This is a genomic window from Xanthomonas vesicatoria ATCC 35937 (assembly GCF_001908725.1).
GTDB classification, from domain to species: domain Bacteria; phylum Pseudomonadota; class Gammaproteobacteria; order Xanthomonadales; family Xanthomonadaceae; genus Xanthomonas; species Xanthomonas vesicatoria.
Genome location: NZ_CP018725.1, coordinates 173,015 through 288,357, shown reverse-complemented (window position 1 = coordinate 288,357; position 115,343 = coordinate 173,015). Strand labels below are relative to the sequence as shown.

At 64.5% G+C, this 115,343-nt stretch carries 78 protein-coding genes and 5 pseudogenes (1 of these 83 cut by a window edge); 58 read left to right on the top strand and 25 right to left on the bottom strand.

Annotation, left to right across the window (positions count from 1 at the left end; all coding sequences use genetic code 11):
- The first annotated feature begins 722 nt into the window (after positions 1-722).
- From fliE to BJD12_RS01055, 24 genes are all read left to right on the top strand, one after another.
- Positions 723-1,094 (top strand): flagellar hook-basal body complex protein FliE, encoded by a 372-nt coding sequence (gene fliE / locus BJD12_RS01180; protein ID WP_005997134.1) that lies wholly within the window; start codon positions 723-725, stop codon positions 1,092-1,094.
- 13 nt (positions 1,095-1,107) lie between these two features.
- On the top strand, positions 1,108-2,832 hold the full coding sequence (gene fliF, locus BJD12_RS01175) for a flagellar basal-body MS-ring/collar protein FliF (protein WP_005997131.1): 1,725 nt from the start codon (positions 1,108-1,110) through the stop codon (positions 2,830-2,832).
- Positions 2,833-2,842: 10 nt separating this feature from the next.
- Positions 2,843-3,832, top strand: coding sequence for a flagellar motor switch protein FliG (gene fliG, locus BJD12_RS01170; protein WP_005997129.1), 990 nt, complete (start codon positions 2,843-2,845; stop codon positions 3,830-3,832).
- Entirely contained in the window at positions 3,829-4,449 is a 621-nt protein-coding gene (locus tag BJD12_RS01165; RefSeq protein WP_005997127.1) for a FliH/SctL family protein, read from the top strand. Before fliG ends, BJD12_RS01165 begins: the two co-directional genes overlap by 4 nt.
- Positions 4,446-5,822 (top strand): flagellar protein export ATPase FliI, encoded by a 1,377-nt coding sequence (fliI, locus tag BJD12_RS01160; protein ID WP_005997126.1) that lies wholly within the window; start codon positions 4,446-4,448, stop codon positions 5,820-5,822. The genes BJD12_RS01165 and fliI overlap by 4 nt, the downstream gene beginning before the upstream one ends.
- 3 nt (positions 5,823-5,825) lie before the next feature.
- The gene (fliJ, locus tag BJD12_RS01155; RefSeq protein ID WP_005997125.1) at positions 5,826-6,281 is read left to right on the top strand and encodes a flagellar export protein FliJ; all 456 of its coding nucleotides are present in this window, start codon (positions 5,826-5,828) and stop codon (positions 6,279-6,281) included.
- The gene (locus tag BJD12_RS01150) at positions 6,278-7,552 is read left to right on the top strand and encodes a flagellar hook-length control protein FliK (RefSeq protein WP_058564038.1); all 1,275 of its coding nucleotides are present in this window, start codon (positions 6,278-6,280) and stop codon (positions 7,550-7,552) included. Before fliJ ends, BJD12_RS01150 begins: the two co-directional genes overlap by 4 nt.
- Positions 7,553-7,717: 165 nt before the next feature.
- Positions 7,718-8,260: a flagellar basal body-associated FliL family protein gene (locus BJD12_RS01145; RefSeq protein WP_172797218.1), complete on the top strand. Its 543-nt coding sequence runs from the start codon at positions 7,718-7,720 to the stop codon at positions 8,258-8,260.
- Positions 8,261-8,269: 9 nt separating this feature from the next.
- A complete protein-coding gene (gene fliM / locus BJD12_RS01140) occupies positions 8,270-9,283 on the top strand; it encodes a flagellar motor switch protein FliM (RefSeq protein ID WP_005996003.1) in 1,014 nt (337 codons plus the stop codon).
- Positions 9,280-9,618 (top strand): flagellar motor switch protein FliN, encoded by a 339-nt coding sequence (gene fliN, locus BJD12_RS01135; protein WP_005996005.1) that lies wholly within the window; start codon positions 9,280-9,282, stop codon positions 9,616-9,618. Before fliM ends, fliN begins: the two co-directional genes overlap by 4 nt.
- Entirely contained in the window at positions 9,615-10,022 is a 408-nt protein-coding gene (gene fliO, locus BJD12_RS01130) for a flagellar biosynthetic protein FliO (protein ID WP_005996007.1), read from the top strand. Before fliN ends, fliO begins: the two co-directional genes overlap by 4 nt.
- Position 10,023: 1 nt before the next feature.
- Positions 10,024-10,866 (top strand): flagellar type III secretion system pore protein FliP, encoded by an 843-nt coding sequence (gene fliP, locus BJD12_RS01125; protein ID WP_005996010.1) that lies wholly within the window; start codon positions 10,024-10,026, stop codon positions 10,864-10,866.
- A gap of 1,077 nt (positions 10,867-11,943) precedes the next feature.
- Positions 11,944-12,213, top strand: a complete 270-nt coding sequence (locus BJD12_RS01115; RefSeq protein ID WP_005996207.1) for a flagellar biosynthetic protein FliQ — start codon at positions 11,944-11,946, stop codon at positions 12,211-12,213.
- A 13-nt stretch (positions 12,214-12,226) separates the two neighbouring features.
- On the top strand, positions 12,227-13,018 hold the full coding sequence (gene fliR, locus BJD12_RS01110) for a flagellar biosynthetic protein FliR (RefSeq protein ID WP_005996206.1): 792 nt from the start codon (positions 12,227-12,229) through the stop codon (positions 13,016-13,018).
- A gap of 89 nt (positions 13,019-13,107) precedes the next feature.
- Positions 13,108-16,074: a ligand-binding sensor domain-containing diguanylate cyclase gene (locus BJD12_RS01105; RefSeq protein ID WP_005996205.1), complete on the top strand. Its 2,967-nt coding sequence runs from the start codon at positions 13,108-13,110 to the stop codon at positions 16,072-16,074.
- A gap of 503 nt (positions 16,075-16,577) precedes the next feature.
- A complete protein-coding gene (locus BJD12_RS01095; protein WP_039425828.1) occupies positions 16,578-19,499 on the top strand; it encodes a ligand-binding sensor domain-containing diguanylate cyclase in 2,922 nt (973 codons plus the stop codon).
- A gap of 339 nt (positions 19,500-19,838) precedes the next feature.
- Entirely contained in the window at positions 19,839-20,969 is a 1,131-nt protein-coding gene (gene flhB, locus BJD12_RS01090) for a flagellar biosynthesis protein FlhB (RefSeq protein ID WP_005996202.1), read from the top strand.
- Between the two features lie 17 nt (positions 20,970-20,986).
- Positions 20,987-23,059 carry a flagellar biosynthesis protein FlhA gene (gene flhA / locus BJD12_RS01085; protein ID WP_172797257.1) on the top strand — a complete coding sequence of 691 codons (2,073 nt, stop codon included), beginning with the start codon at positions 20,987-20,989 and terminating at the stop codon, positions 23,057-23,059.
- Positions 23,060-23,893: 834 nt separating this feature from the next.
- Positions 23,894-25,588, top strand: coding sequence for a flagellar biosynthesis GTPase FlhF (gene flhF / locus BJD12_RS01080; protein WP_039424953.1), 1,695 nt, complete (start codon positions 23,894-23,896; stop codon positions 25,586-25,588).
- Positions 25,575-26,459: a MinD/ParA family protein gene (locus tag BJD12_RS01075; RefSeq protein WP_005996239.1), complete on the top strand. Its 885-nt coding sequence runs from the start codon at positions 25,575-25,577 to the stop codon at positions 26,457-26,459. Before flhF ends, BJD12_RS01075 begins: the two co-directional genes overlap by 14 nt.
- A complete protein-coding gene (locus BJD12_RS01070) occupies positions 26,456-27,223 on the top strand; it encodes an RNA polymerase sigma factor FliA (protein WP_005996242.1) in 768 nt (255 codons plus the stop codon). The genes BJD12_RS01075 and BJD12_RS01070 overlap by 4 nt, the downstream gene beginning before the upstream one ends.
- Before the next feature lie 35 nt (positions 27,224-27,258).
- On the top strand, positions 27,259-27,651 hold the full coding sequence (cheY, locus tag BJD12_RS01065) for a chemotaxis response regulator CheY (RefSeq protein ID WP_014507662.1): 393 nt from the start codon (positions 27,259-27,261) through the stop codon (positions 27,649-27,651).
- Entirely contained in the window at positions 27,651-28,277 is a 627-nt protein-coding gene (locus BJD12_RS01060) for a protein phosphatase CheZ (RefSeq protein WP_005996245.1), read from the top strand. The genes cheY and BJD12_RS01060 overlap by 1 nt, the downstream gene beginning before the upstream one ends.
- Before the next feature lie 2 nt (positions 28,278-28,279).
- Positions 28,280-29,935 (top strand): chemotaxis protein CheA, encoded by a 1,656-nt coding sequence (locus BJD12_RS01055; RefSeq protein ID WP_005996247.1) that lies wholly within the window; start codon positions 28,280-28,282, stop codon positions 29,933-29,935.
- Positions 29,936-30,152: 217 nt separating this feature from the next.
- Here the strand turns inward: BJD12_RS01055 and BJD12_RS23650 are convergent, their stop codons facing one another.
- The 6 genes and pseudogenes from BJD12_RS23650 to BJD12_RS01025 form a co-directional block, all read right to left on the bottom strand.
- Positions 30,153-30,917 (bottom strand): XVIPCD domain-containing protein, encoded by a 765-nt coding sequence (locus tag BJD12_RS23650; RefSeq protein ID WP_005996249.1) that lies wholly within the window; start codon positions 30,915-30,917, stop codon positions 30,153-30,155.
- A gap of 114 nt (positions 30,918-31,031) precedes the next feature.
- Positions 31,032-31,154: a hypothetical protein gene (locus BJD12_RS25090; protein ID WP_005996250.1), complete on the bottom strand. Its 123-nt coding sequence runs from the start codon at positions 31,152-31,154 to the stop codon at positions 31,032-31,034.
- Between the two features lie 5 nt (positions 31,155-31,159).
- Complete coding sequence (locus BJD12_RS01045) at positions 31,160-31,861, bottom strand: hypothetical protein (protein WP_229003574.1); 702 nt, start codon at positions 31,859-31,861, stop codon at positions 31,160-31,162.
- 180 nt (positions 31,862-32,041) lie between these two features.
- A pseudogene (locus BJD12_RS24020) lies at positions 32,042-33,087 on the bottom strand (IS3 family transposase); the annotation flags it as partial.
- A gap of 119 nt (positions 33,088-33,206) precedes the next feature.
- Positions 33,207-33,824, bottom strand: coding sequence for a hypothetical protein (locus BJD12_RS01030; protein ID WP_005992613.1), 618 nt, complete (start codon positions 33,822-33,824; stop codon positions 33,207-33,209).
- Between the two features lie 86 nt (positions 33,825-33,910).
- The gene (locus BJD12_RS01025; protein WP_042828026.1) at positions 33,911-34,327 is read right to left on the bottom strand and encodes a SymE family type I addiction module toxin; all 417 of its coding nucleotides are present in this window, start codon (positions 34,325-34,327) and stop codon (positions 33,911-33,913) included.
- 625 nt (positions 34,328-34,952) lie between these two features.
- Between BJD12_RS01025 and BJD12_RS01010 the strand changes: the two are divergent.
- Both BJD12_RS01010 and xopD read left to right on the top strand, forming a co-directional pair.
- Positions 34,953-35,429, top strand: a pseudogene (locus tag BJD12_RS01010) (DNA-binding protein); the annotation flags it as partial.
- Between the two features lie 251 nt (positions 35,430-35,680).
- On the top strand, positions 35,681-38,020 hold the full coding sequence (xopD, locus tag BJD12_RS24725) for a Ulp1 family type III secretion system effector isopeptidase XopD (protein ID WP_206501098.1): 2,340 nt from the start codon (positions 35,681-35,683) through the stop codon (positions 38,018-38,020).
- Positions 38,021-38,400: 380 nt separating this feature from the next.
- Here the strand turns inward: xopD and BJD12_RS00990 are convergent, their stop codons facing one another.
- Positions 38,401-41,556, bottom strand: a complete 3,156-nt coding sequence (locus BJD12_RS00990) for a TonB-dependent receptor (protein WP_172797277.1) — start codon at positions 41,554-41,556, stop codon at positions 38,401-38,403.
- A gap of 804 nt (positions 41,557-42,360) precedes the next feature.
- Between BJD12_RS00990 and BJD12_RS00980 the strand changes: the two genes are divergently transcribed.
- From BJD12_RS00980 to BJD12_RS00900, 18 genes and pseudogenes are all read left to right on the top strand, one after another.
- Positions 42,361-43,101, top strand: a complete 741-nt coding sequence (locus tag BJD12_RS00980) for a flagellar motor protein (RefSeq protein ID WP_005992624.1) — start codon at positions 42,361-42,363, stop codon at positions 43,099-43,101.
- 7 nt (positions 43,102-43,108) lie between these two features.
- A complete protein-coding gene (gene motD, locus BJD12_RS00975) occupies positions 43,109-44,083 on the top strand; it encodes a flagellar motor protein MotD (RefSeq protein WP_005992625.1) in 975 nt (324 codons plus the stop codon).
- A 1-nt stretch (position 44,084) separates the two neighbouring features.
- Complete coding sequence (locus BJD12_RS00970) at positions 44,085-44,867, top strand: ParA family protein (RefSeq protein ID WP_005992627.1); 783 nt, start codon at positions 44,085-44,087, stop codon at positions 44,865-44,867.
- Positions 44,864-45,068, top strand: a pseudogene (locus tag BJD12_RS25290) (chemotaxis protein CheW); the annotation flags it as partial. The gene BJD12_RS00970 and the pseudogene BJD12_RS25290, both read left to right, overlap by 4 nt.
- Before the next feature lie 62 nt (positions 45,069-45,130).
- Positions 45,131-46,180: pseudogene (locus BJD12_RS00965) on the top strand (chemotaxis protein CheW); the annotation flags it as partial.
- Positions 46,181-46,276: 96 nt separating this feature from the next.
- The gene (locus tag BJD12_RS00960; protein WP_005997253.1) at positions 46,277-46,585 is read left to right on the top strand and encodes an STAS domain-containing protein; all 309 of its coding nucleotides are present in this window, start codon (positions 46,277-46,279) and stop codon (positions 46,583-46,585) included.
- A complete protein-coding gene (locus BJD12_RS00955; protein ID WP_002806565.1) occupies positions 46,582-46,947 on the top strand; it encodes a response regulator in 366 nt (121 codons plus the stop codon). The genes BJD12_RS00960 and BJD12_RS00955 overlap by 4 nt, the downstream gene beginning before the upstream one ends.
- Before the next feature lie 33 nt (positions 46,948-46,980).
- Positions 46,981-48,984: a chemotaxis protein CheA gene (locus tag BJD12_RS00950; RefSeq protein ID WP_005997252.1), complete on the top strand. Its 2,004-nt coding sequence runs from the start codon at positions 46,981-46,983 to the stop codon at positions 48,982-48,984.
- 225 nt (positions 48,985-49,209) lie between these two features.
- The gene (locus tag BJD12_RS00945; RefSeq protein ID WP_058564097.1) at positions 49,210-51,486 is read left to right on the top strand and encodes a methyl-accepting chemotaxis protein; all 2,277 of its coding nucleotides are present in this window, start codon (positions 49,210-49,212) and stop codon (positions 51,484-51,486) included.
- Positions 51,487-51,918: 432 nt separating this feature from the next.
- Entirely contained in the window at positions 51,919-52,452 is a 534-nt protein-coding gene (locus BJD12_RS00940) for a hypothetical protein (protein WP_005995102.1), read from the top strand.
- A 299-nt stretch (positions 52,453-52,751) separates the two neighbouring features.
- Positions 52,752-54,926: a methyl-accepting chemotaxis protein gene (locus BJD12_RS00935; RefSeq protein ID WP_005995105.1), complete on the top strand. Its 2,175-nt coding sequence runs from the start codon at positions 52,752-52,754 to the stop codon at positions 54,924-54,926.
- A 186-nt stretch (positions 54,927-55,112) separates the two neighbouring features.
- Positions 55,113-57,896: a methyl-accepting chemotaxis protein gene (locus tag BJD12_RS00930; protein WP_005995107.1), complete on the top strand. Its 2,784-nt coding sequence runs from the start codon at positions 55,113-55,115 to the stop codon at positions 57,894-57,896.
- Positions 57,897-58,319: 423 nt separating this feature from the next.
- The gene (locus tag BJD12_RS00925; protein ID WP_005994841.1) at positions 58,320-59,081 is read left to right on the top strand and encodes a transporter; all 762 of its coding nucleotides are present in this window, start codon (positions 58,320-58,322) and stop codon (positions 59,079-59,081) included.
- Positions 59,082-59,094: 13 nt separating this feature from the next.
- The gene (locus BJD12_RS00920) at positions 59,095-61,443 is read left to right on the top strand and encodes a methyl-accepting chemotaxis protein (RefSeq protein WP_005994843.1); all 2,349 of its coding nucleotides are present in this window, start codon (positions 59,095-59,097) and stop codon (positions 61,441-61,443) included.
- Positions 61,444-61,649: 206 nt separating this feature from the next.
- Positions 61,650-63,899, top strand: coding sequence for a methyl-accepting chemotaxis protein (locus tag BJD12_RS00915; protein WP_042828299.1), 2,250 nt, complete (start codon positions 61,650-61,652; stop codon positions 63,897-63,899).
- A gap of 279 nt (positions 63,900-64,178) precedes the next feature.
- Positions 64,179-66,428 carry a methyl-accepting chemotaxis protein gene (locus BJD12_RS00910; RefSeq protein ID WP_039421404.1) on the top strand — a complete coding sequence of 750 codons (2,250 nt, stop codon included), beginning with the start codon at positions 64,179-64,181 and terminating at the stop codon, positions 66,426-66,428.
- Positions 66,429-66,535: 107 nt separating this feature from the next.
- Positions 66,536-69,007 carry a methyl-accepting chemotaxis protein gene (locus BJD12_RS00905; RefSeq protein ID WP_058563960.1) on the top strand — a complete coding sequence of 824 codons (2,472 nt, stop codon included), beginning with the start codon at positions 66,536-66,538 and terminating at the stop codon, positions 69,005-69,007.
- A gap of 643 nt (positions 69,008-69,650) precedes the next feature.
- Positions 69,651-71,912 (top strand): methyl-accepting chemotaxis protein, encoded by a 2,262-nt coding sequence (locus tag BJD12_RS00900; protein WP_005993875.1) that lies wholly within the window; start codon positions 69,651-69,653, stop codon positions 71,910-71,912.
- Positions 71,913-72,093: 181 nt separating this feature from the next.
- Here BJD12_RS00900 and BJD12_RS24010 read toward each other — a convergent pair whose 3' ends face one another.
- Positions 72,094-72,369, bottom strand: a complete 276-nt coding sequence (locus BJD12_RS24010) for a hypothetical protein (RefSeq protein ID WP_126936563.1) — start codon at positions 72,367-72,369, stop codon at positions 72,094-72,096.
- On the opposite strand from BJD12_RS24010, the gene BJD12_RS00895 reads away from it, so the two are divergent.
- From BJD12_RS00895 to BJD12_RS00850, 9 genes are all read left to right on the top strand, one after another.
- Positions 72,368-75,040, top strand: a complete 2,673-nt coding sequence (locus BJD12_RS00895; RefSeq protein ID WP_005993873.1) for a methyl-accepting chemotaxis protein — start codon at positions 72,368-72,370, stop codon at positions 75,038-75,040. The two genes, BJD12_RS24010 and BJD12_RS00895, sit on opposite strands and share 2 nt — an antisense overlap.
- 511 nt (positions 75,041-75,551) lie before the next feature.
- The gene (locus tag BJD12_RS00885) at positions 75,552-76,340 is read left to right on the top strand and encodes a flagellar brake protein (protein ID WP_005993871.1); all 789 of its coding nucleotides are present in this window, start codon (positions 75,552-75,554) and stop codon (positions 76,338-76,340) included.
- A gap of 121 nt (positions 76,341-76,461) precedes the next feature.
- Positions 76,462-76,947, top strand: coding sequence for a chemotaxis protein CheW (locus BJD12_RS00880; protein ID WP_005993869.1), 486 nt, complete (start codon positions 76,462-76,464; stop codon positions 76,945-76,947).
- A 311-nt stretch (positions 76,948-77,258) separates the two neighbouring features.
- Positions 77,259-77,642 carry a hypothetical protein gene (locus BJD12_RS00875; protein ID WP_005993867.1) on the top strand — a complete coding sequence of 128 codons (384 nt, stop codon included), beginning with the start codon at positions 77,259-77,261 and terminating at the stop codon, positions 77,640-77,642.
- A gap of 82 nt (positions 77,643-77,724) precedes the next feature.
- Positions 77,725-80,118 carry a methyl-accepting chemotaxis protein gene (locus BJD12_RS00870; RefSeq protein WP_042828161.1) on the top strand — a complete coding sequence of 798 codons (2,394 nt, stop codon included), beginning with the start codon at positions 77,725-77,727 and terminating at the stop codon, positions 80,116-80,118.
- 205 nt (positions 80,119-80,323) lie between these two features.
- Positions 80,324-81,190, top strand: coding sequence for a CheR family methyltransferase (locus BJD12_RS00865; protein ID WP_005993862.1), 867 nt, complete (start codon positions 80,324-80,326; stop codon positions 81,188-81,190).
- Complete coding sequence (gene cheD / locus BJD12_RS00860) at positions 81,187-81,783, top strand: chemoreceptor glutamine deamidase CheD (protein ID WP_005993860.1); 597 nt, start codon at positions 81,187-81,189, stop codon at positions 81,781-81,783. Before BJD12_RS00865 ends, cheD begins: the two co-directional genes overlap by 4 nt.
- Entirely contained in the window at positions 81,780-82,856 is a 1,077-nt protein-coding gene (locus BJD12_RS00855) for a protein-glutamate methylesterase/protein-glutamine glutaminase (protein WP_005993857.1), read from the top strand. The genes cheD and BJD12_RS00855 overlap by 4 nt, the downstream gene beginning before the upstream one ends.
- Positions 82,857-82,862: 6 nt before the next feature.
- On the top strand, positions 82,863-85,232 hold the full coding sequence (locus tag BJD12_RS00850) for an EAL domain-containing protein (RefSeq protein WP_005993855.1): 2,370 nt from the start codon (positions 82,863-82,865) through the stop codon (positions 85,230-85,232).
- Positions 85,233-85,437: 205 nt separating this feature from the next.
- Here BJD12_RS00850 and BJD12_RS00845 read toward each other — a convergent pair whose 3' ends face one another.
- The 4 genes from BJD12_RS00845 to BJD12_RS00830 form a co-directional block, all read right to left on the bottom strand.
- Entirely contained in the window at positions 85,438-86,283 is an 846-nt protein-coding gene (locus BJD12_RS00845) for an alpha/beta fold hydrolase (protein ID WP_005993853.1), read from the bottom strand.
- 197 nt (positions 86,284-86,480) lie between these two features.
- Positions 86,481-89,072 (bottom strand): bifunctional aconitate hydratase 2/2-methylisocitrate dehydratase, encoded by a 2,592-nt coding sequence (acnB, locus tag BJD12_RS00840; RefSeq protein ID WP_005993851.1) that lies wholly within the window; start codon positions 89,070-89,072, stop codon positions 86,481-86,483.
- Between the two features lie 64 nt (positions 89,073-89,136).
- The gene (locus BJD12_RS00835; protein ID WP_005993849.1) at positions 89,137-89,547 is read right to left on the bottom strand and encodes a type II toxin-antitoxin system VapC family toxin; all 411 of its coding nucleotides are present in this window, start codon (positions 89,545-89,547) and stop codon (positions 89,137-89,139) included.
- Positions 89,544-89,792 carry an AbrB/MazE/SpoVT family DNA-binding domain-containing protein gene (locus BJD12_RS00830; protein ID WP_042828159.1) on the bottom strand — a complete coding sequence of 83 codons (249 nt, stop codon included), beginning with the start codon at positions 89,790-89,792 and terminating at the stop codon, positions 89,544-89,546. The genes BJD12_RS00835 and BJD12_RS00830 overlap by 4 nt, the downstream gene beginning before the upstream one ends.
- 147 nt (positions 89,793-89,939) lie before the next feature.
- Between BJD12_RS00830 and acnA the strand changes: the two genes are divergently transcribed.
- Complete coding sequence (gene acnA / locus BJD12_RS00825; protein WP_005993844.1) at positions 89,940-92,708, top strand: aconitate hydratase AcnA; 2,769 nt, start codon at positions 89,940-89,942, stop codon at positions 92,706-92,708.
- 209 nt (positions 92,709-92,917) lie between these two features.
- Here the strand turns inward: acnA and BJD12_RS00820 are convergent, their stop codons facing one another.
- On the bottom strand, positions 92,918-93,367 hold the full coding sequence (locus BJD12_RS00820; RefSeq protein WP_005992521.1) for a Cif family virulence factor: 450 nt from the start codon (positions 93,365-93,367) through the stop codon (positions 92,918-92,920).
- 97 nt (positions 93,368-93,464) lie between these two features.
- Here BJD12_RS00820 and rpfB point away from each other — a divergent pair, with 97 nt between their 5' ends.
- Both rpfB and rpfF read left to right on the top strand, forming a co-directional pair.
- A complete protein-coding gene (gene rpfB / locus BJD12_RS00815; protein WP_005993842.1) occupies positions 93,465-95,147 on the top strand; it encodes a fatty acyl-CoA ligase RpfB in 1,683 nt (560 codons plus the stop codon).
- 179 nt (positions 95,148-95,326) lie between these two features.
- Positions 95,327-96,196: a diffusible signal factor synthase RpfF gene (rpfF, locus tag BJD12_RS00810; protein WP_039421424.1), complete on the top strand. Its 870-nt coding sequence runs from the start codon at positions 95,327-95,329 to the stop codon at positions 96,194-96,196.
- Between the two features lie 12 nt (positions 96,197-96,208).
- On the opposite strand, the gene rpfC is transcribed toward rpfF, so the two are convergent.
- The 6 genes and pseudogenes from rpfC to BJD12_RS00780 all read right to left on the bottom strand — a co-directional run bounded on the left by rpfC (position 96,209) and on the right by BJD12_RS00780 (position 104,342).
- Positions 96,209-98,389, bottom strand: coding sequence for a sensor histidine kinase RpfC (gene rpfC, locus BJD12_RS00805; protein ID WP_005993837.1), 2,181 nt, complete (start codon positions 98,387-98,389; stop codon positions 96,209-96,211).
- A 7-nt stretch (positions 98,390-98,396) separates the two neighbouring features.
- A pseudogene (locus BJD12_RS00800) lies at positions 98,397-99,022 on the bottom strand (RpfH protein).
- 1 nt (position 99,023) lies between these two features.
- Positions 99,024-100,160, bottom strand: coding sequence for a cyclic di-GMP phosphodiesterase response regulator RpfG (gene rpfG, locus BJD12_RS00795; protein WP_005993831.1), 1,137 nt, complete (start codon positions 100,158-100,160; stop codon positions 99,024-99,026).
- Positions 100,161-100,299: 139 nt separating this feature from the next.
- Positions 100,300-101,817: a lysine--tRNA ligase gene (lysS, locus tag BJD12_RS00790; RefSeq protein ID WP_005993829.1), complete on the bottom strand. Its 1,518-nt coding sequence runs from the start codon at positions 101,815-101,817 to the stop codon at positions 100,300-100,302.
- Between the two features lie 196 nt (positions 101,818-102,013).
- Positions 102,014-103,139 (bottom strand): peptide chain release factor 2 gene (gene prfB, locus BJD12_RS00785; protein ID WP_126936564.1). Its coding sequence is split into 2 segments (ribosomal slippage): positions 102,014-103,063 and positions 103,065-103,139, totalling 1,125 coding nucleotides; the frame shifts between segments, so codons are not numbered across the junction.
- A 288-nt stretch (positions 103,140-103,427) separates the two neighbouring features.
- Positions 103,428-104,342, bottom strand: coding sequence for a LytTR family DNA-binding domain-containing protein (locus BJD12_RS00780; protein WP_005993825.1), 915 nt, complete (start codon positions 104,340-104,342; stop codon positions 103,428-103,430).
- Positions 104,343-104,533: 191 nt separating this feature from the next.
- Here BJD12_RS00780 and BJD12_RS00775 point away from each other — a divergent pair, with 191 nt between their 5' ends.
- Positions 104,534-105,745, top strand: coding sequence for an acyltransferase family protein (locus tag BJD12_RS00775; protein WP_050812877.1), 1,212 nt, complete (start codon positions 104,534-104,536; stop codon positions 105,743-105,745).
- Positions 105,746-105,991: 246 nt separating this feature from the next.
- A complete protein-coding gene (locus BJD12_RS00770) occupies positions 105,992-107,029 on the top strand; it encodes a DUF1176 domain-containing protein (RefSeq protein ID WP_039421480.1) in 1,038 nt (345 codons plus the stop codon).
- Between the two features lie 349 nt (positions 107,030-107,378).
- On the opposite strand, the gene recJ is transcribed toward BJD12_RS00770, so the two are convergent.
- From recJ to carA, 6 genes are all read right to left on the bottom strand, one after another.
- Entirely contained in the window at positions 107,379-109,118 is a 1,740-nt protein-coding gene (recJ, locus tag BJD12_RS00765; RefSeq protein ID WP_005991282.1) for a single-stranded-DNA-specific exonuclease RecJ, read from the bottom strand.
- Positions 109,115-110,035 carry a hypothetical protein gene (locus BJD12_RS00760; RefSeq protein WP_005991284.1) on the bottom strand — a complete coding sequence of 307 codons (921 nt, stop codon included), beginning with the start codon at positions 110,033-110,035 and terminating at the stop codon, positions 109,115-109,117. The genes recJ and BJD12_RS00760 overlap by 4 nt, the downstream gene beginning before the upstream one ends.
- Before the next feature lie 30 nt (positions 110,036-110,065).
- Positions 110,066-110,530, bottom strand: a complete 465-nt coding sequence (gene greA / locus BJD12_RS00755) for a transcription elongation factor GreA (protein ID WP_005991286.1) — start codon at positions 110,528-110,530, stop codon at positions 110,066-110,068.
- Positions 110,531-110,538: 8 nt separating this feature from the next.
- Positions 110,539-113,781 (bottom strand): carbamoyl-phosphate synthase large subunit, encoded by a 3,243-nt coding sequence (carB, locus tag BJD12_RS00750; RefSeq protein WP_005991288.1) that lies wholly within the window; start codon positions 113,779-113,781, stop codon positions 110,539-110,541.
- 115 nt (positions 113,782-113,896) lie between these two features.
- Positions 113,897-114,253, bottom strand: coding sequence for a hypothetical protein (locus tag BJD12_RS00745; protein ID WP_005991290.1), 357 nt, complete (start codon positions 114,251-114,253; stop codon positions 113,897-113,899).
- Positions 114,250-115,343: the 3' portion of a glutamine-hydrolyzing carbamoyl-phosphate synthase small subunit gene (gene carA, locus BJD12_RS00740; RefSeq protein WP_005991291.1), read on the bottom strand. The gene runs 70 nt beyond the window's last position; the window shows 1,094 of its 1,164 coding nt (coding positions 71-1,164); its start codon lies off the right edge, out of view; it ends in the stop codon at positions 114,250-114,252. The genes BJD12_RS00745 and carA overlap by 4 nt, the downstream gene beginning before the upstream one ends.

The window sequence follows — 115,343 nt, the reverse complement described above, 5'->3', positions numbered from 1 at the left end:
TATCACGCGTAGTCGGCCCGATTCAAATGGCTCACAGGTGTAGAGACATCGGTTCTTAGCGCGATCTATCTAGAGGGGGAAGCCGAGTTAGTTGAGAGTGTCAAAAGCCAACTCGGTCGAGGGCGCGCTGCCCTCGCCGCTCGCGGGACACGCCGTGAATCCGTCCCTGGGGGCTCGATGGCGGCATCCATGCCGCCAACGGTCCCGCGAGCGGTGAGGACATCGCACCAGGCCGTTGGCTGGTGTTTTCGCTAAGGACGAACCGCCGCGTCGCGCAGCTCCGGGGCTGCTGGTTGCGTTGCCCAAACCCTGGGCACCGATCAACGCGACCGGTCCTTGCCCGCTCTCCGTCGCGGGACCCTTGGCGGCATGGATGCCGCCACGGAGCTGACAGGGACCTACTAGCAGCGTGTCCCGTGAGGGATTGGGGGGCAAGGACCCTGCAGCCGGGCTGCAGATCCGTCGCTCTCCGCCAGACAGGCCCACGTCTTGCTACACAGACTGGTTGAGCAGAGCCGCGCCTGCCCACCGAATCGGTTCGCATAAAGCGCCAGCTTCGCCAACCACGCGGGGCTCGATTCTAGACTCCCGCCAAGAGATTGCGGCCGCGGACCAGCCCGCAACCCAGCGCCAGCCCCTCCCTGCCCCCGGTGCCGGAATCCCGGCGCGATTTCGGCACGCCGCTTGCATCGGTGTGAATGCCTCCCTGGCTGACCGCACCCATGAGCGACTCCGTTACCTCGATTCTTTCGCAGATCCGCAGCTACCAGACGCAGATGGGCCAAGGCCCCATGGGTGCGGTGGCCGATGCGGCGCGCGGTAATCAGATCCAGGGGCTGGCAGGCGCACAGGGAACGCCGGCCACCCAGGCGCCCAGCTTCAGCGAGACCTTGCGCGGCGCCATCGGCGGCGTCAACGAGGCCCAGCAGAAAGCCGGCGCACTATCCAAAGCATTCGAAATGGGCGACCCCAATGCCGATCTGGCCCGGGTCATGGTCGCCTCCCAGCAGTCCCAGGTGGCCTTCCGCGCCACCGTGGAAGTCCGCAACCGTCTCGTCCAGGCTTATCAGGACGTCATGAACATGCCGCTGTAAAGGTTGACGACACATGGCTCTCGCGATCACCAAAGAAAACATGAACCAGAACGCCGAAAAGGCGGGCCAGTGGTTCGACCGTGTCCGCAGCCTGCAGATCACCCGCAAGCTGACCATGATGGCGATGATCGCCCTGGCGGTGGGTGCCGGCCTGGCGGTGTTCTTCTGGTCGCAGAAGCCCGGCTACCAGTCGCTGTACACCGGCCTGGACGAGAAGGGAAACGCCGAGGCGGCCGACCTACTGCGCACCGCGCAGATCCCGTTCAAGATCGACCAGGGCACCGGCGCCATCTCGGTTCCGCAAGACCGCCTGTACGACGCCCGCCTGAAGCTGGCCGGCTCCGGCCTGACCGGCAAAGAGACCGGCGGCGGTTTTGAGCTGATGGAAAAGGACCCGGGCTTCGGCGTCAGCCAGTTCGTGGAAAACGCCCGCTACCAGCACGCGCTGGAAACCGAACTCTCGCGCACGATCGGCACCCTGCGCCCGGTGCGCGAGGCACGTGTGCATCTGGCCATTCCCAAACCCAGCGCGTTCACCCGCCAGCGCGATGTGGCCAGCGCCTCGGTGGTGCTGGAGCTGCGTGGCGGCCAGGGGCTAGAGCGCAATCAGGTCGATGCCATCGTCAACCTGGTGGCGTCCAGCATCCCCGACATGACCCCGGAGCGTGTGACCGTGGTCGACCAGAGCGGCCGCATGCTCTCCATCGCCGACCCCAACAGCGATGCCGCCCAGCACGCCGCGCAGTTCGAACAGGTGCGTCGCCAGGAAAGCTCCTACAACCAGCGCATCCGCGAGCTGCTGGAACCGATGACCGGCCCCGGCCGGGTCAACCCGGAAGTCAGCGTGGACATGGACTTCTCGGTGGTGGAAGAAGCCCGCGAACTCTATAACGGCGAGCCGGCCAAGCTGCGCAGCGAGCAGGTCAGCGACAGCAGCACCAGCGCCACCGGCCCGCAGGGTCCTCCGGGCGCCACCAGCAACAGCCCCGGGCAACCGCCCGCCCCGGCCGTCGCCGGTGCACCGGGCACTCCGGCCGCGGCTAACGGCCAGGCCGCTGCCCCGGCCGCGCCAACCGAAAGTTCCAAGAGCGCCACCCGCAATTACGAATTGGACCGAACCTTGCAACACACCCGTCAGCCGGCCGGCCGCATCAAGCGGGTGTCGGTGGCGGTGCTGCTGGACAACGTCCCGCGCCCCGGTGCCAAGGGCAAGATGGTCGAGCAGCCGCTCACCGCCGCCGAGCTTACCCGCATCGAGGGACTGGTCAAGCAGGCGGTGGGCTTCGACGCGGCACGTGGCGACACGGTGTCGGTGATGAATGCCCCGTTTGTGCGGGAAGCGGTGGCGGGCGAGGAAGGCCCGAAGTGGTGGGAAGACCCGCGCGTGCAGAACGGTCTGCGCCTGCTGGTCGGCGCGGTAGTGGTGCTGGCGCTGCTGTTCGGCGTAGTGCGCCCCACCTTGCGTCAACTCACCGGCGTGACCGCGGTCAAGGACAAAGAACGCGGGGCTGGCAACGATGGCACTCCGCAGAGCGCCGACGTGCGGATGGTCAACGAAGACAATGACCTGATGCCCGGCCTGGAAGACGACACCGCGCAGATCGGTCAGGAAAAGAAGACCCCGATCGCCCTGCCGGATGCCTACGAAGAGCGCATGCGCGTGGCTCGCGAGGCCGTCAAAGCCGATTCAAAACGTGTCGCACAAGTCGTGAAGGGATGGGTCGCCAGTGAAGCCTGATACACAACCGATGACCGGAGTGCAGCGCGCCGCCGTGCTGTTGCTGTCGCTGGGGGAAAGCGACGCGGCCGAAGTGCTCAAGCATATGGACCCCAAGGAGGTGCAGAAGATCGGCATCGCCATGGCCACCATGACCGCCATCTCGCGCGATCAGGTCGAGAAGGTCATGGACGACTTCAACGGCGAACTGGCGGGCAAGACCTCGCTGGGCGTGGGCGCCGACGACTACATCCGCAACGTGCTGATCCAGGCGCTGGGCGCCGACAAGGCCGGCGGATTGATCGACCGCATCCTGCTGGGCCGCAACACCACCGGCCTGGACACCCTCAAGTGGATGGACCCGCGCGCGGTCGCCGACCTGGTGCGTAACGAGCACCCGCAGATCATCGCCATCGTCATGGCGCATCTGGACAGCGACCAGGCCGCCGAAGCGCTGAAGAACCTGCCCGAGCGCACCCGTGCCGACGTGCTGCTGCGCATCGCCACCCTGGACGGCATTCCACCCAATGCGTTGAGCGAACTCAACGACATCATGGAGCGTCAATTTGCCGGCAACCAGAACCTGAAGTCGTCCAACGTGGGCGGCATCAAGGTGGCGGCCAACATCCTCAACTTCCTGGACACCGGCGCCGATCAAGGCGTGCTGGGCGAAATCAGCAAGATCGACGCCGACCTGGCCACCAAGATCCAGGACCTGATGTTCGTGTTCGACAACCTGGTGGACCTGGACGACCGCGGCCTGCAGACGCTGCTGCGCGAAGTCTCCGGCGAGCGCCTGGGCCTGGCCCTGCGCGGCGCCGACACCAAGGTGCGCGAGAAGATCACCCGCAACATGTCCCAGCGCGCGGCCGAAATCCTGATCGAGGACATGGAAGCGCGCGGCCCGGTGCGCCTGGCCGATGTGGAAGCGGCGCAGAAGGAAATCCTCACCATCGTCCGCCGCCTGGCTGACGAAGGCGCCATCAGCCTCGGCGGCGCCGGTGCGGAGGCCATGGTATGAACGACGTGGTCACCCGCTGGCTGGCCCCCGACCTGCACATGGCCCTGGCCGCGCCGGAGCCGGAGTTCGACGAACCGGCCGTGTACGAGCCGGTGCTGCGCCCGCCGACCCTGGAAGAGATCCAGGCCATCGAAGACGCCGCCCAGCAGGAAGGCTTTGCCCGCGGCCATGCCGAAGGCTTTGCCCAGGGCCAGTCCGAAGTGCGCCGCCTGACCGCGCAGATCGACGGCATCCTGGACAACTTCACCCGCCCGCTGGCGCGGCTGGAAAATGAAGTGGTCGGCGCGCTTGGCGATCTGGCCGTGCGCATCGCCGGCCAGCTGGTCGGGCGTGCCTACCAGGTGGAACCGCAACTGCTGGCCGACCTGGTCGGCGAGGCCGTGGATGCGGTCGGCGGTGCCGGCCGCGAGGTCGAAGTGCGCCTGCACCCGGACGACATCACCGCGCTGCTGCCGCACCTGGCACCGAGCAGCACCACCCGCGTGGCCCCGGACATGAGCCTGAGCCGCGGCGACCTGCGCGTGCATGCCGAGAGCGTGCGTGTGGACGGCACGCTGGAAGCGCGCCTGCGGGCCGCGCTGGAGACCGTCATGCGCAAATCCGGAGCTGGCCTATGAGCGCCCTGTTCGGCGCCACCCCGGCCGATTGGCTGGATGCACGTAATCTGCGCCTGGCCACCCGTCTGGGGACGCTTGGCCTGGAACCCACCGCCGGCCGCACCCTGATCCGCGAAGGGATCCTGCGCCGCGCCGTCGGCCTGACCCTGGAAGCCACCGGCTGCGAAGCGCCGATGGGCGCCACCTGCAAGGTCGAAGTCGATGGCGGCTGGGTGGATGCCGAAGTGGTCGGCTTTGCCGGCGAACGCACCTATCTGATGCCCAGCGCCGAACTGCACGGCCTGTTGCCGAATGCCCGCGTGGTGCCCTCGCGGCGCCGCGGTGGTGTGGAGGTGGGCGAAGGCCTTCTCGGCCGCGTCATCGACAGCGATGGCACCCCGCTGGACGGCAAAGGCCCGATTCGCGGCGAAGGCAGCGTCAGCATGGCCGGCATGTCGATCAATCCGCTGGCGCGCGAGCCCATCACTACCTCGCTGGATGTGGGCGTGCGTGCGATCAACGCGATGCTGCCGATCGGCCGCGGCCAGCGCGTGGGCCTGTTCGCCGGCTCCGGTGTCGGTAAGTCGACGCTGCTGGGCATGATGACCCGCTTCACTTCGGCCGACGTCATCGTGGTCGGGCTGATCGGCGAACGTGGCCGCGAAGTACGCGACTTTGTCGAAACCACCCTGGGCGAAGAAGGCCTGCGCCGCGCAGTCGTCGTGGCCGCCCCGGCCGACCGCCCGCCGCTGGCGCGTCTGCACGGTGCCTACCGCGCCACCGCCATTGCCGAATGGTTCCGCGACCAGGGCTTGAACGTGTTGTTGCTGATGGACTCGCTGACCCGCTTTGCGCAGGCGCAGCGCGAGATCGGCCTGTCGGTGGGCGAGCCGCCCACCACCCGCGGCTACCCGCCATCGGTGTTCGCCAAATTGCCGGCACTAGTGGAACGGGCCGGCAACGGCGCCAAGGGCCGCGGCTCGATCACCGCCTTCTACACCGTGCTGACCGAAGGCGACGACCCGCAGGACCCGATCGCCGATGCTGCCCGCGCCATCCTGGACGGCCACATCCTGTTGTCGCGTCGGGTTGCCGACAGCGGCCTGTACCCGGCGATCGACCTGGAATCGTCGGTCAGCCGCGTGGTGCAGGACATCGCCGACGAACCCTGGCGCCTGCGTATCCGCAAGCTCAAGCGGCTGCTCTCCGCCTACACCGCCAACCGCGACCTGATCGCCATCGGCGCCTACCAGCGCGGCAGCGACCCGGCCACCGACGAAGCATTGGCGCGTTGGCCGGAAATCGTCGAATTCCTTGGCCAGGACGTGCACAAGGCCTCGCTGCTGAGCGACAGCCTGTCCGCGCTGCAGCAACTGGTGGAACCCGAGAACTAATCCATGATGCAGTCCAAGCGAATCGATCCCCTGCTGCGGCGGGCGCAGGAACAGGAAGACAAGGTCGCCCGCGATCTGGCCGAGCGCCAGCGCGTGTTGGAGACCCACCAGTCGCGCCTGGAAGAACTGCGCCGCTACGCCGAGGAATACGCCAATAGTCATATGGCCGGCACCAGTGCGGTAGCGCTGAGCAACCGCCGCGCCTTCCTGGACCGGCTCGATAGCGCCGTGCTGCAGCAGGCCCAGACCGTGGAAAGCAACATCGCCAAGGTCGAATCCGAGCGCACCCGCCTGCTGCTGGCCAGCCGCGAGAAGCAGGTACTGGAGCAACTGGCCGCCAGCTACCGCGCCCAGGAAAACAAGGTGATCGAACGTCGCGACCAGCGCGAGATGGACGATCTGGGCGCACGCCGCTCGCGCCTGGCGCGGGCCGAAGACACTCACGGAGAATCCGCATGAACCCCCTGTCCGCGTTTGCCGCCGGCCTCGGCGCGCTTGCCAGCACCGGCAAGAAGTCCAGCTACAGCGACCCATCGACGGAGCAGGACCCGGCGCAGGACCAGTTCGCGCGCATGCTCAATCCGGCCAACACGCCCAACCACGCCCCGCCGCAGGCGCCCGAGCGCGTGCCGGCCAAGCCGCCCGCTGCGAAATCCAGCCAGCCCGACAAGAACCGCGCCGACGACGAACAGGGCGATGACGCGCCCGGTGATGCGACCAAGCGCCCGCGCGCCCAGGACGGCGATGCCAAGGCTGCACAGCCCGCCAAGGAGCCGGCGGCCAAGGACAGCAGTACCACCACCGCGACCGGAAAAGACGCAACTGCCAGCAAGGACAGCAAGGACGCGCCCGCCGATACCACCGTGACCACTGAAGCCGGCTGGCCGCCCGCGGGCCTGGGCGGTTTTGGCATGAGCCTGCTGGCCCAGGCAGTCCCGGGCGGCGATGCCCTGGCTGCGGCTGCCGCAGCGCTCGCCGCCAGTATGGCCAGTGCCGCCGGCGCCACGCCGACCGCGACCGCCGTGCCGACCGACGCCACCGCACCCGCCACCACTGCCGCCGCAACCGGCGTAACTGCCCTGCCCAGCCTGGGTGCGCTCGCGCCGGCTGCTGCAGTCGCCAAGCCCACCTCGACCACTGCAGTGAGCGGCGACGCGCAGGCCGCTGCGCTGATGAGCATGGCGGTCAAGGCTTTGGACCCGGCCGACGACGGCACCGCACCGGACGCCCCGGATGCACCGGCGTTCGTGCTGCCCACCGCCGCGCCCACGCTCACCCGCCTGCAGGACCCGGCGCCGATCTTCGCCGCCTCGCCTACCCCGACCCCGGAGATGGGCAGCGACACCTTCGACGATGCCATCGGCGCCCGTCTGAGCTGGCTTGCCGACCAGAAGATCGGCCACGCGCACATCAAGGTCACCCCGAACGAGATGGGTCCGGTGGAAGTGCGTTTGCACCTGGAAGGCGACAAGGTCAACGCCAGCTTTACCGCTGCCAACGCCGACACCCGTCAGGCCCTGGAACAGAGTCTGCCGCGGCTACGCGAAATGCTCGGCCAGAACGGCTTCCAGCTCGGCCAGGCCGATGTTGGTCAGCAACAGCAAGGCCAGACCGGCAACCGCAACGGCAGTGGGCGCGACGGCAACGGCCTCACTCTGGACGATAGCCCGCCCGTCGGAATTCCGTCGGTGGTGTTACGCCAGCGTGGATTGCTGGACGCCTACGCCTGAGCCGCCGCGCCGGGGCGGCCAGCCCCGCGTAAAAAACGCACGTCGCGCCGACGTTGCGATTACCCGCACCCCCGCGCAGCGCAAGGCTTGCGGGGGTTTTTGCATCAGCGCGCGCGTCGCGCCAGGAAACCGTCGCGGTTTTGGCATGCCGATTGCATCCATGGGATAAGCCTTCCCCTGGAGCAGAACGTGGCAGCGGCCAAGAAACCTGAAAAGACCGACGAGAAAGACGAAAAGAAGAAAGGCGGCAAAAAGCCTCTTCTGTTGATTGCCATTGGCGTGGTCGTGCTGGCCGCGGCCGGCGGCGGCGCGTGGTTCTTCCTCGGCCATAAGGGCGATGAAAAAGGCGGCAAGCACGACGCGCCCAAGGTGGCCGAAGTGCCCAAGCCCGCGCAGTACTTTCCGATGGACCCGGCGATCGTGGTCAACCTGGCCGACCCCGGCGACGGCCCGCAGTACCTGCAGGTCGAAGTGCAGCTGGTCACCCGCGACCCGGAAGAACTCAAGCTCATCACCGAAAACGCGCCGGCCATCCGCGCGCATCTGCTGATGCTGCTGTCGCAGACCAAGGCTGCCGACGTGGCCGATCTTGCCGGCAAGCAGAAGCTGCAGAAAGCCGCGCTGACCGAAGCGCAAAAGGTCATGACCAGCGAAACCGGCAAGAAATGCGTCGAAGAACTGCTGTTCACCAGTTTCGTTACCCAGTAAGGCCTGCCCATGAGCGTCAGTGATCTGCTTTCCCAGGACGAGATCGATGCCCTGTTGCATGGCGTGGATTCCGGTGCGGTCAATACCGAGCCGGAGCCGCTACCCGGCGAGGCGCGTCAATACGATCTGTCCAGCCAGGACCGCATCATCCGTGGGCGCATGCCGACCCTGGAGATGGTCAACGAGCGCTTTGCGCGGCTGTGGCGCATCGGCCTGTTCAACCTGATCCGGCGCTCGGCCGACCTGTCGGTGCGCGGCATCGACCTGGTCAAGTTCAACGAGTACATGCACTCGCTGTATGTGCCGACCAACCTCAACCTGATCCGCTTCAAACCGCTGCGTGGCACCGGCCTGATCGTGTTCGAACCCACGCTGGTGTTCACCGTGGTAGACAACTTCTTCGGTGGCGACGGCCGCTTCCACACCCGCATCGAAGGCCGCGAGTTCACCGCCACCGAAATGCGCGTGATCCAGCTGATGCTCAAGCAGACCTTTGCCGATCTGAAGGAAGCCTGGGCGCCGGTGATGGAGGTGGACTTCGAATACATCAACTCGGAGATCAACCCGCACTTCGCCAACATCGTCACCCCGCGCGAGTACGTGGTGGTGTGCCGGTTCCATGTAGAGCTGGAAGGCGGCGGCGGCGAGATCCACATCACCCTGCCGTATTCGATGCTGGAGCCGATCCGCGAACTGCTCGATGCCGGCATCCAGAGCGACCGCAACGACCGCGACGACTCCTGGAACGTGATGCTGCGCGAGCAGCTCAATACCGCCGAAGTGACGCTGTCGAGCGTGCTGGCCAGCAAACGCATGAGCCTGCGCCAGCTCACCGGCCTGAAGGTCGGCGACATCCTGCCGATCGATCTGCCCGCACAGGTACCGCTGTGCGTGGAAGAAATCCCGATGTTCACCGGCGAATTCGGCGTTTCCAACGGCAACAACGCCGTGAAGATCACCGCCGTCCGCCCGCCCGGCGTGCAAGCCCCGCGTGCCGTTCCCTCCCAGGACCCAAGCAAATGATGAACTCCGACATCCTCGACGCCGCGCCCGCCACCTTTGACAACCTGCAGGCCGAGCACGACCAGAATGCCGCCGACCTCAACCTGGACGTCATCCTGGACGTTCCGGTGACGCTGTCGCTGGAGGTGGGCCGCGCCCGCATTCCGATCCGCAACCTGCTGCAGCTCAACCAGGGCTCGGTGGTGGAGCTGGAGCGCGGCGCAGGCGAACCGCTGGACGTGTACGTCAACGGCACCCTGATCGCGCACGGCGAAGTCGTGGTGATCAACGACCGCTTCGGCATCCGCCTGACCGACGTGGTGAGCCCCAGCGAACGGATCCGGAGGCTGCGGTGATCGGCCTGCTGGCTGCCGCCGCGCCCGTCGCGGCCAAGGCCACCCAGGTCGGCGCGCAGGCGCCGTCTTCGCCCAGCCTGTTTGGCGCGGTCTTTGCATTGCTGTTGGTGCTCGCGCTGATCGTCGGCCTGGGCTGGTTGCTCAAGCGCATGCCCGGCAGTGGTTTTCGCAACAGCGAAGGCCTGCGCGTAGTGACCAGCCTGGCGGTGGGTGCCAAGGAACGTGTGGTGGTGGTGGAGGTGAATGGCCAGCAATTGCTGCTGGGCGTCACCGCCGGCGGCATCAGCACCTTGCACACCTTGCCCGAACCGCTGCCGCCCACGCCCGCACCCACCCTGCCCAATTTCAAGCAACTCCCCAATTTCGCCCAGCTGCTCGCTCAGAAGCTGCGCAAGGACCCGTGACATGTTTAGTTGTTGGAATCGCTGGGGGCGCAGCCTGCGCCTGATCTTGATCCTGCTGGTGATGAGCTGCCCGATGTTGGCCGCCGCCACGCCCGCCGCACTGCCGTCGATGGCCCAGGCCGCCGCGCCCGCCGCCACCCCTGCCGTGCCGCCCGGCTCCAATCAACTGCCAAACCTGCCGAACGTCAGCGTGGGCCGCATCGGCGACCAGCCGGTGAGCCTGCCGCTGCAGACCTTGCTGCTGATGACGGCGATTACCCTGCTGCCGTCGATGCTGCTGGTGCTGACCGCCTTTACCCGCATCACCATCGTACTGGGCCTGCTGCGCCAGGCGTTGGGCACTGGCCAGACCCCCTCCAATCAGGTGCTGCTGGGCCTGGCGATGTTCCTCACCGCACTGGTGATGATGCCGGTGTGGCAAAAGATGTGGGGCGCCGGCCTGCAGCCGTACCTCAACAACCAGATCGATTTCTCCACCGCCTGGACGCTGACCACGCAGCCGCTGCGCGCCTTCATGCTGGCGCAGATCCGCGAGACCGACCTGATGACCTTCGCAGGCATGGCCGGCGACGGGAAATACGCCGGCCCGGACGCGGTGCCGTTCCCGGTGCTGGTGGCGTCGTTTGTCACCAGCGAGCTGAAGACGGCATTCGAGATCGGGTTCTTGATCTTCATTCCGTTCGTGATCATCGATCTGGTGGTGGCGAGCGTGTTGATGTCGATGGGCATGATGATGCTGTCGCCGATGTTGATCTCCGCGCCGTTCAAGATCCTGTTGTTCATCCTGGTGGATGGGTGGGTGTTGGTGGTGGGGACGCTGGCCGCGAGCTTCAACGCGTCGTAGGTGTGGATGGCGTGCTGTGCGCGTGATCGATGTGGCTGGCACTGTCATTGGTATCCAGCTGAGCCACATTCCCATTTAAGTAGTATTTGCGGCTGGTTGAGTTCGGCAGATGGTGCTAATGGACGTCGGCTTTATGGCCCAGCCCCTCCTCGTATCCGCTCACCTCGCACCTCCGAAATCTTGGCTTTCGCTTCTCGGTTCTAGCTCCCGGATCTGCGCTTTTGCTGTTGCTTGCTCCTGTGCTTTCGCTCTGTGCCCTTTGCTCGTCCGGGGCCCCATACCGCAGCGGCAAGGCCGGCAGATACAACCCGTAGGGCGGCGCGCATGGATGCGCGACGTTTTTGTAAGGGACAGGGATGTCCCTTACAAAAATTTCCGCCGGACTTGCGCACCCGCAGCGCCGCAGGCGCGGAGGGCGCGAGGACGGGGTGTGCTTTCTTTTGGTTACTTTGGTCAGCCTGCGGCTGCCGTAGAGCGCTTCTTGCACAAGCAAAGAAAAGTGACTCGCGCCCGTAGGGCGTGAAAGCCGTTGATTTGTCTGATTCACACCAAGAAAATCAAGCTGCAAGCTGCAAGCTGCAAGCTGCAAGCCAAGCAAGTGCAGAGCTTTCGCTCCCCTTCGGGGAACGAGTCACTTTCTTTGCTTGTGCAAGAAGCGCTCTACGGCAGCCGCAGGCTGACCAAAGTAACCAAAGAAACACACCCCGTCCTCGCGCCTTCCGCGCTGCGCGCTCCAGGTCCGCAATCCGGGTAGAAATTTTTGTAAGGGACATCCATGTCCCTTACAAAAACGTCGCGCTTCCATGCGCGCCGCCCTGCGGGTTGTATCTACCCGAATTGCCGCTGCGGTATGGGGGCCCTTAAAGCCAACAGCAAAGCAAGAGCACAGCGACAGCGACAGCGACAGCGACAGCGACAGCGACAGCGACAGCGACAGCGACAGTGTTATGGCAATGCTCACCGCAGGGCGAAACAAAGGTCACCCTCTACAAAAAGCCGCCAGCCAAACAACGAATCCCAAATCCCGAATCCCCCCATCCCCGCCCCTTTGGCACCCGACTTGCATCACCACCGCCCATGAGCCCTGAAATCGCCCTGACTGAATTACGTGGTGGCCTGGTCACCGTCCTGTGGATTGCCGGACCGATGTTGCTGGCGGTGCTGATCGTCGGTGTCGTCATCGGTGTGGTGCAGGCCGCGACCCAATTGAACGAACCCACCATCGGCTTCGTGGCCAAGGCGGTCGCATTGACCGCGACGCTATTTGCCACCGGCAGCATGCTGCTGGGGCATCTGGTGGAGTTCACCATTGCGCTGTTCCAGCGCATTCCGCACCTGATCGGTTAGCGGACCAGACCGGATGGATTCCGCTACCCAGATGGTGATCGACGGCCAGCGCGCGTTTGCGATGGTCGGGGCGATCATGTGGACCATGCTGCGCACCGGTGCGCTGCTGACGGCGATGCCGTTGATCGGCACGCGTGCGGTGCCCGGGCGGGTGCGGGTGATGCTGGCCGGGACCTTGTCGATGGTGCTGGCGCCGATCCTGCCGCCGGTGCCCGAGTGGGATGGCTTCACCGCGCAGGCGGTACTGAGCATCGCACGCGAGCTGGCGGTGGGCGCCAGCATGGGCTTCATGCTGAAGTTGATCTTCGAGGCCGGCGCGCTGGCCGGTGAGTTGGTGTCCCAGTCCACCGGCCTGTCGTTTGCGCAGATGTCCGACCCGATGCGCGGGGTGACCTCCGGCGTGATCGCGCAGTGGTTCTACATCGGCTTCGGCTTGCTGTTCTTTGCCGCTAACGGTCACCTGGCAGTGATCTCGCTGCTGGTGGACAGCTACAAGGCGCTGCCGATCGGCACGGCCATTCCCGACGCCCGCGCGTTTGCGGAGGTGGCGCCTACCTTGTTCCTGCAGATCATGCGCGGCGGGCTGACCTTGGCCCTGCCGATGATGGTGGCGATGCTGGCGGTCAATCTGGCCTTTGGCGCGTTGGCCAAGGCGGCGCCGGCGTTGAATCCGATGCAACTTGGCTTGCCGCTGACGGTCCTGCTGGGGCTGTTCCTGCTGTCCAGCTTTGCAAGCGAGTTTGCGCCACCCGTGCAGCGCATGTTCGATACCGCCTTCGACTCCGCCAGAGAACTGACAGGCTAGGGTTGCGGCCGCTCAAGTTTTGCAGCCAGTCGCCGTCAACGCTGAGGACGATTGGTCCGTTCAATCGCACGCCACTCTTGCGGGAACCGATGTCGAACGTGTCTGCGCTGTTCTTTCTACCTGGCAAGCGCGGCACTGCGCTGCGCCGTCTGGCAGTGTTCTGTCTGCTCGGATGGCTGATCGCAGGCAATGGATGGGCACAAACCTATAGCTTTCGCGATTACGCGCAGGCCGACGGCCTGCAGGGAATGACCGTCAACAGCCTGCTCGAGGACCGCCAGGGCGTGGTCTGGGTCGGCACCGAACTGGCACTGCATCGCTTCGAACGCGAACAATTCATTCCGGTTGGCAGGGACAGCGGCCTGGACGCGCGCTACATCCGTGCGTTGACGCTGGACGCGCGCGGACGCTTATGGGTGGCCAGCGCCAACGGCGTATTCGTGCGCAATGGCACGACCTTCAGCGCGGTGTTGCAGGATGGCCTGCCGATCCGTGCCGACAGCGGCAATGTCATCGCCCCTTACGCAGGCGGCGTGGTGGTGGTCAGCGAAAACCAGTTGCTGCACCTGGTGCCTGGCAAGCAAACCGGATGGACCGTCCGTGCGCTGCCGTTGCGCCTGGATGACGGCACCACCCTTCCCGCAGGAAAAGCCTTGCTTGCCGATGGCACCGCGTTGTGGGCCAGTTGCGGAAAACGCGTTTGCCGCATCGATGCCAACGGCCGCATCACCCAGTTGGGCGATGCCGACGGTGTGCCGGAACGGCAATGGCGCGCGGTGTTCCGCGATCATCGCGGTGATCTGTGGTTGCGCGGTGGCGGCATGGTGATGTCGCGTGCGCAAGGCGAACGCGTCTTCCGTAACCATGCACCGCCGGCCGGCACCAGTTTTGACACGTTGTCCGGTGCAACCACCTTGTCGGAGGATGCGCAGGGCCGCCTGATTACGCGCTCGGACCGTGGAATGGTGCGCTGGGAAGGCGATCAGTGGCGCTACTTCGGGCATGACCAGAGGCTGTCAATCAGCCCGATGGTGGGCCCGTTGATGATGCAGAGTACCGGCCAGCTGTGGATCGGCACGCGCGGGCTGGGGGTGCAGCGCTGGTTGGGCTACGGCAACATCGAGCATTGGGACGAAAGCCAGGGCCTGGCCGAATCGCCCACCTGGGCCATCCAGCGACTGCCTAGCGGTGAGCTGCTGGTAGGCGGCGATGCCGGCTCCAATGTGCTGGATCCGCGCACCGGGCGCATGCAACCGTGGACACTGGCCAACGGCGAGCCGTTGCTGCAATCGGTCTCCATCGCGTTGTCGCCCAAGGATGGCGCGGCCTGGGTGGCGCGCTCCTCCGGCGCCCTCGCCCGACGCGACCCGCAAACGGGCAAGACCTTCGACGTCATGCAGCTCGACCTGCCAACTAACAAGCTGTTGTTCGGCCCGGACGGGGTGCTCTGGGTCACCACCCCGCGCGGCCTGTACTCCATCGCACCGGAGGCACCGCTGCAGGCCAGGCGCGAAGAGGCAGTGCCGGCGGCGTTCGTCGGCGATGTCGATCTGGACCGTCAGGGCCGGCTATGGGCCAGTACCCGCGAAGGACTGTATCGCCAGGAAAAAGATGGTCGCTGGCGGCAGGTCCAGGTGCACGGCAACCTGCCCAGCCACGATTACTTTCTGATGGATTTTTCCGACGACGGCCAGCTGTGGCTTTCGCTGCGCGATACCGGGCTTTGGCACGGCAACGTGCAAGACGATGCAGTCGTCACGCTGACTGCAGTCAACGACACGCTGGTCTCGCGCGTGATGCCTTTCATCCTCCGTCACGACAGCAAGGGACGTTTGTGGCTGGGCAGCAGCCAGGGCCTGGACCTGCTGGATCATGGCCACTGGTCGCGCGCCACGCGCAGCGAGGGCCTGTTGTGGGACGACGTGTCTGCCAATGCGTTGTTTGAAGACATCGATGGCAGCGTCTGGCTCGGCAGCAGCCGCGGACTGACCCATCTGATCGCTCCATCACGCGTGTTCGCATCGCCACCGTTACGGGTGGATGTGCTGCGCGTGCGGCGCGGCGAACAAACCCTTGCACCCGGTGCACAGGTCCCCTGGTCGCAGGTTCCGCTTGACGTGGATCTGAGCACGCCCGGCGCCGAAGGCGGCCAGGACCGCATCAGCTTCCGCTACCGCGTGGAAGGCCACCAGGCCAGCTGGACCAGCACCTCGCTCAGCCATATCACCTATCCGCTGCTGCCGCCTGGCCGCTATGCGCTGGAGGTGCAGGCAGTGGACGCGGGCCAGCGTAGTACCAGTCCGATCACCCGGTTCGCCTTCGTGCTGCGTCCACCGTGGTGGCGCGGCATTCCTGCCTTGATCGCGTATGTGCTGCTGGCGATCGCAGCGGTGATTGCACTGCTGCGCTGGCGCACGGCCAAACTGCTGCGGCGCAAGCGCGAGCTGGAGCAACTGGTTGCCGAGCGCACAGCCGAGCTGGAACAGGACAAGCGGGATCTGGAATCGGCGCGTTCCGAACTTGCACTGAAGGCCACCCACGACGAACTCACCGGCCTGCTCAACCGCGCCGGCATCCTTGCCGCGTTGCGCGACATGTTGCGCAACGCCGACGCCACAGCGCGGCCGCTGGCGGTGGTCTTGATCGATCTGGATCACTTCAAGCTGGTCAACGATCAGCACGGGCATCTGGCCGGCGATGCTGTACTGGCCGGGGTCGGTCGCCGCTTGGATACGCTGGTACGTGGCGACGACCGTATCGGCCGCTATGGCGGCGAAGAATTGCTGGCGCTGCTGCCGGGGCTGACGCACGAAGCCACCCACCGGCTGGACGCACTGCATCGCGGCATCTGCGGCGATTACCCGATCGATGGCGGCTGGTTGCACGTCACCTGCTCGATCGGGGTGGCCTGGTTTGCGCCTGGAGAAACCCTCGAGCAACTGTTGGCGCGCGCCGATACCGCTCTGTACAGCGCCAAGCGCAGCGGCCGCAATCGCATCTACTACGATGCCAGCGACCTGGCCATGCCTGCGGGACCCGAGAACTGCGCCGACTGAGCGCGGCGATCAGCAGGACGCCCTGATCGCGCGCCATCGCCGACAGATGCATCGGAGTGTACGGCAGAGCTGCCAGCATCCATTCCGCCACCGCGTCGCAAAAACCTGCAATGGCGAACGTAATGGCGGCCGCAGCCAGCATTTCATCGGAGCGATCAGACACGTTGACCGCGATCTCGGTCGATCTGGCGCCGGCATGCGCAGCCGTCGTGTTCGCTGGGTGCGATCGCCGCGTCATGCATGGCGGCAGATACGCTCGCGCGATCATCAACCCGTTCATGGCGTTCCACTACCGTGGACGCATCCCGCACAGTGGCAGCGCGTAGCGGTCGCGCCTGTCTGACAGTGACCCGCTGATAAGAGTGTTGTCCTAAAGTAAAACGCGTGAGCAGCCGCTAGTCGATATATCGCGGCCTGCTATGGGGGGCTGCCAATGGCAAGCGTGCGTCACCCGCGCGAGGGCGCGGACCGCACGCACCGATGCGTGGGAGATTGCAACGCCCGTGGGGTTTTTGCACCGCCAATGGAGGTCGTCAGGCCGAGGCGCATCGTTTACTGCGATGTTGCTGCTGGCGTTGCTGTCGTTTGCCAATCTGGCCAGCGCACAGAGCGCCAGCATCCGCCGCTATGCCCACGATCAGGGCCTGCTCGGGCTTGCCGGCACCTGCCTGTTGCAGACCCCTACCACCTTGATGTGGGTGTGTACCGAGAGCGGCCTGTATCGCTACAACGGCCGCATTTTCCAGCAAGTGATGCTGGACGGACTGCGCAACGAGCCGATTACCGCAATCAGCCAAGCGCCCGATGGGCGTGTGTGGGTTGCCGGCTTCCAGGCGCTGTTCATCGGCGACGAGCATGGCTTTCGCAAACTCGCGCGCGATGAAGCCGAACACCTGCAGGAGGGTGTGCGGCTTGCCAGCCTTTCATGGGGCACGGTGATTGCCAACGGCGGCGATCTGGAACTGCTGCACGCACGCGGCAATGGCCGCTGGCATAGCCAATATCTGCTGGACACCGCCACGCGGGTGCGGGTGCCCGAGCTTTCCAAAGTCCTCAGTTTATCGGTGGACGGCGACACGCTCTGGGTCGGCTGCGCGCACAAGCTGTGCGCCATCGATGCGCGGCACCAGGTGACGGTGTACGGCCCCGACGAGGGCGTACCGGTCGATCGCTGGTACAGCGTGTTGCGCGACCATGACGGCGGTCTGTGGGTGCGCGGTGCCGGCACCCTGCTCTACCGCGCGCCGGGCGCGAGCCATTTCAGTGTGCGGCCGTTGCCGCTGCTCGACAGCAGCACGATCGGGCAGCAGGCGCCCTTGGTGATGGACCGCGAAGGGCGCGTACTAGTGCGTCGCAACGACGGCCTGGCGCGCTGGGAAAACGGCGCCTGGCGCAGCTTCGGCACGGAGAACGGACTGCCGCCGGGCAGCAGCGATGCCATCGTGGTGGACCGCGATGGCGACGTCTGGATGACCGTGGACGGCGAAGGCCTGGTGCGCTGGGCCGGCTACGAATGGATCGAAAACTGGGACGCCTCGCAAGGCATGCCGGCCGCACCCACCTGGTCCATCGCACGCGATGGACAAAATGCGCTGCTGGTCGGCAACGAGCACGGCGTGGGACGTCAGGCCCGGCCGGACGAGCGGTTTGTCCCGGCGCTGGCGCAATCGGGCATCCAGATCGTGGGCTTGGCGCGTAGCGCCGACAACAGCGTGTGGACACTGAATTCTGCTGGCTTCGTGCGCCGCAACTGGCCCGATGGCCGCAGCGCCGAGATCGGCAAACTTCCGCGTACCGGCCGGCGCCTGCATCTCGATCGCCAGGGTCGCCTGTGGATTCTCACGCTCGGTGGCCTGTTCGTGATCGAGCGTCCGTTGGACGGCGGCACCTTGCAGCCTGTCGCCGGCATGCCAACGATCGCCTACACCGATATCCAGCAGACCGCCGACGGCACGCTGTGGGTGTCCAGCGCCAATGGGCTATTCCGGTTGCAGGGCGAGCGCTGGTCCAAGGTGAAGGTGAAGGTCAACGGCGGCGACGCCGACCCATGGATCAGCAAGTTCCACATCAGCGACAGCGGCGAAGTGTTGCTGGCGTTCTATCGCCCCGGCCTGTGGCACGGCATGTTGCTCGCCGATGGCCTGGACCTGCAGGCGATCAGCGACGAAGCGCTGCGCGACGTGGGCGTGTACCTGATGCATAGCGACAGCCTGGGCCGGGTCTGGGTGGGCCACGCGCGCGGCGTGGATGTCTATAACGGTGAGCGCTGGGCGCATCTGTCGCAGTCGCAAGGCCTGCTCTGGGACGATGTCTCCGAAGCCGCGTTCTACGAAGATCCGGACGGCTCGGTGTGGATCGGCACCTCGCGCGGCGTCAGCCATCTGCAAGACCCGGCGCGCCTGTTCGACGAGCGCCAGCCCAGCGTGCGCATCGACAGCCTCAGCCGCGGCGGCGTACCGATCCGCGCCGGGCAACTGCTGGGCTGGAGCGACACACCGCTGCATATCGAGCTGTCGACGATGGAGGTCTACGACGACCCCAGCCGGTTGACCGTGCGTTATCGCGTGCTCGGCCTGCACAACGAATGGATCGAAAGCGACGATCTGTCGATCGATCAACCGCCGCTGCCGTCCGGGCATTTCCGCCTGCAGGTGCAACTGCTGGACCGCTATCGGCGCACCGCTTCGCCGGTGGTGGATCTGCCGTTCGCAGTGGCGCCGCTGTGGTGGCGCAGTCCGCCGGCGATTGCGTTGTATGTCTTGATCGGCGGCGGCCTGCTGATCGGGCTGTGGAGCTGGCGACACCGTCATCTGGTGGCGCGCGAACGCATGCTGGCCGAGCTGGTGGCCGAACGCACCTATCAGCTGGAACACGAAAAACGCGATCTGGAAAGCGCCCGCGCAGCATTGGCCTTGAAGGCCAGCCATGACGCGCTCACTGGCCTTCTCAACCGCTCCGGCATTCTCGATGCCATGACCGAAGAGCTGCAGCACTGCGCGCACGCCGAGCACCCGTTGGCGGTGGTGCTGATCGACCTGGACCACTTCAAACAGGTCAACGACGAACATGGCCATCTGGTCGGCGACGCGGTGCTGGCCAAGGTCGGCGCACGGCTCACCGCCTGCCTGCGCGATTCGGACAAGGTAGGCCGCTACGGTGGCGAAGAACTGCTGTTGCTGCTGCCAGGCATGACACGACAGAGCCAGCACCGGCTGCGCGCCATCCACGAAGCGATCAGTCTGCCACCCTACGACGTGGGTGCCGTGCGACCGCTGCAGGTGACCTGCTCGGTCGGCGTGGCATGGTTTCGCATCGGCGACACCGCCGCCACCTTGCTGGCGCGTGCAGACGAGGCCTTGTATCGGGCCAAGGGCCACGGCCGCAACCGCATCGAGCCGGAGGAAGTCGAGATTTCGGCGGCTTGATCACCGCGTTACGTGCGCGCAGCACGCGCGCACCGGGTCGCTGGGTCCTTGAGCAAACGCGTCTCGACGCGCCACGCGGTGTTCGTGGTTTGGTTCACACGATCCCGGCCATATGCCCCCCCCGGCCGCATGACGGCAGAGGTACCACGGCCGCTTGCCGAGCAGTCGCTGATCGTCAGATATCGGCGACCGACGCGCCCTATCGCCCCCTATCCCTCCCTGCCCCACATCGCCCCCCGCCCAGCCACCCGCTGTTGCGATTCCCCAATCCCGATTCCCCATTCCCGTTTAAGGAACACAACTTGCATCAGACCGGGCTAATCCCCCACCGGCACCTCCATGTCCGAGTCCGACGACGGCGGCGAGCGTACAGAGCTTCCCACCGAAAAACGCCTGCGCGAGGCCCGCGAGCAGGGCAACTTCCCGCAATCGCGTGAGCTGTCCACCGCCGCGGTGTTTGGCGCCGGCGTGTTCGGATTGATGGCGCTGGCCGGCGGCATCGGCGATGGCGCGGCGGTCTGGATGAAGACCGCACTCAGCCCCGACCCCAGGATGCGCGAACACCCGATGGCCCTGTTCGGCCATTTCGGCGACCTGCTGCTGCAGTTGCTGTGGGTGATGCTGCCGCTGATCGGCGTGTGCCTGCTGGCCGGGCTGGCCGGGCCGCTGATGATGAGCGGCCTGCATTTCTCCAGCAAGGCGATCATGCCCGACCTCACCAAGCTCAACCCGATGAACGGGATCAAGCGCATGTGGGGCAGCAACAGCCTGGCCGAGCTGGTCAAGTCGGTGCTGCGCCTGCTGTTCGTCGGCCTGGCCGCCTGGCTGTGCATCTCCAAGAGCCTGCCCGGCCTGCGCGCGCTGGTGAACCAGCCGCTGGAACAGGCGGTGGGCAACGGCCTGGACTTCACCAAGAGCCTGCTGTTCTACACCGCAGGCGCCTTGGTGCTGCTGGCGGCCATCGACGCGCCGTACCAGAAGTGGAACTGGCTGCGGAAGCTGAAGATGACGCGCGAGGAGATCAAGCGCGAGATGAAGGAAAGCGAGGGCAGCCCGGAGGTGAAGGGCCGCATCCGCCAGATGCAGATGCAGATGTCGCAGCGGCAGATGATGGAAGCGGTGCCCAAGGCCGACGTGGTGCTGATGAACCCGACCCACTACGCGGTGGCGCTCAAGTACGAAGGCGGCAAGATGCGCGCCCCGATCGTGGTGGCCAAGGGCGTGGACGAAATGGCCTTCCGCATCCGCGAAACCTGCGAACAGCACCGGGTGGCGATCGTCACCGCCCCACCTTTGGCACGCGCCTTGTATAGGGAAGCCCAAATCGGCAAGGAAATTCCCGTGAGACTCTATTCGGTCGTGGCCCAGGTCCTGTCCTACGTCTACCAGTTGCGCGGGTGGAACGGCGGCCCGATGCCGGAACTGCCCTCGCTCGAGGTGGATGAGTTCGGCAAGGGGGCCAGCGCATGAGCGCCCAACCTGCCCCGATGAACGCCCGCCGCGTCATGGAGTTGCTGCGCAACGGCCTGGGCGCCCCGCTGGCCCTGATGGCCATGCTGGCCATGCTGATGGTGCCGCTGGCCGCGCCGGTGCTGGACGCGCTGTTCACCTTCAACATCGCCATCTCGCTGATGGTGCTGCTGGCGGTGGTGTATGTGCAGCGCCCGCTGGAATTCACCATTTTCCCCATCGTGCTGTTGATGACCACGATGCTGCGGCTGGCGCTGAACGTCGCCTCCAGCCGCGTGATTCTGATCAACGGCCAGGACGGCCACGCCGCGGCCGGCAAGGTCATCGAGGCGTTCGGCCAGTTCGTGATCGGCGGCAACTACGCCGTGGGTATCGTGGTGTTCGCGATCCTGACCATCATCAACTTCGTGGTCATCACCAAGGGTGCCGGGCGCGTGTCGGAAGTGACCGCGCGCTTCATCCTGGACGCCATGCCCGGCAAGCAGATGGCCATCGACGCCGACCTCAACGCCGGTTTGCTGACGCGCGAGGAAGCCAAGGCCCGCCGCGAGGAAGTCCGCGAGGAAGCCGACTTCTACGGTGCGATGGACGGTGCCAACAAGTTCATCCGCGGCGACGCCATCGCCGCCATCCTGATCCTGTTCATCAACCTGGTCGGCGGCATGGCCGTCGGCATGTTCCAGCACGGCATGAGCTTCGTGGATGCCGCCTCCACCTACACCCTGCTGTCGATCGGCGACGGCCTGGTGGCGCAGCTGCCGGCCTTGCTGGTGTCGTCCTCGGTGGCCTTGCTGGTGACCCGCGCCTCGCGGGCGCAGGACATGCGCGGGGCGATGATCAGCCAGGTGTTCGGCCAGCACCGCGCACTGGCGGTGGCAGCGGCCATCCTGGGCCTGGTCGGCCTGGTGCCGGGCATGCCGAACGTCGCGTTTTTGACGCTGGGCCTGATCCTGGGCGTGATCGCCTGGAAAATGTACAAGCGCAGCCTGGTGGTCGCCCCGACCGGCGACCCCGCCAGCGACCCCAAGGCGGCCGCTGCGGCCACCGCCGCGCAGGCCAGCGCCGAACTGAGCTGGGACGAGCTGCGCCCGATCGATCCGCTGGGCCTGGAGGTGGGCTACCGGCTGATTCCGCTGGTGGACAAGCACCAGGGCGGCGAATTGATGGCGCGCATCAAGGGAGTGCGCCGCAAGCTCACCCAGGACATCGGTTTCCTGGTGCCGCCGGTGCATATCCGCGACAACCTGGAGCTGTCGGCCAACGCCTACCGCCTGCTGGTGCACGGCGTACCGGTGGCCACCGCCGAGATCTACCCCGACCGCGAGCTGGCGCTGGACCCGGGCGGTGCGCTCGGCCAACTGGACGGCATTCCCGGCAAGGACCCGGCGTTCGGCCTGGATGCCACCTGGATCCAGCCGCACCAGCGCTCCTATGCCGAATCGATGGGCTACACCGTGGTCGACCCGGCCACCGTGGTGGCCACGCATCTGTCGCACCTGATCCGCGAGCACGCCCCGGAGCTGCTCGGCCACGAAGAAGTACAGCAGTTGCTGGCCACCCTGGCCAAGACCGCGCCCAAGATGGTGGAAGACCTCACCCCGAAGGCGCTGCCGCTGTCGGTGGTGGTGCGCGTGCTGCAGAACCTGCTGATCGAGCGCATCCCGGTGCGCCAGCTGCGCAAGATCGTCGAAGCGCTGGTCGAACACGCCCCGCACAGCCAGGACCCGGCCACCCTCACCGCCGCGGTGCGTACCTCGCTGGGCCGCTTCATCGTGCAGGAGATCGCCGGCATGTCCGCCGAACTGCCGGTGTTCACCCTGGCCCCGCAGCTGGAGCGCGTGTTGCAGGAATCCACCCACGGCAACGGCGTGGCACTGGAGCCCGGCCTGGCCGAGCGCCTGCACCAGAGCCTGGCCGATTGCGTCGGCAAGCAGGAAGCCCGCAACGAACCGGCCGTGGTTCTGGTGCCCGGTCAGGTCCGCGCCGCGCTGGCCCGCCTGGTCCGCCACAGCGTCCCCAGCCTGTCGGTCCTGGCGTACAGCGAAGTGCCGGAAGACAAGCGCCTCAAGCTCGTCGGCACGATCAGCTGAGCCAAACGCAGCACCGTCATCGACACCCCTTCCGTAGGAGCGCACCCGGGCGCGACAGTTTTACCGGGATAGCCCCATCGCGCCCAGCTGCGCTCCTACGACGTACCGGGTGATTCGACAACGCGCGGGAGCTTGGATCCAGAAGAGTCAACCACAGGGATGCGAGAGACCAGCAAGACAGCACACATCGGACTGGACAACGTCACCAGCACCGTTGGTGGAGGAGCGCACCCGGGCGCGAGGGTTTCACCCATACAGCCCATTGCGCCCAGGTGCGCCCCTACGACTGCACCAGCCCTGTGGTAAAGCCGGACAGCCTCCATTGCGTCCTCCAGCAATCGCCGCCGGCCGGCCGCCAACCCTCAACTGCAGGCGTCGGAAATCCGCCACTCGGCCACCCCCAATCGATTGCATGTCACCGACCCAGGGACGCGTGACGAAATCCACGTTCGCGCGGTTCGCGCGGGCGTCCAACGCGCTCCAAGACACGCAATCTGCCCTGCCGTCCAGCACAGATACGACCTCGAATCGGCACCCAACGCCGTCGAAAACTCGAATCAGAACATCGACTTGGCGCAGCAATCCCGGCTTCGCATCAGTCCCCGGCCTCCTCCGCACACACACCGCACCCACTCGCCAAAAACCCAGCACCGCTGTTTTGGCACACCGCATGCATTAGCTCTGGCGAGACCGCAGACAGCACCACCGCTGCGGGGCGGATGGCAGGACTTGGAACTACGAACGGGACAGGCAACTCATGACGCTGGCAACACACCCACATTCATCGCGCACCCGTCCGGCGTCCGGCGGGTCCCGTTCCTGGAGGCACGTGGCATGAAGATCAAACGCTTTGTTGCCCCGGACATGCGCACCGCATTCCGCATGGTGCGCGAGGAACACGGCCCGGATGCCGTGATCCTGTCCAACCGTCGTACCGCCGAAGGCATCGAGATCGTCGCCGCCAGCAACTACGACGAAGAACTCGTGCAGCGTGCACTGGAAACCGCACGCTCCGATGCGCCGGTCACCCACACCGCTCCGCAGCAGGCACCCGTGCAGCAGGCTCCGGCACAGCCGGCGCAGGCCGCTGCCCGCCCTGCCGCACCGGTACACGCCCCGCTCAAGCCGGCCGCCGATGCGGGCATGAGCCACCGTCAGCGCGTTGCCAGCGCCGCCGAAGAAATGATCGCCGCCATGGCCCTGCGTCAGCCGGCCAGCGTGCCGCGCCAGGCCCCGGTCGCCACCCCGATCCGCAGCGCGGCGCCGATGCCGGCCGTGCAGGATCTGGCTGCGCCGGTCGTACAGCGCCAGGAACACGCGCTGTCGGCGGTCCCGGAACAGCTGTTCGCCGACTTTTTGACCACCGCTCCGGCGCAGCGCCCGGCCGTGCAGGCCGCGCCGGCCCAGGCGCCGACCCCGGTCGTGGCCGCAGCGGTGGGCGCGCCCGCCTACGCCGCCCAGGACCAGGACGACGACGCCTTCGCCGACGAGGCCGACTTCGACCTGGACGACGCGCTGCCGCAGATCCTGCCGCCGGCCGCGCTGCCGCCGATCGTGGTCGCCCCGCCGGCCCCCGCCGCGCTGGCCGCAGTGCCGGTGGCCGCCGCGCCGATCCCGCAGAACGACGAAGAACTCAAGCAGCTGCGCGGCGAGCTGGCGCTGATGCGCCAGATGATCGAGCGCGAAATGAACCGCCTCACCGACGAGCGCCTGCGTGGCTCTCCGGTGCGTGCACAGGCCCTGGAACTGATGGACGACTACGGCTTCGACGCCGGCCTGACCCGCGATGTCGCCATGCAGATCCCGGCCGATACCGAATTGCACCGTGGCCGCGGGCTGATGCTGGGCCTGCTGTCCAAGCGCCTGCCGGTCGCCCCGGTCGACCCGCTGGAACGCGGCGGCGTGATCGCCCTGGTCGGCCCGACCGGTGCCGGCAAGACCACCACCATCGCCAAGCTGGCGCAGCGCTTCGCCGCCCAGCACGCCCCGCGCGACGTGGCGCTGGTCACCACCGACACCCTGCGCGTCGGCGGCCGCGAGCAGCTGCACAGCTATGGCCGCCAGCTCGGTATCGCCGTGCACGAGGCCGACAGTGCCGAAAGCCTGCTCGAACTGCTGGACCGCCTGCGCGACTACAAGCTGGTGCTGATCGACACCGCCGGCATGGGCCAGCGCGATCGCGCCCTGGCTGCCCAGCTGAACTGGCTGCGCGCCGCCCAGCAGGTCACCTCGCTGCTGGTGCTGCCCGCCAACTCCCATTTCGCCGATCTCGACGAGGTCGTGCGCCGCTTCGCCCACGCCAAACCCCAAGGCGTGGTGCTGACCAAACTCGACGAGACCGGCCGCTTCGGCAGCGCCTTGTCGGTGGTGGTCGACCACCAACTGCCCATCACCTGGGTGACTGACGGACAGCGGGTCCCCGACGACCTGCACCGCGCCAATGCCGCCAGTCTCGTTCTTCGTCTTGAAGATTTACGGCGCGCTGCCGATAAGCCCTGTACTCCGGAGCACAACCATGCAGTCGCGTGAATACGCAAAGCTGACCAACGCCTTCCCCCTGTCGGCGACCCGTCCCGAGCCTTTGGGCCCGGTGCGCACCATTGCCGTGACCGGTGGCAAGGGCGGCGTGGGCAAGACCAACATCTCCGCCAACCTGGCCGTGGCGCTTGCCGACATGGGCAAACGCACGCTGCTGCTGGACGCCGACCTTGGTCTGGCCAACCTGGATGTGGTCCTGGGCCTGTCGCCCAAGTACACCCTGGCCGACCTGATCGCCGGCCGCTGCACGCTCGATGAAGTCATCATCGAAGGTCCCGGCGGCGTGCTGGTAGTGCCGGCCGCGTCCGGTCGCCGTCACATGGCCGAATTGGCCCCAGCCCAGCACATCGGCCTGGTCAATGTGTTCTCCGAACTGGAACGCGACCTGGACGTGATGGTCATCGACACCGCCGCCGGCATCACCGACAGCGTGCTGACCTTCTGCCAGGCCGCGCAGGACACGGTGGTGGTGGTCTGCGACGAGCCGGCCTCGATCACCGACGCCTACGCGCTGATCAAGGTGCTCTCCCGCGAACGCGGCGTGGACCGCCTGCAGATCATCGCCAACATGGTGCGCGACCCCAACGAAGGCCGCCTGCTGTACGACAAGCTCTCGCGCGTCTGCGAAAAGTTCCTCGGCGATGTGTCGCTGAACTACCTCGGCCACGTGCCGCAGGACGACTGGTTGCGCCTGTCGGTGCAGCGTCAGCAACCCGTCATCAAGGCCTACCCGTCAAGCCCATCGGCGCAGGCCATTGCAGAAATCGCACGCCGTACCTCGCGCTGGCAGGCCCCCACCGTGCCGCGCGGCAACGTCGAGTTCTTTGTCGAACGCATCATTCAACGGGGAGTGGCCGCATGAGCACTGCTACCGCAACCACGGCCAGCGCGCAGTACCGCGCCGTGCAGCGCAACAACGCCAACGACGTGGTGACCCAGCACGCCGACCTGGTCCGCCGCATCGCCCACCATCTGGCGGCGCGTCTGCCGGCCAGCGTGGAAGTGGACGACCTGATCCAGGCCGGCATGATCGGCCTGATCGAAGCCTCGCGCAGTTACGACTCCGACCAGGGCGCCTCGTTCGAAACCTATGCCTCGATCCGTATCCGCGGCTCGATGATCGACGAGATCCGCCGTGGCGACTGGGTACCGCGCTCGGTGCACCGCCGTGCCCGCGACGCTGCCGCCGCAGTACGCAAGATCGAGCAGAACACCGGCCGCGCCGCCGCCGCCACCGAAGTGGCCGCAGCCATGGAAATGCCGCTGCCCGATTACCTGCGGCTGATGGAAGACGCCGCACGCGGCCAGGTGCTGAGCCTGGAATCGCGCATCGAAGATCACGGCGAGCTGGATACCACCGCCAAAGGTGGCCCCAACCCGCAGCAGATGATGGAGCGTGGCGAATTCGGCCGCGAGCTGGGCAAGGCCATCGGCCAGCTGCCCGAGCGCGAGCAGCTGGTGCTGTCGCTGTACTACGAACAGGAATTGAACCTGAAGGAAATCGGCGCCGTGCTGGGTGTCAGCGAGTCGCGCGTCTGCCAGATCCATGGCCAGGCCGTGGTGCGTTTGCGCGGCCGCCTCAAAGTCTTCGAACTGGCTGATGCCGGTGTCGAAATCGACGACTAATTTTTTCGCGTAATTTTTAGCGTTAGGAGCTTGATGTGAATAAGAACATGCGGATCCTGATCGTGGACGACTTCTCGACGATGCGACGTATCGTCAAGAATCTGTTGGCGGATCTCGGCTTCACCAATACCGCAGAGGCCGAAGACGGCAACAGCGCGCTGGCCGCGTTGCGTGCGGGCCCGTTCGATTTCGTGGTGACGGACTGGAACATGCCCGGCATGACCGGCATCGACCTGCTGCGCAACATCCGCGCCGACGCCAAGCTCAAGCACCTGCCGGTGATGATGGTGACCGCCGAAGCCAAGCGCGAGCAGATCATCGAAGCGGCGCAGTGTGGCGTGAACGGCTACATCATCAAGCCGTTCACCGCGCAGACGCTGGAAGAAAAGCTGGGCAAGGTGTTCGAACGTCTGGCGGCGACCGCCTGATGGACGCCACCATCGATACCAATGCAGAACGCGCCGCGCTGATCGACCGCCTGCAGGGCGCGCTCGATGCGTTGGAAAGCGGCGACGAAATTGCCTGGCGCCGTGAGGTGGATCATCTCGCCGCCTTGCGCACCCGTCCGATGATGCAGGGCCTGAGCCGGCTCGCGCGCGAACTGGGCCAGGCGCTGGGCGAGTTGCCCACCGTGCCTGAGGAAGCCGGCGAACTGGACGATGCCTGCTCGCGCCTGGATCACGTGGTGGAAATGACCGAAAAGGCCAGCCATCGCACGCTGGATCTGGTCGAAGAGTGCCGCGTGCTGGCCAACCAGCTGCGCGAAGGCGGCCTCAATCAGGACCAGGGCGCGCTGATGGACAAGATGCGCCACAACCTGACCGAGCTGTCGCTGGCGCAGAGCTACCAGGATCTCAGCGGGCAGATCATCCGGCGTGTGGCCGGGATCGTGCGCCGCGTGCATGAAGGCTTCGGTGCGCTGGGCCTGCCGCCCAAGAGCAGCGAGCCGAAGAAAGACGACGGCGGTCTTGCCGGTCCTGCAGTCAAGGGCCTGGACCGTCATGCGGTGTCGCAGGACGACGCCGACGATTTGCTGTCCGGATTGGGGTTGTAACCATGAGTGCTGTTCCAGACGATATTGCTGCCGATTTCATCGTCGAGGCCCAGGAAATCCTGGATCGCCTCGGCGAACAGCTGGTGTCGCTGGAACAGGCGCCAGACGAAGCCGACCAGCTCAACGCGGTGTTCCGCGGCTTCCACACGCTCAAGGGCGGCGCCGGCTTTCTGGCGATCAAACCCATGGTGGAACTGTGCCACGCCGCTGAAGAAACCCTCGGCATGGCACGCTCGGGCCAGGCGGTGCTGCAGGCGCATCATTTCGATGCCGCGCAGCAATCGCTGGACTATCTGCAGGCCATGCTGGATGCGATGGGTTCGGGCGAACCCGTGCCGCATGCACCGGCGTCGCTGATCGCGCAGTTCGACGCCAAGAGCGGCCCGCCAGCGGTCAAGGCCGCGCCCAAGGCAGCCGCTGCTGCGCCAGTGCACGACGACGGCCATGCTGCGCCGGCACCGGGCGCCAAGGCCGCACCGAAAGGTGCCGCCAAAGGCGGTGCCGAAGCCGAGCAGACCGTGCGCGTGGACACCAAGCGCCTGGACGCCATCGTCAACCTGATCGGCGAACTGGTGCTCTCGCGCAATCGTCTGAAGACCTTGCGTACCCGTCTGCGCGATGAAGAACTCGACCGCGCGGTCAGCACGCTGGACATCGCCACCGCCCGCCTGCAGACCGCAGTCATGCGCACCCGCATGCAGCCGGTGAGCAAGGTGTTCGCGCGCTTCCCCAAGGTGGCCCGCGACGTTGCGCGCACGCTGTCCAAGGAAGTGGAGCTGGAACTGATCGGTGCCGAAACCGAGCTCGATCGTAATCTGGTCGAAGCCCTGGCCGACCCGCTGGTGCACCTGGTGCGCAACGCCATCGACCATGGCATCGAATCGCCGGCCCTGCGCGAAGCCACCGGCAAACCGCGTAGTGGCCACGTGCGCCTGTCCGCGCAGCAGGAAGGCGACTACGTCAGCATCGAAATCCAGGACGATGGCGCCGGCATCGACCCGGAGCGGCTGCGCGAAATCGCGCGCGGCAAGGGCCTGATCGACGCCGAAGCGGCGGCACGTCTGAGCACCGACGAATGTCTGCATCTGATCTTCATGCCGGGCTTCTCGACCAAGGCCGAGGTCACCGATATCTCTGGCCGCGGCGTTGGCATGGACGTGGTGCAGTCACGCATCCGCGAGTTGAGCGGGCAGATCCAGATCCAGTCCGAACTGGGCCGTGGCAGCCGCTTCATGATCCGCGTGCCGCTGACCCTGGCGATCCTGCCTACGCTATTGGTGCAGGCCGGCGAAGCGGTCTACGCCTTGCCGCTGGCCCGCGTGGTGGAAGTGCTGCACGCCCCGCAGACCTCGCTGGGCTGGTTCGACGGCCGCGCCGTACTGGACCGCCGCTCGCACACCCTGCCCCTGATCGACCTGCGCCGCTGGCTGGGCGTACCCGCCGAACAACCGCCGCTACTGACCGTGGTGCTGCTGCAGGCCGGCGAAACCCGCTTCGGCCTGGTGGTGGACCAGGTCCGCGGCCGCGAGGAAGTGGTGATCAAGCCCCTGCCCCGCGCATTACGCGGCCTGCCCGGCTACGCCGGCGCCACCCTGATCGGCGATGGCCGCATGGCACTGATCCTGGATGTGGATGGATTGCGCTCCAGCGATCATTGATTCTCGGGAATCGGGAATCGGGAATCGGGAATCGGGAATCGTCAAGACGATCCTGGTTGCCTGATCTAACGACAACGGCCGCGTACTGCGGCCGTTGTCGTTTCACTACCAACATCGCTGCCGATCTATGTCGCTACGCGCGCAGGCATGGGCGCGATGGCTTGGCGAAGGTCAGGCTGCCGTGGAAGTGAACCTGGAACCGTTATTTCACTAGCCCTCACACCATCCGGTGTTGAGGCGCAATCGACTGCTCTCGCTGTTGATCCTGCTGCTGGGATTGCTGTTGGCGCTGAGTTTCGCCCAAGGCCTGTAATTGCGCAAAGGATTGCTCGACGGGCTGCGCAATCGCATCACTCGTCTTCATATGCGCCATCTTGTGGGCGGGGTCGTTCAACGCGCCTTCCACAACGAAAACGTTCTCACCCTGTCGCACGGACTTGGTGTTCTCGCTCAGCACAACATGATCGATTCGCGACAGCCCGTTCTCTTTGGCTAAATACGCGCTGCTTGCTGCCAGCCGTGCGCTGTTGTCGTCGTACTCGCGGCCGAGACCTTGCTCAAGGCGGCGAACGGCTTCTTCTGCTTGATGATGCAGCGGATCTGTTGGCAGCACTCTCGCGAGCTGTGTTACTTCCTGTAATGGAGATACCTGCTCACCGGGCGGCTGCGCCTCACCAATCACCTTTTGCCAAAGTTCCTGTTTGGGCTTCGGATTGTTGTGCTCCTTATTCAACTCACTTTTAGGCACAGGAGCAGGAATGCTCTTGATATCATCTACGTTTTCTACGGGTCTGATATCCCCCTCAAAGCCTTTATCAACTCCATCTTTTGTCTTCCGGTGCAGTCCGGCGTGATTGAGCGCATCCCATGTGAAGTCGATACAACTGTTTTTAGCACCGTGATATTCCATATTGAACCCGTGCTTAGCAGGGGCCGCGCCGAAGGCCTCCAGCTTTTCATACTGCGCCTTATCGATCTCCATCGTGCGTGAGTAATATGGTTTTTGGTAGGTATCGACGTCATTGAACGAAACTTTTCCTGGCCCGCTAGCCTCGCCATGCTTGATGGGCGAGAACCCATAACTTTTGACAGTCGTTCAGTCGTCAATCGAGTAGTACATATGGCCACCGAAGGATGTGCCTCCGGCCATCAACGGCGTACCTGCGGCAGCGACGTAGACAGTGACTGCATAGCGCTTTTCATGATCATCCATGCTCATTCCCCTCACTTTCCCTTGTAGGTGTAAGCGACAAGAAGTTGAGCATTAGCCGCAACCAGCGCCTCGGCGTTCTGATCAAAGCGCAGTTTGAGCCGATAACGGCCTGGCTGGACAGCATTGCTATAGCCGAACGCCAACTCCCTGGACGCGGTCTGTTCAGTAGACAAACCGGCGTCTTGCAGCGTCGTACCGTCAGCATCAAAAGCGAACAGACCAGGAGCCATACCATCAGCTGACAAGGGAATGGACGCCTGCTGACCTACTCCCACACGCTGACTACGCTGCAATTCCACGGAGACCGGACCGAATGGTTCAATACGCTCCAAGTGGAGCTCGGCCGAAACACCAGCGCTAATCAGCCTGTCAGCACTTTGGGAGACGGCAGTTGGATCGACACCGGTGATCCGCACACCGATGAAAACGGGAGGAGTCGCGTCGTCGGGCAGTGCGGGCACATCGAATTCCAGCTCTGTAGGCCCACGATCATGTGGGGTCAAACTCCGTACCAACGGGACGACCGTTCTCATCTCTATCTGCTCCTTTGCGATAGGCACGTTTGCAGGCGGCGGTTGCAGGCTGCAGCCAGCGATCAGGCAGGTAATCAATGCCGTGAGTGCAAAGCGCATTGGATCGTTTGCAAGGCGCACGGCCTTTCTCCAATAAGTGTTGGTGCTACAGGGGGAATTTTGACAGTTTTTCAATGTCATCGTGTCATGCACGCCTCTCAAGTACCCCCAATGCCCTATGCACGCATTGCTTTATGAGGCCTGACAACTGACCCACCCCCGATAGCAGGGCCATCAGTCGATAGAGATTTCGACCTCTTTCGGCGCCAGGGAATTCGCTTGGGACCCGTGTTCTCGGGCGAATTCCGCAGGGGTTTTCTATGCCAGTGCACTGTGGGGGCGCTCCTCGTTATAGAAGCGCCGCCACGCTTCGATTTTGCTCCGTGCATCGGCTAGGGACAAGAACCAATGCTCGTTCAGACACTCCTGTCGCAGCCGGCCGTTGAAGCTTTCCACCATCGCGTTGTCCGTCGGCGTGCCACGTCGGGAAAAGTCCAGCTCTACGCCGTTCTCATAGGCCCAGCGGTCCATCACCTTGCCGGCAAACTCACTGCCGTTATCCACTTTGATCGCTTCCGGCTTGCCTCGTTGAGCGACCAGCCGCGCCACTGCGTCGGCGACATCGTCAGCGCCCAAGGACTGATTTACGACGATATCCAGGCACTCATGCGTGAAGTGGTCCAGCACCGGCAGCAGCCGGAAGCGACGTCCATCGAACAGCGTGTCACTGACGAAGTCCATGCCCCACAGCGTGTTCGGCGCCGCGGCCACCTTGATCGGTTGCCGGCGACGACTACTGCGACTACGTCGCGGGCGACAATGCCGCAACGACAGGCCTTCTTCCTTGTAGATGCGATGCACCCGCTTGTGGTTGTCCCGCCAGCCTTCGCGCCGCAGCATCACCAACACCCGTTCGCAGCCATAGTGGATGCGCGTCTGCGTGATCTGGCGCATCCGCAAGCGGATGGCGCTGCAGTCGCGCGCCTTGGCCTTGTACGAAAACGCCGAGCGCGACATCGCCACGATCCGCAATGCGCGTCGTTCGCTCACGCCGAAGCGCTCTCTCAAGCGGGCAACCCAGCTGCGCTTCTGTGGCGCCCTTAGAGTTTTTTTGTGACCACCTCCTGGAGCATCGCCATGTCCAGGCTCAGGTCGGCAACCAGCTGCTTGAGCTTGCGGTTTTCCTCTTCCAGCACGCGCAGGCGCTTCAGTTCGGAGGGGCCAAGCCCACCGTATTTCTTGCGCCACACATAGAACGTCGCCTCGGCGATGCCCATCTTGCGGCACACCTCGCCAACCGCCATCCCCAGCTCGACCTGCTTGAGCGCGTACGCGATCTGCTCTTCGGTAAAACGCGACTTCTTCATCGCCTGATTCCTCGTGATCCACGGGGCCCATGCGGGGCGAAGTCTCTACTTTACGTTGGCACGGTTTTTCGGGGGTGGGTCACAACTCCAGGGCTGAGTGACATGTCCGCTACCTCAGCTTATCGGATGTAGACCCATTCGACGCATTTGTGCGCCACCAACTCTTGCGGGTGCGCGGCCTCGCCTCGTGGGAAGACCTCTACACGCATGCCTGGGCGCCTGAAGAAGTCACTCATCCAGCGGCCGTCCTCGACGATGTTGCGCTCGCGCGTGAATCCAATTTGTTCCAGGTGCTGGGTGAAGCGGTCGAAGTCCAGGCCGCAGATCTCGGTCATCGGGGGCGATGCGCCAGCCACATTGCGATCAAAACGAAATTCGAACCAGCGTCCATCGAGCTTGGTTTCATCGACACCAAAGCCGTAACTCCACTCTTTGGTGAGCGGGCCAAAAGCGCGGTATCGGCGTTCATCGTCTTCCACGAACTGAACCGCCTGCCCCATCGCCGAATTCAGACGCTCGGGAGTGAAGTCGTAGATGGTCTGGCTGCCCTCGATCAAGGCAAGCAGCTGTCCAAGCAAATTCTCCGCAGTGGGCTTACCAGGCGGCACAGCGTCAGGGTTGTATGAACGCGTGGCAGATGTCTCCGTGAAGGTTGCCGGGGCTGGGGTGGCCGCCGTGTGGGCGCACGCGCCCAGAGCGAGGGTGGCGAGCAAGGCGTAGAGAGGGCGCGCGATCATGAAGCGTCCGTTGTGCGCTGGTGTGGCTGGGACGCTAGTGGCATCCGGCACCGAGGTCAATCGCAAGGGGTCTGGCAGCCGCCGCATCATCGCCGCACGCTGCGCGGCTTGACCGGCACCTCTACCGGCGGCAACACCTCCATCAGCAGCTGCCCTTCGCTGGCGGTGATGCGCAGCTTGGTGCCGATGGCAAAGCCCAGTTGTTCCAGCCATAGGCCGCTGAGGCGGACGTGGGGCACGTGCTGGTCGCCGCCGTGGTCGTGGGCGCCGGGGTAATGGGTGTAGCTGACGGTGCATTGGCGCGGGCGGCGGGCGCGGCGGGGTGCGCGTAGCGTGCCGGGGCCTTGCGGCGAGGCGTCCGGGTCGGGCGGCAGCATCGGTGGCAGCTTGGTGCGGTCGGGTTCCACCACGACCCACTGCACCCGCTTGGGTGGCGCGGGGCGTGTACGCGCGCGGGTGGGCCGTGCGCTGGTAGATGCCTTGGGTGGGCGGCGGCGTGTCATGGCGCCTCCGGGTGATAGCGGGTGATGGTTGCAGCGACGTACTGCTGCAATGGCACAGCCCTGCGTGCCGACAGGCGGCGCGAGGTGTGCGGCAATACACCGGGCTGGCGACTCAGCGGATGCGCGGTATGGTCTCTCGCCTCCTCAAAAGCTGTGCTTGCGTCGAGCCTGCGCAGCACATCGCCCATATCCCACCGCAGGCGGTGAGCAGAGGCTGGCAACAGATCAACCGGCATAGATGCCGGTATGGATAGTGCGGTAGACATGGCAACGCCCTCCTGGAACAACCCAAGAACCGCCGCCAACGGCGACGGGATGTCGGGAGGTTCGAAACCGCACGTAGCCGGCGGGCATATTCCCCTTGCGGGTGTTGTATTAGCCGCCCTCCCGACGCAGGCATTGCATCGGCTTGTACCTGCAGGATGCAGGCACAAAAAACCCACCGGTTTGACGGAGGTGGGTACCGCTACGTGAGGAGTTTCGACGCTCCTTGGGCCTAGATTGCAAGTACGCGGTCTGGCGTGTCAATACACGCTGGCGCGCCTCGCGCGGATGTGCGCGCCGCTAGCGCAGTTCCATACGGACACGCAAGCCGAGCGCCGTCGCCTGATAAGTGCACCTGACCCAATCACGGTCGCGTCGGCACGCGCACCAAGTGCAGGAGTTGCAGGTCGCCCTGCGGCAGGCCAACGAGGCGCTGACCGCCAAGAACCACGACCTGATGCAGCTCAACCGGGAGAACGGCCAGTGGCTGGAACGCCAGACCCGCCTGGAGCGTGAACTGGCGCAGGCACGCCAGCGGGCGGATGCCCAGCAACACGAGCACGACGCGCTGCGCCTGACGGCCGCCAAGCACCAAGCCCTGCAGGCGCGCTGGACCCAAGATGTCCACTCGCTGGAAGGCGTGCGCGCCGAACTGGCTGTGGCGCGGACCGAGTTGGTCGAAGAGCGTCAGCGCCGGAAACGCGCCGAGGCGGACACCTTGCGGGCCAAGGTGCGCCTGAGCACGCTGGAACAACTTCTGGCGCAGCAGCTGCCACCGCGCCCCGTTGGAGAACCCGAAAGCGCCATCGCAGCCGGTGCAATGCCGGCAGGCGGGTGATCAGCCAGCGATTCACGCCAGACCGCGACACGGGAAGATCGCTGCCGAGAAAAACTATTCGCTTTTAGCGATTTAATTACATCGGGAATGTTCAATAGTATCAATCCCCACCGGACTTTTCACTTTAAATAATGGACGCACTATTTAATTTTGACTATAAAAAATATCGCGAAATGACGGAAGCGGCGGATGATCACCGCAATTCTCCGCCCCCTGAAGAACACAGCGAAAACCACGGCGCGGGTTATAACATGCATCCGCTGCTTGAATCCCTCCCGCGAAGAAATTCCACGCAAGTGCATGCCGATGCCTCAGTCCATCGGATGCGGGCAGCCGCGTCGACCTCCGAAACCCATACGGATTACTCAGAAATATTAGAACTAATCGGCGCCTATGGCGATAACAAAGACATGCGCGCGCTACAAAGAAGATTTACAGGTTTTTCTCGCTTTTTGGCAGACAGTGGCCTGTCACATGTAAGTGGCAGGCAGATGCTTCAGGAATTGAATGAAGGTCAACGCGACCAAGTCATACATCAAATAATAAGACGAATTGAGCATTCTGCGGATGCTGAATATCGAGAAATTGCGCTGAGCCGACTGGAGACGCAGTGCAGTCGAAACATTGTGCTGAGCCAATGGGCCTTGGATCGCATTGCCCAAGCCAAAGACAAAGCCAAAGCCGAAACCAAGGCCAAAGCCAAAACCACGGCCAAAGCCAAAACCACGGCCAAAACCACGGCCAAAGCCAAAGCCGAAGCCGAAACCACGGCCAAAGCCAAAGCTGAAGCCACAGACGTGGCCCAACGCAAGATCAACGAAATTATAGAATATCTACCAATATATGAAGCATTAGGGAAAGTGCCACCGGCTGTGGCATTCTCTAATTACTTGCATGGTGATGGCTCATTTGGCAAGACGCTACGTAACATCCTTCCATACATCACCCCAGATCAGAAGAAAAGATTTGTTCTAGCAAGCGAGAGGCGCAAACTGACCTTGGCCGCTCAAAGCAAGCCTCTAAAAGGCGTATTCCGGACCCTCCATCAAGACCCAGATTTGCTCCTTGAAATTTCAAGAAAATTCAGCAATAGAGCGTACAGTATCGAAGACGCAAGAAGCGGATATTTATCACAAGCAAGGCTGGAAGAAATGGTCGACCAGGAAACCGGCGAACTGACTCCTCTGGGTGAAGCCGTGATTTCAGGAGCATCCGAAGGCATCCAGGCGGCAATTCGCGCCAATTTCAGACTTCGTTATCAACAACCGGACCTGCCTCCATACAGTCCCACTCAGGCCTTCCATCGGCCAGAAGAAACGTGGCATCCCGATGCTCCGGCTGATTCTTCCTATTCGTCCCTATTGCCGCCCACCCCCTCTGGTGGTTGGCAGTTGCCGCCCACCCCCTATGGCGGTTGGCCGCAGAACGCATCAGGTGAGTGGCATCCCGATACTCCGGCGGATTCTTCCTATTCGTCCCTATTGCCGCCCACCCCCTCTGGTGGTTGGCAGTTGCCACCCACCCCCCATGGCGGTTGGCCGCAGAACGCATCAGGTGAGTGGCATCCCGATACTCCGGCGGATTCTTCCTATTCGCCCCTATTGCCGCCCACCCCCTCTGGTGGTTGGCAGTTGCCGCCCACCCCCTATGGCGGTTGGCCGCAGAACGCATCAGGTGAATGGCATCCCGATACTTCGGCGGGTTCTTCCTATCCTGCATGGCCAGCCCAGCCCGAAGCATCGAGTTCCACCTTCGATGATCTCGAGTCCTTGGACTATAGGCAGAACTATGGTTATCGCGAATTCGACCTCAACACCCCCCAGGAAGAAGAGGAGCTTTGGGACTACAGCACGCAGACTCCCGTGGGGCACTCGGCCATGAGTCCCGAGAGGATCGATGTGGACAATCTGCCGTCGCCCCAGGACGTCCCAGACCCCGAGCTTCCTCCAGTGACGGCCACTTCGTGGCTGCAAGATGGACATCTGCGCGCCTACACCGACGACCTCGCTCGTCGATTGAGAGGACAGCCCAATGCCCATTTACTCCACTTTGCCGACTCACAGGTAGTGGCCATGCTGAGTTCCACAGATCCAGACCAGCAGTCCCGCGCACGGCGCCTTCTTGTCGGAGACGAAGCCCCACCTATCGTGTTCCTGCCGATCAATCAGCCCAACGCGCACTGGTCATTGCTCGTCGTCGACCGTCGTAACGAGGACGCCGTTGCAGCCTACTACTACGATTCCATGGCACAGACGCAGCCCCAGCAACGCTACCTTGCCGACATGGCGGCCTACCACCTTGGCCTTGATCATGAGCAAACTCAGGAAATGCCCACCGCGATACAGCCGGACGGTTATTCCTGCGGCGATCATGTGCTGACCGGAATAGAGACGCTGGCTCACAGGGTGATCGACGGCACCTTCGACTACGCGGGCGGCAGAGACCTGCGTGATATCGAACCAGACCGCGGCCTCATCAGGGATCGTCTTGCCCAAGCGGAGCAAGCTCCAGCAGAAAGCAGCGTCAGGCAAGCTCCCGAACGGCCCATCGAACAGAAGAAAAAGAAAAGCAAGTGGTGGAAAAAGTTCTAGCAATTTGACCATCGGCGATAGAGGGTCGGCAAGAATCTGTGAAAAAGTTCTTGTCTGACAGCAAGTTAGCTCACTTTGGGGTAGCTTTTTACATGAATCCTGCCGACCCTCAGGTAGTGGAGCCGGTGGAAGCCTTTTATCTGGCAACGTCATGTTTTTACGAGAAAAATTGGATTTTGCAAGTCATTTTTACACGGATGTCGGCTGGACCCCAAGCTCTACTCAACACTGCGCGTCGGCCGCGAGGCGTTGGTCAGACGCTGGCCGATGGAACCGGTCTCACGCAAGCTGGAACGCTTGCAAATAACGGTTCCAGGTTCACTTCTTTACTGTCGCGCCCATACCGCCACGCGGCAGGCATGGGCGCTAAACGTTGGCGCCTAGAACTTGTAGGTCAGCCCCAGGTACGCCAGCCGGCCCGTGTAGCCGCCGGTATAGAAGCGGGCGCGGGTGTCCTCGCCCAGGTGCGAGCGGGACTCCTGCTTGGTCAGGTTCAGCACCGAGGCGGTGAGGCTGAGCGCCGGGGTGATGTTGTAGGCCGCATTGACATCGATCTGGTAGTACGGCTCCTCAAAGACGTTCAGCCCGTTGACCAGGCCTTGCACCAGCTCACCGCGGCGGTTGTACGAGGCGCGCAGCAGCAGGCTGTCGGCTTCGTAGAAGACGGTGAGGTTGGTCTGGTTTTTGGCGCTGCCCGGCATGGAGGTCTTGCCGGCCTCGGTACCGTCTTCCAGCCGCACCGCCGCCTTGCTGGCGTCGTTGTAGGTGTAGTTGAACTGCACACCAAGTCCGAACGGCAGCGTGTGCTGCGCGTACAGCTCCACACCCTGCGAGACCGCGTCCTGGCCGCCGGCCTGGGTGCTGTAGTTCTGCACGGTGACCGGTTGCCCGTCGACCATCATGTTGACGTCGCTGATCACGTCGACCGCGAAGTTCTCCACGTTCTTGCGGAACAGCCCCACACCCGCCACCGAACCCGGCAGGAAATACCATTCCAGCCCCAGGTCGAACTGGTTGGCCTTGTACGGCTCCAGGTTCTTGTTGCTGCCGGAGCCGTACCAGCCCTGCTCGCTGGCACCGCCGGTCAGGCGCCGGTCGGCCACGTACTCGGGGCTGTAAAACTCCAGGCTGCCAGGCGCGGCGATGTCGTTGTAGCTGGGACGTGCGATTACTTTCGACGCTGCCGCGCGCAGCAACAGGTTTTCGGTCAGGTCGTAGGCCAGGTTGAAACTCGGCAGCACGTCGGTGTAGTTGCGGTCCAGCCCGCTCACCACGAACGACTCGGTGCGTTGCACGCTGTCGGCCAAACGCCAGTAGCCTTCTGTGCCGCAATAGGTATCGGCCGGCGCGCCGCCGGGCGTGGCGGCGCCCTGCTGGCAGGCCAGCGGATTGCCGTCGGCGCCGTCGAAGAAGTAGTCGTTGTAGGCGGTCACCTTGTCGGTGGACTCGGCACGCTGGCCGGTGCGCGCCACCCGCACGCCGACGTTGCCGCGCAACCGCTCGGTGTGGAAGTTGAGCTGCAGGTAGCTGGAATAGATCTCTTCGTCGACGTTGTAGACGAAGTTGTCTTCGCTGCGGGTCTGCATCGCGCCGTAGGTTTGGTTCAAGTAGCCGATGTAGCCCGGGAAGTTGATCGCCGGGAACGCGCTGGCGTTGACGCCACCGGCCAGGTTGTCCTGCGCGAACAGCAGGCCCGGCGAGAACTGCGTGGCAATGGCATTGCAGCGCCCGTTCCAGTAACGGTTGTCGTAGTCGCTTGGATCGGTGCCCGGGCACACCCAGTAGTTGTTGCCGGTACTGCGGTGGATGCCGCCGTCGCGCCGTTTGATGCCGAACTGCAGCGAGTCGAAGACCTCGCCGTCGAAATGCCAGGTGGTATCGATCTGTGCGTACTGCTGCTGATTGGTGTTGCGGGTCCACGACGAGCCGGTCGAGCCGAGGTCGACCTGCAGGATGCCGTCGCGCAGGTTTTGCATCAGCTCCGGCGAGAACGTCATGGACGGCGTGCCGGTCAGGTCCCAGGCGCTGGCGAAGTTGCCGTTGGTCCAGCTGCCGTCGGCGTTCTGCAGGCGCGGCTTGATCGGCAGGGAAAACTGCAGCTCCGGCCCGCCCTTGGCCCAGGTGCGGCCGGCCTTGAACGCCACGTCCACCTGATCGCCACGCCATTCGCCGCCCAGGTCCACCGTCTGCGACTGCGATTTTTCGATGTTGTAGCTGCCGGTGATCTGCGGCGTGGGCACCGTGCAGTCGTCCGAGCCCCAGCCGCCCGGCGGCAGGCCGGCCGCGGCGGCCTCCGCCTCGCTGCAGTAGTAGGTCTTGCCCGGACGCAGGCTGTAGGCGGCGCCGGTGACAATCGTGCCACTGGGATCGAACTGCAGCCGGTCGAGCAGACGGCCGCCGCGCCAGTTGCCGTCGCCGTTGTAACGGGCGATGTTCCATTCGGGAATCTTGATGGTATTGGTCTGCGAGTTCTGCGACAGGTCGAAGCGGAAGTAGTTCGCGGTCAGCGTCAGGTCGTCGGTCGGCTTGAACTGCAAGGTCAGCTGCCCACCCTTGCGCTCGCGCTCCTCGCGTTTGGCGCCCAGGCTCACTGCCGTCGGCATCATGAAACCGGTGGCGTAGTCGCCGTCCTGGTTCCAGAAACCGGTCCCGCCCCACCAGTTGGCATTGAAGTCCGACGGATTTCCGTTCACGTCCACCGCCGCGCCGACTTCGTCGAGGCCGTACCATTGCCAGCTCTCGGTACTGGCATTGAGCGTGCGCGCGGTGCGCTTCTGCTGCGTGTAGCCAACGAAGACACCGAAGCGGTTGTCCTTGTCGTGCCAGGAGTACGAACCGGAGAACTGGCCGTCGGTCTTCTTGCTGGTATCGGACCAGGTGCCCTCGGCGGAGACGAAGCCGGAGTTTGGCTCCAGTTCCAGCGGGCGCCGCGTCTGCAGGATCACCGTGCCGCCGATGCCGCCTTCGTCGATGCGCGCTTCCGGTGTCTTGTACAACTCCGCGCTGCCCAGCAGGTTCGACGGCAGCAGCGTGTAGTTGAACGAGCGCGTCGGGTCGCCGTTGGACTCGGCGGTGGCGATGTAGTTGCCGTTCAATTCGGTCAGCACCAGCTCCGAGGACAGACCGCGCACGCTGACGTTCTTGCCTTCGCCGCCGTCGCGGCTGATGACCACGCCGGGCACGCGCTGCAGCGCATCGGCCACGTTCTTGTCGGGGAACTTGCCCACGTCCTCGGCCGTGATCACATCGACCACGGCGTTGGCGTTGCGCTTCTGCTCCAGGCTTTTTTCGATCGCGTAGCGGTAGCCGGTCACCGTCACCGCGTCCAGGTCCGTGGCCTGCAACGCGGCCTGGCCCGTGGGCGCCGGCGTGCCGTCGGCCTGCTGGGCGGCGGCGGTGGTGGTGGCGGCGCTAGCGAACAAGGCGATGGCGATACCGGCGAACAGCGTGCTGCGGTTGCGTGCGAATGGCATGCAGTTCATTTCGATCATGCTCTCCCAATAGTGATCGGCTTCGGCGGCTTTGTATCGATCCAACGATCGGACAAGAACACCGCGCGCGTGATGCAAAAATATCCGGCGCCGTTGCGGCGACCCGGTTTCCCTCCTCTTCTCTCCCCTGCTGCGCAGCTGCGATTAGATCGTTCTAATGCGATTGAAAAACTAAGTATCACAGCCCATCCGTCAGTGCATTCTGCCGCGCAGCAGGCTGCAGCCTTGCAAGCGCAACGATGGGCGGTCGGGCTCGCCACGCTTGCATGCGGCACAGCCTGCTTGTCGCAGCAACGGCTTCATCGCGGCCCTCAACACGCCTCGCCTAAAACCAGGCGCAAGCGGTTCACCGAAGCGCCTGCACTCTCCCCATCATTTGCAACCGAGCTCAGCGACAAGCAGGTTCGCCATGCGTTTTGGCCTATTCCAGGACATGGACACCATTCGCCGCGTGGCTGCCGTCGCCATCGCAAGGATGTGCCGCGACGGCGACTCACACAGGACGTCTGTGGAGTTGGAAGAGACGATTCCCGGCCTCGCTGGCGCCCTCACCGAAGCCGGCGGCCGAAAGCCGCCCCTGGAGGTACCCTCGCCCGAACCCTCTTCCAAGGGGAGAGGGGCTTAAAACCGCGCAGGCGTGTGTTCTCTCAGCCACCGTAAAAGCGGGTCCAACGCTAGGTGTCACCGAGTTCAGCGCGACCCTTTACGACCAAGCAACCGGCCCCGCACCGTGCTATCGCCCGCAGCCAAGTTGGCAGTTCGAAGACCCATCCCCCAGAACGACAACTTTCTGGCGCGCCAACCAGGCGCATCTATCAAGTCCGCCGCGCCTGGGCCGATACCGCATGCATGGACAGATTGAGCATTATCGGACTGGTGCTGGCGATCGTTGCGATCGTGGGCGGCAGCGTGTTGAAGGGCGCCGGCATCTCGTCGCTGTGGTCGCCGGCTGCCTTCGTCATCGTGATCGTCGGAACAGTGGCGGCGATCCTGCTGCATACCTCGCCGGCGGTTTTCCGGCGCGCCTTCAAAATCTTGCGCTGGGTGATCCAGCCGCCGGCCAGCGATCGCCCGCAGCTGGTGGCGCGGATCGTGGAATGGAGCAACATCGCGCGCCGTCAGGGCCTGCTGGGCCTGGAAGACCAATTGCCGCGCCAGAGCGATGCCTTCCTGCGCAAGGGCCTGCAGATGTTGGTTGACGGCGTGGAGCCCGAATCCATGCGGCATATGCTGGAAATCGAAGTCGATAACCAGGAGCGTCAGGATCTTGCCGCCGCCAAGGTGTTCGAAGGCATGGGCATCTATGCGCCCACGCTGGGCATCATCGGCGCGGTACTCGGCCTGATGGCGGTGATGAAGAATCTGGCCGACCCGGCCATGCTCGGCCATGGCATCGCGGCGGCCTTCACCGCCACCATTTACGGCATTGCCTCGGCCAATCTGCTGTTTCTGCCGGTGGCAGCCAAGCTCAAGAGCGTGATCCATTGCAGCACCAACGAGCGCGAAATGGCCATCGAAGGACTGATTGCAATCGCCCAAGGCGAGAACCCGCGCAACATCGAGTCGAAATTGGCAGGCTACTTGCATTAGTCCCGTCATGGCCCGTCGTCGCAAACACCACGAAGAACATGGCAACCACGAAGCGTGGGCGATTCCGTACGCCGACCTGATGACCTTGCTGCTGGCGTTTTTTGTGGTGATGTACGCCATCTCCTCGCTCAACGAGGGCAAATACAAGGTCATGGCGCAGGCACTGACCAGTGCGTTCGGTGGCTCCTCCACCAACGCCAGCCCGGTGCAACTGGGCAAGACCCAGAGCCTGGGCGCCGACTACGACCGTCCGTCGGTGATCAAGGCCGGCGCACCGATGGCTGCGTCCAACGGCCCCACCGACCCTACCCTGCTGCCGTCGATGGCCGCACAGATGCGCATGCCGGTGTCGCTGCGCAATCAGACCCAGCTGGCACGCGCGCAGCGTCAGATGGATGCGGTGGAGCAGCAGTTGAGCAAGACGCTGTCGCCGCTGATCGACAAGAAACTCATCACCATCCGCCGCAACGATCTGTGGATCGAGGTGGAGATCAACAGCGACATCCTGTTCGGCACCGGCTCGGCCACCCTGGCCGGCGGCGCCCGCGGAACGCTGTCGACATTGGCGTCGGTGTTGCGCGATGCGCCCAACGGCGTGCGTGTGGAGGGCTATACCGACAACCAGCCCATCGCTACCGTGCAGTTTCCTTCCAATTGGGAGCTGTCGGCGGCGCGTGCGGCCAGCGTAGTGCACCTGTTTGCCGACGATGGCATCGCCCCGCAACGATTGGCGATGGTCGGCTATGGAGAATTCCGCGCACGTGCCGATAACACAACCGAGGCGGGACGGAATGCGAACCGGCGTGTGGTGTTGATCATACTCGCTGACTCAGCTGGCTCACTCGCACCCGATCCGCCATCGCAGTTGCATGCGACCGCCGCCGGGGCGCCAAAGCTTCCCAAGTCAGACGGCGGCCAAACGGCCGTCACCACCGAAAGCGGCACAAGTTCCGTCCCCGCCGTAATTGAAGGAGTGCAGTGAGATGCGTATCTGGGCAATCGCCAACCAAAAGGGCGGCGTAGGCAAGACCACCACGACGCTGGCGTTGGGTCGCGGATTGGCCGCGCTCGGGCATCGGGTGTTGTTGATCGACCTCGACCCGCACTCCTCGCTCACCCGCGCGTTCGGCGTGGCGGTCGACCCGCCGCCGCGCGGGGTATTGGACCTGTTTGGCACCCCGCCGAGCGACCTGGCCAGCCTGGCGCACGAAAGTGCCATCCCCGGCCTGTCGTATGTGTGCGCCCAAGCCGCACTGGCCACGCTGGAACGCCGTAGCGCCAATCAGCCCGGCTTGGGCCTGGCATTGCAAAACGCGATGACTCGCCACGCCGGCCAACACGATTACATCCTGCTCGACTGCCCGCCCACGCTCGGCCTGTTGATGATCAACGCACTGGCCGCCTGCGATCGCGTGGTGGTGCCGACCCAGGCCGAGCCGCTCGCATTGCATGGCCTTGCCAGCATGGTGCGCACCGCCGACATGGTGCAGCGCTCGCGTCGTCGCGAGCTGCCGGTGTCGATCCTGCCGACCCTGTTCGACCGTCGCACACGCGCCGGCAACGAAACGCTCAAGGAAATGCAGACCACCTACGGCCCGGTGGTGTGGGAAGACGCCGTTCCGATGGACACCCGAATTTGCAATGCCGCCGCACTGACCGTCCCCGCCACCGGCGCCGATTATCAGGGCCGCGGCCTGTCCGCCTATCGCCGCGCGCTGGAATGGGTGCTGGCCGATGACGCGATGCGTATGGAGCAAGCCGCATGAGCAACCACACCGCCAACGGTGAGCTGGACGATTACCTGGAAGGGCTGTTGCACGATGCCGGCGTGGAGATGCCCGACGCCGTCACGAGCACGCCTGTCGCTGCAACCCCGGCCGCCGAACCCGCCGCCGCGCTTGCCATGAGCGAAGATTCGGACGTCGCTGTCGCCGAAGCGCCAGCTCCCGTCGCTGCAACGCCGGAAGTCATCGCCGCCGATCTGCTGGCCGACATGCGTTCGGACCCGGCACTTGGTGCGCCCGTGATTGCCACGCCGAGTGCCGCCGACATTGCCGCCGATTTCCTCGCCGAAATGGACGCCGACCCGGCGTTCGGGCCGCCAGTGGTTGCAGCACCGAGCGCCGCCGACATTGCCGCAGATTTTCTGGCCGAAATGGACGCCGACCCGGCATTCGGGCCGCCGGTGGTTGCTGCACCGAGCGCGGCCGACATCGCCGCCGATTTCCTCGCCGAAATGGACGCCGACCCGGCATTCGGGCCGCCGGTGGTTGCTGCACCGAGCGCGGCCGACATCGCCGCCGATTTCCTGGCCGAAATGGATGCCGACCCGGCGTTCGCCCCGGCCGCGCCCAGTGCCTTCATGAGCACGGCCGATCTGATGGCCGAGATGGACGCCGATCCCGCCTTCGGAACCGCGTCGTCTTCGGTTGACCTGCTGACTGCCGATCTGCTGGCAGAAATGGATGCCGATCCGGCTTTCGGGCTAGAGGCGGCGCCGGTCGCAGTGCCTGCACCGGCACCGCGTGCAGCGCCCACGCCGGCACCGGCACCGGCACCGCCACGCACCGCGCCTGCCCCGGTCTATCCGCAAGGCCTGCAGGCATTGCTTGCGCCCGGCCAGGCCGACAAGATCCATGCCGAGCGTCGCGCCAGCGAACGCAGCACCCGCTGGCTGCGTCTGCGCTGCGGCGAACAGACCTACGCGCTGGAATTGCTCAAGGTGCAGGAAGTGGTCTTGCCGGTGCCGCTGTTGCCACTGCGCGGCACTGCCAGCGCGATGCTCGGCATCATGAACCTGCGTGGCCAGGTGGTCCCAGTGATCGATCTGGGCGTGCATCTGGGCTCGTCGCCGGTGGACATGGACTTGCACACCCGCGTAGTGGTGCTGGAAGAAAACGGCGAAACCATGGGCCTGCGCGTGTCGGCCGTGGAAGACGTCACCAGCCTCACCGATCACCAGATCGAGCCGCCGGACAATGCGCGCCTGTGCCGCATTTCCAACAACCTGTTCCGCGGCGTGGCACGTCTGGGCCACCAACCGATGATCCTGCTCGATGCCTCGCACCTGCTGCATTAACGCAGGGCTTGCGCAATCTGCGTGTCGCCGATTCACCGTTAAAGCTTTTCCACCTTCCGCCGTTAGTACGCATAGAACCATCCGTTCGGAGCAACAATGAGCACAGTGACATTGGGTGAGGATCTCGGCATCGAGACCAGCGCCGACCTCAAGCAGAAGCTTGCCGGATTCCTCACCAAGGACGGCGACCTGGTGCTTGACGCAGGTGAAGTCCGGCGTATCCACACCGCCAGCGTGCAGTTGCTCTGTGCCTTTGTGCAGAGCCGTCGCCAGGCCGGTTTGCACACCGAATTCGATGGCTGCAACGACACTTTTAGAGATGCGGCACGTCTGCTCGGCGTCACCGACGCGCTCGGGCTTTCCGCATCCAATGACAACCTGAAATCTGTGGAGAACGCCGCATGAGCGCACGTATCTTGGTGGTGGACGATTCGGCGTCGATGCGCCAGATGGTCTCTTTCGCCCTCACCTCTGCCGGCTTTGCCGTCGAAGAAGCCGAAGACGGCGCCGTTGCGCTGGGCCGCGCGAAGGGCCAGCGCTTCAACGCGGTAGTCACCGACGTGAACATGCCCAACATGGACGGCATCTCGCTGATTCGCGAGCTGCGCCAGCTGCCGGACTACAAGTTCACCCCGATGCTGATGCTCACCACCGAATCGGCGGCCGACAAGAAGTCCGAAGGCAAGGCCGCCGGTGCCACCGGTTGGCTGGTCAAGCCGTTCAATCCAGAACAGCTGATCGCCACCGTGCAGAAAGTTCTCGGTTAATCCTTACTCGCTTCACCATCGGATCTCACGCCCATGAGCATGGACCTGCAACGTTTCCACGCCACCTTTTTCGAGGAAAGCCGCGAAGGGCTCGACGCGATGGAGGCCGGGTTGCTGTCCCTTGAAGAGGGCAACCGCGACCCGGAAATCATCAACTCGGTGTTCCGCGCCGCACACTCCATCAAGGGTGGCGCAGCCACTTTCGGGTTCGAGGCCGTCGCCGGCCTGACCCACGTGCTGGAGACGCTGCTGGACGAGTTGCGCTCCAACAAGCGTCAGCTCGAACCCAATGCCGTCGACGCCATGCTTGGCTCGGTCGACGTGCTGCGCGCCCTGCTGCGCGAAGCCGAACATGGCACTCCGGCCGACCCGGCTGCGGTCAAGGCCGTGCATACCCGCCTGAACGCGGTGCTCGCCGGCGAAGCCCCCGCCGCTGTGGTGGTGGCCAAGCCCAAGGAAGAAGAGCCCGAAGCGTGGCACATCGGTTTCACCCCGGCGCCGTCGCTGTTCATGAGCGGCAACGACCCGCTGCGCATCATCCGCGAGCTGGAGCATCTGGGCCCGCTGCAGATTGCCGCGCGTCTGGAGCGCATGCCGGGCTTTGAAAACATCGACCCGCTGGAAGCCTATCTGGCGTGGGATCTGGGCCTGATCGGCAAGATTCCGCGCAGCAAGATCGAAGACACCTTCGCCTGGGTGGTGGACGATTGCGAGCTGGACATCCGCCCGATGGCGGTGCCCGGCCCGCCGCCGAGCCTGGCGGTGGATGCCGCCGCTCCGGTGGCCGCCGTTGCACCAGCCGTTGCCGCTGCCGAACCAGCTGCCGCTGCTGCTGCGACACCGGCCAAGGCTGCCGCTGCAGAAGCCGAAAGCTCCATCCGCGTCAGCGTCGACAAGGTCGATGCACTGATCAACCTGGTCGGCGAGTTGGTGATTACGCAAGCTATGCTCAAGCAGGTCTCCACCGGCCTGGACCCGGCACATGCCGAACAGCTGTTCGCCGGCCTGGACCTGCTCGAGCGCAACACCCGCGATCTGCAGGAAGCGGTCATCGGCGTGCGCATGCTGCCGGTGGATGCGGTGTTCCGTCGCTTCCCGCGCCTGGTGCGCGACCTCTCCAGCCGACTCGGCAAGCAGGTGCGTCTGCGTACGATTGGCGAAAGCACGGAGCTGGACAAGGGGCTGATCGAAAAGATCGCCGACCCGCTCGTCCATCTGGTGCGCAACTCCATCGACCACGGTCTGGAGCTGCCCGATGCGCGCCGCGCCGCGGGCAAGGAAGAAACCGGCACGATTACCCTGGCGGCTTCGCATCAGGGCGGCCACATCGTGATCGAAGTCAGCGACGACGGCCGTGGCCTCAATCGCGCCAAGATCCTGGAAAAGGCGGCCGAACGCGGCATCGCCGTGCCGGACAACCCGACCGACTCGCAGGTCTGGGACCTGATCTTCGCGCCTGGCTTCTCCACCGCCGATGCCGTCACCGACCTGTCCGGTCGTGGCGTAGGCATGGACGTGGTCCGCCGCAACATTCAGGGCCTCGGCGGCGAAGTACAGCTGGAAAGCAACGCCGGCAGCGGTACCCGCGTGTTGATCCGTCTGCCGCTGACCCTGGCCATCCTGGACGGCATGACCGTCTCGGTCGCCGGCGAAACCCTGATCCTGCCGCTGTCCTACGTGCTCGAAGCGCTGCAGCCGGCACCGGAAGATGTCCGCTCGATGGCGGGCGACGGCCGGGTGCTGCGGGTACGTGGCGAATATCTGCCGATCCTGTCGCTCACCAATTACTACGGCTTCGGCGGGCAGCAGTCCTCCACGGAATCGCTGGTGGTGGTGGTCGAAGGCGACGGCCAGAAGATCGCGCTGGAAGTGGACGAACTGCTCGGCCAGCAACAGGTCGTGGTCAAGAACATCGAAAACAACTATCGGCGTATCCCGGGCGTCTCCGGCGCCACCATCCTGGGCGATGGGCGGGTCTCGCTGATCGTGGATATCGGTGGGCTGGTGCGCTCGTTGAAGGTGCCGCAGGCAGCCTGATGGCACCGACGTCGCTGCGGCAAGGATGCCGCGGTGGTAACACCTAAGGACACGCGATATCCGCCGGCGGTCTAGGGCCCGCCGGCATGCGCTGCCGCCCCGCTCCGTGCGCGCGGCAGGCGCGGGGCCTCACCGCCCCATTGCTTGATCCCAGCGACCGTTCTCAGCGTAGCGATGGTGCCGACGCCGACGGTTTCCATTGGTTTCTGTCAAAAGTCGACTCCCATGAACTGGTTCCGTCATCTCGCCGTTGCGCGCAAGCTCGCTGTTGCCTTTTTTTTCACCACCTTGATCACTCTGTGCCTGGGCGTGTTTGCCATGGTGCGCATGCAGTCCAGTGCCCATCTGTTGCGTGAGATCGGCCATACCTGGGCGCCGGCCGTGCAGCAGCTGAGCGAGATGCGCGCCCTGCTGGGCGAATTTCGCACCTACGAGCTGGCGCAGCTGGCACGCGCCAACGATCCGGATGCGGTGAAAAATTACTTCGAGCGCATGGCAAAGACCCGCACCGAAGTAGACGCGGCGCAGGCAGCGTATTCCAAGACCACCACGGCCGGCAAAGAAACCGAGCTGTACGACGCGGTCAAACAAAAACTGGCCGGCTACTACAAGGCCAACGTGGCGATGGGCGATGCCATCCGCGCCAATGATTTCGCAACCGCCAGCAAGATCTCCGACGAACAATCGCGCCCGCTGCGTCGTGACCTGTTCGCCAAGCTGGTGGAGCTGACCAAGTTCAACGTGGCGCACATGGATGCAGAAATCGCCAGCGCCGAAGCCGCCTATCAGCGCTCGGTCAAGATCATGCTGGCGGCAATGGCCATCGCAGTGCTGCTGGCGGCGTTTGCCGGCTGGTTCATTGCGCGCAGCATTGCCGAGCCGCTGGGTCGCGCCACACGTGTGGCCGGCGCGATCGCCAAGGGCAAGCTGGACAACCCGATCAACGTGGACAGCCGCGACGAAACCGGCCAGCTGCTGCACAGCATGCAGGGCATGCAACAGCAGCTGCAGGCAGTGCTGGCTGCGCAAAGCGAGATGGCGCACCGCCACGATGCCGGCCAGATCAGCTACCGCATGGACGCAGACGCCTTTCCTGGCGACTACGGCACCATGGTGCGCGACACCAACGCCCTGGTTGGCTCGCATATCGCGGTGAAGATGCAACTGGCGCACATCATGTCGCGCTACGCCATTGGCGATCTGACCCAGGACATGGAACGCCTTCCCGGCGAAAAGGCCCTGCTCACCGACACCATGGACACCGTCAAGGCCAACCTGTCGGCGATGAACAGCGAGATCAAGCTACTCGCGCAGGCCGCAGCCAACGGCGACTTCAGCGTGCGCGGCGACGCGCACCGCTTCCAATACGATTTCCGTGCGATGGTGGAGAGCCTCAATACCTTGATGGCCACCGCCGATACCAACCTGCGCGCGTTGTCGGGAATTTTGCAGGCGATTGCAGCAGGCGATCTGACGGCGCAGATGCATGGCGAATTCAACGGCGTGTTTGCGCAGATGCGCGATGATGCCAATGCCACCACCGAGCAGTTGTCGGGCATCGTCGGACGGATTCAGCACGCCACCGTGTCGATCAATGCCGCAGCCAGCGAAATCGCCGCCGGCAATAACGACCTTTCGCAGCGTACCGAACAACAGGCGGCCAACCTGGAAGAGACCGCCGCCTCGATGGAGGAGCTCACCTCCACGGTCAAGCAGAATGCCGAGCATGCGCGCCAGGCCAATCAGCTGGCGATCGGTGCCGCCTCGGTTGCCTCGCAAGGCGGCGATGTAGTGGCACAGGTGGTCACCACCATGTCCGGCATCGAAGTGTCGTCGAAGAAGATCGCGGAGATCATTTCGGTCATCGACGGCATCGCGTTCCAGACCAATATCCTGGCGTTGAATGCCGCAGTGGAAGCGGCGCGTGCCGGCGAGCAGGGCCGCGGTTTTGCGGTGGTCGCCTCCGAGGTGCGCACGCTGGCACAGCGCTCTGCCGGCGCCGCGAAAGAGATCAAGCACCTGATCGACGACTCGGTCGGCAAGGTGGCCGAAGGCTCGGTACTGGTGGACCAGGCCGGCAAGACCATGGCCGACATCGTGGCCAGCGTGCAGCGTGTCACCGACATCATGGGCGAGATCTCTGCAGCGTCGCAGGAACAATCGTCCGGCATCGAGCAAGTCAACCTCACCGTCACCCAGATGGACGAAGCCACCCAACAAAACGCTGCCCTGGTGGAGGAAGCCACCGCTGCCGCCCGTGCAATGGAAGAACAGGCCGGGCAGTTGTCCGATGCGGTGGCGATCTTCAAACTGCAACCCACAGCCGCAATGACCACGGCCGCGGCGCGCCCTGCTCCGACAGTGCTCAAGCCGCTCAAGACGCCTGTGGCCAAGCGCGCTGCCGCCACCGTCGTGGCAGCCAGCAAGCCGAAAGCCGCGTCACGTCCCGCGCTGGCGGCGGCCTCCGCCTCGGGTGGGGACACCAGCTGGCACGAGTTCTGAGGCCTATCGCGGTATCGGCTGCGGTTGTGCAGCCTTCGTCACCAAGCCCTGGCAGCGATGCCAGGGCTTGTGTGTTTTATGCAGGCACGGATGCGCCCGGCGATGCGCAACGCGCCGGATCGCCCCTCGTGCCCCCCGTGATGCCGCGGCTTGCGCCCACGATGCGCAGGCCTTCGCACTGCCAGCGTAGCCAAGCAGAGCAGATACCCGACAGACGACCATCTTAGCCAAACCATCGCCAACGCCGCGGCCCAACCTGCAGGCGTGCCGCCATCCAGGCATCACCGCGGCGCACTCTTGAGCACTTCACGAAACCAACGGTTCACCAAGGCGGGCTCCCGTTGGTCGAAAGGTGATCAAGCACACGCCTTTGCGGCCGATACACAGAGCAATGAGGGCGCGAGCGCCCGCGCCCTGTCGAAGGAAGTCCGCATGTACACCGCCAACTCCATCCGTTCTGCTCGCAATACGCTGGCCGCCGTGTTTGCTGTCGTCGTGCTGGCTGCGGGCGTGTCCTTGCCGCCCTCGTACGCCGCGCCGGCGGCACCGGTCTCGGTGCTGCTGGACAACGTGCCGGTGAGCGCATTGCAGTCGCTTGCGATCGATCTGGTGCAATTGCGCGAGGACCAGCGTGCACAACTCGCCGCCGCACACGATGCGGCCCGCGTGCAGGCCTACGACGAACGTCTGGGCAACCTGCGTCAACGCATCGCCCGACATGCCGGGTATTTCCAGGCGACCGCGCCACAGGGCGAACAGGCTCGCCAGTTTGCAGTGGTGCAGCAGCAGCTGGGGCAGTATCTGGAGCAACAGCGTCTGGCCAATCGCGCCTTGCATGCCGGCGATCTGCACCAGGCACAAGCCCTGTCGCTCGGCCAGCCCGGCAATACCCACCAGGTGCTCTGGAGCGAGCTGCAGAACCTGCAGGCATCGGTGGCCAAGGTCGGCACGCCACAGCGTCGCTAAGCGCCTCCGGCGGGTGTCGGTTGCTCGCGTTGCGGCCCGCGCCCACCAACCACACAACGCCGTACCGCGTCACGTGATCTGCGCTGCTGCGGGTGGCGGGTGGCGGGCCGTGCGCGGGTGCTTCTGCGTATGGCGTCAGCGCCCCTTTTTGTCATGACGCACGCGATACCGCCTCGATCGGCTCGCCGCAGCGGCGCATGCAGGAGCAGCGCCACCGGCGCCACGCGATGCTCAACCTTTCGATTCCCGGGTCGCTATTCGATTTATCCCGTTCACAATCCTCTCGCTGGATACCTGTCATGACGTTCAAGAGCTCGCTCGCAAAGACGTTGGCCAATGTGCCGCTCAAGCGCAAATTTCTCGCCCAGACGGCGCTGGTGGCGTTGGGCATCATCCTCCTGGCCATCGTCGCGGCACGCATGCAGTACGTCGATCTCACGGACACACGTCGCGACGGACTGAAGAGCCAGATCGAAATGGCCATTGCAGTGGTCAACGGCTACGCCGAACGCGCCGACAAGGGCGAGATCGACGTGGAGGCCGCCAAGAAGGCCGCGCTCAATACCTTGTCCACGATGCGCGCACGCGGTGGCGTGGACTACATCTACGTCACCGACCAGGCGCCGGTGATGCTGATGCACCCCACCCGCCCGGACCTCAATGGCAAGCCGTTGACCGACGTGCTCAGCCCGGATGGCAAGCGCATTTTCCCGGCATTCGTCACCGCGGCGCAGGCCGGTGGCGGTTATGTCGATTACACCTGGGCCAAGCCCGGACAGAAAGACCCGGTGCAGAAAACCTCTTATGCCGCGCTCTACAAGCCGTGGGGCTGGGTGATCGGTACCGGCGTGTATCTGGACGACACCCAGTCGCAGGCACTGGCCTTCACCGGCGTGATGACCCTGGCCGGCGGAGCGCTGGTACTGCTCAACCTGCTGGTCGGCTGGATGATCGGCAACTCGATCCTGGAACCGGTGGGGCGCGCATTGGCGGCGATCAAGGGTGTGGCACGCGGCGATTTGAGCGTGCGCACTGCCGAGCATGGCAACGACGAAATCGGCCAGATGCTCAAGGCCACCGACGACATGGTGCACACCCTGGAGCGCTTCTCCGCGCAAACCAAGGTGATGATGCACATGCATGCCGGCGACGACGTCACCCACCGCATGCCGAGCGATTTCCCCGGTGTCTATGGCGAATTGGCCACCGGCATCAACACCATGATCTTCGAACACCTGGACGCGATCGTCGACGCCATCGGCATCCTCAACGAATACGCACAGGGCGACCTGTCGCGCGATGCGGTGCGCCTGCCCGGTACGCGTGCGGTGCTGCACGAAGCCATGGACGCGGCCAAGGCCAGCCTGCTGGCCATCAACACCGAGATCAAGCGCCTGGCGCAGGCGGCGGCCAATGGCGACTTCAGCCAGCGAGGCGATGCAACCCGCTTCAAGCACGATTCGGCGCGCATGATCAACGACCTCAACGCAATGATGGATGTCAGCGACCGCAATCTGGGCAAGCTGTCCGAGCTGCTGGCCGCACTGGCGGAGGGTGACCTCACTGCGCGCATGGACGGCGAGTTCCACGGCGTGTTCGCGCGGATGCGTGACGACGCCAACACCACCGCCACGCAGCTGGCCGGCATCGTCGGACGCATCCAGCAGGCGGCCGGCTCGATCACCGGCTCGGCCAGCGAAATCGCCGCGGGCAACAACGATCTATCGCAGCGCACCGAACAGCAGGCGGCCAGTCTGGAAGAAACCGCCGCGTCAATGGAAGAGCTCACCTCCACCGTCAAACAGAACGCAGAAAGTGCGCGTCAGGCCAATCAGTTGGCGATCGGCGCGGCCAGCGTCGCCTCGCAGGGCGGCCAGGTGGTGAGCCAGGTGGTGGACACCATGTCCGGCATCCAGACCTCGTCAAAGAAGATCGCCGAGATCATCTCCGTCATCGACGGCATCGCGTTCCAGACCAACATTTTGGCGTTGAACGCGGCGGTGGAAGCGGCGCGCGCCGGTGAGCAGGGCCGTGGTTTTGCGGTGGTGGCCTCTGAAGTGCGCACGCTGGCGCAACGCTCGGCCGGTGCGGCGAAAGAGATCAAGCATCTGATCGACGACTCGGTCGGCAAGGTGGCGCAGGGGTCGGCATTGGTGGATCAGGCCGGCAAGACCATGGCCGACATCGTGTCCTCGGTGCAGCGTGTGACCGACATCATGAGCGAGATTTCCGCTGCCTCGCAGGAGCAATCGGCCGGCATCGAGCAGGTCAATCTCACCGTCACCCAGATGGACGAGAGCACCCAACAGAACGCTGCGCTGGTGGAAGAAGCCACTGCTGCCGCCAACGCGATGCAACAACAGGCACAACAGCTGGACGATGCGGTGTCGATGTTCCGGGTGGCCGCCACCTCGGCCAATCACGGTCGTGCAGGCGCGCGCGCGCCCAAGCGTGTTGCCCTCGCCGCTTACTGAGGGCAACCACCAACGCGCGGGCGGTCGTCAGGCCGGCGCGATGTGCAGCAAATGCAGCGTCCGGCTGGGACTTGTTGGCTCTGAGAAAAGTCCGCGGTCCGGGCCGCCATCCGGTGCGTGTGCGATGCGCTCCATCTGTTCCACCCCGCCTCGGCGGGATCCTCTCCCCTTCTTTGCAGCCACGCCATGACCTCGCTCCCCTCGCACTCACGTTTCGGCGGCCGCCTCGCGTACCGCCTGATGCTCGGCACCGCGGTCATCGCCTCGCTGTGCTTCGGATTGACCGCAGCGATCAGCTACTGGCAGAGCAGCCGTGCCCTGATCGCCTCGGCGCAGACCACCATGCAGAGTGTGGCGCGCTTTCAGGCCGAACAGGTCAGTAACGAGTTGGGGCAGGCGTTTGTCGCCGGGCAGTCGGTGGCCAACGCGCTGCTGGCCCAACGCGCCCATGGTGGAATCAGCCGCGACGCGGCCGCGGCCATCGTGCACCATCAACTGCAGAACCATCCGGAATGGGTGGGCATGGGCACGCTGTGGGAGCCGCAAGCCTTCGATGGCAAGGACAGTGCTTATGTCGGCGCCGAGGGCCACGACAGCACCGGACGCTTCATGACCTACTGGGCCTATAACGGACAGAGCCTGATTCGCGAACCATTGGTTGGCTACGAAAAACCCGGCGACGGCGATTGGAACCTGAAGCCGCGCGCATTGGGCCGCCAGATCGTGGCCGGACCCTACGATTACGTCATTGGCGGCAAGCCAGTCCTGATGACCACCTTGTCCACTCCGGTTATAGAACATGGCAAGTATCTCGGCGTGGTGTCAGTCGATTTTGCCCTGGCCGCACTGCAGAAACGCTTGAGCGCGTTACGCCCCATGGATGGCGGCTATGTGGAGTTGATCTCGCCCGCAGGGGTGATCCTGGCCTCGCGTGATGCCGCAAGAATCGGCAAGCCGGCCAGCGGCGATGGCTATCGCGCGTTGCTGCAGGCAACCGGCGCCGGCAAGGATTACATCGACTTTGCCCCGGACGCGGCCGGCAACGTCAGCGCCTATGTGCCCTTGCAGATCGGCAAGGCGCAGGAGCGTTTTGCGCTGGGCGTGGTGGTGCCCTATGCAGCCATCATGCAGCATGCGCATCGCCTGCTGTGGACCATTCTCTTGGTCGGCCTGGGCTCGGCAGTGGTGCTCAGCGGTGCGTTGTTCCTGCTGCTGCGTCGCCAGGTGGTACGCCCGCTGGAGTCGGCGGTCGGCGTGGCCGATGCGATCGCCTCGGGCAAGCTCGACAACCACATCACCGTGCAGCGTCGGGACGAGGTGGGCCGGCTGATGGGCGCAATGCAGCGCATGCAGGACGACCTGCGTGCGCGCATCGAACGCGATACCGCCATCGCCAACGAAAACCTGCGGATCCGCACCGCGCTGGAACACTCCGAGATGGAAGTGTTGCTGGCCGACGAACAACACCACGCGGTCTTCATTACCGAGGCGCTGCATGCCTCGTTCAAACATGCCGAGCCGGCCTTCCATGCCAAGGGCCAGGCCGGCTTCAGCGCCGACGCGGTAGTCGGCAAGCCGCTGGATTACGTGTTCGGTACCGACAGCGATGGCACGTCGCGTTTGCAGCGGCTGCAGCAGTTGCAGTCCACCACGCTGGAGCGCTACAGCTTCGGCCCGGTGACGCTGGATCTGACCATGACCCCGCTGTATGCGGCGGACGGTCGCCGTAGCGGCAGCATGCTGCTATGGCGCAATGTCACTGCCGAAGTCAGCACGCAACAGGAAGTGGCAGCCCTGGTGCAATCGGCATTGATGGGCGATTTCGGTCAGCGTCTGGCATTGGAGGACAAGCACGGGTTCTATCTGGAATTCGGCCGTCAGCTCAATGGCTTGCTGGAAACCACGTCGCAGGGCCTGGGGCGTATTTCCAGCCTGCTCAGTGCGCTGGCCGAAGGCGACCTCACCGTGCGCATGGATGGACAGTTCGCCGGCGTCTTCGCACGCATGCGGGACGATGCCAATGCCACCGTGGCGCAGCTTACCGGCATCGTCTCCGGGATCCAGACCTCGGCCACGCAGATCAATGCGGCCGCCAGCGAAATCGCAGCCGGCAATAACGATCTGTCGCAACGCACCGAACAACAGGCCGCCAATCTGGAAGAAACCGCCGCGTCGATGGAAGAGCTCACCTCCACCGTCAAGCAGAATGCCGAACACGCGCGCCAGGCCAACCAGCTGGCAATCGGCGCCGCCGATGTCGCCGCGCATGGCGGCGCAGTGGTGGCACAGGTGGTGACCACCATGTCCGGTATCGAAACCTCGTCCAAGAAGATCGCCGAGATCATCAGCGTGATCGACGGCATCGCGTTCCAGACCAATATCCTCGCCTTGAACGCGGCAGTGGAAGCGGCGCGTGCTGGCGAACAGGGCCGTGGCTTTGCGGTGGTGGCATCGGAAGTGCGTACGTTGGCACAGCGCTCTGCCGGTGCTGCAAAAGAGATCAAGCACCTGATCGACGACTCGGTGAACAAGGTCGCGCAAGGCTCGTCGCTGGTGCACCAGGCCGGTACCACCATGAGCGAGATCGTGGCCAGCGTGCAGCGCGTCACCGACATCATGGGCGAGATCTCCGCCGCCTCGCAGGAGCAATCCAGCGGCATCGAGCAGGTCAATCTCACCGTGACCCAGATGGACGAGGCCACCCAGCAGAACGCCGCATTGGTGGAAGAAGCCACCGCCGCCGCACGCGCGATGGAAGAACAGGCCGGCCAGCTCACCGAGGCGGTGGCCGTGTTCAAACTCAGCCATGGCGCGGCACCGGCAAGCGCTGCCTTCACCGCCAGGCCGGTTGCCCGTGCCCTACCCACGCGCACGCCCAGCGGCAGCCCGCGCGTTGCCGCACCTGTGCGCCATCCAGGCAAGCCATCGGCCAACACGGCCGGCAACGATAGCCAGTGGCAAGATTTTTAAGCCGTGCGTAATGCGTGACGGCCCCTATGCAGGGCGCCGTCACTGCAATTGATCCAGTACGTTGCACGCGCATGCCCAGTGCCGGCAGGCACTCGACGCCTCACACCTGGCACTGGTTTGGCGACGCTCTGCTCCGTCACGCCGATTGGCCGCAGCGCCCGCACGTCCGCGCGCGCAGAACACATCTGCCCCAAGCAGACGCAAGCGCTGCTATCGGCCTGCCTTGCACACCCGCCTTGCCCTGCCTGCTCCACCCATCGGCAATCCTTAAAGATTTATCTGGCGTTGCCGTTAGCCTGGGTGACAACGGCTGTCTGTGCCCCCCCCCCCCCCCGCAACAGCCACTCACACACCGCATGCGGACGGTCGTCGACGACACCCGTCATTGCATGCGCCCGAGGTTCGATCGTTGCAGGGGTTGCCATGAAGTCATCTGTTCTCGCCAGCTGTCTTGTGCTGTTGTGCGTCGCCGGCCGTGCCCACGCTGAAGACCCCATTGCCACCGACCGACCCGATTTCGTCGAGTCCAGCCTGACCGTCGGCAACCATCGCCTGCAGGTGGAAACCAGTGCCGCGTGGGAACGCGATGCGTCTGTCGATGCATATTCCACCCCGACGCTGTTCCGCTACGGGCTCGGTCAGACCTGGGAACTGCGACTGGAAACCGATGGCTGGCAACACATCGACCTGCCCGGCCAGTCCAATATCAACGGCATGTCTGACGTGTCGCTTGGCGTCAAACATCAGCTGGCCAGCTCCGACGATGGCAAGACCTCGCTGGCCTGGCTGCTGCACGTGGATCTGCCCAGCGGCGCGCAGGCCCTGCGCGGCCACGGGGCACGCCCCTCGTTCCGGCTGGTGGCCGAATGGGAACTCAGCGACAGCATCTCTGCCGGCGTGATGCCCGGCGTGATCTGGGACGACGATGGCGACGGCCATCGCTACACCGCAGGCATCCTGGGTGCGGTACTCGGCAAAGCCTGGAACGACCGCGTGCGCTCGTTCGTCGAAGTGGCATTGCCGCAAATCGCCAAGAGCGACGATGGCGGCAGCGTGGCCTTGCTCGACGTCGGCTCCGCATGGCTGCTGAGCAACGATGTGCAGCTGGATGCGGTGTACAGCCGTGGCCTCAATGACCGTTCGCCCGACCACGCGCTCGGCGTCGGTTTGTCCTTCCGCTTCTGACACGGACCCGGCAATGAAAATCATGCATATGTTGGGCGTCCTGGTGCTGGTGGCCGCACTGGCACTGCTCGCCCTGGGCGGTGTCGGCTACAACGGTCAGCGCGGGCTGCTGGAGGCGATCGCCGCGCAGGTCACCTCCTCCGATGCGCTGCGCAACCATATGCAGGCGGACATGATGCACGACGCCTTGCGCGGCGACGTCACCGCTGGGCTGCTCGCCGCGGCGCGGCAGGACGATGCGGGCATCACCGAGGCGCATACCTCGCTAGGCGAGCACGCCACCGAATTCCGTCAGGCGGTGGAGGCCAATCGCAAGCTGCCGCTTGAGCCGGCCCTGCGCAACGATCTGGAAGCGGTGACGCCTGCGCTGCAGGCCTACATCGCATCGGCCGAGCAGGTCATGTCGCTGGCCCAACACCATGCCGACAGCAACGTCGCCTATGCCGATTTCACCGACAAGTTCGGCCAGCTCGAAACCCGCATGGGCGCCATCAGCGAGCGCATCCTGGCCTTGAATGAAGCCAACCGCAGCCAGGCCGAGCAATACAGCCACCGCGTGATGTGGCAGCAAGGCAGCGCCATGGTGCTGGCATTCGTGTGCCTGGCTCTGGCCGCCGGCTGGATCCTGCGGTCGATGTTCGGCCTGCTTGGCGGCGAACCGCAGCTGGCCATGGCTGCCGCGCAACATATTGCCGAAGGTCGCCTGGACCAGCCGATTCCGGTGGCCGCACAACACGCGCACAGCCTGATGGCCGCACTGTCGCGCATGCAGCGCGACCTGCGCGAACGCCTGGAGCACGAGCGCCGCATTGCTGCGGAAAATCTGCGCATCCGCACCGCTCTCGATAATGCGTCCACCGGCATGTACATCGCCGACCCGGATCTGACCATCATCTACACCAATGCCGCCTTGCAATCCTTGGTGCACACCTACGCAGACGATATCCAGGCCTGCGCACCCGCGTTCAATCGCACTGCCAACCTCATTGGGCAACCGTTCTCGCTGCTGGAAGTGGGCAACGCGCAGGACGCGGAAATCTACCAGCGTCTCGACCGCCAAGGTGCCGCGCAACGCGAGGTGCAGTACCGCGCAACCAGCATCACGCAAAACGTCTCGGCAATCCGCGACGAACGCGGTGCGCACCTGGGCTTTGTCTGCGAGTGGCGCGATCGCACCGCCGAAGCGCGGGTGGAAGTGGACGTGGCCGATGTGGTGCGCAGCGCAGCCGCGGGCGATCTGTCCAGGCGCATCGACAGTAGCGGAAAACAGGGCTTTTTCCTGCAACTGGCGCAACAACTCAATGCGCTGCTCGACGCCAACGCAGTGAGCATCAGCGAAGTGTCGCGGCTGCTGGGCGCACTGGCGGAGGGCGACCTGAGTGCACGCATGCAAGGCGACTTCCATGGTGTGTTCGCCACCATGCGCGACGATGCCAACTCCACTGCCGACTCGTTGGCGCAGGTGATCGGACGCATCCAGCAGGCGGCCGGCAGCATCCATACCGCTTCCAGCGAGATTGCCGCCGGCAATAGCGACCTCTCGCAGCGCACCGAACAACAAGCGGCCAACTTGGAGGAGACCGCCGCCTCGATGGAAGAACTCACCTCCACCGTCAAGCAGAACGCCGAGAATGCGCGCCAGGCCAATCAGCTTGCCATCGGTGCGGCCGGGGTCGCCTCGCACGGTGGCGCGGTAGTGGCCCAAGTGGTCACCACCATGTCGGGCATCCAGGTCTCTTCGAAGAAGATTGCCGAAATCATCTCGGTCATCGATGGCATTGCCTTCCAGACCAATATCCTGGCGTTGAATGCTGCGGTGGAAGCGGCGCGTGCCGGCGAACAAGGCCGCGGTTTTGCCGTGGTGGCCTCGGAAGTGCGTACCCTGGCGCAGCGTTCAGCCGGTGCGGCCAAAGAGATCAAGCATCTCATCGACGATTCGGTCACCAAGGTGGCCGAAGGTTCGCAGTTGGTCCACCAGGCCGGCACCACGATGGCCGACATCGTCGCCAGCGTGCAGCGCGTCACCGACATCATGGGTGAGATTGCGGCGGCCTCGCAGGAACAATCGTCCGGCATCGAGCAGGTCAATCGCACCATCACGCAGATGGATGAGGCCACCCAGCAAAACGCCGCCCTGGTGGAAGAAGCCACTGCGGCCGCACGCACAATGGAAGATCAGGCAGGCCAGCTGGCGCAGGCGGTCTCGCGCTTCACGCTTGCCGCTGCGCCGTACGTCACAGCACCGGCAAGCCATGCCAAGCCAACTCCCGGCGCGGCCGGGCCGGCAACGCCCGCGCGGCGTGCAGCGCTCAGCGCGCCTGCGGTCGCGCTCGGTAACGACGCGCAGTGGCAGGAATTCTAGGCCCGGTCTGCGCCATCGCGTTCCGCTACAGGTACCGGGGGTGCGCGTCTTGGATTGGATCTCCGCAGATCGTGTTTTCCCCTGCGAATCGGCGCATTGAAACTTGACATAGGACGCTTCAGTTCATTCTTGCAATATAAAGAATCATCGTTTCGGGCCGTTAGCGTGCAGGACAACATCGCGACGCTATGCCCCGGAGTTACATGATGAACAAGTTCAATGATTGGCCCATCCGCCGCAAACTGATGTTTGCGTTCTGCCTCAGTGCCGTGCTCACTGCCTTGCTTGGCGGGTTGGGTTTCTCGCGCATGAAGCAAATGCAGCAGCAGGCGGTGCTGATCAACGAAGATGTCGTGCCGGTGTTGAGCAGGCTGTCTGAACTGCGTGCCTTTGGCGGCGAATTCCGCATCTACGAATCCGGCCAGTTCGTCAATCTGGAAGACCCGGAGCGTTACGCCTACTTCCTGACCCGCATGGACGAGATCCAGGGCAAGTACGCGCAAACGCAGAAGGCGCTGGACGCCAAGATCGGACCCGCCTCGCCACTGAAGGCTGCCTACACCAAGCTCGCCGAGCAGAGCACCAGCTACTTTCAGGCCAACCAGACCCTGCGCACGCTCTACATGCAGCCCGATCATGCGACCGCAGTGCTCGCAAACAAGCAATCCGGCGATATCCGCAAGGAGCTGTTTGCGACCATCGACAAGATGTACGCCGAGCAATCCACCGCGTTGGCCAACATGGTCGCTGCCAGCAGCGCCTCCTTCAAGGTCACCAGTGCGGTGCTGTTGATCGGCACGCTGTTGATGGCTGCGCTGTCGGTCACCTTCGGCTGGCTGATTGCACGCAGTATCACCAACCCGCTGTCCAAGGCGTTGGGCGCCATCCAGGCGGTCTCGCGCGGCGATCTGAGTGTGCAGGTCAGCAAGACCAGCAACGACGAAATCGGCCAGATGCTGGAGGCCACCGGTCGCATGACCCAGATGCTGCGCCGCTTCTCCGATGAGACTGCGCGGATGTCGCACCTGCATGCGGCCGAAGACATCACTCATCGCATGCCGGAGGATTTCCCCGGCGTGTACGGCACCCTGGCCGGCGGCATCAATACGATGATCTTCGAGCACCTGGATGCCATTACCGACTCGGTGCGCATCCTCAACCAGTACGCCCAGGGCGACCTGACCCAGGACGCACGCCGCCTGCCCGCCAGCCGCGCAATCCTGCACGAAGCGATGGACGCGGCCAAGGCCAGCCTGTTGTCGATCAACACCGAGATCAAGCAGTTGGCGCAGGCGGCAGCCGCGGGCGACTTCAGCGCACGCGGCGATGCGGCGCGCTTCAAGTACGACTTTGCGGTGATGGTGGCGGATCTGAACTCGATGATGGAAGTCAGCGATCGCAACCTGGGCAAGCTGTCGCAACTGCTTGGCGCAGTGGCCGATGGCGACCTCACCGCACGCATGGACGGCGAATTCCACGGTGTGTTCGCGCGCCTGCGTGACGATGCCAATGCCACGACTCATCGCCTGACCGACATCGTCAGCCGCATCAAGCATTCCACCCTGACCATCAATACCGCGGCCAGCGAGATTGCCGCAGGCAACCAGGACCTGTCGCAGCGCACCGAGCAACAGGCGGCCAACCTGGAAGAAACCGCTGCCTCGATGGAAGAGCTCACCTCCACCGTGAAGCAGAATGCCGAACACGCGCGCCAGGCCAACCAGCTGGCGATCGGTGCGGCTGGCGTGGCCTCGCACGGTGGCAGCGTGGTCGGCCAGGTGGTCACCACCATGTCCGGCATCGAAACCTCGTCCAAGAAGATCGCCGAGATCATCAGCGTGATCGACGGCATCGCCTTCCAGACCAATATCCTGGCGTTGAACGCGGCGGTGGAAGCGGCGCGTGCTGGTGAACAGGGCCGTGGGTTTGCGGTGGTCGCCTCGGAAGTGCGGACGCTGGCGCAGCGTTCGGCCGGCGCCGCCAAGGAGATCAAAGGCCTGATCGACGACTCGGTCAGCAAGGTGGCCGAAGGCTCGGCACTGGTGCACCAGGCCGGCACCACCATGAGCGAGATCGTCTCCTCGGTGCAGCGCGTCACCGACATCATGAGCGAAATCTCTGCCGCCTCGCAGGAACAGTCGGCCGGCATCGAGCAGGTCAACCAGACAGTCACCCACATGGATGAAGCCACTCAGCAGAACGCTGCGCTGGTGGAAGAAGCCACTGCGGCTGCACGCTCGATGGAAGACCAGGCGCAGCAACTCACCGAAGCGGTGGCGCTGTTCCGCCTGTCGGCTGAGCTGGAAGCGGTCACCCGCACCGCACCGGTGGTGCGTCAGATCACGGCCAGCAAGCCTGTTACCGCCAGCAAAACGACCAAGCCGCGCATCCGGCCTGCGCCACGTGCGGCCGTGGCTGTAGCCGTATCCAACGAATCGGACTGGGCAGAGTTCTAAGCGCTCGCTGCAAACCGATCACTGGCTGACGACGAAGCCGCGCGATGCACCTCGCGCGGCTTCGTCGTTACTGAAGCTGGCGTACGCCGCCGCAGCTTGGCGGGATTGCGTGAAAGCGAACACGAAAATTTTCCAAATTGTGTCACGCTATGCAATTTTTTCGACAAGGTATTCAAGAAGGCATATCAGGGGCCGCTAACTAAGACAGTCGCATGGATCATGTCAAGTGCCGCGCGACACATCCGAAGTCCCCTATCTGACCCTGAGCGAAGGCCTGTCATGAATGCTCTACTCCAACGCTATAACGTCGGCCCGCGGCTTGCCGCTGCGTTCGCGGTACTGATCGTCCTGTCCGCCGCAATCGCCTTCATCGGGTACCGCGGCCTGTCTTCGGCGCGCGCCCTGGTAGACGATATCGTGCACCAGAACATGGTGAAGATCCGTCTGTCCAACGACATGGTCAATGCCAACTACAACATTGCCGTGCTGATTCGCAACATCGTGCTGCCCACCACCAACGAGGAGAACCAGCAGTTCGTGGCAGCGTTCAAGCAGGCACGTGCCGACTACACCAAAGCGCGCGATGCGTTGTATGCGATGCCCACCAACCCACAGGGGCAAGCCATCCGCGACCAAATTGACAGCCTTCGCACCGAAGTCAAGGGGCTCAACGACAAAGTGGTCGAGCTCGGAATGGCCCACAAGGAGGACGAAGCCCTCGCTGTATTACAGACCCAGGCGGCACCTGCATTGCAGCGCTGGCAGGACAAGATCAACGAGAATATCGTCTTGCAGGACAAAGCGGCCGCCGATGCCTCGGCGGTTGCGTTGGAGTCGATGGACGATTCGCGCAAGCTGCTGATCGCGGGCACCGTGCTGGTGGTGCTGCTCAGTGGCGCGCTGGGCGTATTGATCACCCGTAGCCTGACCCAGCCGCTGGGCCGCGCCACCCGCACTGCCGAAGCGATCGCCGGCGGCAAGCTGGACAACGACGTGGAAACCAGCGCCACCGACGAAACCGGTCGCCTGCTCACTGCAATGCGCAAGATGCAGGACCAGCTGCGCAACCTGATCGCCGCGCAAACCGACATGGCGCGTCGCCATGACGATGGCCAGATCAGCTTCCGTATCGATGCCTCCGCGTTCCCGGGCGACTATGGCCGCATGGCCAACGACACCAACCTGCTGGTGGCCTCGCATGTCGCCGTGCAGACTGATCTGGCACGCATCATGGGGCGCTACGCCATTGGCGACCTCAGCGACGACATGAGCAAGCTGCCAGGCGAAAAAGCCGTGTTCACCGACACCATGGCACAGGTGAAAACCAACCTTGGCGCGATGAACACGGAGATCAAACATCTGGCGCAGGCCGCCGCCAACGGCGACTTCAGTGCACGCGGCGATGCCGAGCGTTTCCAGCACGACTTTCGCGTGATGGTGGACAGCCTCAACAATCTGATGTCCACCGCCGATGGCAACCTGCAGTCGCTGTCGGGCCTGTTGCAGTCGATCGCCGCTGGCGACCTCACCGCGCGCATGAGCGGCGAGTTCCGCGGCGTGTTCGCGCAGATGCGCGACGATGCCAATGCCACCGCCACGCAGTTGGCCGACATCGTTACCGGCATCAAGCAGTCGGCCGTGTCGATCAAGGGGGCCGCCAGCGAAATCGCCGCCGGCAACCAGGACCTGTCGCAGCGCACCGAACAGCAGGCCGCCAATCTCGAAGAAACTGCTGCCTCGATGGAGGAGCTCACTTCCACCGTCAAGCAGAACGCCGAGGGTGCGCGTCAGGCCAACCAGCTCGCCATCGGCGCCGCCAGTGTGGCGGTACAAGGCGGCGAAGTAGTGGGCAAGGTGGTCGAAACCATGTCCGGCATCGAAGCCTCGTCCAAGAAGATTGCCGACATCATCTCGGTCATCGACGGCATCGCCTTCCAGACCAACATCCTGGCCTTGAATGCGGCGGTGGAAGCGGCGCGTGCCGGTGAGCAGGGCCGCGGCTTTGCCGTGGTGGCCTCGGAAGTTCGCACTCTCGCCCAGCGTTCTTCGGGCGCGGCCAAGGAGATCAAGGACCTTATCGACGACTCCGTGCGGCGCGTCGCCGAAGGATCCGCGCTAGTGCACACCGCCGGCAAGACCATGGGCGAAGTGGTTGCCAGCGTGCAGCGCGTCACCGACATCATGGGCGAGATCTCCGCTGCCTCGCAGGAACAATCGGCCGGCATCGAACAGGTCAACCAGACCATCACCCAGATGGACGAGACCACACAGCAGAACGCCGCGTTGGTGGAAGAAGCCACCGCCGCCGCACGTGCGCTGGAAGACCAGGCCGTTGGCCTGACCGAAGCAGTCGCGGTGTTCAAGACCGACGTGACCCACGCGGCCCCGGCCGCGCGCGCCATGCCGCCGCGCCCGGTGGTGAGTTCGGCGCTGAAGGCGCAGGTGGCTGCGGCCGGGCGCACTCCCGCGTCCAAGCCGCGGGCGGTGGTCACCGCCTCCAGTAACGACACCAGCTGGCAGGAGTTCTAAGCAAGCGGACTGAACTACCTGAATGGTTCCGGTCGGCAGCGATGCCGGCCGGCTCAAGGCATCGCAGTTATCGGCCGATAGCCTGCGTACGCTCATGAGACGCACCGATGACCATTGTTCCCGCGCTGCCGCAGCACACCGCTTCGTCCCCACCACGCCGCTGGACCAGCCGCTGGGACGATTTGGCCATTGTCAGAAAACTCGGTGCGATCGGTGTGCTGGCGCTAGTCGGCCTGGTGATTCCGGTCCTGCTCTATAGCGGCAAACTCAACGAAAGCGTCACCATCAGCAATAACGAATTGCGCAGCTACGCCCCGCTGGGGCAGATGCTGGGCCTGATCACCGACCTGCATGCGGCCCATGTCGACAGCGGCAACGCTGCCGACGCCGCGGCACAACGCGCCGAACGGGATCTGCAACACCTGCTCGCCACCACGGCCGCCATGCCCGGCTTCGAACGTAGCCACACGCAATTGCTGGCCCTGCAGCAGCGCCACGTGTCTGGCAATGGTTCCAACGGCTATGCCGGACTGAGCGAACAAGCCTTCGCTGCGCTGGACGCACTGCGCGACGACAGTCAGCTGGTCTATACCCCGTACATCGAAAGCTACCACTTGGTGGTGGCGACCTTGATCTACAGCCCCGACGCTACCGAATCACTGACTCGCCTGGATGCGGCCAACGATCCGTCCCAGGCCGGCGGCGACCGCGCAATGCTGCGCGAACAGCTCAACCAGTTGCAGCGCAATCACCTGCGCTTCCGGCATGAGCTGGACAAGGCAATGGGCCTGCTGGAACAGCCCGACCCTGCCCTGGCCGATGCCGCCAACGCCGAAGCCACACGGGCCACCGATGCACTGAAATCGCTTGGGACGGCGATGGAAGACAGCGATGCCCAGGCCGACACCCAATGGAATGCAGCGCTCGATGCACTTGGCCAGGCCATGCAGGATCTGAGCAGCATCTCGCTGCAGGCCCTGCAGCGGCAATCCGAGCGTCACCTGGTGGAGGCGCGCAAGGCGATGTATCAGGCCGTGGCCGGCCTGTCGGTGCTCGCGCTGCTGATCGCCGCGCTGTGCTGGTACACCTTGTCCAACCTCACCCGCAACGTACGCCGCGCCGCTGCGGTGGCCGCCAATATTGCGCAGGGCGAGCTGGACGAATACATCGTGGCGCCCAGCCGCGACGAAACCGGCCAGTTGCTCGACAACATGCGCCAAATGCAGGAACAGCTGCAGCATGTGCTGGCTGCACAAAGCGAAATGGCGCAGCGCCACGACGCCGGCCAGATCAGCTACCGCATGCAGGCCGACAGCTTCCCCGGCGCCTACGCCACCATGGTGCGCGATACCAACGCACTGGTCGGCTCGCATATAGCGGTCAAGATGCAGTTGGCACAGATCATGTCGCGCTATGCCATCGGCGATCTGACCCAGGACATGCAGCGCCTACCTGGCGAAAAAGCCGTGCTCACCGACACCATGGACACCGTCAAGGCCAACCTGTCGGCGATGAACAGCGAGATCAAACTGCTGGCGCAGGCGGCCGCCAACGGCGATTTCAGCGTACGGGGCGATGCACAGCGCTTCCAATACGACTTCCGCGCGATGGTGGACAGCCTCAATCAGCTGATGTCCACCGCCGACGCCAACCTGCAGTCGCTGTCCACGGTGCTGCAGGCGATCGCCGCCGGCGACCTCACCACCCGTATGCAGGGCGATTTCCACGGTGTCTTCGCACGCATGCGCGACGATGCCAATGCCACGGTGGCGCAACTTACCGATATCGTCGGGCGCATCCAGCGCTCCACCGATGCCATCAACGATGCGGCCAGCGAGATTGCCTCCGGCAACCAGGACCTGTCGCAGCGCACCGAGCAACAAGCGGCGAATCTCGAAGAAACCGCCGCCTCGATGGAAGAACTCACCTCCACCGTGCGTAACAACGCCGAGCACGCAAAGCGCGCTAATCAGCTGGTGGTCGGCGCCGCCGCCGTTGCCTCGCAAGGTGGCGAGGTGGTTGGCCAGGTGGTCGGCACCATGGCCGGCATCCAGGCTGCTTCCAGAAAGATCGCCGACATCATCGGCGTGATCGACGGCATTGCCTTCCAGACCAATATCCTCGCGTTGAACGCGGCAGTGGAAGCGGCGCGGGCCGGCGAACAGGGTCGGGGGTTTGCCGTGGTCGCTTCGGAAGTGCGCACCCTCGCCCAACGCTCTGCCGCTGCGGCTAAAGAGATCAAGCACTTGATCGACGACTCGGTCACCCGGGTCGAACACGGTAACCAGCTGGTTGGCCAGGCCGGGCGCACCATGCAGGACATCGTCGATTCGGTGCGCAACGTCACCACGATCATGCACGAGATCAGCGAGGCTTCGCTGCAGCAGTCGCAAGGCATCGAACAGGTCGGCCAGACCGTCGTGCAAATGGATCAGGCGACCCAGCAGAACGCCGCGCTGGTGGAAGAAGCCACGGCCGCCGCGCGCGCGATGGAAGAACAAGCGCAGCAATTGCGCGATGCGGTGTCGGTGTTCCAGCTGCAGGCGATCGCCGCTCCACGCGTTGATCGAGCAGCCTGATCACTGCCGGGCGCGATCATCGCGCCGTTAGTGGCGACCGCTCACCCGCCATGATTTAACCGGCCAGGCAATCGCCAGGCCACCGCGCGCCGCTCATCGCTGCCATCTTATTGGCGTGCCGACAAGGCGGCTGGCTGTGTGTTCTGACTACACCGCAGCCACCGCGATGCGGTGACACGGCGCGGCGACCTCGACGCGACGTCGCCGCGCACCTGCACATCGGGATCTGGCATTACGCCAATTCGCGTCCCCAGCCGATGTATCTAGCCGGCGCCCCTCTTACTCCCCTCTTATCTGCACATGTCCATCACGCTGCAGCCCGTGATTGAACGGTGAATTGGCTGCGTGCCGATGCTGTGTCCATCGCCCTGCCAGCAGGGTTTCCAGCTCATCTGTGCACACCCGCGTCACCTCGGTGACGGCCGCCCATACGCGGGCCGGCAGGCGAGTTCAGCCGCTGAGTGCGGCGCCGTTACCGGACACAAGCATGCAGACCTGCCTTGCAATCGAGCGCGGCGTGACGACCGGTCACGCGCATCGATGGATTGGCCGGCTGCATGCCTGCCCCGGTAGCTGACGTCTGGACGACGCGGTCTTGCCGATGCGCATTGCCCCTCCCGCCCATCGCCTCCGAGATTCCAACATGATCGCTTTTCTTCAACGGTACAACGTCGGCAAGCGCCTGACTTTCGCGTTCGGCATCCTGATCCTGCTGTCGTGCGCACTGGTAGCCGCAGGTCTCTATACGCTGGCGCAAGCGCGCCAGAGCCTGGACACGCTGACCAATCGCAACATGGTCATTGTCCAGCATCTGCAAGAGATGAATAACGCGGTGTCGGTGCTTGCATTGCAGCTGCGCAACATCGTGCTGCCGACCACCGATGAGGAGAATCGTCGTTTCGTCGCCATCATCGAAGAGCAGCGCAGCATCTACAAGGACGCGCGCGAGCGGCTCTACGTCTTCTCGGCCACGCCGGCGGCGCAGGCCATCCGCGACAAGATCGATCAGAACAACAAGACTGCCCGCGCTTTCAACCAGCAGGTAATCGATCTGGGACTTGCAGGCAAGGCCGATCAAGCATTGCCATTGCTGTTGCAACGCGCGGCGCCGGCCACGCAAGTGTGGCAGGACGCACTGCTGGAATATGCAGCGCTGCAGCGCCAGCGCGCTCAGGAAGCTAACGAGGTCGCCACCGCGGCGATGGCACGTGGCCGTGCGATGCTGATCGGCGGCGGCCTGGCGGTGGTGTTGATCAGCGGCCTCCTCGGCTGGGCGATCACCCGCAGCCTGGTGCGCCCGCTGTCGCAGGCCACCCGTGCCGCCGAAGCCATTGCCAACGGCAATCTCGACAACGATGTGCGCACCACCAGCCACGACGAAACCGGCCGCCTGTTGCAGGCGATGGAGAAGATGCAGGACCAAGTGCGCAACCTGATCAGCGCACAGTTGGACATGGCCAAGCGCCACGATGCGGGCCAGATCAGTTTCCGCATGGATGCCGGCGCGTTCCCCGGCGACTTCGGCCGCATGGCCAAGGACACCAACGAGCTGGTTGCCGCGCACATCAAGGTCAAGATGCAGACCATCCACCTGGTGGAGCGCTATGCCATCGGCGATCTGAGCGAAGACATGCCGCAATTGCCAGGTGAAAAAGCCGCAATCACCACAGCGATGAATCAGGTCAAGCACAACCTGTCCACGATGAACCACGAGATCAAGCACCTTGCGCAGGCAGCGGCCAATGGCGACTTCACCGCACGTGGCAATGCCGAGCAGTTTCAGTTCGACTTCCGCATCATGGTGGAAAGCCTCAACACTTTGATGGCCACCGCCGATGGCAACCTGCAGTCGTTGTCCGGCCTGTTGCAGTCGATCGCCGCTGGCGACCTCACCGCACGCATGACAGGCCAGTACCAGGGTGTATTTGCGCAGATGCGCGACGACGCCAATGCCACCGCCGAGCAGCTGGCCAACATTGTCGGCCGCATCCAGGATGCGGCCGGTGCCATCGGCCTGGCCTCCGGCGAGATCGCCACCGGCAATCAGGATCTGTCGCAGCGCACCGAACAACAGGCGGCCAATCTGGAAGAAACCGCCGCCTCGATGGAAGAACTCACCTCCACCGTCAAGCAGAATGCCGAGCACGCCAGCCAGGCCAATCAGCTCGCCATCGGCGCTGCCGCAGTGGCGTCGCAAGGCGGCGCTGTGGTGGCCAGCGTGGTCACCACCATGTCCGACATCCAGGCCTCTTCGAAGAAGATCGCCGAGATCATCAGCGTCATCGACGGCATCGCCTTCCAGACCAACATCCTGGCGCTGAATGCCGCGGTGGAAGCAGCACGTGCCGGCGAGCAAGGCCGCGGTTTTGCGGTGGTGGCGTCCGAAGTGCGCACACTGGCGCAACGTTCGGCAGGTGCGGCGAAAGAGATCAAATACCTCATCGACGACTCGGTGGAAAAGGTTGCGCAAGGCGCCACGTTGGTCGACCAGGCCGGCACCACCATGGCCGACATCGTGGCCAGCGTGCAGCGCGTCACCAATATCATGAGCGAGATTTCATCTGCATCGCAGGAACAGTACGCCGGCATCGAGCAGGTCAACCAGACCGTGACCCAGATGGACGAAACCACCCAGCAAAATGCCGCCCTGGTGGAAGAAGCCACCGCCGCCGCACGTGCAATGGAAGAACAGGCCCAGCAGCTCACCGAAGCCGTGGCAGTGTTCAAGGTCGAGACACAGGCGCCGGTCGCGCGTCACCTGACTGCCATCGCCAGCGTGTCACCCGTTGCGCGCCCGCCAGCTCGCGCGACTGCGCGCACCATCGCCACGCCAGCAATGGCACGCCGCCCTGCGGTGAGCGCGTCTGCGTCTACAGCCGACGCCAGCGGGTGGCAGGAGTTCTGAAACCGCCGGCGGCATGCAAGCACCGACCTCCATCAGACATGCAGTGAAACACAACCGCGCCGTTGCAACTGACCCTCACGCGGTGCGTGGTCCACGCGCCGCGCAACATCATCACTCGCAACACAGAAAGTTCGAGAGCCATTCAAGTCCGCGCCAAGCGGGATCTTGTGGGCCGCTTCCCTTACGAGGGGACGCGGCCCTTTTTATGGGTATGGATCAACACGCGCTTGCGAGCGCAAGCGATCCTGTCGTGCCCTTTCGATCGCTTTTTATTCACACAGAATTTACATTCACGAACCACACGCTTTTCAGCTGAAACCGCTTCCAATGAGCCAGGGCTGAATAAATCGCCCTGTGGTGTGCCGATTTCTACAGAAATGATCAATTTGACGCATAGACGGCCGTTATCGAATTCACGCATTCGTAACGCCCTCCCCCGGGCAAGGTCGATCTTCATGCATGTCTTCAACCGACTTTCCGTTGGCACGCGGCTGTCCGCATTGCTCACCCTGGTTATCGCACTCTCGCTGGCGCTGCTTGCGCTCACCATTTACCGGCAGTCGGCTGCCGACATCGAATCGCAGGTGAAGGCGGAGTTGCATTCGAGCACACGGTTGATGCAGCAAGCGGTAGCGATGTACGACGTCACCCTGACCGAAGGCACCGAGCGGCTGGGCAGCGTCTTCGACGACATGCTGCCGCGGGGCCCACGCACGCTGGATACCGCCAGCACCGTGACCATCGGCGAGCAGAACACGCCCACGCTGCGCACCGGCGCACAGGCGCTGAATCTCAATTTCGACGCGGTGGATCGCTTTGCGCAGGCAACCGGCGGCGTTGCAACCATCTTTGCCCGCACCGGCGATGACTTCGTGCGCATCACCACCTCGCTGCGCAACAAGCAGAACGAACGCGTGATCGGCACCCTGCTCGATCGCAAGGGCAAGGCCTACGCCGCACTGTCCCAAGGCAAGGCCTTCACCGGCCAGGCGCAGTTGTTCGGCGACCAGTACATGACCTACTACGCGCCCCTGCGTGACGCGGCCGGCGAGGTGATCGGCGCGCTGTTCGTCGGTCGCAACTATACCCAGGGCCTGGCCGCGCTCAAGGCCCAGGTCAGCACCACGCAGCTGGGGCAGGATGGCTACTTCGTCATCGCCGACATGGCGCCGGGCGAGCACCAGGGCCAGATCATCGCCGCCCCACCGGGCACGCCGGCCACGTTGTCGGGTCTGGTGCCTGCCGATCAGCAGGCAGCGTTGCAGTCGGTACTGGACGCCAAGCAGCCCAGCGCCAACCTGCAGCTACGCGATGCCAAGGGCAACGCACAGGCGTTCGAAGTCACCGCACAGCGCTATGCGCCATGGCAGTGGGCGGTGATCGGCACCCAGCCGCGCAGCGCCATCGACGGCCCGCTCGACCAGCTGATGGGCAGCATGCTGCTGTTCTCGCTCGTGGTACTGGTGCTGTGCATCGCGGTGGTGTTTGTGGCCGCACGCAAGATGGTCACCCGACCGCTGGTGGCGGTGGAACGTGTGCTCGGCGATGTGGCCGCCGGCCGCCTGGACAACCCGATCGAGGTCGATCGCCAGGACGAAGTGGGCCGCCTGCTGCTCAGCGCCCGCACCATGCGTGACGACCTGCGCGCGCGCGTTGAGCGCGATCAGCGGATTGCCAGCGAGGCCTTGCGCGTGCGCACCGCGCTGGACGATGTCAGCACCAACGTGATGATTGCCGATGCCAACCGTCGCATCATCTACGTCAACCGCCCGCTGCAGCGCATGCTCAAGAATGCACAGGACGACCTGCGCCGCGACCTGCCGCAATTTGATGCCGACGCACTGATCGATGCCAGCATCGACCAGTTCCACCGCAAACCCGAGCACCAGGCGCGCATGCTTGATCAGCTCACCGGCACCCATACTGCGCAGATTCTGGTCGGTGGCCGCACCATGCGCCTGATCGTCAACCCGGTGCTGGGAGCGGCCGGCGAGCGCATGGGCTTTGTGGTCGAGTGGGCCGATCGCACCCAGGAGGTGCAGGTGGAGCAGGAAGTGGCGCGCATCGTGCAGGCCGCTGCTGCCGGCGACCTGAGCGGGCGCGTCGGCACCGAAGGCAAGCAGGGGTTCCTGCTGCTGCTTGCCCAGCAGCTCAACATGCTGCTGGACAACAATGCCGACGGACTCTCGCGTGTCTCGGCGCTGTTGTCGTCATTGTCTCAGGGCGATCTCACCGCACGCATGGAAGGCGATCTGCAAGGGGTTTTTGCCAGTATCCGCGACGATGCCAATGCTACCGCCGACCAGCTGGCCGGCATCGTGCGTCGCATTAAAGACTCCTCGTTGGCCATCAACTCGGCCGCCACCGAGATCGCCACCGGCAACGGCGACCTGTCGCGTCGTACCGAACAGCAGGCTGCCGCGCTCGAAGAAACCGCCGCTTCAATGGAAGAGCTCACCGCCACGGTCAAGCAGAACGCCGACAACGCCGACCAGGCCAACCGCCTGGTGCTCGACGCCGCTGGCGTGGCCGCCAAGGGTGGCGATGTGGTTGGCCGTGTGGTCGCCACCATGGCCGACATCGATACCTCGTCCAAGAAGATCGCCGACATCATCAGCGTCATCGACGGCATCGCCTTCCAGACCAACATCCTCGCTTTGAATGCGGCGGTGGAAGCGGCGCGTGCCGGCGAGCAGGGCCGCGGCTTCGCCGTGGTGGCCTCCGAGGTGCGCACGCTCGCGCAGCGCTCGGCCGGGGCGGCCAAGGAGATCAAGCACCTGATCGAAGACTCGGTGACCCGCATCGGCAACGGTGCCGCACTGGCTTCGGAGGCTGGCAGCACGATGCAGCAGGTAGTCGGCTCGGTGCAGCGCGTCACCGACATCATGGGTGAAATTACCAGCGCCTCGCGCGAGCAGGCCGCCGGCATCACCCAGGTCAACCAGACCGTCACCCAGATGGACGAAACCACGCAGCAGAACGCCGCATTGGTGGAAGAAGCCACGGCGGCCGCGCGCGCGATGGAAGACCAGGCCGCGCAGCTGGTGGACGCGGTGGCGGTGTTCCGCCTCGAGCAGCACGGCCGTCTAGACACCTTGCTGGCCAACGCACGCCACGCCTACCACTGATGCAAGAAACGATGCTTGACTCAAACGCTGGGTGAGTCGAGGGCGCGCGGCACTGCGGGCGAACATTGCTTGTCGCTTGCACCAACGCGCCGACCAACTTCACTGGCGCTTGTCCGCTCGCCATCGCGGGGCCCTTGGCGGCATGGATGCCGCCACGGAGTTTACAAGGACGTAGTTGCAGCGTGTCCTGCGATGGTGAGCGGGCAAGAGCCCTGCAGCAAACGCTAAAGACCTTGAAGGCGCGGTGCCCTCACCGCTTGCGGGACACGCCGTAAACCCGTCCTTGGGGCCCAATGGCGGCATCCATACCGCAAGCGGCAAGGACACCGCACCAGAGAGTTGGCGGGTTGCTTGGTTGAAACGGCTGCACCGACCATCGCGACCGGTGATTCCTCGCGCTAGGCGTCCGAGTTTTGTTAGCGGCTCTTAAAGATTTCGCTTTGCCGCCGATATCAAGGCGACGCCGGGACAACCCTCCGGGCCTCTTCCCGTTACCACTGTGCTTGTGCCCATGTCCCAAGGCGATACCTCAGAGTCAGAGCTGGACCACGACGATCACCTTGCCGAAGGTGATGAGCGCTACCTGCTGCGCAACAAGCGGCAGATCCGTGGCTTGCTGCGTCAGCTGCTGGATCAACGCGCGGTTGTGACGATGCACGTGGCCGGGCGCGACATGGCTGTGCCCACCGCCGTGCTCGAAGTGGATGAAGACGACGACTGCGTGATTCTGGACGGCAGCCATAACGAGGCCTCCAACCGCGCCATCGAAGATGCCAAGTACCTGCTCTGCTACGCGCAACTGGAGCGGGTCAATGTCCGCTTCCGTCTGGAAAAGGCCGAACGCCTGGACCGCGACATCCACGTCGCCTTCCGCGCCGAGTTGCCGGACGCGATGTACCACATGCAACGGCGCGAGTCGTACCGGTTGGAAACGCCGATCACCGACTCGCCGGTCTGCATCATCCGTCAGGACGAGGCCCAGGGCGGTAATCTCAACCTGCAGCTGCGCGTCATCGACATCAGCAGCGGCGGCCTGGCGGTATCGCTGACCGCCGGCATGCCCCTACTGGAGCCGCAGCGCACGTACCGCAACTGCACGCTGCAACTGCCAGACGCCGCACCGATCGCGTTACCACTCACCGTATGCAGCCAGTACAAGCAGACCCTGCCCAATGGCAGCGAAGGCTTCCGTGTCGGCTTGCAGTTCAGCGATCTGCCGCGAGGCGCCGACGAAACCATCCAGCGCTACATCTTCCGGGTCGACCGCCAGCGCAATGCGCGCAAGAGCGGCGTGTTCTGAACCCGACCGCACCACAGCAGCCACGCACCTAAAGTTGCGCAGCGCCCCGCCGATGTTGCTATGGCAGCCTTTTCAACCCAGTGCCGCAACCTGACACTCAGCCGCAACGCCCGGAGTTTCCATGAACGACAAAAGCACTGCCACCGGCACCGGTGGTGAATTCCTCAGCTTCGCCTTGGGCGAAGAACACTACGGCGTGGACATCCTGAAAGTGCAGGAAATCCGCGGCTACGATTCGGTCACCCGTCTGCCCGACGCCCCCGATTACATCAAGGGTGTGATCAATCTGCGCGGCACCATCGTGCCGGTGATCGACCTGCGTCTGAAGCTGCGCCTGAAAGAAGCGCGCTACGACGCCTTCACCGTGATGATCGTCCTTAACGTCGAAGACCGCGTCGTCGGCATCGTGGTGGACAGCGTCTCGGACGTGATCCCGCTCAACGACGACCAGATCCGTCCGACGCCTGAGTTCGGCGCTTCGGTGGACACCCGCTTCATCTCCGGCATCGGCACCCAGGACGATCGCATGCTAATCCTGCTGGATATCGAAACCTTGCTGGACAGCACCGAGCTGGGTCAGCAGCAGCTGGCTGAAGAAGCCGCCTGATTCAAAGTGGCTGGGTGCGGCGACCTGCGGTCGTCAGGGGAATGCGGTGGTCGGCAAGCGCGGCGTTGCAGCAGGTCTGCATCGTTGCCTTCGCGACACCGCAGCCCTCTGACGGCCGCAATGGTTTATGCCCAACGCGCATACCACCATCAAGTGTCGGGAGCATCCCGACACGGGACGCACCACAAAATGGAAGTGAGACGGAAATCACGTTTTTCGGATTCAAGTTGAACCTCAGTTAGCCGATAGCTGAATAGAAGCCCGCGTCCATAAACGGGTCACTGTTCGACTTTCGATTCTGGAGAATCCAAATGAAGTTCCTGCTCTCGCTCCTCCCCGTCGCTGCTCTCGTGATCGTTGCTCCCACGCTGTCGGCCCAGTCGCAGGAAATGATTCCGCCTGAGATGGCCACCCGCTTCGTCGGCAAGGACGGCATGGTGTGCGGCAAGGTCGAAAAGGCCAAGTACGCACAAAGCTCGGAGGGCGAACCGACCTTCCTGTACATGGGCGGCATGTTCCCGCGCCATACCTTCTCAGCCCGTATCGACGGCGCCAACCGCGGCAAGTTCAGCTTTGCCCCGGAATCACTGGAAGGCAAGGACGTCTGCGTCCTCGGCAAGATCCAACGCGACAGCTCGCGCGCCGAAATCGAAGTCAGTTCCCCGGCCAGCCTGAAGCTCGCCACCATCAAGTAATCGCATTGCCCATCGCCACGCCCATGCGTGGCGATGTGCTGTCTGGATTATGCGGATTTACTTCTACGGGGGAATCGTGTCAATGAAATGGATCAATAATCTGAAATTGATGCCGCGGCTGATGCTGGCGTTCGGCATCGTGCTGCTGATCATGCTGGTGCAGGGAATCATCGCGTATTCGGGCCTGGCATCGCTCAACAATGTGACCCGCGACCTGGCCGGCAACACCATGTCCAGCGTGCGCGAAGCCGGCGATCTGCGCGGCATGCTCGGCGAATACCGGAATGCGTCTTATCAAAATCTGGTGCGCGCCAGCGATGCGGTCAAGCAGGAAGCCAAGGTCCGCGCCAAGCGGCTCAACGGTGAAATCGAGGCGACGATCAAGGGTTATCCCCGCCTGATCGAAAGCCCGCAACAGAAAAAGCTTTTCGACGTATTCGTCGCCGACTGGAAAAAGGCTTCGGCCTCGTACGCCAGCGTCGATGAAATGATGGAACTCAATCTTCCCGACGACGCCATCGACACCTTCGTTGGCGAAACCCGTACCTTGCACAACAAGGCTAAGGATTCGCTGGCGGCGTTGATCGCCGAGGACAATCTGCTGGCACAGGCGGCCAAGACCAAGGCCGAAAAAGTCCACGCAACCTCGGTCACGCTGACCCTGGTGGTATTGCTGATCGGCATCGCCGGCGGCCTGGGCCTGGCGTTCCTGTTCGCCCGCTCGATCGTGCGCAGCATGCGCGGCGCGGTGAGCACCGCCACCGAAATCGCCGGCGGCAAGCTGGATGGCCAGATCAACGTGCAGGGCCAGGACGAAGTGGGCGAACTGATGCGCTCCATGCAGCGCATGCAGCGCGATCTGAAGGAGCGGATCGAACGCGACCGGAAGATCGCCGACGAGAACCTGCGCATTCGCACCGCGCTGGACAAATCGTCCACCGGCACCTTCATCACCGATCCCGACCGCGTGATGATCTACGCCAACGATGCCTTCAAGAAGATCGTGGCGCAGTACGAAAGCAGCATCCGTCTGGCATCGCCCGAGTTCGACGCGGGCAAGGTCATCGGCCAGCACATCAGCTACCTTGGCCTGTCGGATGCGACCGTGCGCAAGGCCATCGCCGCACTGGAGCGCGACGGCGTCACCAGTTTCGAAGAGCGCTTCGGCGAAGTCGTGCTGGCGCAAACCGTCACCGGCATCAAGAACGAGCAAGGTGAAACCACCGGCGAAGTCTGCGAATGGCGCGACCGCACCATCGAAGTCCAGGTTGAAGAAGAAGTCGCACGCATCGTGCGCGCCGCGGCCAGTGGCGACATGAGCGGTCGCGTCGAAACCGACGGCAAGCAAGGTTTCTTCCTGCAACTGGCGCAGCAGCTCAACGGCTTGCTGGATGCCAATGCCGGCAGCCTGGAGCAAATCTCCGCACTGCTGTCTGCGCTGTCGCGCGGCGACCTGACCGTGCGCATGCATGGCCAGTTCAGTGGCGTGTTCGCGCAGATGCGTGACGATGCCAATGCCACGGCCGAGCAATTGGCCGACATCGTCGGTCGCATCAAGCTCTCCTCCAGCGCAATCAACTCGGCAGCCGGCGAAATCGCCTCGGGCAACAGCGACCTGTCGCACCGCACCGAACAGCAGGCCGCCAACCTGGAAGAAACCGCTGCCTCGATGGAAGAGCTCACCTCCACCGTCAAGCAGAATGCCGAAAGCGCGCGTCAGGCCAATCAGCTGGCCATCGGCGCCACCGGTGTGGCTTCGCAGGGCGGCGACGTGGTATCGCAGGTGGTCACCACCATGTCCGGCATCGAAGCCTCGTCCAAGAAGATCGCCGACATCATCTCGGTCATCGACGGCATTGCGTTCCAGACCAACATCCTGGCACTGAACGCGGCGGTGGAAGCGGCACGTGCCGGCGAACAGGGCCGCGGGTTTGCGGTGGTCGCTTCCGAGGTGCGCACGTTGGCACAGCGGTCGGCCGGCGCCGCCAAGGAGATCAAGGGCCTGATCGACGACTCCGTGCACAAGGTGGCCGAAGGCTCGGCGCTGGTGCGCAAGGCCGGTGCCACCATGGCAGAAATCGTGGCCAGCGTGCAGCGTGTGACCGACATCATGGGCGAAATCTCTGCCGCCTCGCAGGAGCAGTCGACCGGTATCGAGCAGGTCAATCAGACTATCACCCAGATGGACGAGACCACCCAGCAGAATGCTGCGCTGGTGGAAGAAGCCACTGCGGCCGCCCGCTCGATGGAAGAGCAGGCCGGTCATCTGGCCGAGGCGGTGTCGGTGTTCAAGCTGGACGAGTCGGCCGCAGCTGCGCAAGCACGTGTCCGCCCGGTCGCTTCGCGTCCGGTCGCGGTCAAGACCGCGGCCAAGTCAACAGTGCGCACCGCGGCCGCGCCGGCGCGGTCGGCCAAGCCACAGGCCGCGCTGGCCGATGGCAACTGGCAACTGGCAAGAGTTCTGAGTCACTCCTGACTCACGGCTGTTGTACACGACGCCCCGCATCGCCGGGGCGTCGTGTTTCTGCCTCTCGCAATGACGGGCAGCGTTTTTCCGCCACCGGCCTTTTGCAGTCGCGTCGCTGCGTGAGGTGACACCGAACCCAGCCGCAGCTTGTCGACGATTGACGCTTCAGTTGCGTGGCCACATGGCCGATATCCAGTTATAGCTCACGACGTGTATGGATATGACGACTACGACTCCCGCCTCAGACACGCGCGAATTCGATTTCGGCGACCGCGACTTCAAGCGCGTTTGCGACCTGATTTATCAGCGCGTCGGCATTTCCCTTGCACCCGCCAAGCGCGACATGGTGTACGGCCGCCTGTCACGCCGCCTGCGCGTGCTCGGACTGCGCTCGTTTCGCGAATACATCGACCAACTGGAAGCGGGCAACGACGAAGAAGAATGGCAGGCGTTCACCAACGCGCTGACCACCAACCTGACCTCGTTCTTCCGCGAGCCCCACCACTTCGACAAGCTGCGTGAGGAATTGCAGAAGCGCGCATCACAAGCGCCCTTGAAGATCTGGTCGTGCGCCGCGTCCACCGGCGAGGAGCCCTACTCCATCGCCATCACCGCCTGCGAAGCCTTCGGTACGCTGACCCCGCCGGTGAGCATCGTCGCCACCGACGTCGACACCCAGGTGTTGGAGACCGCCTCGCGCGGCGTCTATGCCATCGACCGCGTTGCGTCGCTGGATGCGGCGATCAAGCGCAAGTACTTCCAGCGCGGCAGCGGCCCCAACGAGGGCAAGTGCCGGGTAATCCCGGCGCTGCGCCAGCTCATCGAATACCGCCCGTTGAATCTGCTGGCACCGCGGTACGACGTCGGCGGCCCGTACGCGGCGCTGTTCTGCCGCAACGTGATGATCTATTTCGACAAGCCGACCCAGCGCGGCATCCTGTCGCGTCTGGTCAGCCACATGGGCGATGACGGTCTGCTCTACACCGGGCATTCGGAGAATTACCTGCACGCAGCCGATCTGATCCAGCCGTGCGGACGCACGCTGTATCGGCGCGCCCCGCGTTCGGGGGCATCTGCATGAGTACCGCCGTGCAAGTCGACGACGTGATGCGTTACCGCGATTCGCGCTTCCAGACCATCACCGCCAAGCTGCTGCCCACCCAGTACCTGGTGGTGGACGACGACACCGCGTTGACGACCACCTTGGGATCGTGCGTTGCCGCCTGCCTGCGCGACCCGGTGCTCAAGATCGGCGGCATGAATCACTTCCTGCTGCCCGAAGGCCAGGTCGGCGACGGTGCACCAGCGCGCTACGGCAGTTATGCGATGGAGTTGCTGATCAACGACATGCTCAAGCGCGGCGCGCATCGCAAACGCATCGAAGCCAAGGTCTTCGGCGGTGCCAACGTACTCAAGGGCTTCACCAGCAATCCGGTCGGCACCCGCAACGCCGAGTTCGTGCGTCAGTACCTGCAGGCCGAACACATCCCCATCATTGCCGAAGATCTGTGCGGCATCCATCCGCGCAAGGTGTGGTTCTTCCCGACGACCGGCCGGGTAGTCGTGCAGCGCTTGCCGCACGCACACGAAGCCGAAGTTGCCGCCACAGAATCGGCCGTGCGCGCCCGTCTGTCCAAAGCACCGGTCACCGGTGGAGTGGAGTTGTTCGAATGACGCTGGAAACTCCCGTACGTGTACTGATCGTCGACGACTCGGCGGTGGTACGTCAGATGCTCACCGAAATCCTTTCGCGCGATCCCGGCATCGAAGTCATCGGCTCGGCCGCCGACCCGATCCTGGCGCGCGAGAAGATCAAACGCCTCAATCCGGACGTGATCACGCTGGATGTGGAAATGCCGCGCATGGACGGCCTGGTCTTTCTGGAAAACCTGATGCGCCTGCGCCCTACCCCGGTGGTGATGATCTCATCGCTCACCGAGCGCGGCGCCGACACCACCTTGCAGGCGTTGTCGCTGGGTGCGGTGGACTTCGTGTCCAAGCCCAAGATCGACGTCGCGCGCGGTCTGGAAGGCTATGCCGAAGAAATCGTCAACAAGGTCAAGATGGCCGCCAAGGCCAAAGTCAGCGCGCTGCATCGCCCCAGCGCGCCCAAGGTCACCCTGGACATGCAGTCCGCACCGGTACCGGGCAGCGCGCTGCGCTTCCGCACCACCGACCGCCTGATCGCCATCGGCGCTTCCGCCGGCGGCACAGAAGCGCTGCGCGTGGTACTCGAACACATGCCTGCCGATGCCCCGGCGGTGGTGATGACCCAGCATCTGCCGGCCAGTTTCAGCACTGCATTCGCCGAGCGCCTCAATCGCCATTCGGCGATGTCGGTGCGCGAGGCCAGCGATGGCGAGGCGATCCTGCCCGGCCACGCCTATGTACCGCCGGGCGGCCAGCATCTGCGCATCATCCGCGACGGTGCACGTTGGCGCTGCCGCATCGACGACGGCCCGCCGGTCAACCGCCACAAGCCGGCGGTGGATGTGCTGTTCCGCTCCGTCGCCGCCAACGCCGGCCCGAACGCTGTTGGCGCCATTCTCACAGGCATGGGCGACGACGGTGCGCGCGGCCTGCTGGAAATGCTGCAGGCCGGCGCCCCCACTCTGGTCCAGGACGAGGCCAGCAGCGTGGTTTGGGGCATGCCGGGCGCCGCCTACAAGCTCGGCGCCGCCCAGGAAGTGGTACCGCTGGACCGTGTCGCCGAGCGCCTGATCGCCCTGTCGGCACAGGCACGCTGACCGTCCATGCGCGCGCCGCCCTCGGATCCGACCGACCTGCCGCCGCATGCAGGCGCACCAGACCCTGTCACGCGCACGGGGACGGATGCGTGGGCGACAGCGGACCTGGTCGGCGATCCGTCGTCCATCGCCGCACTGGACCAAGCGCGCGCGCTCGGACCAAGCATTCCTGGCCCGGTGACCGCCGGCATGGCCAAGCCCGGCGAGCACCCGGAAGACCGTCGCTCGCGCCTGCTGGCCGAAGCGCTGGATGGCAGCAGCAGCGCCATCCTCATCTGCGATCTGCAATCGCGCCTGCTCTATGCCAACGACGGCTTCCAGCGCATGTTCGGCTACACCGAAGCCGAACTGGTCGGGCAGCGCCCGTCGGACGTGTTGACCCGCGCGCAAAGTGACCAGAGCGAAGTCTCGCGCATCCGTGATCGCGCCGATGCCTTGCAGCAAACCCGTGCCGACTTGCTGGTCTATCGCAAGGACGGTTCGCCGTTGTGGATTTCCCTCAACTTCAACCCGATCTACGACGCCAGACACAATCCATCGCACTACGTGGCGGTGCTGACCGACATCACCGACACCAAGATGCACGAGGTACTGCAGCACCGTGTGCTGGAAGCGCTCGTAAAGGAGCGCCCCCTGATCGAGGTGATGACGCTCATCTGCACGGAAGTCGAACGTATTGCACCGGAAGTGTTGGCAACCGTCATGGGCGCCGATAACCAGGGCTACCTGCATTCGTTGGCCGCGCCAAGTCTGCCGCCCGAATACGCCGATGCCGTCAACGGCCTGAAGATCGCCCCCGATGCAGGTGCCTGCGGCGCCGCTGCCTGGCGCGGCCGTGCGGTAATGGTGGAAGACATCGCGACCGACCCATTGTTTACCGCTTACCGCGACCTGCTGATCCCGATGGGCCTGCGCGCCTGCTGGAGTACGCCGATACGCTCCAACAGCTCGCGCGTGCTCGGCACCTTTGCGCTGTATTACCGCAAGCCGCAACGTGCAGACGCCTGGCACGTGCGGCTGACCGAGCTGTGTCAGCAGCTGTGCACGCTCGCGCTGGAACGCGAGCAGACCCGTCAACGCGTGCATCAGCTCGCGTTCTACGACGCGCTGACGGGCCTGCCAAACCGCATCATGTTCAGCGCGCGTGCCGAGCAAGCGTTGACCCAGGCCGAATACGCCGCCGAGCCAGCCGCGTTGATGTTCATCAACATCGACCGCTTCAAACTGATCAACGACAGTCAAGGCCATTCTGCCGGCGACGGCCTGTTGCGCGACGTCGCGCTGCGTATCGGCGAGCAGCTGGCCGCGACTGCCATGCTGGCACGCGTGGCCGGCGACGAATTCGCACTTGCCTTGCCGCAATGCAGTGCCGAGCAGGCGACCGCTGCGGCAGAACGCCTGCTGGGCAGTATTTCCAGCCCGCTGCCGGTGGGCCATATGACCGTGCATCCGTCGGCCAGCATCGGCGTGGCCATGTTTCCCGAAGACGGGCGCGACATCAATATCCTGCTGCGGCATGCCGATCTGGCAATGAATCGCGCCAAGAAGGAAGGCGGCGGACGCTTCCGTTTTTTCAGTTCTGACATGAATCGCATGGCGCAGGAGCGCGTAGCGTTGGAGGCGGAATTGCGTCAGGCCATCGGTCGCGACCAATTGCAGCTGCATTACCAGCCGCAACTGCACAGCGCCGCTCCGCATGCGTTGTACGGCGTCGAAGCCCTGCTGCGCTGGAATCATCCGCAACTCGGCACGATTTCGCCCGCACGCTTTCTGCCAGTCGCCGAAGAGCAAGGCATGATGCCGCAGCTCAATGCCTGGGTCCTGCGGCGCGCCTGCGAACAGGTCGCCGACTGGCGCAACCGCGGCGTGCCGGTCACCCGCGTCTCGGTCAACTTGTCGGCAAGCGGCTTCGAAAGCCCGCGCATGCTGCCCGACCTGCTCCGACTGATCGCAGATACCGGCGTGCAAGCCTGCGACCTGACGCTGGAATTGACCGAAAGCGTGATGCTGTCCGGCCAGCCGGGCGTGCTGGAAAATCTGCATGCCATCCGCGAAGCAGGCATCTCCTTATCGCTGGACGACTTCGGCACCGGTTATTCGAGCCTGAGCCATTTGCACCGTCTGCCGATCGACGAACTCAAATTGGACATGAGCTTCGTACGCGATATCGAACACAGCGAAGACGCACGCGCCCTCACCACGTCGGTGCTGCGCATCGGCGAGCACCTGCGCAAGCACGTTGTTGCCGAAGGCGTCGAAAACGAAGCGCAACGCCTGTTCCTGGCCGACCTTGGCTGCGAAGTCCTGCAGGGCTACCTGTTCTCGCGCCCCCTCCCGGCACCGGCGCTGGAAGCCTGGCTAAGCGCGCAACCTTAACTAGCGTAACTGCCGAACAAATACGGCTGCGAACTCCTTTCCAGCGAGGAAGGCAGGCCATGGTGGCGCAAATAATGAGCGCCTTTCCTGCAGAAAGCAGTTCTCAAGCCATCGGCGGTGAGCGCGCGCTTCAAGCCCCTCCCCCGCCAGGAGAGGGACTCAAGAACCCACGCGATTTATCCCGCGTCGGGCGAGGCCATTGCCCTCACCCCGCACGCATCAGCTCTACTTCGGCATGACCCACCGTCCGCTTCAGCCAGCCCAGCAACTGTGCGTTGACGAAGGCCGGGTTCTCCAGCGAGGTGATATGGCCTGCGTCCGGGATCAGCTCGTAATCGCAGCAGATTGCTTCGGCCATCATCCACACCTCTTCCGGCGGCCGCGCAATATCCGCCTCGCCACCGAGCAGGAAGGTGTTGGCGGGATCCAGCGCAGACATGGCATCCAGCCGGTCGGCACGGCCGAACACCAACCGGCCCAGCGGCACAATCGACGTGCGCAGCTGCTCGGCCGTCATCGCCGCCAGGCGCTGCGCGAACGCAGCCGGCAACGCCGACGTCAGATCGATGCCGGGGCGGAAGAAGAGCGGCACGATCGCCTCGATCAGCGCAGGCGTCACCTGCCCGGCCGCCTCGATCGCATCCAGCATCCCGAAATAACGCGCACGCGTGGCTTGCGGTTCGGCTCCCAGGAAAGTGTCCATCAATACCAGGCTGCGCACGCGTTCCGGCGCCATCAGGGCGAGTTCGGCGCCCCACATGCCGCCAACCGACAAGCCGACCACCGCGCACTGCGGCACCTCCAGCGTGTCCAGCAGCGCCAGCATTTGCCGGGCAAGATCGCCGATCTGCTGCGTGCCTTGCGGCAGTGGACCCGACTGGCCATGTCCCCAGAGCTCGGGAACGATGACCTGGTAGTGCCGCGACAGGGCTTGGATCTGCGGCTCCCACATGGCCGCGTCCCAGAGGTAACTGTGGCCAAGCAGCACCGGAAAGCCTTGGCCGTGTTGGGTGTAGTGCAGTGTTTGACCTGCGATCGTGCAAGTGGGCATCGGCATCGAGCGAAAGTGGGGGAAGCGGCGCAATCTAGCCCTCTTCGCATCAGATTTTTGTTGCAATGCCACACGTCAGTTAGCTGATAGTTGCTTTAACGCCCACGATCCTGCTGTCAAAAACGAAGTTATCGCCCGAAAAGCGAAATGCCCGGCAGTGCCGGGCATTTCGTCGAACGCATCGCTGCAGCAGCGGATCAGGCCGCGACGGTGTCTGCCACGTCCTGATACTCCTGGATCTGATCGAAGTTCATGTAGCGGTAGATCTGGTCGCCACTGGTCTTGATCACGCCCACATCGGCCATGTACTCCTCCTTGGTCGGGATCCGGCCCAGACGCGAGCAGATCGCCGCCAGTTCCGCCGAACCCAGGTACACATTGGTGTTGCGGCCCAGGCGATTGGGGAAGTTACGGGTCGAGGTGGAGAACACCGTGGCGCCCTCGCGTGCCTGCGCCTGATTGCCCATGCACAGCGAGCAGCCCGGCATTTCCATGCGCGCGCCGGCTGCGCCAAAGGTGCCGTAATGGCCTTCCTTGGTCAGCTCGGAGGCGTCCATCTTGGTCGGCGGAGCCACCCACAACCGGGTGGGAATGTCGCGCTTGCCTTCGAGCAACTTTGCCGCCGCACGGAAGTGACCGATGTTGGTCATGCACGAGCCGATGAACACCTCGTCGATCGCCGCACCGGCAACCTCGGACAGCGTCTTGACGTCATCCGGGTCGTTCGGGCACGCCACGATCGGCTCATGGATATCGGCCAGGTCGATTTCGATGACCGCCGCGTACTCGGCGTCGGCATCGGGCTGCAGCAGCTGCGGGTCAGCCAGCCACTCTTCCATCTTCTTGATGCGGCGGCCCAGCGTGCGCGCATCGGCGTAGCCTTCGGCAATCATCCAGCGCAGCAGGGTGATATTGCTGGTCAGGTATTCGATGATCGGCGCCTTGTCCAGGTGCACGGTGCAACCGGCCGCCGAACGCTCGGCCGAGGCATCGGACAATTCGAACGCCTGCTCCACCTTCAGGTTTGGCAAGCCTTCGATTTCCAGGATGCGGCCGGAGAAGATGTTCTTCTTGCCCTGCTTGGCCACGGTCAACAGGCCGTCTTTAATCGCGTACAGCGGGATGGCGTTAACCAGATCGCGCAGGGTCACGCCCGGCTGCATCTCGCCCTTGAAGCGCACCAGCACGCTCTCGGGCATATCCAGCGGCATCACGCCGGTGGCGGCCGCAAAGGCCACCAGGCCCGAGCCGGCCGGGAACGAAATGCCAATCGGGAAACGCGTATGCGAGTCGCCGCCGGTGCCCACGGTGTCGGGCAGCAACATGCGGTTGAGCCAGCTATGGATCACGCCATCGCCCGGACGCAGCGACACGCCACCGCGGGTGGAGATGAATTCCGGCAGGGTGTGGTGGGTCTTGACGTCCACCGGCTTCGGGTAGGCCGCGGTATGGCAGAACGACTGCATCACCAGATCGGCCGAGAAGCCCAGGCAGGCCAGGTCCTTGAGCTCGTCGCGGGTCATCGGGCCGGTGGTGTCCTGCGAGCCCACCGAGGTCATCTTCGGCTCGCAATAGGTGCCCGGGCGCATGCCTTGGCCTTCCGGCAAGCCACACGCGCGGCCAACCATCTTCTGCGCCAGCGAGAAACCCTTGCCGGTGTCCGGCGGGTCCATCGGCAGGCGGAACAGGTCCGAGGCCGGCAGGCCCAGGAACTCGCGCGCCTTGGCGGTGAGGCCACGGCCGACGATCAGCGGAATGCGGCCACCGGCGCGCACTTCGTCGAACAGCACGTCCGACTTCATCGCGAACTCGGCAATCACCTGACCATTCTTCAGCGCCTTGCCGTCGTAGGGACGCAGCTCGACCACGTCGCCGTGCTCCATCTGCGACACGTCCAGCTCGATCGGCAACGCGCCAGCGTCTTCCATCGTGTTGTAGAAGATCGGGGCGATCTTGCTGCCCAGGCACACGCCGCCGAAGCGCTTGTTCGGAATGTATGGAATGTCTTCGCCGGTCCACCACAGCACCGAGTTGGTCGCCGACTTGCGCGAGGAACCGGTACCGACCACGTCGCCCACATAAGCAACCAGATGGCCCTTGTCCTTGAGATCGGCAATGGCCTGGATCGGGCCGCGCTTGCCGTCTTCTTCCGGCACGAAGGCTGCGCCCTCGCGGGCGTTCTTCAGCATCGCCAGCGCGTGCAGCGGGATGTCCGGGCGGGTGGTCGCATCCGGGGCCGGCGACAGGTCGTCGGTGTTGGTTTCGCCCGGCACCTTGAACACGGTGACGGTCATGCTCTGCGGCACTTCCGGCTTGCTGGTGAACCACTCGGCGTCGGCCCAGCTCTGCAGCACGGCCTTGGCGTGCGCGTTGCCGGCTTCGGCCTTTTCCTGCACGTCATGGAAGGCATCGAACACCAGCAAGGTGTGCTTGAGCGCTTCGGCGGCGGTGGCGCCCAACTCGGCATTGTCCAGCAGGTCGATCAGCGGCTGGATGTTGTAGCCGCCCAGCATGGTGCCGAGCAGCTCGGTGGCACGCGTCGGGCTGATCAGTGCGGTCTTCTCGGTGCCGAAGGCCACGGCGGCCAGGTATGAAGCCTTGACCTTGGCGGCATCGTCCACGCCGGCCGGCACGCGCTGGCTCAAGAGCTCGACCAGGAAGGCGTCTTCGCCTGCCGGCGGAGCCTTCAGCAGCTCGATGACCTCGGCGGTCTGCTGCGCGGTCAGCGGCAGCGGCGGGATACCGAGCGCGGCGCGCTCTGCAACGTGGTGGCGATAGGCTTCCAACATGCGGGTTCTCCAAAGGACAGCAGTGAATGTGTAAAAACGTCAGACGTGGATCAGAAGGCGTGGATCAGGCAGCGGGCTTGGGGACGGTGATCTTCAAGCCCTTGAAGTAATCGCGGAAGAAGCCCTCGTCGCGGGTGATCAACCCGTCGCACTGCAGCATCGCGTGGGCGCCGATCAAAAAATCCGCCACCACCCGCTCGCGCTTGCCGCCACGCGCACGGAAGCGCTTGTTCATATGGCCGGCGCGCACCGCCGCCGCCTCCTGGGTGGCTTCGTAACGCACCCCGATCGAGGCCAGGGTTTCCATCAGGTCGACCTGGGTGTCCAGCATGGCCAGCACCTCGGCCACCACCGCATCGCAGACCACCACCTCGTCGCGCGCCAGCGCATCGCCGATGCAGATTTCCGACACTTCGCCGTACACCGGGTCGCCGATCAGGATGTCCAGCAATACCGAAGAATCCAGGGCGATCATGGGTCGAACGGATCCCCGGGCGCGCGGCCGCGGATGGCGCGCATGGCCTCGTCGGTGCTGGTCAGGCCATCGACCAGCGTGAACTTGCCGCGCACCTTGCGCAGCGCCTCGCTGACATCCTTACGCAAGATGATGCGCCCACCATCGAGTTCGATCTTGAGCGTGGTGCCCTTGGTCAGGCCCAGGGCATCGCGCACGGCCTTGGGCAGCGTGATCTGTCCGCGTTCGGCAACAGTGGCTTCCATGAGCATGCTCCAGAAAGTATGCACACATCATACGTACTCGGCCGCTCGTACTCAAGCAGACAGATCGACTCGGACACACCGTGCGTACACACTGAATCGCTCAGAATGAGCGCCTACCTAAAGCCTTCGACGCCATAGGAGTGATGCATGAGCGATTCCTTTTCTACCCGCACCTCGTTCGAGGTCCACGGCAAGCGCTACGACTATTACAGCCTGCCCAAACTGGGCGAGCGCTTCGATATCGCCCACCTGCCCTACTCGATGAAGATCCTGCTGGAGAACCTGCTCCGGCACGAAGACGGCGGCGTGACCGTCGGCAAGGATCACATCGAAGCAGTCGCCAAGTGGGACCCCAAGGCCGAACCGGATATCGAAATCGCCTTCATGCCCGCACGCGTGGTGCTGCAGGATTTCACGGGCGTGCCATGCGTGGTCGACCTGGCCGCGATGCGCGATGCGGTGGTCAAACTGGGCGGCAAGGCCGACCAGATCAACCCGCAGATTCCCTCCGAACTGGTCATCGACCATTCGGTGCAGGTGGACGTGTTCGGCAAGCCCGACGCGCTCGACCTAAACGGCAAGATCGAGTTCCAGCGCAACCAGGAACGCTACGGCTTCTTGCGCTGGGGCCAGAAGGCGTTCGAAAACTTCAAGGTGGTGCCGCCCAACACCGGCATCGTCCACCAGGTCAACCTGGAGAACCTCGCCCGCGTGGTGATGAGCGCAGACAAGGACGGACGCCTGATTGCCTATCCGGACACCGTGTTCGGCACCGACAGCCACACCACCATGATCAATGGTATCGGCGTGCTGGGCTGGGGCGTGGGCGGCATCGAGGCCGAGGCCGCAATGCTGGGCCAGCCCTCCTCGATGCTGATTCCGCAGGTGGTGGGCTTCAAGCTCACCGGCAAACTGCCCGAAGGCGCCACTGCCACCGATCTGGTGCTGACCGTGACCCAGATGCTGCGCAAGGCCGGCGTGGTGGGCAAGTTCGTCGAGTTCTTCGGCGAAGGCCTGCAGCACCTGCCGCTGGCCGATCGCGCCACCATCGGCAACATGGCACCGGAATACGGCGCTACCTGCGGCATCTTCCCGGTTGACGAAGAATCGCTGACCTATCTGCGCCTGTCCGGCCGCAGCGAGGAGCAGATTGCGTTGGTAGAAGCCTATGCAAAGGCGCAGGGCCTGTGGCACGACGCCACCACCCCGCCCGCGCAGTACAGCGCCACGCTGGAACTGGACATGGGCGAGGTCAAGCCGTCGCTGGCTGGCCCCAAGCGTCCGCAAGACCGCGTGCTGCTGGAAGACATGCAGCGCAACTACCGCGAAAGCCTGAAGCCGTTCGCCGAGGCGCGTAGCAAGCGGCTGGGCGACATCAAGCAGGAAGATCGGCTGAAGAACGAAGGCGGTGGTGGCACCGCGGTCGGTGCCAAGGCTGCCCACGCCGAGGGCGCGGCCGACAGCGGCGCCGGCTGGCAGCTGCGCGATGGCTCGGTGGTCATCGCCGCCATCACCTCGTGCACCAATACCTCCAACCCGGCGGTGATGCTGGGGGCGGGCCTGCTTGCACGTAACGCCGCGGCCAAGGGCTTGAAGGCGCAGCCGTGGGTCAAGACTTCACTCGGGCCGGGCTCGCGCGTGGTCACCGATTACCTGAGCAAGGCGGGCGTACTCGCCGATCTGGAAAAACTGGGCTTCTACGTGGTCGGCTACGGCTGCACCACCTGCATCGGCAACTCCGGCCCGCTGCCGGAAGACGTGTCTGCCGCGATTGCCAAGGACGACCTGGTGGTGACCTCGGTGTTGTCGGGCAACCGCAACTTCGAAGGCCGCGTGCACCCCGAAGTCAAAATGAATTACCTGGCCTCGCCGCCGTTGGTGGTCGCCTATGCGATCGCCGGCACCACCGATATCGACCTTACCACCGAACCGTTGGGCACCGGTAGCGATGGACAGCCGGTCTACCTGCGCGACATCTGGCCGAGCAACAAAGAAATCGGCGACACCATCGCCGCCACCGTCGGCCCGGAAATGTTCAAGCAGAACTACGCCGATGTGTTCAAGGGCGATACGCGCTGGAACACCATCGCCTCCCCAGATGGCGCGTTGTACGAGTGGGATGCGGCATCCACCTACATCAAGAACCCGCCCTACTTCGATGGCATGACCATGCAGGTCGGCCACGTAGATGACGTGCATGGCGCGCGGATCATGGGCCTGTTCGGCGACTCGATCACCACCGACCACATCTCCCCGGCCGGCAACATCAAGAAGGATTCGCCGGCAGGCCGTTTTCTGCAGGAACGCGGCGTGCAGCCGGCCGACTTCAACAGCTACGGCAGCCGCCGTGGCAACGACGACGTGATGGTGCGCGGCACCTTCGCCAATATCCGCATCAAGAACCTGATGTTCGGCGGCGAAGAAGGCGGCAATACGCTGTATTACCCGGCCGACGGCGGCCAACCGGAAAAGCTGGCGATCTACGATGCGGCGGTGAAATACAAGGCCGACGGCGTGCCGCTGGTGGTGCTGGCCGGCAAGGAATACGGCACCGGCTCCTCGCGCGACTGGGCGGCCAAGGGCACCAACCTGCTCGGCGTCAAGGCGGTGATCGCCGAAAGCTTCGAGCGCATCCACCGTTCCAACCTGGTCGGCATGGGGGTGCTGCCACTGCAGTTCCTGGAAAACGAAAACGCGCAGACGCTGGGTCTGGATGGTTCGGAAGTGCTGGACATCACCGGCCTGCAGGACGGCGCCAGCCGTCGCGCCACCGTCGATGCCAGGAAGTCCGACGGCAGCGTCAAGCAGTTCCAGGTGAAGGTGCTGCTGCTGACGCCCAAGGAAGTGGAGTACTTCAAGCACGGCGGCCTGCTTCAGTACGTGCTGCGCCAACTGGCTGCACGCAAGACAGCCTGATCCTTGGCGTCTGACGGTCGACCGACATTCCCGCCGATTGGCGGGAATGTCGTTTGTGGGGTCGCGCGGTTGCCGTGTACGGCGTTTTGGCGCTAGCGATCCATCGCAACGCAAGCGCCGCCATGCACCAACGCCCCAGCATGCCGGGCCACGGCGCAGGCTCTCTGTTTCGTTATCGGTGTGGCGGCGTGCCCAGCGCCCAAACGCCCTCACTGCCCCGCCGGTTCCCACTGCGCGTGATAAACCGCCCAATCACCGTCCTGCAACCGCCAGCCAGTCGTCACCCGATAGGCCTGCGCCTGCTCGGGCACCCAGCCACCGCTGCCGCCAGTGAGCAAGGCAGTGAAGCGCACGGTAGCCGTCTGCCCACGCAGCTCCACCTCCAGCGGCCCCACGGTGACGCCGATCTGCCGGTGGCCCAGCATCTGCAGCCGCATCAAGCGCCGCAACCCAGTGGCATCCAGGCCCTGCTCGCCCACGAAATCGGCGGAGACCGGTGTCATTGCCTCACCGATGTCGCGCGCCTCGATCGCCTCATGCATGTGTTGCAAGGTCGCACGCAGCCGCTGCTCCGGCGCTTCACGCGCGCAAGCGGCCAGGAGCAGCGCGCAAATGACGAGCGACCAACGCCAGTGCCATCGCCGAATATTGCCGTGCATCACGCTTCGCCTTTTCCATCCATGACGGTATGCTGCCAGTTGTTGTAGTGCCGTGGAACACACCGCGTCACGTACTAAATTCCCTGGAGGGGGGCAGATGAATCAGGCACGTCCTTGGTTGCAAAGTTATCCGGCCGGCGTTGCCGCCGAGATCGATCTGGAGCAGTTCCGCACCGTTGCCGAAGTGTTCGCAACGTCTGTCGCGCGTTTTGCCGATCGTCCCGCATATCACAGCTTTGGCAAGACCATTACCTATCGCGAAGCGGACCAACTGGTCGAACAATTCGCTGCCTATCTGCTCGGCGAGCTGCAATTGAAGAAAGGCGACCGCGTCGCCTTGATGATGCCCAACTGCCTGCAATACCCGATCGCCACCTTCGGCGTGCTGCGTGCCGGCCTGACCGTGGTCAACGTCAACCCGCTCTACACCCCGCGTGAGTTGAAGCACCAGCTGATCGACTCCGGCGCCAGCGTGCTGGTGGTCATCGACAACTTCGGTACCACCGTGCAGCAGGTCATCGCCGACACCCCGGTCAAGCAGGTGATCACCACCGGGCTGGGCGACATGCTCGGCTTCCCGAAAGCGGCGCTGGTCAACTTCGTCGTCAAGTACGTCAAGAAGCTGGTGCCCGATTACCGCATCAAGGGCGCGATCCGGTTTCGCGACGCACTGGCGCTGGGCCGCAAGCACAGCGTGCCGACGCTGCAGATCGAGCCCGATGACATCGCCTTCCTGCAGTACACCGGCGGCACCACCGGCGTGGCCAAGGGCGCGATGCTCACCCACCGCAATCTGGTGGCCAACATGCAGCAGGCCCACCAGTGGCTTGCCGGCACCGGCAAGCTGGAAGAAGGCGCCGAGGTGGTGATCACCGCGCTGCCGCTGTACCACATCTTTGCATTGACGGCCAACGGCCTGGTCTTCATGAAGATCGGCGGCTGCAATCACCTGATCAGCAATCCGCGCGACATGCCCGGCTTCGTCAAGGAATTGAAGAAGACCCGCTTCACCGCGTTTACCGGCGTCAACACCCTGTTCAACGGCCTGCTCAATACCCCCGGCTTCGATCAAATCGATTTTTCCTCGCTCAAGATGACCCTGGGTGGCGGCATGGCCGTGCAGCGCTCGGTCGCCGAACGCTGGAAAAAGGTCACCGGCCTGACCCTGGTCGAGGCCTACGGCCTGACCGAAACCTCGCCGGCCGCTTGCATTAACCCAATGGATCTGAAGGACTACAACGGCTCGATCGGCCTGCCGATTCCGTCCACCGATGCCTGCATCAAGGACGACGCTGGTGCGGAGCTGGCCGTCGGCGACATTGGCGAGCTGTGCATCAAGGGTCCGCAGGTGATGAAGGGCTATTGGAAGAAACCCGACGAAACCGCCAAGGTGATGGACGACGCCGGCTGGCTGCATACCGGCGACATTGCGCGCATGGACGAGCATGGCTTCGTCTATATCGTCGATCGCAAGAAAGACATGATTCTGGTGTCCGGTTTCAACGTCTACCCGAACGAGATCGAAGACGTGATCGCTACAATGCCCGGTGTGCTGGAAGTGGCGGCGGTCGGCGTGCCAGATGAAAAGTCCGGCGAGATCGTCAAGGTCGTCATCGTCAAGAAGGACCCTGCCCTCACGGCCGACGACGTCAAGGCGCACTGCCGGACCAATTTGACCGGTTACAAGCAGCCGCGCGTGATCGAATTCCGCAAGGAATTGCCCAAAACCAACGTCGGCAAGATCCTACGCCGCGAACTGCGGGATGCGCCCAAGGCGTAGCTCGCTTGCTGCTACCGCAGAGTTGAAGACGTTCAGTCGTCACGACGCCCGCAAAGGCCGCAAAGCCTTGCGGGCGTTCTCTTTTGCACGCATAGAATCCAATGTCGGCGCACGCTCACGCGTTCACCCTTATCTCCGTCCGCAAGGCGGCCGGCCGGACGGTCTCACGGAGAACCACCATGTCTGCAGTTCAACCCTTCACCCGCACCAGCATCGGCTCGACCCTACGCATCATCGAAGAACCGCAGCGTGACGTGTACTGGATTCATATGCATGCCGATCTGGCCCTCGCCCCGGGGCGCGCCTGCTTCTCGACCCGTCTGGTCGAGGACATCACCGGCTACCAAGCCAACCTGGGACAACGCTTGCACAGCGCTGGCGTGCTGGCGCCGCACGTGGTGCTGGCATCGGACAGCGACGTCTTCAATCTCGGTGGCGACCTGTCGTTGTTTTGCCAACTGATTCGCGAAGGCGACCGCGCACGCCTTCTCGACTACGCTCAACGTTGCGTCCGCGGCGTGCATGCCTTTCATGTCGGCCTGGGCGCGCGTGCGCACAGCATTGCGCTGGTCCAGGGCAATGCGCTGGGCGGCGGGTTCGAAGCGGCACTGAGCTGCCACACCATCATTGCCGAGGAAGGCGTAATGATGGGCCTGCCCGAAGTGTTGTTCGACCTGTTCCCAGGCATGGGCGCCTACTCCTTCATGTGCCAGCGCATCAGTGCGCAACTGGCGCAAAAAATCATGCTGGAAGGCACTCTGTACTCCGCCGAACAGCTGCTCGCCATGGGCCTGGTCGACCGCGTGGTACCGCGTGGTCAAGGCGTTGCCGCCGTAGAACAGGTGATCCGCGAGAGCAAGCGCACGCCACACGCGTGGGCGGCGATGCAACAGGTACGCGAACTGACCACCGCCGTGCCGCTTGAAGAGATGATGCGCATCACCGAAATCTGGGTGGATACCGCCATGCAACTCGGCGAGAAATCGCTGCGTACCATGGACCGCTTGGTGCGCGCGCAGTCGCGTCGCTCAGGGCTCGACGCGGGCTGATGGGCCGGCGGTCTATTCGTTACTACGGGGGGAGCACTCGCCGTCCTTGACGCCCTGCAGGCGTGCGTCGAGTGCATCCTTTCCCGCGTTCAATTGCTCGCGCAGTGCGGACAGCCGCAGCCGCCACTCTGCCTGCAGCTGCCAATCGGCCATGCGCATCAGCTCGCCACCGCTGCTGGCAACCTGCGCCAGACCGAGGTTGCTGGCCACGCCGCGCAAGGCATGCGCGCTCTCGCGCAGTTGTTCCCAATCCGAGCGTGTACCGTCGCGCTCAATGTCGCCCACGCAGTTCTGCGCATCCTCCAGACACTGGCGCACGAACTGACGTTCAAATTCCTCGCCCATGCCCAGCGCGGCCAGCTCGTCCAGCACGCTGGAATCGAGCACGCCTTCGAAGCTTGTCGCCACCTGCACCGTGGTTGCCGGTGTCGCCAGCTGCCGGGTGCTCACAGCCAGATCGGCCAAGGTGTCGAGCAGCTTGGCCGCCACGACGGGCTTGGCCAAAAACGCCCGTGCACCGGCCTGTTCGCAGGCACGAATCGCTTCAGGCGTCACGTCGGCGCTGAGCACCACCACCGGCGTGTAGCGCATGCCGCTGGCCTGCATCACCCGCAGTTGCTTGAGCATGTCCAGGCCGCTCATGCCCGGCATGTGCAGATCCACGATCACCGCGTCGAAATCCTCTTCGGCCATCGCATCGAGCACCTGCTCGGCGCCGTTGACGCACAGCACCTTATGCCCGGCCTTCTCCAGCAACCGCTGCAGCACCATGCGGTTGGCCTCGTGGTCATCGGCTACCAGCATGCGCATGCTGCGCACGCGTGCACGATGTCGCAGGAACGGATTGGAAAACGCGATGACGTTGGAGGCTTCCAACGCATCGGGCGTATCCACCACTGCGTCGGTCGACACGTGGGCGGGCGCGGACTTGAGCGGCTCGCCGATCGCCATCGGCAGTTCGAACCAGAAGACGCTGCCGCCAGGCTTATTTTCCTCGAATCCGATCCTGCCACCCATCGCCTCGACCAGGCCCTTGGCGATCGTGGTGCCCAGCCCGGTGCCCTCGTAACGACGCGACAAACCGACATCGGCCTGCTCGAAGGCTTCGAACAACCGCGGTCGCATGTCCATCGGCACGCCGATGCCGGTGTCTTCGACATCGAAGCGCAGTCGGACGGCGTCGTCGACACTACCGGACACACGGGTGACCCGGAGCAACACGTGCCCGTGCTCGGTGAACTTGACCGCGTTGCCGACCAGATTGAGCAGCACCTGACGCAGATGACCAGTGTCGCCCTTGAGCAGGTCGGGCACGTCGTCGGCCACCTGCGTGCCGTACTCCAGCCGGCGCCCCTTGGCCTGCGGCTGCAGGATCATGTTGACCGACCCGATGATCTCGCGCAGCGAAAAGTCGCGGCGATCGATTCGGATCTTGCCGGCCTCGATCGCGGAAATATCCAGCACCTCTTCCACCAACGAAAGCAGGCTGCGCGCCGATGCCTGGATGGTGTTGAGGCACTCCTTCTGCTCAGCATCCAGGCGCGTGGTCGCCAGCACTTCGGTCATGCCCGACAACCCGTTGAGCGGGGTGCGGAACTCATGACTCATATTGGCCAAGAAGCGGCTTTTGGCCTGATTGGCATGGCGGGCCTCGCGCACTGCACGGGTCATCGCACGCAACAGCGAGTCGAAGTACAGCGGCACCGCAATCAAACCAAGCAACAACCCCCAACTCAAATAGGGATTGGCTTTCCAGTAAGGCGAAATCAGGATGGCGCTAAGAAAACACACGCTGCCCATCGCGGTCGCCGCACGCAGATAGTGGCTGCCGTAGCGCAGACCGTTGCCGATGGTCACCCACATGCACACGGCATACAGAGGCGAGGCCGGCTCGCCCTGGATGGCCATGATCGCGCCGGTGCTGGTGTAGTCGAGCAGCATGCCGATCAGCCGGCGCGTATGCGATATCTGCGGGCGCAGCAGGATCGCCACCATCAACCCAAGCGAGACCAGCAGCTCGCCGACCAGGATCAACCAGGTGGCCATCAAGGTATCGCCGTGGGTGTGCTGATAGCGCCATCCCAGGTACGAAATGAACAGCGTGGTGATGATGATGCGGATCAGATTCTGCGCGTGTTCCGAATCTGCTCGCCCCGACAGGCGCCGCTTCAACCATGGCAATGGAGACTTCATAGACGCCTCAGACGCGCGGCGGCGTCAATGGGGTTGGGATCCTTCCGTGCTGCAAGGCAGCGTCGATACCTGCTGCGGGCGTCGACCCGGCCATTGCCTGGTCCCGCTCACGTAGCGTACGCAACAATGACATAGGAACCACGATCAGCGCACCCAGCAGCGCGATCCCCAAGCCAAGCTCGCCCTGCCAATAAGGGCTGTTGGCAAGCGTCGTACCGAAGCTGAGCGTGGCCATGGCGATGGCAGTCTGCAGCGCCTCGCTGCCGAAGCGCAGCCCGTTGCCGATCGTGATCCACAGCAATACGGCGTACAGACAAGCCATCGGTGCGCCCATCCAGGTCATCGCCAGCCCGATCAAGCCGTAGTCGGCGAGCATCCCAAGCGTACGCCGCAGATGCGAGCGCTGCGGACTTACCACAATCCAGCAAAGATCAGTAATGCTGTGGTCTGACCTACCGCGATCAGACAGAGCAGCTGCTGCAACTGGTGCCCGGAGACCGGCCACCGGGGAGCGCAGATCAGCGTGTAGACCAGGATCAGCGCAATCAGCGTGATGCGTACCAGGGCCTGGCCATGCTCGCTGTCGGCGCGCAGGGCGAGTCGAGCACGCAGCTGGCTGAGCGCCGCCCTCACCTCACACCCCGGGCCGCGCCGATGCGGTGGAGAATTCCCCGCAGATCTGGTCCAGCTGCGCGCGGCCACGCAGCAGCGCATCCACGCAGCGCGGGTCGAACAGGCGGCCGCGTTGCGCATAGAGATAGGCCAGCGCGGCATCCATCGTCCACGCTTCCTTGTACGGGCGCGGCGACAGCAGCGCGTCGAACACGTCGGCCACTGCGACGATGCGCGCCTCCAGCGGAATCGCTTCGCCGACCAGGCCGTCCGGATACCCGGTGCCGTCGTAGCGCTCGTGGTGACGCAATGCGATCAACGCGCCAACCTGGATGAAACGGTTCTGGCTGCCGCTGAGCAGCTCGTAGCCGATCCGCGGATGGCGCTTCATGATGCTCATTTCGTCGTCGGTGAGCTTGCCCGGCTTGAGCAGCACCGAATCGGGAATGGCGATCTTGCCCATGTCGTGCAGCGGTGCGGCCATCTCGATGATGCGCACCTCCTCTTCCGACAGGCCCAGCTGTTCTGCGATCAGGCCGGCCACGTGCGACATGCGCTCCAAGAACGCGCTGGTGCCCGAATCGCGGTATTCGATGGCGCGCGCCAACCGCGACAAGGTTTCGCGCTCGCGCTCTTCGACCTCGTTCATGCTGGCCAGCAGGCGCTGTTCCAGCGACAGCGCGCGTTGTTTAACGCTCTCGCTCTGCTGACGCAGCTGCAACAGGTTGGAGCAGCGTGCGCGCAGTTCGCGCGGGCGGATCGGCTTGACCAGGAAGTCGATCACCCCGGCTTCCAGCGCCGCCTGACGAATCGGCTCGTCGCCGACGATGGTGATCAGGATGATCGGAATATCGCGATGGCTCGGCAACCGGCGCAGGCGCCGCGCGAACTCCAGGCCATCCATCCCAGGCATGCGGTAGTCGAGCAGCAAGAGATCCACGCGCCCGGCTTCGCACCATGCCAACGCGTCGAGCGGGTCGCCGAAGTCGTAGACCTTCAGCTCCGGCGCGATGTCCTCGATGACATGGCGCAGCATCGTCCGCGCGGACATCTGGTCATCGACAATGACGATGTTCAATCCCAGATCCGCCTTTTCCGCCCAGCTTCCCCATGTATCCGCCGACACCATGCCGTCCGGACTCCCTAAAACATCCTGCATAGCCGTTACTCCTCTATCCCGAGAACGGAAAAGCGTGACGTCGACTGCTGTGTCGACTCCCCCGGACATGACGTTGCCCGAAGCTCCGCCCTAGCATATGCAGTATCCGTGCCGTCGGCACGCGGTTCGCACAAAAAAATCAGGCTTCCGGGCGCATGTAGGGAAACAGCAGGACGTCACGGATCGACGTGCTGCCGGTCAACAGCATCACCAGACGGTCGATCCCGATGCCCAGGCCGCCGGTCGGCGCCATTCCGTACTCCAACGCACGGATGTAATCGGCGTCGTAGTGCATTGCTTCGTCATCGCCGCCGTCCTTGGCCTGCACCTGCGCCTGGAAACGCGCGGCCTGGTCTTCGGGGTCGTTGAGCTCGGAGAAGCCATTGGCCAGCTCCTTGCCGTTGATGAACAGCTCGAAGCGGTCGGTATATCCCGGCTCGGTATCGCTGGAGCGGGCCAGCGGCGAGACCTCGACCGGATGGTCGGTGATGAAGGTCGGCTGCACCAAGGTGTGTTCGACGGTGGCCTCGAAGATCTCCAGCAGCAGCTTGCCCCAGCCGTAGGAGGGCTTGGTGCGAATCTTCAACCGCTCGCAATGGCGCAGCAGCGCCTCGCGGTCGGTGCAATCGGCCGCAGTGATTTCCGGATTGTGGTGACGGACGGCCTCATCCATGCGCCAGCGACGGAAAGCCGGCGCCAGATCAATGGCGGCGCCATCCCAGTTCACCTGCGTGGTACCCAGAACCGACTGTGCGGTGTCGCGGATCACCTGCTCGGTCAGATCCATGATCTCGTGATACGTGGCGTAGGCCTCGTAGAGCTCGAGCATGGTGAATTCGGGATTGTGCCGGGTCGATACGCCTTCGTTGCGGAAGTTGCGGTTGATCTCGTAGACGCGCTCCAGACCGCCGACCACCAGACGCTTGAGATACAGCTCCGGCGCCACGCGCAGGTACAGATCCAGGTCCAGCGCATTGTGGTGGGTGGTGAACGGCTTGGCGGTGGCGCCACCGGGGATGTAATGCATCATCGGCGTTTCCACTTCCAGGAAACGCCGCGCATCCAGCCACGCGCGCATCGCGCGGATGATCTTGGAGCGCTTGATGAAGACCTCGCGCGCTTCCGGGGTGACGATCAGATCGACGTAGCGCTGGCGATAACGCTGCTCCACGTCCGACAGGCCGTGCCACTTGTCCGGCAACGGACGCAGCGATTTGGTCAGCAGGCGTAGCGCGGTGGCCTTGACCGACAGCTCGCCGGTCTTGGTGCGGGTCAGCCCGCCCTCCACCGCCACGATGTCGCCCACGTCCCAGCCCTTGAAGGCGGTATAGGCATCGCCGAGCACGTTGCCCTGCAGGAACAACTGCACACGCCCGGATTCGTCCTGGATCTGCGCAAAGCTGGCCTTGCCCATCACCCGCTTGGCCATCAGCCGGCCGGCCATCTTGACGGTGCGGCCGCTGGCCTCCAGCGCTTCCGGGGTCCAGGTGTCGGCATCGGCGAACTCGGCCTGCAGGTCGCCGGCAAAGTGTTCGCGCACGAAGTCATTCGGGTACGCGATGCCCTGGCCGCGCAACGCGCCCAGTTTCGCGCGACGCTCGGCGATGAGGCTGTTCTCGTCGACGGGAAGGTGGGACGCGGGGGTCTGCTCGGTCATGGCGGGAATCGGTCTGCTAGAGGTCGGGCGCGTGCCCGGTGGGGAGTGAGACACCGGCAGCGCCGGGCTCTCTTTATAATGACGGTGTCACGCGCAGGTCGACTGATGTCGTTTTACTACCGCAGCGCGGGTGGCGCTGCGGTGCCTGCGTAGCGTGGTGCGAGGCCGTCGCATCCGCTGCGACCTCGCGCTGCGGTCAGGCGTCCAGGCGTTTGGAGCCTGCCGCCAGACCGGCCTTCAGGCTGGCCTCGACGAACTCGTCCAGGTCGCCGTCGAGCACTTTCTGGGTGTCGCTGCGTTCGATACCGGTGCGCAGATCCTTGATACGGCTCTGATCGAGCACGTAATTGCGGATCTGGCTGCCCCAGCCAATGTCGGACTTGGTGGCTTCCAGCGCGTCGCGTTCAACGTTGCGCTTCTGCACTTCCAGCTCGTACAACTTGGCCGCCAGCATCTTCATCGCATTGTCGCGGTTCTGGTGCTGGCTGCGGCCGGTCTGGCAGGCAACCACCGTATTGGTCGGAATATGGGTGATACGTACCGCCGATTCGGTCTTGTTGACGTGCTGACCACCTGCGCCAGACGAGCGATACACGTCGGTGCGCAGGTCGGCCGGGTTGATGTCGATCTCGATGTTGTCGTCCACTTCCGGCGACACGAACACCGAGGTGAAACTGGTGTGGCGACGGTTGTCCGAATCGAACGGCGACTTGCGCACCAGCCGGTGCACGCCGATCTCGGTCTTGAGCCAGCCATAGGCGTATTCGCCTTCGATGCGGATGGTGGCCGACTTGATGCCCGCCACTTCGCCGCCGGACACTTCCATCAGCTCGGTCTTCCAACCGCGCGACTCGGCCCAGCGCAGGTACATGCGCAACAGGATCTCGGCCCAGTCCTGCGCCTCGGTGCCGCCGGCGCCGGCCTGGATGTCGACGAACGCGTTGGCGCCGTCCATCTGCCCGGAGAACATGCGCTGGAATTCCAGCTTCTCGACATGGGCCTGGTACTTGTCCAGATCGGCGATCACCGCCACTGCAGTGTCTTCGTCCTGCTCGCTGTCGGCCAGGTCCAGCAACTCGCCGGCATCGGTGAGCCCGGCCAGCACATCGGCGATGCCGATAACGGTCTTTTCCAGCATGGAGCGCTCACGCCCCAGGGCCTGGGCACGCTCGGCGTCGTTCCACACGTCCGGGCTTTCCAGCTCCCGGCTGACTTCCTCTAGACGCTCTTTCTTGGCGTCGTAGTCAAAGATACCCCCTGAGCGAGAGCACGCGATCGTTGAGATCGGTGATGCGCTGGCGGATCGGATTGGTTTCGATCATGACGGACTTCCGGCAAACAAGCTGGTTAGTTTAGCAAGCGGGCCGCATGCGCGGAACGCAGCGGTGGCCGGCGCGCACCGCTGCTCGGCGCCCTCCCACGCACCGGCCAGCGACGTGCAAATTCCATGCATCGCGCAACGCCGCATATCAGCGGCCTCGATTAAAGGCCGTGCCCGCCGCTTGATGTCTCCAGGACACATCACAGGACACGCCGCCGTCGCCCCGATCCCGCACGCCCTCCGGGTACGCCCTTGTAGGCAACCGCACCGCCGCTGCCGGGTGTTTGCTTCAGACACTCACCGCGTCCGGCCTGGGCGTGCCGGCCACTTGCCCGGCCCGCGCCCGCAAGCCGGCCAGATGGCTGCGACTGCAGGGCAGCACCGTGGCGTCGCGCAGGTGCACGCGCGCGTCGCCGGAATCGACCGGTTCGATCGCCTGCACCTGGCCCAGATTGACCAGATAGCTGCGATGGATCCGTACGAAGACGGCCGCCTCCAGCCTGGCCTCGATCGCCGCCATGGTGCTGCGTAGGGGATAGTCGTGACCGCGGACGCGCAGGTTGACGTAGTTGCCGGAAGCCTGGATCCATTCAATGTCGGCGGTGGCCACCAGGAAATCGCGACCGAGCTTGCGCACCAGAAAGCGTTCCGGACGATCCAGCGGCTCCACGGGCGGCCCCTCGTCCGGCGCGGCGAGCAGATGCGCCTCGCCCTGACGCCGCCGCGCATACCAGCCCAGCGCGTGCTGCACCGCCACCAGCAGCGCAAAGGTGCGCAGATCCTTGGATAGTTCGTATACCCACTGCAGCCAGCCGCCGAAATCGTAATGCCCGCCGGCCAGCGCGTAGACCAGCTTGCGTATCAGCACCATGCCGGCGACGTGCGCCAGCCACCACCCCAGCGCCGCGCTCAGGTACAGCGGCACACGTCGCGGCCAGGCATCGGCATGCAGCGGCCAGCGTGCGCACAGCCATAACACGGCCGGCAGCAGCAACAGCGCGGCGGTGGCGCTGCTCAGCTCCCAGCTCAGCAGCTGCCACAGCACGATCGGCTCGCCGTCGCGGCGCGCAGCCAGCCAGGCGGTCAAGACGTTGCCCAGCGCACTCAGATAAAACACCAGCGACCAGATCACGACGGCCCAGCGCGTGGCGGCACGGCCGGCTCCTTCCCGGGCGATTGGCGGGCGCGACCCGGTCGATTCCATGCATAGGTCCGCAGTTGGCAAGTGCCGATCATAGAGGCCTGCGCGGCAAGGCGAAACCGCCGCCCCGGCCGTCACCGTTCGTCCCTGGGTGGATGCAACTGGTCACTGCGAGCGGTGGTTTCCACCCCTGGCCCCACCTGCTGCGAGGGCCGATGGGCAGGATGGGTCCACTTCTCCAGCAACCGCCGACCATGACCGAGCGCCGCCACGATATCGATGCCTTGCGCATCTTCGCCTTCGCCCTGCTGATCCTCTATCACGTGGCCATGGCCTACGTGGCCGGCTGGGACTTCCATTTGAAGAGTGCGTACACCACCGACTGGCTGCAGGCGCCGATGATCGCGGTCAACCGCTGGCGGATGCCGTTGCTGTTCATGATCTCCGGCATCGCGATCGGTCTGGCGCGTGCGGAACGTGCGCCGTGGCAGTTTGCATGGCGACGCTGCGGCCGGTTGTTGCCACCATTGCTGTTCGGCATATTCGTGGTGGTGGCAGTGCAGGCGTACTGCCAGGGCGTCAGCAACGGCAAGGTCGTGCCTGGCTTCGGCAGCTTCCTGCTGCGCTATTGGCAGGTCCGGCCGTGGCCGGCCGGCAGCTTCGATGGCTGGGAACACGGCATCACCTGGAACCACCTGTGGTACGTGGCCTATCTGCTGCCTTACACCTTGCTACTGATGGCCATGCTTGCGCTGGGCCGCAAGCTGCCCGTGTCGCTGCCAGCGCTGCCGACGTCCATCGCGCTACCGGCCCTGCTGCTGGCCCCCATCCTGTGGGGGGCCTTTTGCCTGCTGTGGGTGATGCCGCGCCACCCACCGACCCACGCCCTGGTTGGCGACTGGTTCGTGCATGCCGAGTCGTTTCCGTTATTCGTGCTGGGATATGCGCTGGCCCACAGCGCACGCGTCTGGACGTGGGCCGTGCAGCTGCGCTGGCCGACCTTCATCGCCGCGCTGCTGGCGATCGCCACCGAACTGAGCATCCGCCATCTGGGCCGCTCGCTCGATTCCGTGCAGTTGCCCGCCCTGCTGGCGACGGTCCGTTGGGACGTGGTCGAGCGGCTCGCGCGTGCAGCCTATACCTGGCTGGCACTGCTGGCCCTGCTGGGCTGGGCGAGGCATGGTTTGAATCGCCCATTCGCGTGGCTGCCGTATTGCACCCAGGCCGTGTTCCCCTGGTACATCCTGCATCAGAGCCTGATCATCCTGGCGCTGTACTGGTTGGCGCCGTTGCAGCTGGGGCCGTGGCTGGAACCGGGCTTGGTGTTGGCCGCCACCGTCGCCGGCTGTCTGCTCTTGCACGAATACCTCATTCGCCGTGTGCGCTGGCTGCGCCCGCTGTTCGGGATGCCGATGCACGACTCGCCTACCAGGACGCGCAACGCGGCAACGCTCACCCAGGCGTGATCGCTGAAAGCCACAGGCGCGCAGACAACACCGAACAGACGATGCCGCTTGGCGCAGCGTCGCCAGAGCGAGGCGGCACTGCGCGAACAGCGCAGTGCATGCGCAACGCGCATGGTGGTCGATCGGCGGCGGCGCGCCGATGCACGCGTCACCATGAATGGTCTTCGCTGCCTGCAGACGGTTCGCCTGGACGCCCTGCCGCCGGCACCGCAAGATGCCGGCCCTGACCACGATGAAGGACCTTCGATGCGCTATGACCTGCTTGCCGCGGCCCTGCTGTGCAGCCCCGCGATCGCGCTTGCCGCGCCTGCAACCAGTGTCGCCTTCAGTCACGACGACTGGACCATCGCCTGCGACAACACCCGCACCTGCCGCGCCGCCGGGTATCAGCCGGACGAAGGCGAGCACCTGCCGGTATCGGTGTTGCTGACGCGCAAGGCCGGTGCCGGCCAGGCAGTGACGGCCGAGCTGATGCTGGGTCAGTACGACGAGATCAAGCTGCCTGCGTCTTTGAGCCTGCAGATCGATCAACGCGATCTGGGCAAGCTGGCGCTGGATGGCAAGAGCGGCACCGCGGTATTGAGCAGCACGCAGGTCGCCGCCCTGCTGGCGGCACTGACCCGCAGCAGCAAGATCGTCGCGGTCGGCAACGATCGCCGCCGCTGGCAGCTGTCCGATCGCGGTGCGGCGGCGACGCTGCTGAAGATGGACGAATTTCAGGGCCGGCTTGGCACGCGCGGCGCGCTGGTGCGCAAGGGCGATCGTGATGAGGCCTCCGTGCTGCCGGCGCTGCCGGTGCCGCAGGTCCGCGAAGCCAAGCTGGCAGCAGCGCAACCCGGCGACGCCCGTTTGGGCAGCTTGCCAGCGCTGTACCAGGCGCTGCGCGCCACGCTTCCCGCCGATGAGGAATGCAAGGGCCTGGATGCCAGCGATGCCGCCGAACCGCTGGCCATCACCCGCCTGAGCAGCGACAAGCTGCTGGTGTCGACCGATTGCTGGATGGGCGCCTACAACATCGGCACCGGCTTCTGGGTGGTCAACGCGCGCGCGCCGTTCGCGCCGACCCTGGTCACCACGCATGCCAGCGATCTTGATGGTTCCACCATCCGGTCCTCGCAAAAGGGACGCGGACTGGGCGATTGCTACAGCGAGGAAAGCTGGACCTGGGACGGGCGTCGCTTTGTACAGACCTCCAAATCCACGTCTGGCCTGTGCCGGTTGGTCGCCGCTGGCGGCGCATGGGAACTGCCGACCCTGGTCACCGAGGTCAAGCAGTCGCCTTGATCGAAGCAAACACAGTGCATGCCTGCGCTGTCTTGCGCGAGGACCAATGACGATGGCGGGTGTGCGTGGCGGCATGGATGCCGCCATCGAGCCTGCACGGACGGATTCACGGCGTGTCCCGCAAGCGGTGAGGCATCGCGCACTCGACGCTGGGCATTTGCTGCAGGGCCCTTGCCCGCCCACCATCGCGGGACACGCTGCAAGTACGTCCTTGTAAGCTCCTTGGCGGCATCCATGCCGCCAAGGGTCCCGCGACGGTGAGCGGGCAAGGACCAGTCGAGATGGTCGGTTTGTCAGGGCAAGCGATACTGATTGCGGTGCCTGGATGACGACGCGCGAAGCTCTCAGATCAACCCAGGCGTGTTGCCGGCTCGCAATGCTCGACGATCAATTGCACCGCCGTGCCGCCACGGTAATCGTCGCTGACCAACCGATATGCCAGCCGCACCATGCGTGCTGGCTCGCTACCGTGCCAGCCGTTGAAATGGATGGCACTGAGCGGCTCGGGACGGCCGGCGCAGCGCAGCGTCAGCTTGAGGTGGCGTTCCTTGAGCACGCGGTATTGCAGTACCTCGAACTGCCCATCGAACAACGGCTCAGGAAAGCCCTGCCCCCACGGCCCTGCCACGCGCAGCGCTTCGGCGTGTACATGATCGAGTTCGTGCGCGGCCAGCTCGCCGTCGCTATGCAATTCGGCATGCAGCAGCGAGGCGTCCACCATCGCCATCACCTGCGCCTGGAAGGCCTGCTCGAACGTGGCCAACGCCGCGTGATCGATGCTCAGCCCGGCGGCCATCGCATGGCCACCGAACTTCTGCATCAGGCCGGGATGACGCGCATCCACCGCTGCCAGCACGTCGCGGATATGCAGGCCGGGAATGGACCGCGCCGAACCGCGCAACTGGCTGCTGCCCGGCTCGGCCGGGGCCAGCGCGATCACCGGGCGATGCAAGCGGTCTTTCAGTTTGGAGGCGACCAGGCCGATCACGCCGGGGTGCCACTGCGCATCGAACAGGCAGGCGGCGATCGGCAAGGCGCCATCGGCGTCTAGCACCACCTTGGTCACTGCCTGCTCGGCATCGTCGGTCATCAACTGCTGCACCGCACGGCGCTCGGCATTGATCTCTTCCAGCGTGGCGGCGATCTCGCGTGCCCGGCTCCAGTCTTCGCTGAGCAACAGCTCGATGCCCAATGCCATGTCTTCCAGCCGGCCGGCCGCATTCAAGCGCGGCCCGAGCGCGAACCCGATATCGCTGGCGCTCAGCCGCGCGATATCGCGGCCGCTGGCATCGATCAAGGCGCGCAATCCGATGCAGCCGCGGCCTTCGCGCAACCGACGCAACCCGGCCGACACAAGCGCACGGTTGTTGGTGTCCAGCGGCACCAGATCGGCCACCGTGCCGACGGCGACCAGATCCAGCAGTACCGACAGATCCGGCTCGGAACGATCGGCGAAGGCGCCACGCGTACGCAACGCACTGCGCAGTGCCAGCAATACGTAAAAGATCACGCCCACGCCAGCCAGCGATTTGCTGGGAAAACCGTCGACCGCCAGGTTCGGGTCGACGATCGCATCGGCCGGTGGCAACACCTCACCCGGCAGATGGTGGTCGGTGACCAGTACTGTCCAACCGCGCGCCTTGGCCGCGGCCACTCCCGCGTGGCAGGCGATACCGTGATCCACGGTGACCAGCACATCCGGTTGCAGCGCGGCCAGTTCGTCCACCAATGCAGGCGACAGACCATAGCCGTGCACCATGCGATTGGGCACAGCGTGGTGCACATCCAGCGCACCGAGCATGCGCAGGCCGCGCACGCCCACGGCGCAGGCGGTAGCGCCATCGCAGTCGAAATCGCCCACCACCAGGATGCGCCGTTGCCGGGCGATCGCATCGGCCAGCAACTCGGCCGCCACGTCACTGTTGTGCAGCAACTGCGGCGACAGCAACTGACCCAGACGCGGCTGCGCGCCGTGGGTATCGGTGACGCCACGCGCGGCATAGATGCGGCGCAGCAGCGGCAACATGGCATCGGGCCAGCTGCCGGCCTGCCCGGGCGGGCGCCGGACGATCCGCGGGGTGGAGGTCATTGCGCCAGCTGTGCGCGCGGCTTGCGCCAGAAACGCCAGCGTTGCGCATGCGTCAGCGACACGGTTTCGCCATCCTGGAAATCCAGCACCAGCCGATCCAGTTCGCCACGTGCCATCGCCGCCAGCAGCGGCGCCACCGCGTCGTCGCTGAACTGCTGCAGCGAGCGCAGATGGCGCAGGTCCACCAACGCATCCACGCGTTGTTCGCCCTGCGCATCGGCACCGGCCGCCAGCGCCAGCGCACGTAGGAGTGATTCGCGGCTGCGTACCTGACGGTGCGGCGAGCTGACCGCATGCGGCAGCACGCCACCGCCCCAGAACCACAGCGAATTGATCGCCGGCTTGCCGCTGGCCACACGGCCCTCGTTCCAGGGATGCTGATGCAGCAGCACCTGCGCCTCGGTCAGCAAGGCACGCCAGCGCCGGCCGATCTCGCCGGCCGGCAGATGCTCGAACAGGTCATCGCCGATCGCCAGATCCGGTGGCGCAAATTCCGGCAATTTGGCATCCGGCGACAGCCGCAGATACCAGCGCGCAGGCGTGGGCGCATCCAGCAGGAAGCCGGCATCGCCAAACATCGGCTTGAGGATGGGCAGCAACACCGCCAGGTCCTCGGCCGTGGGGCCGAGCGCCTCGCCGTAGCCCATCAAGCGCGCGCCCTGCATATCCGGCACCACATAGGCCGGATCGGCACGCACCCAGGTCGCACCGGCCGCATCGCCGGCATCGAGCTGGCGGGTCAACGCGGCCACCGGCCAGTGCGCAGGCGTCAGCGAGAAGTGGCGCTGCAGCTGCGCCACTTCGCCGGGCTCGGCACCTTGCTGGTCGGCACGCGCCAGCGCACGCGCCACCGGCGTGTCGCCCAGTTCACCGGGCAGGCGGCGTTTTTCCGGCAGCAGCAGCGTGGCGGTGGTCATCGGGCGGTGGCGTCGTTCAATCCCGGCGCGTCAGTCCAGATAGGCAACGCTGACCACTTCGTACTCGCGCTGGCCGGCCGGCGCATCGATGGTGACCGAGTCGCCCTCCAGCTTGCCGATCAACGCACGTGCCAGCGGCGAGGAGATCGCGATCATGCCCAGCTTGATGTCCGCTTCCAGATCGCCAACGATCTGGTAGCGCTTCTCTTCGTCGGTCTCGGTGTCGGCCAGCGTCACCGTGGCGCCGAACACGATCTTGTTGCCGGCCGACAGCTTGGTGATGTCGATGATCTCGGCATGCGAGAGCTCGCCTTCCAGCTGTTTGATGCGGCCTTCGATGAAGCTCTGCTGCTCGCGCGCGGCGTGGTACTCGGCGTTCTCTTTCAGATCGCCGTGCGCGCGCGCTTCGGCGATCGCGGCGATCACCGCCGGGCGCTTGACCGATTTCAGTTGGTCCAATTCCTCGCGCAGACGCTGCGCGCCCTTTGCCGTCATGGGTGCTCTCATGCTTCCAGCTCCTTGTGCAGTTCCTGCAGCGACCAGACAGGGCCGGTGCCGCGGAATTCCAGCGAATGCACCAGCGCCTTGGCGCCGGCGACAGTGGTCGAATAGGTCACGCGATGCTGCAACGCTTCACGCCGGATCGAGAAGGAATCGGAGATGGCGGCACGGCCTTCGGTGGTGTTGACGATATACACGATCTCGCCGTTCTTGATCGAATCGACAATGTGCGGGCGCCCTTCGGCGACCTTGTTGACGATCTCGCAGCTCAGCCCGTTCTGCTGCAGCCAGGCGCCGGTGCCGCGCGTGGCGACCAGCGTATAGCCGCGCTCCACCAGCGCCTGCGCCACCGGCAACACGCGCTGCTTGTCCGGATCGCGCACCGACACGAACGCCTTGCCCACCGGCGGGGCCTTGATGCCGCCGGCCTCCTGCGCGCGCGCGAACGCGGCGCTGAAGCTGCGGCCCACGCCCATCACCTCGCCGGTGGAGCGCATCTCCGGCCCGAGGATCGGGTCCACGCCCTGGAACTTGGCGAACGGGAAGATCGCCTCCTTCACAGAGTAATAGCCCGGCACGATTTCCTTGGTGGCGCCCTGCTCGGCCAGCGTCTTGCCGGCCATGCAGCGCGCGGCGATCTTGGCCAGCGGCATGCCGATCGCCTTGGACACGAACGGCACGGTGCGCGAGGCACGCGGGTTCACTTCCAGCAGGAACACCACGTCGTCCCCGGCCTCGTTGACCTGCACCGCGAACTGGGTATTCATCAGGCCGACCACGTTCAAGCCTTCGGCCAGCATCACCACCTGACGGCGCAGCTCGGCCTGGGTCTTGGGCGAGAGCGAGTACGGCGGCAGCGAGCAGGACGAATCGCCCGAATGCACGCCAGCCTCTTCGATGTGTTCCATCAGCCCGCCGATCAGCACGTTGCCGTCCTTGTCGGCAATGATGTCCACATCCACTTCCACCGCGTTGTCGAGGAAGCGGTCCAGCAGCACCGGCGAATCGTTGGAGACCTTGACCGCGTCACGCACATAGCGCGCCAGGTCCGATTCGCCGTAGACGATTTCCATCGCGCGGCCGCCCAGCACGTAGCTCGGGCGCACCACCAGCGGGTAGCCGATTTCGCGCGCCAGCACCAGGGCTTCCTCGGCATTGCGGGCAATGCGGTTCGGCGGCTGCTTCAGGCCCAGCTTGTCGACCAGCTGCTGGAAACGTTCGCGGTCTTCGGCCAGGTCGATCGAATCGGGCGAGGTGCCGATCACCGGCACGCCGTTGGCTTCCAGCGCGCGCGCCAGCTTCAGCGGGGTCTGGCCGCCGTACTGCACGATCACGCCCTTGGGTTTTTCCAGCTCGACGATTTCCAGCACGTCTTCCAGCGTCAGCGGCTCGAAGTACAGACGGTCGGAGGTGTCGTAGTCGGTGGACACGGTCTCCGGGTTGCAGTTGACCATGATGGTTTCAAAGCCGTCATCGCGCAGCGCCAGCGCGGCATGCACGCAGCAGTAGTCGAACTCGATACCCTGGCCGATGCGGTTGGGGCCACCGCCCAGGATCATGATCTTGTCGCGGTTGGTCGGCAGCGCTTCGCATTCGTCCTCGTAGGTCGAATACAGGTAGGCGGTGCTGGTGGAGAATTCGGCCGCGCACGAGTCGACGCGCTTGTAGACCGGGCGCACCTTCAATGCGCGGCGCAGCGTGCGTACGGCTTCTTCGTTGGTGCCGATCAGTTCGGCCAGGCGCGCATCGGAAAAACCGGCGCGTTTGAGCTTACGCAGACGCGGGGCATCCAGCGCCGCCATGCCATCGTCGGCCAGCTGCTGCTCGTGGCTGATGAGTTCCTCGATCTGGTCCAGGAACCAGGGGTCGATGAACGACAGCGCGTACACCTCGGCCACGGTCATGCCGGCGCGGAAGGCATCGGCCACGTAGAACAGACGCTCCGGGCCGGGCGCCTTGAGCTCGCGCTTAAGCGCGGCCATGTCTTCTTCGCTGCCCAGATCCAGGCCGGTCGGGTCCAGCCCGATCTTGCCGGTTTCCAGGCCGCGCAGCGCTTTTTGCAGCGATTCCTGGAAGGTGCGGCCCATCGCCATCACCTCGCCCACCGACTTCATCTGCGTGGTCAACCGCGCATCGGCCTGCGGGAATTTTTCAAACGCAAAGCGTGGAATCTTGGTGACCACGTAGTCGATCGACGGCTCGAACGAGGCCGGGGTCAGGCCACCGGTGATCTCGTTGCGCAATTCGTCCAGCGTGTAGCCCACCGCCAGCTTGGCGGCGACCTTGGCGATCGGGAAACCGGTGGCCTTGGACGCCAGCGCCGAGGAACGCGACACGCGCGGATTCATTTCGATTACCACCACCCGGCCGGTGGTCGGGCTGATGCCGAACTGCACGTTGGAGCCGCCGGTGTCCACGCCGATCTTGCGCAGCACCGCGATCGAGGCATCGCGCAGGCGCTGGTATTCCTTGTCGGTGAGGGTCTGCGCCGGAGCGACGGTGATCGAGTCGCCGGTGTGCACGCCCATCGGGTCGAGATTTTCGATCGCGCAGACGATGATGCAGTTGTCCGCGGTATCGCGCACCACTTCCATCTCGAATTCCTTCCAGCCCAGCACCGATTCTTCCACCAGCACTTCGGTGGTTGGCGACAGTTCCAGACCGCGGCCAACGATCTCGATCAACTCTTCGCGGTTGTAGGCGATGCCGCCGCCGCTGCCGCCCAGGGTGAAGCTGGGACGGATGATGGTCGGGTAGCCGACGCGGGTCTGGATATCCAGCGCTTCTTCCAGCGTGTGCGCCACTTCGGCCTTGGGGCAATCCAGGCCGATCTCGCCCATCGCCACGCGGAACAGCTCACGGTCTTCGGCCATGCGGATGGCTTCGCGCTTGGCGCCGATCAGCTCGACGTTGTACTTCTCCAGCACGCCGTTGTCGGCCAGATCCAGCGCGCAGTTCAGCGCGGTCTGCCCACCCATGGTCGGCAGCAGCGCGTCGGGCTTCTCCTTGGCGATGATCTTTTCGACCGTCTGCCAGTTGATCGGCTCGATGTACACCGCGTCGGCCATGTCCGGGTCGGTCATGATCGTGGCCGGGTTGCTGTTGACCAGCACCACGCGGTAGCCCTCGTCGCGCAGCGCCTTGCACGCCTGCGCGCCGGAGTAGTCGAACTCGCAAGCCTGGCCGATGACGATCGGGCCGGCGCCGATGATCAGGATGGTTTTTAGGTCGGTGCGCTTTGGCATTTCGTTACCCGATTGAATACATGCGGCAAGCCGCAGGTGCGGAAAGAGTGGCCGCGGCGATCAGATCGCAACGCAGCATGATGATTGATCGACTCCACGGAGCCGAGTGCCGGAGTCATCCGGCCGACCCATACCCAAGGGCGTGCAGGCTGTGCTGCATCCACTGATGCAGTGCGAACGCGGCAGCAAAACTGATCACTATCAGCAGCCAGCCGAAGCCGGACGTCTTGCCCCAGCGACGCACCTTGTCCGGGTCGGTGTTGTGCATGGCCTGATGAAAACGCCCGCCGCCGATTGCATAGCCGAAGCCGAACACCACACACATCGGCACTACCAGGGCCAGTTTGATGCCTCCAGGCACGGTGATCGACGCGGCGCCAGACTGCGCCTGCTGCAGGGGCATCCACACGCCCCAATACGCCAGCGCCACACCCGCCAGGATGATCAGCACGCCTATCAGACGACCGCTCATGCGCGGTTGGCATCCTTGGCCATCAACGCGGTAAACCGATCAAACAACGGCCCCACATCGCGCGGTCCCGGCGATGCTTCCGGGTGGCCCTGGAACGAAAACGCCGGAGCGTCGGTCAGGGCAATGCCCTGGTTGGTGCCATCGAACAACGAGCGATGGGTGACCCGCACATTGGACGGCAATGTGGTTTCATCCACCGCAAAGCCATGGTTCTGCGAGGTGATCATCACCCGCCCGCCATCCAGATCCTGCACCGGATGATTGGCGCCATGATGGCCGGTGGTCATTTTCACCGTCTTGGCACCGGCGGCCAGCGCCAGCAGCTGATGACCCAGACAGATGCCGAAGGTCGGCACCTTCTTGGCGATCAATTTCTGGATCGCAGCGATGGCGTAGTCGCAGGGCTCCGGATCGCCTGGGCCGTTGGACAGGAACACGCCGTCCGGATGCATCGCCAGCACCTCGGCCACCGGGGTCTGCGCGGGCACCACGGTGACATCGCAACCGCGCTCGGCCAGCATGCGCAGGATGTTGAGCTTGACACCGTAGTCGTAGGCAACAACTTTGAATGTTTGCCCCTGTGCGGACGTTCCGACATTCAGGGCGCCGAGGCCCAGGAAGGCGTCGGAGTTCAGATCCAGCGCGCCTTCCTTCCAGTTGTAGCTGGTCTCGGTGGAAACCACCTTGGCCAGGTCCATGCCTTTCAGGCCGGGGAACTTGCGCGCGGCTTCCAGTGCCTTTTCCACGTCGATCTCGCCAGCCATCAGCGCACCGTTCTGGGCGCCCTTCTCGCGCAACAGACGGGTCAGCTTGCGGGTGTCGATGCCGGAGATGGCCACCACACCGCGCGCCTGCAGCCATTCCGGCAAGGCCACTTCGCTGCGCCAGCTGCTTGGACGACGCGGCACATCGCGCACGATCAGGCCAGCGGCCCAGATCTTGCGGGCCTCGTCGTCCTGGTCGGTAAAACCGGTGTTGCCGATATGCGGATAGGTCAGCGTGACCATCTGGCGGGCATAGGACGGATCGGTCAGGACTTCCTGGTAACCGGTCATGGCGGTGTTGAACACCACTTCACCGACGGAAAGCC

Coding starts and splice junctions, on each gene's coding strand:
- cheD (WP_005993860.1), top strand. CDS start 81,187: ATGAGTACCGCCGTGCAAGTCGACGACGTGATGCGTTACCGCGATTCG.
- BJD12_RS00970 (WP_005992627.1), top strand. CDS start 44,085: ATGCGTATCTGGGCAATCGCCAACCAAAAGGGCGGCGTAGGCAAGACC.
- xopD (WP_206501098.1), top strand. CDS start 35,681: ATGCATCCGCTGCTTGAATCCCTCCCGCGAAGAAATTCCACGCAAGTG.
- BJD12_RS00745 (WP_005991290.1), bottom strand. CDS start 114,253: ATGAGCGGTCGTCTGATAGGCGTGCTGATCATCCTGGCGGGTGTGGCG.
- BJD12_RS00935 (WP_005995105.1), top strand. CDS start 52,752: ATGACGTTCAAGAGCTCGCTCGCAAAGACGTTGGCCAATGTGCCGCTC.
- BJD12_RS00920 (WP_005994843.1), top strand. CDS start 59,095: ATGAAAATCATGCATATGTTGGGCGTCCTGGTGCTGGTGGCCGCACTG.
- BJD12_RS23650 (WP_005996249.1), bottom strand. CDS start 30,917: ATGGAGATCGATAAGGCGCAGTATGAAAAGCTGGAGGCCTTCGGCGCG.
- BJD12_RS01075 (WP_005996239.1), top strand. CDS start 25,575: ATGCAGTCGCGTGAATACGCAAAGCTGACCAACGCCTTCCCCCTGTCG.
- BJD12_RS00950 (WP_005997252.1), top strand. CDS start 46,981: ATGAGCATGGACCTGCAACGTTTCCACGCCACCTTTTTCGAGGAAAGC.
- BJD12_RS00955 (WP_002806565.1), top strand. CDS start 46,582: ATGAGCGCACGTATCTTGGTGGTGGACGATTCGGCGTCGATGCGCCAG.
- BJD12_RS00925 (WP_005994841.1), top strand. CDS start 58,320: ATGAAGTCATCTGTTCTCGCCAGCTGTCTTGTGCTGTTGTGCGTCGCC.
- BJD12_RS01150 (WP_058564038.1), top strand. CDS start 6,278: ATGAACCCCCTGTCCGCGTTTGCCGCCGGCCTCGGCGCGCTTGCCAGC.
- BJD12_RS24010 (WP_126936563.1), bottom strand. CDS start 72,369: ATGAAGATCGACCTTGCCCGGGGGAGGGCGTTACGAATGCGTGAATTC.
- BJD12_RS00780 (WP_005993825.1), bottom strand. CDS start 104,342: ATGGAATCGACCGGGTCGCGCCCGCCAATCGCCCGGGAAGGAGCCGGC.
- fliF (WP_005997131.1), top strand. CDS start 1,108: ATGGCTCTCGCGATCACCAAAGAAAACATGAACCAGAACGCCGAAAAG.
- BJD12_RS00770 (WP_039421480.1), top strand. CDS start 105,992: ATGCGCTATGACCTGCTTGCCGCGGCCCTGCTGTGCAGCCCCGCGATC.
- BJD12_RS00875 (WP_005993867.1), top strand. CDS start 77,259: ATGAAGTTCCTGCTCTCGCTCCTCCCCGTCGCTGCTCTCGTGATCGTT.
- BJD12_RS00880 (WP_005993869.1), top strand. CDS start 76,462: ATGAACGACAAAAGCACTGCCACCGGCACCGGTGGTGAATTCCTCAGC.
- BJD12_RS00980 (WP_005992624.1), top strand. CDS start 42,361: ATGGACAGATTGAGCATTATCGGACTGGTGCTGGCGATCGTTGCGATC.
- BJD12_RS00820 (WP_005992521.1), bottom strand. CDS start 93,367: ATGCACGGCAATATTCGGCGATGGCACTGGCGTTGGTCGCTCGTCATT.
- BJD12_RS25090 (WP_005996250.1), bottom strand. CDS start 31,154: ATGAGCATGGATGATCATGAAAAGCGCTATGCAGTCACTGTCTACGTC.
- carB (WP_005991288.1), bottom strand. CDS start 113,781: ATGCCAAAGCGCACCGACCTAAAAACCATCCTGATCATCGGCGCCGGC.
- acnA (WP_005993844.1), top strand. CDS start 89,940: ATGAGCGATTCCTTTTCTACCCGCACCTCGTTCGAGGTCCACGGCAAG.
- fliP (WP_005996010.1), top strand. CDS start 10,024: ATGTTTAGTTGTTGGAATCGCTGGGGGCGCAGCCTGCGCCTGATCTTG.
- BJD12_RS01165 (WP_005997127.1), top strand. CDS start 3,829: ATGAACGACGTGGTCACCCGCTGGCTGGCCCCCGACCTGCACATGGCC.
- BJD12_RS00930 (WP_005995107.1), top strand. CDS start 55,113: ATGACCTCGCTCCCCTCGCACTCACGTTTCGGCGGCCGCCTCGCGTAC.
- lysS (WP_005993829.1), bottom strand. CDS start 101,817: ATGACCGAGCAGACCCCCGCGTCCCACCTTCCCGTCGACGAGAACAGC.
- BJD12_RS00855 (WP_005993857.1), top strand. CDS start 81,780: ATGACGCTGGAAACTCCCGTACGTGTACTGATCGTCGACGACTCGGCG.
- greA (WP_005991286.1), bottom strand. CDS start 110,530: ATGACGGCAAAGGGCGCGCAGCGTCTGCGCGAGGAATTGGACCAACTG.
- fliN (WP_005996005.1), top strand. CDS start 9,280: ATGATGAACTCCGACATCCTCGACGCCGCGCCCGCCACCTTTGACAAC.
- BJD12_RS00940 (WP_005995102.1), top strand. CDS start 51,919: ATGTACACCGCCAACTCCATCCGTTCTGCTCGCAATACGCTGGCCGCC.
- rpfG (WP_005993831.1), bottom strand. CDS start 100,160: ATGCAGGATGTTTTAGGGAGTCCGGACGGCATGGTGTCGGCGGATACA.
- fliR (WP_005996206.1), top strand. CDS start 12,227: ATGGATTCCGCTACCCAGATGGTGATCGACGGCCAGCGCGCGTTTGCG.
- acnB (WP_005993851.1), bottom strand. CDS start 89,072: ATGTTGGAAGCCTATCGCCACCACGTTGCAGAGCGCGCCGCGCTCGGT.
- BJD12_RS01045 (WP_229003574.1), bottom strand. CDS start 31,861: ATGACATTGAAAAACTGTCAAAATTCCCCCTGTAGCACCAACACTTAT.
- rpfB (WP_005993842.1), top strand. CDS start 93,465: ATGAATCAGGCACGTCCTTGGTTGCAAAGTTATCCGGCCGGCGTTGCC.
- rpfF (WP_039421424.1), top strand. CDS start 95,327: ATGTCTGCAGTTCAACCCTTCACCCGCACCAGCATCGGCTCGACCCTA.
- BJD12_RS00895 (WP_005993873.1), top strand. CDS start 72,368: ATGCATGTCTTCAACCGACTTTCCGTTGGCACGCGGCTGTCCGCATTG.
- BJD12_RS00835 (WP_005993849.1), bottom strand. CDS start 89,547: ATGATCGCCCTGGATTCTTCGGTATTGCTGGACATCCTGATCGGCGAC.
- BJD12_RS01070 (WP_005996242.1), top strand. CDS start 26,456: ATGAGCACTGCTACCGCAACCACGGCCAGCGCGCAGTACCGCGCCGTG.
- flhA (WP_172797257.1), top strand. CDS start 20,987: ATGAACGCCCGCCGCGTCATGGAGTTGCTGCGCAACGGCCTGGGCGCC.
- BJD12_RS00760 (WP_005991284.1), bottom strand. CDS start 110,035: ATGACCACCGCCACGCTGCTGCTGCCGGAAAAACGCCGCCTGCCCGGT.
- BJD12_RS01025 (WP_042828026.1), bottom strand. CDS start 34,327: ATGACACGCCGCCGCCCACCCAAGGCATCTACCAGCGCACGGCCCACC.
- BJD12_RS00915 (WP_042828299.1), top strand. CDS start 61,650: ATGAACAAGTTCAATGATTGGCCCATCCGCCGCAAACTGATGTTTGCG.
- fliG (WP_005997129.1), top strand. CDS start 2,843: ATGACCGGAGTGCAGCGCGCCGCCGTGCTGTTGCTGTCGCTGGGGGAA.
- BJD12_RS00830 (WP_042828159.1), bottom strand. CDS start 89,792: ATGGAAGCCACTGTTGCCGAACGCGGACAGATCACGCTGCCCAAGGCC.
- BJD12_RS01105 (WP_005996205.1), top strand. CDS start 13,108: ATGTCGAACGTGTCTGCGCTGTTCTTTCTACCTGGCAAGCGCGGCACT.
- BJD12_RS01115 (WP_005996207.1), top strand. CDS start 11,944: ATGAGCCCTGAAATCGCCCTGACTGAATTACGTGGTGGCCTGGTCACC.
- BJD12_RS01030 (WP_005992613.1), bottom strand. CDS start 33,824: ATGATCGCGCGCCCTCTCTACGCCTTGCTCGCCACCCTCGCTCTGGGC.
- BJD12_RS00900 (WP_005993875.1), top strand. CDS start 69,651: ATGATCGCTTTTCTTCAACGGTACAACGTCGGCAAGCGCCTGACTTTC.
- BJD12_RS00910 (WP_039421404.1), top strand. CDS start 64,179: ATGAATGCTCTACTCCAACGCTATAACGTCGGCCCGCGGCTTGCCGCT.
- fliJ (WP_005997125.1), top strand. CDS start 5,826: ATGATGCAGTCCAAGCGAATCGATCCCCTGCTGCGGCGGGCGCAGGAA.
- BJD12_RS00870 (WP_042828161.1), top strand. CDS start 77,725: ATGAAATGGATCAATAATCTGAAATTGATGCCGCGGCTGATGCTGGCG.
- BJD12_RS00850 (WP_005993855.1), top strand. CDS start 82,863: ATGCGCGCGCCGCCCTCGGATCCGACCGACCTGCCGCCGCATGCAGGC.
- motD (WP_005992625.1), top strand. CDS start 43,109: ATGGCCCGTCGTCGCAAACACCACGAAGAACATGGCAACCACGAAGCG.
- BJD12_RS00905 (WP_058563960.1), top strand. CDS start 66,536: ATGACCATTGTTCCCGCGCTGCCGCAGCACACCGCTTCGTCCCCACCA.
- fliE (WP_005997134.1), top strand. CDS start 723: ATGAGCGACTCCGTTACCTCGATTCTTTCGCAGATCCGCAGCTACCAG.
- rpfC (WP_005993837.1), bottom strand. CDS start 98,389: ATGAAGTCTCCATTGCCATGGTTGAAGCGGCGCCTGTCGGGGCGAGCA.
- BJD12_RS01060 (WP_005996245.1), top strand. CDS start 27,651: ATGGACGCCACCATCGATACCAATGCAGAACGCGCCGCGCTGATCGAC.
- fliM (WP_005996003.1), top strand. CDS start 8,270: ATGAGCGTCAGTGATCTGCTTTCCCAGGACGAGATCGATGCCCTGTTG.
- flhB (WP_005996202.1), top strand. CDS start 19,839: ATGTCCGAGTCCGACGACGGCGGCGAGCGTACAGAGCTTCCCACCGAA.
- BJD12_RS00945 (WP_058564097.1), top strand. CDS start 49,210: ATGAACTGGTTCCGTCATCTCGCCGTTGCGCGCAAGCTCGCTGTTGCC.
- fliI (WP_005997126.1), top strand. CDS start 4,446: ATGAGCGCCCTGTTCGGCGCCACCCCGGCCGATTGGCTGGATGCACGT.
- BJD12_RS00845 (WP_005993853.1), bottom strand. CDS start 86,283: ATGCCCACTTGCACGATCGCAGGTCAAACACTGCACTACACCCAACAC.
- BJD12_RS01055 (WP_005996247.1), top strand. CDS start 28,280: ATGAGTGCTGTTCCAGACGATATTGCTGCCGATTTCATCGTCGAGGCC.
- BJD12_RS00775 (WP_050812877.1), top strand. CDS start 104,534: ATGACCGAGCGCCGCCACGATATCGATGCCTTGCGCATCTTCGCCTTC.
- recJ (WP_005991282.1), bottom strand. CDS start 109,118: ATGACCTCCACCCCGCGGATCGTCCGGCGCCCGCCCGGGCAGGCCGGC.
- flhF (WP_039424953.1), top strand. CDS start 23,894: ATGAAGATCAAACGCTTTGTTGCCCCGGACATGCGCACCGCATTCCGC.
- BJD12_RS00960 (WP_005997253.1), top strand. CDS start 46,277: ATGAGCACAGTGACATTGGGTGAGGATCTCGGCATCGAGACCAGCGCC.
- BJD12_RS00885 (WP_005993871.1), top strand. CDS start 75,552: ATGTCCCAAGGCGATACCTCAGAGTCAGAGCTGGACCACGACGATCAC.
- BJD12_RS00865 (WP_005993862.1), top strand. CDS start 80,324: ATGGATATGACGACTACGACTCCCGCCTCAGACACGCGCGAATTCGAT.